General features: G+C 66.7%; 65 protein-coding genes (2 of these 65 cut by a window edge). 34 read left to right on the forward strand and 31 right to left on the reverse strand.

The genetic code is table 11. The features are described from left to right. Window positions 1-104, forward strand: partial view of a prepilin-type N-terminal cleavage/methylation domain-containing protein gene (locus tag llg_RS12825; RefSeq protein WP_338285065.1) — the 3' portion only. It extends 880 nt beyond the left edge of the window; only the last 104 of its 984 coding nucleotides appear in the window; its start codon lies beyond the left edge, outside the window; it ends in the stop codon at window positions 102-104. A gap of 718 nt (window positions 105-822) precedes the next feature. Here the strand turns inward: llg_RS12825 and llg_RS12830 are convergent. From llg_RS12830 to llg_RS12845, 4 genes are all read right to left on the reverse strand, one after another. Further along, window positions 823-1,506 carry a hypothetical protein gene (locus llg_RS12830; RefSeq protein WP_338285066.1) on the reverse strand — a complete coding sequence of 228 codons (684 nt, stop codon included), beginning with the start codon at window positions 1,504-1,506 and terminating at the stop codon, window positions 823-825. 38 nt (window positions 1,507-1,544) lie between these two features. Continuing rightward, a complete protein-coding gene (locus tag llg_RS12835; RefSeq protein WP_338285067.1) occupies window positions 1,545-5,054 on the reverse strand; it encodes a hypothetical protein in 3,510 nt (1,169 codons plus the stop codon). 1,383 nt (window positions 5,055-6,437) lie between these two features. Further along, the gene (locus tag llg_RS12840) at window positions 6,438-7,145 is read right to left on the reverse strand and encodes a hypothetical protein (RefSeq protein ID WP_338285068.1); all 708 of its coding nucleotides are present in this window, start codon (window positions 7,143-7,145) and stop codon (window positions 6,438-6,440) included. A gap of 24 nt (window positions 7,146-7,169) precedes the next feature. Beyond that, entirely contained in the window at window positions 7,170-10,682 is a 3,513-nt protein-coding gene (locus tag llg_RS12845; protein WP_338285069.1) for a hypothetical protein, read from the reverse strand. Between the two features lie 393 nt (window positions 10,683-11,075). Here llg_RS12845 and llg_RS12850 point away from each other — a divergent pair, with 393 nt between their 5' ends. The 4 genes from llg_RS12850 to llg_RS12865 all read left to right on the forward strand — a co-directional run bounded on the left by llg_RS12850 (window position 11,076) and on the right by llg_RS12865 (window position 18,977). Continuing rightward, entirely contained in the window at window positions 11,076-12,659 is a 1,584-nt protein-coding gene (locus llg_RS12850; protein WP_338285070.1) for a hypothetical protein, read from the forward strand. A 1,036-nt stretch (window positions 12,660-13,695) separates the two neighbouring features. Beyond that, a complete protein-coding gene (locus llg_RS12855; protein ID WP_338285071.1) occupies window positions 13,696-14,841 on the forward strand; it encodes a glycoside hydrolase family 88 protein in 1,146 nt (381 codons plus the stop codon). Between the two features lie 91 nt (window positions 14,842-14,932). After that, a complete protein-coding gene (locus llg_RS12860) occupies window positions 14,933-17,071 on the forward strand; it encodes an alpha-galactosidase (protein ID WP_338285072.1) in 2,139 nt (712 codons plus the stop codon). A gap of 154 nt (window positions 17,072-17,225) precedes the next feature. Next, window positions 17,226-18,977, forward strand: a complete 1,752-nt coding sequence (locus llg_RS12865; protein WP_338285073.1) for an ABC transporter ATP-binding protein — start codon at window positions 17,226-17,228, stop codon at window positions 18,975-18,977. Window positions 18,978-19,278: 301 nt separating this feature from the next. On the opposite strand, the gene llg_RS12870 is transcribed toward llg_RS12865, so the two are convergent. Then, window positions 19,279-20,367: a LacI family DNA-binding transcriptional regulator gene (locus llg_RS12870; RefSeq protein ID WP_338285074.1), complete on the reverse strand. Its 1,089-nt coding sequence runs from the start codon at window positions 20,365-20,367 to the stop codon at window positions 19,279-19,281. A 278-nt stretch (window positions 20,368-20,645) separates the two neighbouring features. On the opposite strand from llg_RS12870, the gene llg_RS12875 reads away from it, so the two are divergent. The 5 genes from llg_RS12875 (at window position 20,646) to llg_RS12895 (ending at window position 36,060) form a co-directional block, all read left to right on the forward strand. Beyond that, window positions 20,646-24,938: an autotransporter-associated beta strand repeat-containing protein gene (locus tag llg_RS12875; RefSeq protein ID WP_338285075.1), complete on the forward strand. Its 4,293-nt coding sequence runs from the start codon at window positions 20,646-20,648 to the stop codon at window positions 24,936-24,938. A 361-nt stretch (window positions 24,939-25,299) separates the two neighbouring features. After that, window positions 25,300-30,201 carry an autotransporter-associated beta strand repeat-containing protein gene (locus llg_RS12880; protein ID WP_338285076.1) on the forward strand — a complete coding sequence of 1,634 codons (4,902 nt, stop codon included), beginning with the start codon at window positions 25,300-25,302 and terminating at the stop codon, window positions 30,199-30,201. Window positions 30,202-30,782: 581 nt separating this feature from the next. Continuing rightward, window positions 30,783-33,155: an autotransporter-associated beta strand repeat-containing protein gene (locus llg_RS12885; protein WP_338285077.1), complete on the forward strand. Its 2,373-nt coding sequence runs from the start codon at window positions 30,783-30,785 to the stop codon at window positions 33,153-33,155. Between the two features lie 370 nt (window positions 33,156-33,525). Continuing rightward, entirely contained in the window at window positions 33,526-34,863 is a 1,338-nt protein-coding gene (gene glmM / locus llg_RS12890; RefSeq protein ID WP_338285078.1) for a phosphoglucosamine mutase, read from the forward strand. Between the two features lie 252 nt (window positions 34,864-35,115). Next, complete coding sequence (locus llg_RS12895; RefSeq protein ID WP_338285079.1) at window positions 35,116-36,060, forward strand: SGNH/GDSL hydrolase family protein; 945 nt, start codon at window positions 35,116-35,118, stop codon at window positions 36,058-36,060. Between the two features lie 73 nt (window positions 36,061-36,133). Here the strand turns inward: llg_RS12895 and llg_RS12900 are convergent, their stop codons facing one another. The 3 genes from llg_RS12900 to llg_RS12910 all read right to left on the reverse strand — a co-directional run bounded on the left by llg_RS12900 (window position 36,134) and on the right by llg_RS12910 (window position 37,795). Beyond that, window positions 36,134-36,616 (reverse strand): hypothetical protein, encoded by a 483-nt coding sequence (locus llg_RS12900; protein WP_338285080.1) that lies wholly within the window; start codon window positions 36,614-36,616, stop codon window positions 36,134-36,136. After that, entirely contained in the window at window positions 36,613-37,107 is a 495-nt protein-coding gene (locus tag llg_RS12905) for a hypothetical protein (RefSeq protein WP_338285081.1), read from the reverse strand. Before llg_RS12905 ends, llg_RS12900 begins: the two co-directional genes overlap by 4 nt. 163 nt (window positions 37,108-37,270) lie before the next feature. Beyond that, the gene (locus llg_RS12910; protein WP_338285082.1) at window positions 37,271-37,795 is read right to left on the reverse strand and encodes a hypothetical protein; all 525 of its coding nucleotides are present in this window, start codon (window positions 37,793-37,795) and stop codon (window positions 37,271-37,273) included. Window positions 37,796-37,868: 73 nt separating this feature from the next. On the opposite strand from llg_RS12910, the gene llg_RS12915 reads away from it, so the two are divergent. The 5 genes from llg_RS12915 to llg_RS12935 all read left to right on the forward strand — a co-directional run bounded on the left by llg_RS12915 (window position 37,869) and on the right by llg_RS12935 (window position 47,461). Continuing rightward, window positions 37,869-39,017 carry a hypothetical protein gene (locus llg_RS12915; protein WP_338285083.1) on the forward strand — a complete coding sequence of 383 codons (1,149 nt, stop codon included), beginning with the start codon at window positions 37,869-37,871 and terminating at the stop codon, window positions 39,015-39,017. Between the two features lie 139 nt (window positions 39,018-39,156). Further along, window positions 39,157-39,747 carry a hypothetical protein gene (locus llg_RS12920; protein ID WP_338285084.1) on the forward strand — a complete coding sequence of 197 codons (591 nt, stop codon included), beginning with the start codon at window positions 39,157-39,159 and terminating at the stop codon, window positions 39,745-39,747. A gap of 156 nt (window positions 39,748-39,903) precedes the next feature. Continuing rightward, window positions 39,904-42,042, forward strand: a complete 2,139-nt coding sequence (locus tag llg_RS12925; RefSeq protein WP_338285085.1) for a glycosyl hydrolase — start codon at window positions 39,904-39,906, stop codon at window positions 42,040-42,042. Between the two features lie 272 nt (window positions 42,043-42,314). Continuing rightward, complete coding sequence (locus tag llg_RS12930) at window positions 42,315-44,345, forward strand: GDSL-type esterase/lipase family protein (protein WP_338285086.1); 2,031 nt, start codon at window positions 42,315-42,317, stop codon at window positions 44,343-44,345. A gap of 725 nt (window positions 44,346-45,070) precedes the next feature. Continuing rightward, window positions 45,071-47,461 carry a glycoside hydrolase family 95 protein gene (locus tag llg_RS12935; RefSeq protein WP_338285087.1) on the forward strand — a complete coding sequence of 797 codons (2,391 nt, stop codon included), beginning with the start codon at window positions 45,071-45,073 and terminating at the stop codon, window positions 47,459-47,461. Between the two features lie 362 nt (window positions 47,462-47,823). On the opposite strand, the gene llg_RS12940 is transcribed toward llg_RS12935, so the two are convergent. Then, a complete protein-coding gene (locus llg_RS12940) occupies window positions 47,824-48,921 on the reverse strand; it encodes a substrate-binding domain-containing protein (protein ID WP_338285088.1) in 1,098 nt (365 codons plus the stop codon). A 161-nt stretch (window positions 48,922-49,082) separates the two neighbouring features. Between llg_RS12940 and llg_RS12945 the strand changes: the two genes are divergently transcribed. The 3 genes from llg_RS12945 to llg_RS12955 all read left to right on the forward strand — a co-directional run bounded on the left by llg_RS12945 (window position 49,083) and on the right by llg_RS12955 (window position 55,463). Then, on the forward strand, window positions 49,083-49,790 hold the full coding sequence (locus llg_RS12945; protein WP_338285089.1) for a hypothetical protein: 708 nt from the start codon (window positions 49,083-49,085) through the stop codon (window positions 49,788-49,790). Between the two features lie 27 nt (window positions 49,791-49,817). After that, on the forward strand, window positions 49,818-53,741 hold the full coding sequence (locus tag llg_RS12950; protein WP_338285090.1) for an autotransporter-associated beta strand repeat-containing protein: 3,924 nt from the start codon (window positions 49,818-49,820) through the stop codon (window positions 53,739-53,741). Between the two features lie 129 nt (window positions 53,742-53,870). After that, entirely contained in the window at window positions 53,871-55,463 is a 1,593-nt protein-coding gene (locus llg_RS12955; RefSeq protein ID WP_338285091.1) for a glycoside hydrolase family 43 protein, read from the forward strand. On the opposite strand, the gene llg_RS12960 is transcribed toward llg_RS12955, so the two are convergent. Then, window positions 55,460-56,428 carry a hypothetical protein gene (locus llg_RS12960; protein ID WP_338285092.1) on the reverse strand — a complete coding sequence of 323 codons (969 nt, stop codon included), beginning with the start codon at window positions 56,426-56,428 and terminating at the stop codon, window positions 55,460-55,462. The two genes, llg_RS12955 and llg_RS12960, sit on opposite strands and share 4 nt — an antisense overlap. Before the next feature lie 60 nt (window positions 56,429-56,488). Beyond that, on the reverse strand, window positions 56,489-56,680 hold the full coding sequence (locus tag llg_RS12965; protein ID WP_338285093.1) for a hypothetical protein: 192 nt from the start codon (window positions 56,678-56,680) through the stop codon (window positions 56,489-56,491). Window positions 56,681-56,921: 241 nt separating this feature from the next. Here llg_RS12965 and llg_RS12970 point away from each other — a divergent pair, with 241 nt between their 5' ends. Continuing rightward, window positions 56,922-58,775 (forward strand): alpha-amylase family glycosyl hydrolase, encoded by a 1,854-nt coding sequence (locus llg_RS12970; protein WP_338285094.1) that lies wholly within the window; start codon window positions 56,922-56,924, stop codon window positions 58,773-58,775. Here llg_RS12970 and llg_RS12975 read toward each other — a convergent pair. The 12 genes from llg_RS12975 to llg_RS13030 all read right to left on the reverse strand — a co-directional run bounded on the left by llg_RS12975 (window position 58,772) and on the right by llg_RS13030 (window position 69,409). Next, a complete protein-coding gene (locus tag llg_RS12975; RefSeq protein ID WP_338285095.1) occupies window positions 58,772-59,113 on the reverse strand; it encodes a hypothetical protein in 342 nt (113 codons plus the stop codon). The two genes, llg_RS12970 and llg_RS12975, sit on opposite strands and share 4 nt — an antisense overlap. Continuing rightward, window positions 59,110-59,766, reverse strand: coding sequence for a hypothetical protein (locus llg_RS12980; RefSeq protein ID WP_338285096.1), 657 nt, complete (start codon window positions 59,764-59,766; stop codon window positions 59,110-59,112). Before llg_RS12980 ends, llg_RS12975 begins: the two co-directional genes overlap by 4 nt. Then, on the reverse strand, window positions 59,763-60,110 hold the full coding sequence (locus tag llg_RS12985; protein WP_338285097.1) for a hypothetical protein: 348 nt from the start codon (window positions 60,108-60,110) through the stop codon (window positions 59,763-59,765). The genes llg_RS12980 and llg_RS12985 overlap by 4 nt, the downstream gene beginning before the upstream one ends. Window positions 60,111-60,113: 3 nt before the next feature. Continuing rightward, window positions 60,114-60,650 carry a hypothetical protein gene (locus llg_RS12990; RefSeq protein ID WP_338285098.1) on the reverse strand — a complete coding sequence of 179 codons (537 nt, stop codon included), beginning with the start codon at window positions 60,648-60,650 and terminating at the stop codon, window positions 60,114-60,116. Window positions 60,651-60,790: 140 nt separating this feature from the next. Continuing rightward, window positions 60,791-61,618 carry a hypothetical protein gene (locus llg_RS12995; protein WP_338285099.1) on the reverse strand — a complete coding sequence of 276 codons (828 nt, stop codon included), beginning with the start codon at window positions 61,616-61,618 and terminating at the stop codon, window positions 60,791-60,793. Window positions 61,619-61,662: 44 nt separating this feature from the next. Continuing rightward, window positions 61,663-61,965 (reverse strand): hypothetical protein, encoded by a 303-nt coding sequence (locus llg_RS13000; protein WP_338285100.1) that lies wholly within the window; start codon window positions 61,963-61,965, stop codon window positions 61,663-61,665. A gap of 126 nt (window positions 61,966-62,091) precedes the next feature. Next, on the reverse strand, window positions 62,092-63,582 hold the full coding sequence (dacB, locus tag llg_RS13005) for a D-alanyl-D-alanine carboxypeptidase/D-alanyl-D-alanine-endopeptidase (protein WP_338285101.1): 1,491 nt from the start codon (window positions 63,580-63,582) through the stop codon (window positions 62,092-62,094). A gap of 47 nt (window positions 63,583-63,629) precedes the next feature. Next, entirely contained in the window at window positions 63,630-64,367 is a 738-nt protein-coding gene (locus llg_RS13010) for a hypothetical protein (protein WP_338285102.1), read from the reverse strand. A 293-nt stretch (window positions 64,368-64,660) separates the two neighbouring features. Then, entirely contained in the window at window positions 64,661-65,239 is a 579-nt protein-coding gene (locus tag llg_RS13015; RefSeq protein ID WP_338285103.1) for a lipocalin family protein, read from the reverse strand. A gap of 113 nt (window positions 65,240-65,352) precedes the next feature. Next, complete coding sequence (locus tag llg_RS13020; RefSeq protein ID WP_338285104.1) at window positions 65,353-65,844, reverse strand: hypothetical protein; 492 nt, start codon at window positions 65,842-65,844, stop codon at window positions 65,353-65,355. 678 nt (window positions 65,845-66,522) lie between these two features. After that, window positions 66,523-67,296: a right-handed parallel beta-helix repeat-containing protein gene (locus llg_RS13025; RefSeq protein WP_338285105.1), complete on the reverse strand. Its 774-nt coding sequence runs from the start codon at window positions 67,294-67,296 to the stop codon at window positions 66,523-66,525. Between the two features lie 787 nt (window positions 67,297-68,083). Continuing rightward, window positions 68,084-69,409: a DUF3472 domain-containing protein gene (locus llg_RS13030; RefSeq protein ID WP_338285106.1), complete on the reverse strand. Its 1,326-nt coding sequence runs from the start codon at window positions 69,407-69,409 to the stop codon at window positions 68,084-68,086. 515 nt (window positions 69,410-69,924) lie between these two features. Between llg_RS13030 and llg_RS13035 the strand changes: the two genes are divergently transcribed. After that, a complete protein-coding gene (locus llg_RS13035; protein WP_338285107.1) occupies window positions 69,925-70,233 on the forward strand; it encodes a helix-turn-helix transcriptional regulator in 309 nt (102 codons plus the stop codon). Then, a complete protein-coding gene (locus llg_RS13040) occupies window positions 70,217-71,437 on the forward strand; it encodes a type II toxin-antitoxin system HipA family toxin (RefSeq protein ID WP_338285108.1) in 1,221 nt (406 codons plus the stop codon). The genes llg_RS13035 and llg_RS13040 overlap by 17 nt, the downstream gene beginning before the upstream one ends. A gap of 60 nt (window positions 71,438-71,497) precedes the next feature. Here the strand turns inward: llg_RS13040 and llg_RS13045 are convergent, their stop codons facing one another. Then, window positions 71,498-72,280 carry a DUF1080 domain-containing protein gene (locus tag llg_RS13045; RefSeq protein WP_338285109.1) on the reverse strand — a complete coding sequence of 261 codons (783 nt, stop codon included), beginning with the start codon at window positions 72,278-72,280 and terminating at the stop codon, window positions 71,498-71,500. Window positions 72,281-72,509: 229 nt separating this feature from the next. On the opposite strand from llg_RS13045, the gene llg_RS13050 reads away from it, so the two are divergent. Then, window positions 72,510-76,865 carry an autotransporter-associated beta strand repeat-containing protein gene (locus llg_RS13050; protein WP_338285110.1) on the forward strand — a complete coding sequence of 1,452 codons (4,356 nt, stop codon included), beginning with the start codon at window positions 72,510-72,512 and terminating at the stop codon, window positions 76,863-76,865. 290 nt (window positions 76,866-77,155) lie between these two features. On the opposite strand, the gene llg_RS13055 is transcribed toward llg_RS13050, so the two are convergent. Further along, entirely contained in the window at window positions 77,156-77,422 is a 267-nt protein-coding gene (locus llg_RS13055) for a DUF2917 domain-containing protein (protein ID WP_338285111.1), read from the reverse strand. A 152-nt stretch (window positions 77,423-77,574) separates the two neighbouring features. Here llg_RS13055 and llg_RS13060 point away from each other — a divergent pair, with 152 nt between their 5' ends. Next, window positions 77,575-79,008: a PLP-dependent aminotransferase family protein gene (locus llg_RS13060; RefSeq protein ID WP_338285112.1), complete on the forward strand. Its 1,434-nt coding sequence runs from the start codon at window positions 77,575-77,577 to the stop codon at window positions 79,006-79,008. Between the two features lie 215 nt (window positions 79,009-79,223). On the opposite strand, the gene llg_RS13065 is transcribed toward llg_RS13060, so the two are convergent. From llg_RS13065 to llg_RS13085, 5 genes are all read right to left on the reverse strand, one after another. Then, window positions 79,224-85,514: an autotransporter-associated beta strand repeat-containing protein gene (locus tag llg_RS13065; protein WP_338285113.1), complete on the reverse strand. Its 6,291-nt coding sequence runs from the start codon at window positions 85,512-85,514 to the stop codon at window positions 79,224-79,226. 1,068 nt (window positions 85,515-86,582) lie between these two features. After that, complete coding sequence (locus llg_RS13070) at window positions 86,583-87,092, reverse strand: type II secretion system protein GspG (RefSeq protein WP_338285114.1); 510 nt, start codon at window positions 87,090-87,092, stop codon at window positions 86,583-86,585. Between the two features lie 24 nt (window positions 87,093-87,116). Continuing rightward, the gene (locus llg_RS13075) at window positions 87,117-87,560 is read right to left on the reverse strand and encodes a type II secretion system protein GspG (protein ID WP_338285115.1); all 444 of its coding nucleotides are present in this window, start codon (window positions 87,558-87,560) and stop codon (window positions 87,117-87,119) included. A gap of 67 nt (window positions 87,561-87,627) precedes the next feature. After that, window positions 87,628-90,543 carry a tetratricopeptide repeat protein gene (locus llg_RS13080; protein ID WP_338285116.1) on the reverse strand — a complete coding sequence of 972 codons (2,916 nt, stop codon included), beginning with the start codon at window positions 90,541-90,543 and terminating at the stop codon, window positions 87,628-87,630. Between the two features lie 293 nt (window positions 90,544-90,836). Next, a complete protein-coding gene (locus llg_RS13085) occupies window positions 90,837-91,421 on the reverse strand; it encodes a TMEM175 family protein (protein WP_338285117.1) in 585 nt (194 codons plus the stop codon). A gap of 204 nt (window positions 91,422-91,625) precedes the next feature. On the opposite strand from llg_RS13085, the gene llg_RS13090 reads away from it, so the two are divergent. The 6 genes from llg_RS13090 (at window position 91,626) to llg_RS13115 (ending at window position 99,550) form a co-directional block, all read left to right on the forward strand. Next, a complete protein-coding gene (locus tag llg_RS13090) occupies window positions 91,626-92,870 on the forward strand; it encodes a hypothetical protein (protein ID WP_338285118.1) in 1,245 nt (414 codons plus the stop codon). A gap of 52 nt (window positions 92,871-92,922) precedes the next feature. Next, the gene (locus llg_RS13095; protein WP_338285119.1) at window positions 92,923-93,237 is read left to right on the forward strand and encodes a hypothetical protein; all 315 of its coding nucleotides are present in this window, start codon (window positions 92,923-92,925) and stop codon (window positions 93,235-93,237) included. Between the two features lie 87 nt (window positions 93,238-93,324). Then, window positions 93,325-93,639, forward strand: coding sequence for a DUF779 domain-containing protein (locus tag llg_RS13100; protein ID WP_338285120.1), 315 nt, complete (start codon window positions 93,325-93,327; stop codon window positions 93,637-93,639). Between the two features lie 224 nt (window positions 93,640-93,863). Continuing rightward, window positions 93,864-95,123: a hypothetical protein gene (locus llg_RS13105; protein ID WP_338285121.1), complete on the forward strand. Its 1,260-nt coding sequence runs from the start codon at window positions 93,864-93,866 to the stop codon at window positions 95,121-95,123. Between the two features lie 290 nt (window positions 95,124-95,413). Next, window positions 95,414-98,002 carry a hypothetical protein gene (locus llg_RS13110; protein WP_338285122.1) on the forward strand — a complete coding sequence of 863 codons (2,589 nt, stop codon included), beginning with the start codon at window positions 95,414-95,416 and terminating at the stop codon, window positions 98,000-98,002. A gap of 237 nt (window positions 98,003-98,239) precedes the next feature. Further along, window positions 98,240-99,550 (forward strand): hypothetical protein, encoded by a 1,311-nt coding sequence (locus llg_RS13115; protein WP_338285123.1) that lies wholly within the window; start codon window positions 98,240-98,242, stop codon window positions 99,548-99,550. Between the two features lie 136 nt (window positions 99,551-99,686). Here the strand turns inward: llg_RS13115 and tnpA are convergent, their stop codons facing one another. Further along, window positions 99,687-100,121, reverse strand: a complete 435-nt coding sequence (gene tnpA / locus llg_RS13120; RefSeq protein ID WP_338285124.1) for an IS200/IS605 family transposase — start codon at window positions 100,119-100,121, stop codon at window positions 99,687-99,689. Between the two features lie 182 nt (window positions 100,122-100,303). On the opposite strand from tnpA, the gene llg_RS13125 reads away from it, so the two are divergent. The 5 genes from llg_RS13125 to llg_RS13145 form a co-directional block, all read left to right on the forward strand. Continuing rightward, entirely contained in the window at window positions 100,304-100,576 is a 273-nt protein-coding gene (locus llg_RS13125) for a GNAT family N-acetyltransferase (protein WP_338285125.1), read from the forward strand. 344 nt (window positions 100,577-100,920) lie between these two features. Continuing rightward, entirely contained in the window at window positions 100,921-103,920 is a 3,000-nt protein-coding gene (locus tag llg_RS13130) for a BNR-4 repeat-containing protein (RefSeq protein ID WP_338285126.1), read from the forward strand. 1,813 nt (window positions 103,921-105,733) lie between these two features. Continuing rightward, window positions 105,734-111,793, forward strand: a complete 6,060-nt coding sequence (locus llg_RS13135) for an autotransporter-associated beta strand repeat-containing protein (RefSeq protein WP_338285127.1) — start codon at window positions 105,734-105,736, stop codon at window positions 111,791-111,793. Window positions 111,794-113,921: 2,128 nt separating this feature from the next. Next, window positions 113,922-114,593, forward strand: a complete 672-nt coding sequence (locus tag llg_RS13140) for a hypothetical protein (protein ID WP_338285128.1) — start codon at window positions 113,922-113,924, stop codon at window positions 114,591-114,593. Window positions 114,594-114,687: 94 nt separating this feature from the next. Next, on the forward strand, window positions 114,688-115,343 hold the 5' end (the start) of the coding sequence (locus tag llg_RS13145; protein ID WP_338285129.1) for a rhamnogalacturonan lyase B N-terminal domain-containing protein. It continues 976 nt past the right edge of the window; the window shows 656 of its 1,632 coding nt (coding positions 1-656); the start codon lies at window positions 114,688-114,690; the stop codon falls past the right edge of the window.

The following is a 115,343-nucleotide window of genomic DNA, read 5'->3' on the forward strand; positions in this document are numbered from 1 at the left end:
ACCAGATCCGCGTCCGCAGCTTCAAGAACGACACCGAGAAGGCCCAGTTCGTGGCGAAGAACTCCTACCAGTTCTCGAAGCTGGTGGAGATCACCTCGATGTGAGATCGGGAGACAACGTTTCGAAAGAAGCCCGGCACGTAGGTGCCGGGCTTTTTTGTGATTGGATGGGTAGGGTCGCACCGCCGGGGCGACCGGGGGGAACGGTTGCGTCCGTTGCCACGGGCGCTTCCGATCCTCGTGTCTGTGGGGGCGGAGTCTGGTTCGCGGACGGCGTCCACCGCCCGGTCATCTCGGCGAGATGACCCTACCTCCAGAGGCGCGCTGCAAAGGTAGGGTCGCACCGCCGGGGCGACCGGGTCGAACGGTAGCGTCCGCTGCCACCGGCGCTTCCGATCCTCGTGTCTGTGGGGGCGGAGTCGGGTTCGCGAACGGCGTCCACCGCCCGGTCATCTCGGCGAGATGACCCTACCTCCAGAGGCGATGCGCGGGGGTAGGGTCGCACCGCCGGGGCGACCGGGTCGTGAGGTCCCGTCCGCTACCACGAGCCCGTCCCATCCCTTCGTCTGTGGGGACGACATCCTCTCCGCGAACAACGTCCGCCGCCCGGTCATCTCGGCGAGATGACCCTACCTCCAGAGGCGGGCCGCAAAGGTAGGGTCGCACCGCCGGGGCGACCGGGTCGAACGGTTATGTCCGCTGCCACGGGCGCGTCCCATCGCTTTGTTTGGTGGGACGGTGTCCTGCTTGCGCACGGTGTCCACCGCCCGGTCATCTCGGCGAGATGACCCTACCTCCAGAGGCTCGCCGCGCGGGCGAAACCTCACGGCTTCTCCGTGGGCGCGGGCAGGAACTCGTCCACCGCGCGGAAGGTGGTGGTGCCGTCCGTGGAGGTGAAGAAGAACACGTAGCTGCGCTGGAGGTTGTCGACCGGCCAGCGGGTGGTGCTGATGACGCGGTTCTTGTCGCCTTCCTGCACGGCGAAGGCCACGTCGTAGTAGGCGTTGTTCACCGGATTGGTCGGGCGGATCTTGCGGGCCTCGCCGGGGCGGAGGCCGACCTTGGTATCGCCCACCTTGCCGAGCACCGGCTGGGCCGAGCGGTTGATGAAGAACACGTCGCCGGACTTGAAGTCGGGATCATCGGTTCGCACCACCACCGGGGCGTAGGCGGAAGGCGGGGCGAGGACGAGGATCACGGCGAAGGACTTGCCATCCTCCGGCAGGGTCACCGGGCACAGGGTCACGCCCTTGTCGGCGGTTTTCAGCGTGAAGCCGCGGGCGGCGGCGGCCTGCGGTTCGGATAGCTGGTTGACCGGCAGGGTGAAGGCGGTGGACTTGTTGTCCCCCACCTGCATGACCACGTCGCCGAGGTTCGGCGGCACGCGTTCGGCCAGGAAGCGGACCTGCGGGCCTTCCTCCTTCTTCGAGGGAGTGGCGGGCGCGGGGGCTTGGGCGGCGAGGGGCTGGACGAGCACCAGCAGGAGTCCGAGGAGGCGTTTGGTCATGGCGTGGATTGGAACAAAAAGCGGGCGGGCAGCAGGGCTCAGGACTCGCGGGAATCGACCCAGCGGAAGGAGACGATCTCGAAGCGGCGGCCGAAGCGCTGGTTGAGCGAGCTGATCTTGGTGTAGTCCTTGTCGACGGCGTCGACCGGATCGACGAAGTCGGGCGTGCGCTGGACGACGGCCTCGCACCAGGCGCGGGCGATCACTTTGCCATCGGCATCGGTGCGGTCGCCGTAGGCGCGGATCACGAAGGAGTCCGAGCGGGCGGAGAGCACCGGGGCGATCGGGGTGAGGATGTCGGCCTGGCTGACCACGCCGGGGGCACCGGTGGAGATCGGGCCATCCTCGGCCTTCGGGAAGGCGAAGCGGCCGGAGACGGCGGAGGACACGGCGCGGCTCTGGCGGTAGTCGCTGTTGATGGTGTTCGAGCCGAAGTCCAGTGCGCTCTGGATGGCACCGCTGCGGGCGATCTCTTCATTGGAGCCGACGCGGCGGTTCACGAAGTCGGCCAGCGAGATGAACGGGCCGCGTTTGCGGACCTCGCGGACGATGTCGCGGGCGAGCGACTCGATTTGTTCGTCGGTGAGCGTGCGACGGCCGGACCATTGGTCGGCGGCCTGGACGTCGGCGGAGGGCTTGATGAGCAGGTCCTGCGGCACGCGCAGGCCGGCCACCAGGGTGGTGCCGCCTTCGCTCTTGAGGGATTCCTTGCCGGTGGCGTCGGCGACGACCACCGGGCGGTCCCGCAGGGCACCGAGCAGGCTCTTCCATGCTTCCACGGAGGTCGAGTTCACGTTGAACATGCCATCCACGCGGATCAGGCTGGCGATGATGGCGGTGGCCGCGGTGGAGGGGGTGGTGCCGGAGAAGTAGGTGGAGACGAGGGTGTCCGCCTTCTGGCCGCGGAGCTCGGCCTTGTAGGCGGCTACGGGCAGCGGGGTGGCACCGGTGAAGAACTCCTGGGCGACCTGCTTCTGGGTACGGCTGCGGGAGTAGCCGTCGACGGTCTGCGGTGCGATGCCCGAGCAGAACCAGGTGTCCCACAGCGCCTGGTTGGCGAGGTAGGAGTGGTCGGCCAGCGGGCGACCGCCGGAGAGGGTGCCATCGGTCTTGCTGGCGGCCAGCACCGGGGACGCGGCGGAGTTGCCGATCGCGTGGGCGATCTGCGGCAGCATCGGCTCGCGGGCATTGAGGGAGGCGTAGCCGTAGCGGGGCTTGACGATGTCGAAGCCGTTGGCAAAGGAGTGCTGGAAGGCGGCGAGCGAGACGAGCGGCTCCCGCGGGATCGAGTGGGTGATCACGGTGCTGCAACCGCTGGCGGCATCCATGCCGCCGCCGAAGTAGGCGTTGCCGGAGGTGCTGACCTCGAGCTTGGTGTTCTTCCAGCTCAGCAGCGGGTCCACGGTGTATTCGTAGGGCAGCACGTCGCGCTCCTTGTCGGTGAGATCGTAGAAGTCGACGTGGAGGGCCTTCGGGTTGAAGCGGGCGAGGCTGCGGGTGCCGCGCTCTCCGCCTTTCTCGGTCTTGGCATTGAAGGAGAAGAGGACGAAGGGCTGCTTCTGGGCCGAAAGAGCGGTGGAGGTCAGGCTGCGGGTTTCCGAGGGACCGGTGATGGTGCGGAAGATGCCGCTGAGGCGGGAGACGTTCGCGTAGAGGCGCTCGGAGGACTGCTTGGTTCCGGCGCCGGTCTCGGTGCGGATCGGGTCGGAGACCTTGAGGCGGCGGTTGCCGAAGTCCCAGTCGATGCTCATGTTGCCATAGCCCAAGCTGGCGGAGGAGGCACCGCGGTCGTCACCGATGTAGGTCTCGTGGTGGGTCAGCGAGAAGTGGCGGGTGTGGCTCGCGCCGCCGGTGATGCTGTGGCCGCTCGAGCTGGTGGCTCCGGCGGTGAGGTCGTTCGGCTGGAGCGAATAGGTGATCGAGTCGGTGGCGGCGAGATCGACGTATTGGCTGGTACGGGTGCGCACCGGCATGTAGACGCCGCCGACGTAGTTGAAGCCCTTGTTGGCATCGAGCTTGTGGACCCCGCCCGAGATGGAGGCGCGGGAGACTTCACCGCCGGTGGATTGGGACATCTTCACCACCTCGCCTGGCTTCAGGACGATCTGTTGGGCGACGCCCATGCGCATGCTGATGAAGTTCGAGTCGCCATCGGAGGTGGTGGTGGCATCGGAGAGGCTCGCGGCCAGCGGGCAGGTCAGGGTGGTGGCGCCCTTGGTGATCACCATGTCATAGGGGATCTGCCAGTACTTCACCGTGAGGAAGGTGGAGGTGGGGAAGACCACCGGCACGTCCAGCGGGTTCCAGAGGGTGACGATGGGATCCGCGTAGAGGTGGAGGCGGTTCACCGTGGTGGTGCCGGAGGTCACGGGGCGGGTCTTGAAGGACAGCGCCATCTGGTAGCTGACGAAGACCGGCTGCTTCAGGTAGAAGTTCTCGTCGGCGGCACAGTCGGTGGGGTTCGCGGCGAGCTGGAGGTAGGGCGTGCCGGAGGGCATGGCGCCGCCGGTGGTGTAGGTGAAGGAGCCGCCGCGCTTGAGCTGCTTGTAGATGTTGTAGTAGCTCCACAGTTCCTGCTGGTTGATGCCGTTCTCGCCGCCGACCTGATAGAGGGCGGTGGAGGCGGGATCCGGCGCGGTGTCGCGCTGGAGTTCCATCGAGAGGTCCTTGCGGAAGCCGCCGGTGCGGACGTTGGTGAGCAGGCCGCGGTTCTGGGTGGTGAAGTCGTGGTAGAGCGCGCGGGTGTTTTCCGGCTTGTCGGCGATGAGCGCGCTGCTCTGCCAGGTGGGCAGGCGGCCGAGCTTCGGATCGGTGGTGGTCACCGCGGCGAAGGGCTTGGTGGTGCCGGTGCCGGCGTTCTTCAGCGCGTAGGCCGGGGCGGCCTGCTGGTCGGAGCGGACTTCGGCGAGCGCGGTCGGGGTCTTGGCGGCGGGAGCCACCTGGGCCTTGGTGCCGAGGTCGCTGACCCACCAGCCGAGGCGGTCGTTGGTCTTGGCGGCGGAGGTGTCCTTGCGGGTGATCAGCGGCACGCGCACGGGCTGGCCGGTGCTGCCCACGGTGTTGGCGGTGGCGATCTCCACGGAGTCACCGGTCACGGCGGAGATGGCGAAATCGGGGTTCTTGAGCTTGGTGGGATCACCCGACACCAGCCACTGCTGAAACTCGGGAGCCGGGCGGGCATCGCCGGGCTTGCCATCGGCCCAGGACTTGTAACCGCGCACCCAATTGCGCTGGGCGATGGGGGGCTTCGATTCGTCCACGGTATCGCCCTGGATCTGATCGGCAGTGGTGCTGACGCGGGTGTCCGGGCCGAGGGTCTTCTGGAGATCGCCGATGGCCATGATCAGGGCCATGCGGGCATTGGCGCGGGCCATTTGCATCGCCTCACCGCGGGTGGAGGTGCGCAGGGTGATGCCGGAGAGCCCCAGCAGGCCGAGGGCGATGGTCGAAAGCAGCACCATCATCAGCAGGGTGATGATGAGCGAGAAGCCCCGGCGGCGCAGGCCGGGTTTCTTGCCGAAGGCGGGAAACTGAGTTCGGGGTTTCATTGGGGTCTTTTGGAGTCGGTCTCCGGAGTGCGAATCCGCAGGTGGGTTTTTCAAAAGGGGCTTCCGACGGAAAGGTCGGATGGGAAATGGGAAGCAGGGCTGGGAGTAGGGTTTCGCGACTGCTTTTCAATTCACCATGTAGATACGATTAAAAGAATTGGATGAAATTAATAGGAAATCAAGGGAATTTTCAACCCCCTTTTCGGGTGGATTTTACAAGGAGGGGGAGGAGGGAAAGGTCGCCCGGGACGGGTCGAATCCAATCGGTGATCCTATCGGAATCAGGGAGTTCCGTCGATAGGAAAACAGGCCGTGGACGGCGGGCAGGTGGTGGTGTGGCTGCCGGTGAGTTGGGTTTTCATCGGGGTTTTTAGAGAAGAATCGGATTCGCCGGGATGATGGAGTGGTGCGGTCGGGTCGATTGGGTTTTCCGACTGCATTTCCGGTGACCCTGTAAATACGATCGATGGAATTGGATGAAATTAAATCAAATGAGCGACGGGTTCAATATCTCATTTGGGGGGGTGAACCCCCGAGAGAAATTCCGGAAAGCGAAGATTGGGTGCATCAATCATAATACCGAGAAACCGGCGGAGAACCCGACAGTGGAAATTGCATTTCATTTCGCCGCGGCGGCGGGGGACCGGATCGTTATCCCCATTTCGGGTGTGTCCTTGAGGGCTTCGAAGAAAATCGCAGCCGGGTTCTGAGGCTAGGTGGGTGCCTCTGATTTGGAGTGCGGCGAGGCATCCTGCCCTTTACCCACATCCGCGGGCGCACGCTGCGTAGCCGCGCTCGGGAGAGCGTGGGTTGGGTGGGTTCACGATCTCCCTCGCAAGTCCAGTCCTCATCCGATCGACGCCTGTTTCCAAGCCCGGTAGGGCGACGCTCCGCTAGCCGGGGTGCGCAAGCCCCCGGTGACGGGCGGTGGTGGAGTTCCAAGCCCCGGCAGGGGCGACGCAACGCAGGCCGAATGACCCTCCAGATGGAACCCTGCGCCCGATGTTCAAAGAGCGCCGCATCATCCAGTGAGATCTGAATGGTGATTCCGCTGAAAGAGCGCAGGCAGCGTCGTCCCTAGCGGGACTTGGACATTCTTCGCTGCCGATTCCCGGGGGCTTGGGCACCCCGGCTAGTGGAGCGTCGCCCTGCCGGGCTCAGAGAAAGGAGCCTTGAGAAACGCTGCGTCTGCAACGAAGCGGGCGAATCTTCCCCACCCACGCTCTCCCGAGCGCGGCTACGTTCCGCATCGTCGATGTGGGTAAAGGGCAGGATGCCTCGCCGCACTCCAAATCCAGAGGGCCCTCTTTCGATCTACGATGGGGGATAGGGACCCGGCCACCGCCCCGAGGCCTTTGCATGACGCTCTGTGGGAGCCCTGTTTCAAGGCTGGGCGGTGAGTTCGACGGGCCGGGAATCGGCGAAGCCCTTGATGCGCGGGGCGCGGCTGTTCGGGGACATGTAGACGAAAATCACGCCACGGGCGGCGGGGTCGTGGTGCCAGACGGTGGAGCAGATCATTTCGGCGGGTTTTCCCTCCGCCGGGACGTAGCCGATCTTCACGTTGTAGTCCTCGAAGCCGCTGGCGGGGGGCTCGGCGATGGCGCGGGAGTTTGCCTTGAGGTTCAGCGTCTGGCGGCCGATCTGCCCGCCGATGGGGAAGGGGCTGAGGTTGAACCAGAGCATCTGGCCCTTGCTGAACTTGTCCGGATTGGCATCGATGAGCTGGATGCGCACCGGTGCCACCGGGTTGGCGGGATCGCTGGCGAGGAGCAGGTAGCAATCGCGGACGCCTTCCGCCAGGGCGGCGGCGGGGGCATTGGCGGGCAGCGGCTGGTCCTTCGCCGGGAGCGAGGTGAGCAGCCGCAGGGTGAGGTTGCCGGGCGGGAGCGCGTAAACGTTGGAGAAGTTCATGCTCGGCAGCTCCACTTCCTGGGTGGCGGTGCCATCGCTGAGGAAGAGGGTCTTGGGCGCATTGTCCGGCGGCGAAAGGAAGAGGACGCGGCAGGTGCGGGCGGGTTTCGGTGTTTCCGCGGCACCGGCGGAAGCCGCGAGCGTGAGGGCACCGAGGAGGAGAAGGAAGGAACGCATGGGACGGATGGGGATGGGACCGGATTAGATTTCGTTGCGGCCGAGCCAACGGAACGAGACGACGTCGAAATGGCGGCCGAAGGTCTTGTTCACCGTGCTGCGGAGGACCTCGGCGGAGTCGGCCTGGTCGGCCGGATCGCAGTAGTCGCGGGTGCGGCGCACGACGGCCTCGCAGGTGGCGGTGGCGATGACCTTGCCCTCGCTGTCGCGGGCGTCGCCGTAGGCGCGGATGGTGAAGGTGTCGTCGCGGGCGGACAGGATCGGGGCCAGCGGGCGGAGCACATCGGCCTGACGGGTCCAGCCGGGGAGGCCGTAGGCACCGAGACCGGCGGCGGCCTCGGGGAACTGGTAATCGGCGCCGGGGACGTCGGTGGCGTACTTGTTCTGGGACTCGTAGTTGTCGACGAGGCCGCTGTAGAAGCTGGAGTCCTTCTCGAGCTGGTTGAGCGCGGCCTGGATGGCTCCGGCGATGGCGAGATCCTTGTCGGTGGAGAGCTGGCGGTTCACGAACTCGGAGAGGGAGAGGAACGGGCCGCGCTTGCGGACCTGCTCGACGATCTTCTGCGCGAGCTCGTCGAGGAGCTTGTCGTCCAGCTTGCGGTAGCCGGTGAATTCGCTGGCGGCCCCGCCGGTGCCAGCCTCCACGTTGCCGGCCACGCTGGCGCGGCTCACGGCGTGGTCGGTGTTGCCGGAGAGGGTGATGGCGCCGGTCTCGCTGTAATAGGGGACCTTCTGGTTGCGGGCGTGGCCGAGCAGGGCGCGCCAGGCGGCGACGGAGGTGGAGTTCACGTTGAACATGCCCTCGACCTCCAGGCGGGAGGCGATGGTGCGCCAGGAATTCGGGGTATCGACCTGTTCCTGGAACACGCCGTTGGCGCCGCTGCCGGACTGGGAGGCACGCACGGCATCGATCACGATCGGCTTGTAGGCGCGGTTGACGAGCGGGGTGGTGCCCTTGAGGAAGTTCACGAAATTGCTCTTCATGAGGGCGGTGCTGCCGCCGTAGCCGCCCGCGGTGCCGCCGGCGATGGAGGAGAAGAACCAGTCGTCGAAGAGCAGGTGATTGGCGCAGTAGGAGTCGTCGTGCTGGAGGTTGGTGGCGGCGGTGGAGCTGCCATTGACCACGGCGTTCGGCGGGAACAGCGGGGAGGCGTCGGAATTGCCGATGACGTTGTAAGCGAAGGGCGGCACGGGGTTGCCGAAGCGCATGTCCCAGTTCTGGAGCTCGGCGAGCGAGGCGAGCGGCTTCACGGGCAGGTCCGCGGCGATGCCGCGGGTCATGCCGCGGGCGGTCATGGCGGTGAGGATGTAGCCCTTGGTGTCCGCCACGTTCGGCACGGTGTCATCGAAGGCGGCGTGCTTCAGGAAGCTGTAGTCGATGGCCGCGTTCACCTGGGCGCCGGTGCCGGGGTAGTTCTTCTGGACGGCGGGATTGGCCACGTCCATGTCGCCCATGGTGGAGTAGTTGGCCAGCGGGTTGGCCTGGGTGAAGCCTTTCGATGGGGCGTAGCTCTGGTCCGGGCCGAAGAGGTTGTTCGCCACGCGCAGGCCGGTCACCAGCGAGAAGAATGGGTCGGCGGTGTTGCGGATGGCGGAGAGCGGCTTGGAGTCGGCGAGGTTCTGGAGGTTCGGATAGGTCTGGGCGGCGGCGGGGGAGATGAGCATCTGGTACTCCATCTCGTAGCCATCGGTGCCGGCCTTGCGGTAAGCCTTGTCCTCGGTGAGCTCGTCATCGCGGACGACGAGGCGGTAGCCGACGACGTCCTTGCCCTTGTAGGAGAAGGTGTTGTTGAACTTCGGCTCCAGTTTCATCTTCGCGGTGCCGTCCAGGGTGTAGATCCAGGACGTGGGATCGGAAGCCTTGGTCAGAATGAAGAGGTGGCCCATGTCCGTGCGGTAGCCGGGGGCCATGGGCAGGCGGTGGGATGGGAGGTTTTGGTTCGACGGGCTGACCACCAGCGTCGCGCCGGGTTGGAGATCGGGCACGGTGGTGAGCTCGTAGCGCAGCGTCTTGATCGAGGAGACAGCGAAGGGGGCCACGTCGGTGTAGTTCTTGCTGCCGGTCAGGAGGCTGCGGTAGCCGGAGATCTTGTGGTCCGGATTGCCGGTGGTGACCTCATACTTGAAGGCCACCGGGAAGGGGCTGGGGTTGGCCTCGTCCCCCACGGTGAAATAGAGCGGCCCGATGTTGGTGAGGCTGACGTTGTAGGGATTCCAGAGGGTGAACACCGGGGTCATCAGGATGCCCGGGGTGAACTGCTTGCCATCCGAGGCGATGCGGCCCCAGTAGGAGAAGACCCATTGGACGCGGGCGACGACCGGGCGCAGGCGGACCTTGTGGAGGTAGGTCGCGGGGAGGCCGACTTCCTTCAAGGCGGTGGCCTTCAGACTGAAGGGCCCGGAGCCGCCAAGCTGCTGGTAGGTCATGGCGTAGTTGCGGAGATTGGCCCAGCTCGCGACCGCGCCTTGCTGGTCCCACGCGCGATCCGAGGCGCTGCCGCGGTAGCCGGCCCACGGGTAGAGCAGGGAGCCGGCGGGGCGGACATCGGTGGCGGTGGCGCGGGAAACGGAGTCGTCCTTGTCCGGGGTGATGCGGAAGAGCTTCAGGTCGGAAGTCGGAAGGTTGTCGTAGTTCTCGGTGAAGAGGGACATGTCCTTCCGCCAGCCGCCGGTGGCGGTGTTGGTGAGCAGGCCGGTGGAAACGGTGCTGAGGTCGTGGAAGTGGGTGCGTGAGGCTTTGTCGGAGCTGGCCTGCGCGATGAAATCGGTCTGCTTCAGGCTGCTGGCCTTGGCGGCGGGCTGTGCGTCGGCGAGCAGCGAGGACATGCCGAACTCCTCGGGATCGGCGGTCGAGTGGCTCTGGAGGTTGCCGGCCCATTCGCCGTCCAGTTTCGGGGTGTAGGGCTGGGGCAGGCGCGCCTTTTCGTTCTCGCCGCCCACCCACCAGGCGTAGCTGCCCGGGATGGACTTGTTGTCGATCTTCACGGGAGCGAGGTGGATCTGCTGGCGGGCCTGGCCGTCGCCCACGGTGTTGGTGCCGATGAGCGGCACGGTGCCCTCGGCGGCGGTGGTGGTCGGCGGGGTGGAGCTGTCGGCCAGCGCATTGGGTGCGCCGGACACCAGCCAGCTCAGGAAACGGGAGGCCTTCTTGGTCTTGTAGTTGCCGGGGGAAACGGGGCGGCCGGCGGCGGCTCCGCCCTGCTCGTGGTCCTCGCCTTCCCAGCTCCGCCAGGCCCCGAGGACCGGCGGGCTGTTTTCCTGGAGGACATCGGCGCGGGCGGTGACGCGGGTGTCCGGGCCGGTTTGCTTCTGGAGCTCGCCGATGGCCAGCATCAGGGCCAGCCGGGCATTGGCGCGGGCCGTTTGCTGGGCCTCGCCGCGGCTGGACGCGCGCAGGCTGATGCTGGAAAGCCCGAGCAATCCGAGTGCGATGGTGGACAGCAGGATCATCATCATCAGGGTGACGATCAGCGAGAAACCACGGGCGGATCGGGCTCGGGATCCGGTGGAGATGGGCTGCTGGGCAAGGGCTTTCATCGGAGTTCGGTTCGGGCAGGTACGGGGTGACCCGTAGGTGCTGGCGGTGGATTCAAAGCGGCGGGGCTCAACCGGCTGCATCTGGCCGCGGGGGCCAGCCGAGGGTCCGGGAGCGGCGGCGAGGACGGTGCGTCCGACTGCTTTTCCAGTGACCTTGTAAATACGATCGATTGAGTTGGATGAAATTAATTCAAGCGGCGGAACGGCTCAATTACCCCTTTGAGGTAGTTAGGAAGGGTGGACCGGCAGGGCCTGACCGCCCTTTGGTTTACACGGTATCTCGATCCCGGATTGCTCCGGACCGGGCGGGGCAAAACGCTTTGAAGCCCCGGCCGATCACAGGAAATGGCGGGTCATGTCCCATTTTCTCCAACTTCCCAAACGACATCCCCGATGGCTTCCCCGAACCTCTCGATCCACGCCGCCGCCCCCGGCACGCCGCTGCACCCCCACTGGAACGTCTGCGTGGGCGCGGGCCGGGCGAACGAGGGGCTGCGGGCTGATTGGCAGGAGCAGATGGACCTGGCGATCGCGAGCTGCGGCTTCCGCTACGTGCGGTTCCACGGCCTGTTCCACGACGACATGTTCGTCTACAAGGAGGTGGACGGGAAGGCGGTCTACAATTTCCAGTACGTGGACACGCTGTTCGACCGGCTGCTGGACCTCGGCATCCGGCCGTTCGTGGAGCTGGGGTTCTGCCCCTCCGACCTGGCCTCGGAAAAGGGCACGGTGTTCTGGTGGAAGGGGAATGGCGCGCCGCCGAACGATTACGCGAAATGGGCGGAGCTGGTGCGCCGCACGGTGCAACACTGGGTGGACCGCTACGGCATCGACGAGGTGCGGACGTGGTACTTCGAGGTGTGGAACGAGCCGAACCTCGGGCCGTTCTTCCGTGGTACTAGGAGCCAGTACTTCGAGCTCTACCGGGTGAGCGTGGAGGCGATCAAGGGGATCGACGCGGGGCTGCGGGTGGGCGGTCCCTCGACGAGCAATTTCGTGCCGGACGCGCGCTTCGATGGCGAGCTGGAGGATTTCACCGAGCATCGCACGGTGCTGGAGGCGGCGGACCTGGACGCCCTGGACTGGCGGCCGGTGTGGGTGGAACGGTTCCTGGAATGGTGCGCGGCGGAGAAGCTGCCGGTGGACTTCATCTCGTGCCATCCGTATCCCACGGACTGGGCGCTGGACGAGCACGGCCAGGGCAGCAAGCTGACCCGCGGCGCGGGGGCGACGGCGCGCGACCTGAAACTGCTGCGCGCGATCGTGGACGGCAGCGCGTTTCCGCAGGCGGAGATCCACCTGACGGAGTGGAGCAGCAGTTCCTCGCCGCGGGATTTCACGCATGACTTCCTGCAGGCCGCGACGTTCATCGTGCGGGCGAACCTGGAATCGATCGGCACGGTGGACTCCCTGGCCTACTGGACCTTTACGGACGTCTTCGAGGAAGGCGGGGCGGGGGATACGATCTTCCACGGCGGCTTCGGGATGATCAACGTGCAGGGGATCGTGAAGCCGAGCTTCCACGCCTATCGTTTCCTGGGCGAGCTGGGCGACGAACTGCTCCAGCGCTGGGACGGCGGGGTGGTCACACGCTGCTCCTGCGAGGAGAAACTACGGGTGTTGGCGTACCATTATCCGGCGGAGATGGCGTTGTCCGTGCCGGCGTCGTTCGAGACGCGGGACAAGGCTTATGAAACGCTGTCGCTGGGATCGCCGGAGGAGTTCGCGCTGGAGCTCACCGGCCTGAAACCCGGCGCGGTCTTCACGATCGAGACGCTGGACGCGGATCACGGCAACGCGATGGGGGCGTGGGTGGCGATGGGCTCGCCGGAGACGCCGACGCGCGCGCAGACGGAAAAGCTCAGCGCGCTGGCCCAGGGCACGCTGCGGGAGCAGGCCACCGCGGACGTGGCGGGCGTGCTGCGGCTGCGGCGGACGCTGTCGCCGTGGAGCGTGGTGCTGGTGCGGGAGAATTGAGAGGGGGCCGTAGGGTCAACACGCCGAGATGACCGGGCGGTGGAGGTGGTTCGCGGGGAAGAAGGTCGCCCGATTGGATGAGGGGATGGGACGGGCCGTCGGCAGCGGACGGGACCGTTCGACCCGGTCGCCCCGGCGGTGCGACCCTACCTTTGCAGCGGGCCTCTGGAGGTAGGGTCATCTCGCCGAGATGACCGGGCGGTGGAGATGGTTTGCGGGGAAGAGGCCGTCCCAGTGGACGAAGGGGTGGGACCCACCCGTGGGAGCGGACGGGAACGCTAGACCCGGTCGCCCCGGCGGTGCGACCCTACCTTTGCGGCGGGCCTCTGGAGGTAGGGTCATCTCGCCGAGATGACCGGGCGGTGGAGGTGGTTCGCGGGGAAGAAGGTCGCCCGATTGGATGAGGGGATGGGACGGGCCGTCGGCAGCGGACGGGACCGTTCGACCCGGTCGCCCCGGCGGTGCGACCCTACCTTTGCAGCGGGCCTCTGGAGGTAGGGTCATCTCGCCGAGATGACCGGGCGGTGGAGATGGTTTGCGGGGAAGAGGCCGTCCCATCAGACGCAGGGATGGGATGCGCCGTCGGCAGCGGACGCTACCATTCGACCCGGTCGCCCCGGCGGTGCGACCCTACCTTTTGAAGCGGGCCTCTGGAGGTAGGGTCATCTCGCCGAGATGACCGGGCGGTGGAGGTGGTTCGCGGGGAAGAGGCCGTCCCAGTGGACGAAGGGGTGAGACGCACCCGTGGGAGCGGACGGGAACGCTAGACCCGGTCGCCCCGGCGGTGCGACCCTACCTTTGCGGAGAGCTCTCCGCCGTGTATGATTTCACGCGGGCTTGTATGTATTCGCCAATTTTGATACGCATCATTCGCCGGTTTCCAAGGAAACCGGAGGCGGGGTTTCCAATCCGGTGAAGCGGTGGATGATGCCGGTGTCACCTGCTTTGTCCCCCGCATTGCGAATCCCGCAGAGGAAAACGGGTGACGACGACCATTCACAAAGTTATGTGCGTTACCGCCCTCCCAACCGCCAGCTTGACCGAAGAAACGCTGAAGAGCGCCTTCGACCTGTGCGTTTCCAAGACCCGCCTGAACATCGAGGCGATGGTGGATCATCCGACGACCTGGGCCTTCGCGCAGAACGGCGACTACGCCGCCTGGCCGGAGGGCTTCTTCGAGATCGGAAACTGGACGAACTCGTTCTTTACCGGCATGGCGGTGCTGTCCTGGCTGGACACGAAGGAGCCGCACTTCCTGAAGCAGCTCGAGCGCATCGAGCCGTTCTACAACGCGAAGGTGAACGTGGCGATCCACGCGGTGGAAACCATGCACGACATCGGCTTCCTCTACTCGCTCTACTCGGTGGCGCTCTACAAGAACACGGGCGACAAGCGCCAGCGCGCGCTCGGCCTCCGCGCGGCGGAGGTGCTGGTCGGCCGCTTCGTGCCGGAGGGCAACTACATCCGCGCGTGGGGCCGGATGGACGAGCCGGACACGGATTACGCGGGCCTGGCGATCATCGATTGCATGATGAATCTTCCGCTGCTCTTCTGGGCGGCGGAGGAAACCGGTGACGCCAGGTTCCGCGAGATCGCGATCCGCCACGCTGACACCACGCTGGCGAATTTCGTCCGCGCCGATGACTCGGTGTACCATTCGTTCCGCTTCAATGCCGACGGCTCGCCGAAGGGCGGGGACAACTACTGCGGACGTGGTATCGAGTCCCACTGGGCGCGCGGCACGACGTGGGCGATGTATGGTTTCGCGATGGCCTACCGCTACACCGGCGACGAGCGTTATCTGGACGCCTCGCTGCGGGTGACGCGGAAGTTCCTCTCTCTGCTGGATGACGAGGTGGTGCCGGTGTGGGACTTCCGGCTGAATCCGGGTGAACCCTTGCTGCGGGATTCTTCCGCCGCGGCGGTGGCCGCCTGTGCCCTGCAGGAACTGGAGGCGCTCGGGAAATCGGAGGACGCGTTCGGCGTGGCGAAGGATAATCTGATCGCGCGGCTGTGCTCGGAGGACTACCTCAATGCCGATCCGGCGGTCCGCGGTCTGCTGCGCGATGCCGAGGTGGGTGATGGCGTGGGCAAGGCCCGCTCCGCCTACACGAGCTGGGGCGACTACTACTTCATGGAAGCGCTCGGCCGCGAGCTGGGTCTGGCGGTGAACTGGTGGTGAGCACCAAGGAGTAGGGACATTCCTGTCCCGTTCTTCATCTTTTCTTTTGATAGTCCAAGAACGGGACAGGAATGTCCCTGCTCCTTGATTCATGCGAGAGATCCTTTTCACCCACACCTTCGGCGACACGCTGGTCCGCTATCCCTGGGACCCGGCGACGGGCATCATCGGCCTCGAACTGGTGCCAGCCGCTAAGGCCGGTGCCATCGTCGAGCCCCGTGAAAGCCTGCGCGGCGAGGACTTCATCGACGTGCTGCCGGGCGACGACCCGTGGCCGGCGCGGCCGGTGGAGTCGCTGGTGCAGTTGAAGCTGGTGGGTGACCAATACCCCGGTGCCTTCGCGCAGGGCCACACGCTGCGGAATTCCGGCACGGTGGCGGCGTTCCGCTATGAGTCGTTCGCGATCGTGTCGAGCGGGGACGCGGAAACGATCGCGGTGAAGTTGCTCCGCGACGATGGTTGCGAGGCCGTGCATCGTCTGACTTGGAAGAAGGGCGATGCGGCGCTGACGGTTTCGACCGTGTTCATCAATCGCTCGGAGAAACCGGTGACGCTGGAGATGCTGTCGAGCTTCTCGCTTTCCGGAATCACGCCGTTCGAGGCGGCGGATGGCGAGGGTCGCCTGCAGGTGCACCGTTTCCGCTCCGGCTGGAGCGCGGAGGGGCGGCTGGAAACGCGCTCGGTGGAGGAGCTGCATTTGGAAAGATCGTGGAGCGGGGCGGGGGCGTTCAGCGAGCGCTTCGGCCAGCTCGGCACGATGCCGGTGCGGCGCTGGTTCCCGTTCGTGGCCGCGGAGGACACGGCGGCGGGCGTGCTGTGGGGTGCGCAGCTTTGCTGGGCGGGCTCGTGGCAGATGGAGGTGTTCCGCCAGCACGATGACCTGTGCCTGTCCGGTGGGCTCGCCGACCGCGAGTTCGGCCACTGGATGAAGACGCTCGCGCCGGGCGAATCGTTCGAAGCGCCGCCGGCGTGGATCGCGTGCGTGGCGGGGGGCTTCGATGACCTGTGCGACCGCCTGACGGCCATGCAGGACGCGGCGGTGAACGAGCAGCCGGAGGTGGAGCAGGACCTGCCGATCGTTTTCAACGAATGGTGCACGACGTGGGGCGATCCGAGCCACGCGAACGTCACCGGCATCGCCGACCGCCTCCAGGGCACGCCGGTGCGCTACCTGGTGATCGACGCCGGATGGTACAAGGAGGGCACGAACGATTGGAGCAGCGGCCACGGCGATTGGAAGCCGAGCGAGCTGTTGTTCCCGAATGGTCTCGCCGCCACGGCCGCGGCGATCCGCGAGCGCGGCCTGATCCCCGGCCTGTGGTTCGAGATGGAAACGGTGGGCTCGCAGAGCACGGCGTTCTCGATTGGAAAGCATTTCATCGAACGGGATGGCATCCCGGTGACGGTGCGCGAGCGCCGGTTCTGGGACATGAACGATCCGGTGGCGGTGGCCTACCTCACCGAGCGGGTGATCGACCTGCTGGAGAGCTGTGGCTTCGGCTACCTGAAGGTGGATTACAATGAAACGGCGGGTCTCGGCTGCGATCATCCGGATTCGCAGGGCGAGGGGCTGCGCCGCCAGGTGGAGGGATCGTACCGCTTCTTCGAGGAGCTGCGCCGCCGCCTGCCGGAGCTGGTGATCGAGAACTGCTCGTCCGGCGGCCACCGCCTGGAGCCCTCGATGCTCGGGCGCACGGCGATGTCGTCGTTCTCCGACGCGCACGAGCTGGTGGAAATCCCGCTGATCGCGGCGAACCTGCACCGGCTGCTGCTGCCGCGGCAGAACCAGATCTGGGCGGTGCTGCATCCACGGGATGGCGTGAAGCGCCTGCAATACAGCCTGGCGGCCACCTTCCTGGGTCGCATGTGCCTGTCCGGCGGCATCCAGGGGCTGGACGCCGCGCAGTGGGCGGTGGTGGAGGAGGCGATGGACTTCTATGGAAAGGCCGCGCCGGTGATCAAGTACGGCACCAGTCGTAGATACGGGTCGACGGGAGCGAGCTGGCGGCATCCGCGCGGCTGGCAAGCGGTGGTCCGCGTTGCGGAAACGCGGGCGCTGGTGGTCACGCACGCCTTCGCGGACGCCCCGGCGCGGGTGGAGGTGCCGGTGGGCGAGGGCTGGCGGGTGGCGGCGCGTTTCGGCGCGGGCAGCGCGGCGCTTTCCGGCGGCACCCTGCTGGTGCAGACCGGCGGCGATTTCTCGGCGTCGGGCGTGTTGTTGGAGAGGTAGCTTTTTCGGTGGCGCGGGCTTTTCGGGACAGAATTAACAGAATTTTCAGAATTTACTAAATTCATAGTAATAAATGCGCTCATGCCGGAATGACCGTTTTTCCAATTTTTGTTAATTCCGAAAATTCTGTTAATTCTGTCTGAAAAAGCCCCCGATGAAGGACTCCGAATTCAACTCCGCGAAACCGTGGCGCACGCTGTGGGCGTTGTTCCGTCCCGAGCGCCGCGCATTGCTGCTCGGTGAGTTCACCTATCTCCTGAAGGCCAGCCCGGTGTGGGTGCTGCCGGTGGTGACCGCGAACATCATCGACGCGGTGGCGCGGCACGCCGCGGACGGACCGCGCGTGATCCTGGTGAACGCGGTGATCGGAGCGTCCCTGATCCTGCTGAACATCCCCACCGGCCTGCTCTACGCGCGCTTCACCAGCCGCGCGATCCGCGGGCTGGAAACCGGGCTGCGCTCGGCGCTGGTGCGTCGGCTCCAGGTGCTGCCGATCTCGTTCCACGGCAGCCGGGGCACCGGCGCGCTGCAGACGAAGGTGCTGCGGGACGTGGAATCGATCGAGCAGATGAGCCGCCAGTTGATCGATGGCGGGACCTTCGCGGTGGTGAGCATCCTGGTGGCGATCGCGGTGACGGCGGCGCGCATGCCGGTGTTCGTGCCGGTGTTTTTCCTGCTGGTGCCGGCGGTGCTGGTGATCCGCCGCAGCCTCAGCGCGCGCCTGCGCGGGTTGAGCACCGAGTTCCGGGAAAGCATCGAGGGCATGAGCTCGCGGGTGCTCGGCATGATCGCGATGCTGCCGGTGACCCGCGCGCACGCGGCGGAGGACGAGGAGATCGCGCGGGTGGAGGACACGCTCGGGCGGGTGCGGCAGGTCGGCCAGCGGCTCGACCAGCACAACGGGCTTTTCAGCGCGGTGGGGTGGGTGACGTTCATGCTGGTCCAGCTCGCCATCCTGGTGGCGGGCGCGTGGTTCAGCTACCGCGGCACGCTGGCGCTGGGACCCGGCGATCTGGTCCTGCTGTCCGGCTACGTGGCGGCGGTGGTGTCCGCGGTGATGCAGCTCAATGCGATGCTGCCGGTGATCACACGGGGCTTCGATGCGATCCGCTCGGTGGGCGACATCCTGGAGGAAACGGAGCGCGAAACCATCTCCGGCGGCGAGGTGCTGGCGGAGGTGAGTGGGGATTTCACGTTTGAACACGCGGGCTTCCGCTACGCCGATCCGGACGGAAAGGGCGCGAGGTTGGAAGGAATCGATCTCACGGTGCGCGCGGGCGAGACGATCGGCATCATCGGGCCCAGCGGCTCGGGGAAATCCACGCTGATGAACCTGGTGATCGGCTTCCACCAGGCGGGCGAAGGCCGGGTGCTGCTGGATGGGCACGACATGACGGCGCTGGACCTCCGCAGCTACCGGCGGCACCTCTCGGTGGTGGGCCAGCAGACGCTTCTCTTCGATGGCACGCTCGGCGAAAACATCACCTACGGCGCGGGACCGGTGGGCGCGGAGCAACTGGCCGTGGCACTGGAGGCGGCGAACGCGGCGGAGTTCGTGGCGAAGCTGCCACACGGGCTGGAGACGCGGATTGGCGAAGGCGGCGCGCGTTTGAGCGGCGGCCAGCGCCAGCGGATCGCGATCGCGCGGGCGCTGCTGCGGAATCCCCGGGTGTTGATTCTCGATGAGGCCACCAGCGCGCTGGATGGCGAGAGCGAGCGGCTGGTGCAGCAGGCGCTGGACCGGCTGATGGAGGGACGTACGACGTTCATCGTAGCGCACCGTTTGTCGACCCTGCGGCGCGCCGACCGCATCGTGGTGCTGGAGGAGGGTCGCGTGGCCGCCATCGGCACGCCGCGCGAGCTGGCGGGAAAGGACCCGCAGCGCTTCCGCGAGCTGGCGGCGTAAAGGTAGGGTCGCACCGCCGGGGCGACCGGGTCGAATGGCTGGGTCCGCTGCCAACGGAGCGTCCCATCCCTTCGTCCAATCGGGCGGCGTTTTCCATGCGAACGAATCTCCACCGCCCGGTCATCTCGGCGAGATGACCCTACCTCCAGAGGCGGGCCGTAGAGGTAGGGTCGCACCGCCGGGGCGACCGGGGCAAATGGCCGCGTCCGCTGCCAACGGAGCGTCCCATCCGTTCGTCCAATCGGGCGGCGTGTTTCTTGCGAACGAATCTCCCCCGCCCGGTCATCTCGGCGAGATGACCCTACCCCGCCTTCGCCGCCTTCTTCCTCGCGGCCTTCTTCCCGCTGCGGTCGGGCAGGCTCGGGCCGTCCACCCACGTTCCCTCGACCAGGATCTGGCGGAAGATCTTCGGAATGCCGCGGGCACCGTCGTTGATGATCGAGTTCAGCATCAGCAGGCCCACCCGGCCGATCTCCTCGGGTTGCTGGTTGATGCCGGACTCGCACTTCGCGTCGAGAATGCTGGTGACCGCGAGGGCCACGTCGTCCGGCACCTTCAGCCCGGCCTTGGCGATGAGGTCCACGCAGCCCATGTCATCGGTGAAGATCGCGTCCGGCTGTTGCTCGTCGTACCACGACTTGAAGCGCGCGGTGACATCGCTGGATTGGGTGGGGGAGTCGGTGACGAAGACGCTGAGGCGGTCCTCCTGTGGAATGAAACGCTGGGCCGCGAGATAGCCGGCTTCGAACAGGTGGCCGCGCATCAGCGCGTCGGATTCATTGGTCACGAACGCGACGCGGCGGTAACCGCGTTCACGGATTTTCTCGAAGGCGAGCATCGTGTTCGCCACTTGGTCGGCGGTGACGAGGTGGCTGCGCGGGTTCGAGAGCGAGCGCCCGAAGCGCACCACGGAGTAGTGTTGCCACGGGAAGTCCTGCCAATCCGGCCGCGGCTTCTGCGGGGGAATCAGCAGGCCGTGGATGCCGCGGGCCTGGAGCACCTGGTGGAGGCGCTGCGGCGTCATGTCCCGGCCCATGCGGAATTCCTCGAGGCGGTAGCCGAATTTCGCCGCCGCGGTGCTGGCTCCCTGCCAATAGGCGTCGAACTCGCGGTAGCTGCGCAGCTTGTCCGGTTCCGGCCAGGCATTGATCCAGGCGAGGCAGGAGGTGATCGGGGAATCGGTTTTCGCGCGGCGGTAGTGCGCCAGCGCGGCGAGCATCGGGTCCGGCCGGTAGCCCATCTCCTCGGCGGTCTCCTTGATCTTGATGCGCAGCGCCTCGGAGATGCGCGGATGGTTCCGCAGCGCCAGCGAGACGGTGGCATGGCTCACGCCGATGTGCTTCGCGATGTCACGGATGCTGACGCGGCCTTGGGGTGGTTCCTGGGACATGGCGGTAATGGGGCGGGAAATCGAAACGAGGGGCACTCTACTCAGGTTCCGGCGGTTTGATAACGAGGAACCATGAATGGTTACCACTGTAACTGGGGAGTCGCTAGCGATTAAGGACATGGGATGGCTACAGGTGGATCACGTTCGATCAAAAATAGCCATTTGAGTGATTCTGGGTTGTTTTTGGTTTGTGTTAGAAATCGAAGAATAAACCCCGATTGGAACCGGATTCCCCCATTTGTTGACCCATGAAACCCTCGAAACTTACAAAATTTCTGATGAAATCCAATCTTGGATTCCTGTGCTGGTGTGCAGTTATCGGCATGGAGGCGGGTGGCGTGGCTTCTGCCGCCACGGTGACGTGGGACGGTGAAGGCGGGGTGTGGTTCTCGGTGGCGGCGAACTGGAGCGGCGACGTCGTCCCGGTGGCCGGGGACGCGCTGGTGTTCAGCGGAAACGGCAGCTACCTCGCCAGCAGCGGCGCGCTGTACACCGGAGCGGTGGTGGTGGGTGCGACCAACGACTTGGCCGCGGGCACGGTGTTCAACGGCATTTCGTTCGACTCCCGCTGGCAGGGCAACCGCGTGCAGGGCAACCAAATCACGCTCGGCGGGGACATCGCGAATGGCCACCGCCTGATTCCGCAGATCATCTCCGCGCCGCTGGCCCTCAATGCCACCCGCACGGTGGACGTGTCCTCGCAGTTCAGCACGCTGACGCTCTCCGGCATCGTGTCCGAAACGGTGGCCGGATCCGGCCTCACGAAGACCGGCAGCGGCCTGCTGGTGCTTTCCGCGGTGAACACCTACACCGGCGCGGTCGCGGTGAATGGCGGCACGCTTTCGATCGGAGCGGACACCGGTCTCGGCACGGTGCCGGGCGCGGCCACTCCCGCCAGCATCACGCTCAATGGCGGCGCGTTGCGTTCCACCGCCAGCATCACGCTCAACGCGAACCGCGGGATCGCGCTCGGAGCCTCCGGCGGCACGATCGATGCGAACAACGCGATCGTTTACAACGGCATCCTCGCGGGCAGCGGCGGCCTGGTGAAGACCGGGGCGAACACGCTCACGCTCGGGGCCGCCAGCAGCTACACCGGCACCACCACCGTCAACCAGGGCATCCTGAAACTCGACTTCAGCCAAGCGGGTGCTCCGGCTTCGAACATCCTCGGCGGCGCGCTGGTGCTCGATGGCCTCAGCTCCGCCCTCAACGGCAGCACGTCCTCCACCACCGCGAACCCGACGCTCAATGTCACCAGTGGCAGCGCGCTGGCGAACAGCCAGACCTTCAGCGGCACGACGATCAACGGCGGCCAGCAGAGCATCAGCACCACCCAGACCGCGGGCGGCACCGTGCTGCTCAACCTCGGCGCGATCACGCATAACGCGGGCGTGGTGAACTTCTCGCTCGCGGGAGCCTTCTCGTCCGGCGTCAACGCCATCACCACCACCACCGCCAATGCCGCCTCCGGCATCCTCGGCGGCTGGGCCTCGATCAATGGCGCGGATTACGCCGCCAACGATGGCGCGAACAATCTGGTGGCCTACACCGGCTACGTGGTGCTCGGGAACGCCGCCACCATCGGCAGCCTCGCCACCAGCAACGTCCAGACCCAGGCGACCGGCGCGATCGGGCTCTCCACGGCGAACGCGGCGACCACCGACATCAACACGCTGAGTTCCTCCACCGCCTCCACCGGCGCGAAGACGGTGACGGTCGGCACGGCGGGCACCGGCAGCACCGGCGTGCTGCGCCTCGGCGCGGATGGCGGCCTGCTGCTCGGCAGTGGCAGCGGTACCCTCACGATCGGCAACGTGGCGAACAACGGCACTCTCACCGCCGGTGGCGCGGACAACACCGCGGGCGTCCTCCACCTCATCAACCACAGCACCGCGGGCAACCTTACTATCAACTCGAAGATCGCGGACAACGGCACCGGCGCGGTGTCGCTGCGGGTCGGCACCTACGCCACTCCGGCGATCAACACGGTGCTCACGCTCAACGGCACCAACACCTTTACCGGCGGCATCGTGTTGAACGGCGGCCGCCTCGCGGGCACCCCGGCCGGTTTCAGCTCCGGAGCCATCACGGTGCGGAATGGCGCGCAGGCCTACCTTACGGGCACCGGCACCTACACCAACGACTTCAACCTCGCGGGCAACGGCACCAACACCGCTGACACCAACTCGGCCCTCCGCTTCCAGGGCAACTCCGTCTCCGGGAAGATCACGCTGATCGGCGACACCAACATCGCCCTGCGCAACTCCACAGGTAACGCCATCTCCGGCCAGATCACCGGCGGCTACAACCTGACCATCACCGGCGCGGGCGCGACCGGCGGCAACATCACCCTTTCCAACACCGCGAACAACTGGACCGGCAACTTCACCGTGGACACCGAGACGGTGAAGCTCGGCGCCTCCGAGGTGATCCCGAACGGATCAGGCGCGGGCAGTGTGATCGTGACCGGCAACGCGGCATCGATTCTGGACCTGAACGGGTTCAACGAAACGATCAACGGCCTCGCCGCAACCGGCGCGAACGGTTTCATCCAGAACAGCGCGGCCTCCACCACCTCCACGCTCACGATCGGCGATGCCGGCATCAGTTCCCAATACGAGGGCGTGATCCGGGACAACGCGGGCACCGGTGGTGTCCTCGCGCTGGTGAAGACCGGCGCGGGCAACATCCAGCTCGCCGGCAACAACACCTTCACCGGTGGCGTCACCGTGAAGGCGGGCATCCTTTATGGCGGCACCGGCGGCGCGGCCTCCACGCCCTTCGGAGCGGTCACCAGCACTCTCACGCTGGGGGATACCACCGGCACCGCTTCGGCCACCCTGCGCCAGAGCAACACCGGTAAGACGCTCGCGCACCCGATCACGGTGGTCGCGGGCAGCAGCGGCACGAAGACCCTCGACACGCTCGGCGGCGGCCAGACCTTCACCTACTCCGGTGCGGTCACCCTCAATGACTCCGTGACCGTGGCGACCTACGCGGGCAACTCGAACGTGATGGCCCTTAGCGGTGCGATCACCGGCACCGGCGCGGTGAATATTATCGGCTTGCCGAAGGGCGGGAACGTGAACATCAGCGGCGTGGTCGCGGGAGCGAACACCGGCATCGTCATGAGCGGCACCGGCACGATGGTCCTCTCCGGCCAGAGCACCTTCACCGGCGCGGTCACCGTGAACTCCGGCACCCTCCAGGGCGGGGCGTCGGCGGTGAACAACGGCACCACCGGTCCATTCGGCAATGTCTCCGCGGGCGGTCGCTCGATCGCGGTCAACACCGGTGGCACGCTGCTGTTCTCCAGCAGCAACGTCTTCGGCAACAACACCGTGGCCGATTCCGCCCTGCCGGCCATCGCGGTGAACGGCGGCACCCTCCGCACCACCCGCTACGCCACCGTCGGCGAGCTGGATCTGAGCAACGGCGCGACGGTGACCAATACCGCCACCGACACCGGCAACTACCAGTCGCTCGCCCTGCGCGGCGCGGTGGTCGTGTCCGGTTCCGCTGCTTCCAGCATCGTGGCGACGGCGACCTCTGCCACCCAGTATGGCTATCACCTCGGCGCGAGCACCTCGTTCAGCGTCGCGGATGTCACCGGTTCCAGCGCCACGGACCTCACCATATCCGCCGCGCTGCGCAACCAGTCCGGCGACTTCGCGAACGCCGCGGGTGGCCTCACGAAGTCCGGCGCGGGCACGATGGCGCTCACCGGCGCGAACACCTACACCGGTGCCACCACCGTGAGCGCGGGCACCTTGCTCGTGGATGGAAGCACCGCCGCGGGCAGCGCGGTGAGCGTGGCAGCCTCCGGTACGCTGGGCGGCACCGGTACTGTCGGCGGCGCTGTCACCGCCGCGGGCAAGATCGCCCCGGGCGACACCGGCACCGGCACGCTGACCACCGGCAACGCGGCTTTGACCGGCACGCTGGCCGTCCAGGTGGATGGCGCGGCCACCGACAAGCTCCAGGTGAACGGCAACCTCGATCTCACCGGAGCCACCCTCAATGTCAGCGTGCTCGGCGGCGGCTTCACGGCCGCGTCCTATGTCATCGCCGAATACACCGGCACGCTCACCGGCACCTTTGCCAGTGTGCCGTCCGGCTACGCGGTGGCCTACAACGCGGGGACGGGCGGCAAGCAGCTCATCCTCACGCAGGTGGCGAGCGCCTACAACGACTGGGCGACTTCGAACCTGTTGGACGGCACCAACAACGGTCCGTCCCAAGATCCGGACCACGACGGCATTTCGAACCTGCTCGAGTTCGTGCTGGGCGGCAATCCGCTCTCGGCTTCCTCAGACGTGCTGCCGGTGCAGATGTTGGACAACGATTACCTGTGGTTCATGTTCTCGCGGAACGGGATTTCGAAGACCGATTCGACGCTGGTGGTGCAATGGAGCACCGACATGGCGACGTGGACGGACATCGCGGTCGGCATCGAGTCGTCGGGGGATGGCACGGTGACGGTGAGTGATCCATACGTCACGGTGAAGATCCCGCGGACCCACGCGGTGAATGGCAGGCTGTTCGCCCGTCTGAAGGCGACGCGCTGAGACGGCACGGATTTCCAGGCGGGGTGCGTTCGTTGCGATGAGCGCGTCCCGCTCCGTGGTCTCTGGAGGCGGGGTGAGTGCTGCGGACGGAATTCCCCGCTGGTGATCTCGGCGAGAGTATTCTGCCGTTTCCTCATTTGGTTTCCGTGGTAAGCGCGTGGAAGGCTTGTAGTTATTGGCCTTTCCGGCGTCGCAAACGTCCCATGATGCCCGTTCATCGTCGAAACGGATTTCCATGTTTACCAGTGATACTAGGGGGTGGGTTGGAGGAAGCGGAGGGTAGGGGGATGGTGCGAGGCATAGAGCTGGAATCCGAGCCCGCCCCTCGTGCCAGCGCCCCCGATCCCACCACACGACCACCATGAAACCCAAGCGCATCGCGTTCTCCCTCCTCACCACCTTCTCCCTGGCTTGCAGCCTGGTGCCCGCGGCACGCGCGGCGAACATCACCTTCACGCTCACGCCGACCACCGGCACGTGGAGCACGGACACCTGGTCGACCGCGATCAACACGATCGCCGCCGGTGACATCGCGGAGAGCAACACGGTGGCCAGCACCAGCACGGCGCTCGATACTCCGGTCACGCTCGGCCAGCTCCAGACCGGCACCACCGCCGGGGCGATCTGGTCCCTCACCGGCACCGCGAACACCATCACCCTGAACGGCACCGGCCTGACCTCGAACGCCTTCGGAAACGCCGGCGTGGCCGCCATCGTTTCCCGCAATACCGGCGGAAACCTCACCGTCGCCCCGCCGCTGAGCTTCGGTGCCACGGTGCTCGACGCGGGCACGACCAGCACCGGCACGCTGACCCTTTCCGGCGGCCTCACCGCCACCGCGGCGCAGACGCTGAACATCCGCAACAACGGCACCGGCGGCACCACCATCTCCGGCCCGGTCGGTGCGACCGGCAGCGCGATTTCCATCGCGAACCGCGGCACCAGCACCGGTACCACGGTCATTTCCGGCGCGCTCGGTGCGAACGTCGCCAGCGTCACCCAGAACAGCACCACCTCCGCGCTCACCCTTTCCGGCGCGAACGCCTCGTTCGTGGGTTCGGTCAGCGTGGTGACCGGCACGCTCAACACCGGCTCCACCGGCTCGCTCGGCGGAACCACCTCGCTCTCCCTCAATGGCGGCACCGCGATCAATGCCACGGTGGCTGGCGTGACCAGCGCGGGCAATCCCACCATCGCGCTCAACGGCAACGTCACCTACAACGGCAACACGCTGAACCTCGGCACCGGCGCGGTGACGCTCTCCGGCCTGAACGTCGGCATCATCACCAACTCGACGAACAACCTCACGATCGGCGGCAACATCAGCGGCTCCTCGTCGCTCACGAAGAACGCGCAGAGCAACGGCTCCTTCACCAACATGGGCGCGCTGGTGCTCAATGGCACCAACTCCTACACCGGCGGCACCATCATCCAGCAGGGCCAGATCCAGTTCGGCTCCGCCGCCTCCATCCCCGCCACCGGCAGCGTGCTGCTCGCCCCGCTCGCCGTGAACTCGGTGAACTACGAGGGTGCCGCCGCGATCTTCAACTTCGGCTTCACCCAGACCGAGCTCAACAAGCTCTCCACCGCCTCCGTCGGCATCGCCGGTCTCGGCGCGAACAACGCCAGCGCGCTCGATTTCACGAACTACCCCACCGTCAGCCTCGGCACCCAGGGGAACTTCACCTACAGCGGCACGCTCACGCCGTGGTCGAACGGCACCACCGCCACCTACTATCTCGGTGGTAGCGGCAACCAGGCGGCGAACGCGAACAGCGTGCTCACCGTTTCCTCCGTGCTCGGAAACGCGGGCTCCATCGCCACCGGCCTCACCGTCGATCCCACCTTCGCGGGCTTCGGTCCGGGCAGCGTCACGCTCAACGCCGTGAACACCTACACCGGTGCCACCCGCGTGAACACCGGCACGCTGAAGCTGGACTTCGCGGGCAACGCGGGCAGCAACACCAGCAACCTCATCTCCAGCAGCTCGGCGCTCACGCTCGCGAACTTCGGCACGCTCAACGTGGCGGGCAAGTCGGCGAACACCAACAGCCAGACCTTCGCCGGTCTCACCCTGGCGGGCAGCAATTCCACCATCAGCGCCACCCAGAACAGCGCCACCAGCCTGACCGCCGCCTTCGGCGTGATCTCCCGCACCTCCAATGGCACGGTGACCTTCAGCTCGGTGCCCACCACCGGCGGCTTCACCACGACCAACGCGCTGGACTCGTCCGGCCTGCTCGGCGCGTGGGCCACCGTCGGCACCGGCACCGCCACCCGTTACGCCACCATCACCGGCGGCAACATCGCCGCCTACTCCGCGGGCACCGCCGCCGCCACCGCCGCGCTGCTCACCGATGTCACCGGCCTGGTGAACTACGATCTCGCCGCCGGTGGCTCGCTTCCGGGCACCACCACGCTCTCCACCATCCGCTACACCGGCGCGGCCGGCAGCACCGACATCGGCGCTTCCAACCTCACGCTCAATGGCGTGCTCAACGCCGGCACCGGCGCGGCCACCATCACCAGCAGCAGCACCGGCAGCGTGGTGATCGGATCCACCAGGGACTTGGTGCTGAACTCCGCGAACGCCGCGATCTTCATCAACGCCCCGATCGTCGACAACGGCCTCGGTGCTTCCTCGGTGACCGTCACCGGCAACAGCGGCACCCAATACGCCGTGTTCCAGAAGGCCAGCACCTACACCGGCGGCACCTTCATCAATGGCAACGTCGCCGTGCAAGCGGCCACCGGCGGCTTCGGCACCGGCACCGTCACCTTCAGCGGCGGCCAGCTCAATGCCGAGACCAACGCCATCACCATCGCCAACCCGCTGGTGTTCACCCAGGGCACCTCGACCACGCTCAATCCCAACAACCAGAGCCTCACCCTCACCGGCGCGGTCACCGGCACGGGCACCATGTTCGTCGGCGACGGCGGCTCGTTCAGCTCGCTCATCCTGAGCTCGGACATGAGCGGCTTCAACGGCACCATCATCTTCAACGCTGGTGGCAACAACGGTGACAACTTCCAGATGGGGAACACTTCGGCGGCGAACAACAACCTCTCCCGCACCACCGTCATCGGCCTGAACGCCGGCACCCGCCGCTGGAACCTCGGCTCGGCTCCCTGCCTCCAGGTCGGCGCGCTCTCCGGCTCGCTGACCCTGATCACCGGCGGCACCCTCCAGGTGGGCGCGCTGAACACCGACACCAGCTTCGGCGGCGGCACCGCCAGCAACATGGCCTACACCAAGGTCGGCACCGGCACCTGGACGCTCAATGGCTCCGGCGGCATGGGCAACACCGGCGTCGCCGTGAACAACGGCGTCCTCCGCGTGGACGAGAGCAGCATGGGCACGCCCACCAACTTCCTGACCTCCTCCGGCCTCACCTTCAACGGCGGCACCTTCCAGCTCTTCGGCAAGGGCTCCGCCGCGCAGAACAGCTCGCAGGCCTTCAGCGCCACCACCGTCAATCCCGGTGCCTCCACCCTCCGCGTGGAAGCCAACGGCGGCCTCGGCACCGTGGCCACGCTCGCCAACATCAACCGCACCACCACCGTCGGCGTGAACGGCGGCGGCACCCTGGACTTCATCCTGCCCTCCGGCACCCAGAGCGCCAGCAACGGCATCACCACCACCTCCACCGCCAGCGTGCTCGGCGGCATCATGGTCCAGGCCAATACCAACTCGGTGGCCTACGCCACGGTGAACGCCACCGATTGGGCCGCGCTGAGCGGCAACAACGTCGTGGCCTACACCGGCTACTCCGCGGGCTTCACCGGAAACGGCGAGATCGGAGCGGGCGCCTCCGCCACCGCCGCTACCGCGAACTCCGTCCGCTTCGCTACCGATGCCGCCACGCTCACCCTGAGCGGCGCGAACCAGATCATCACCGGCGGCGTGCTCGTGACCTCCACGGTTTCCACCGGCGCCCTCATCACCGGCGGCACCCTCACCACCGGCGGCGGCCGCGAGTTCGTCTTCATCGACCACGGCAAGCTCACCGTCGACTCCCAGCTCGTCAACAACGCCGGTGGCTCCACCATGCTGACGAAGAGCGGCGGCGGCACGCTGACCCTCACCAATGCCGCCAACGCCCACAGCGGCATCAACTACCTCACCGGCGGCGTGCTCAACATCGCCGCCGCGGGCGTCCTCGGCACCAGCACCGCTGCGAACGCGATCAGCTTCAATGGCGGCACGCTCCAGCTCGGCGCGTCCGGCATCGACCTCAGCGGAAAGGGCATCAACCTCGGCTACAAGGGCGGCACGATCGACACCAATGGCTTCGCCACCACCTACGGCGGCGTGATCGCCAGCTCCCAGGCGGTGACCGGCACCACCAGTGAAAACACCGGCGGCCAGTTCACCTTCACCAAGACCGGTGCGGGCACCCTCCTGCTCACCGGCACCCAGACCTACTCCGGTGCCACCTCGGTGACCGGCGGCGAACTGGACGTGGATGGCAGCCTCGCCGCGGCCAGCGCCGTCACCGTGGCCACCGGCGGCAAGCTGGGTGGCAACGGCACCGTCGCCGGCAAGGTGACCGCCGCGGGCACCATCGCCCCGGGTGGCACCAGCGCGGCCGGCACCCTCACCGCCGGTGCCACCACCCTGACCGGCACCCTCGCCATCGAGGTGAACGGCGGCAGCGCCGACGCCCTCCAGGTGAACGGCAACTTCGACATCACCGGCGCCACCTTGAGCGTGTCCCTGCTCGGCGGCGGCTTCACCGCCCCGTCCTACACCATCGCCCAATACACCGGCACCCTCACCGGCACCTTCGCCTCCGTGCCCGTCGGCTACGCCGTGGCCTACAACGCTGGTATCGGCGGCAACCAGATCGTGCTCACCCAGGTGGCGGGCTACGATACCTGGGCCTCCGGCGCGGGCCTCACGGTCTTGAACAACGGCTTGTCCGACGATCCGGACCACGACGGTATCCCGAACCTGCTGGAATACATCCTCGGCGGCAACCCGCTGGTTTCCTCCAGCGCCCCGCTTCCGGTCCGCAGCGAGAACGCCACCAACGTCCTGCTCACCTTCAAGCGCAGCGACGCCTCCGAAGGTGACACCACCCTGAAGGCCCAGTGGAGCACCAACCTCTCCACCTGGACGGACATCGCCATCGGTGCCTCCAGCTCCAGCGGCGTCACGGTCACCGAGAACGGCTCCGCCGACGATGACGTGGTCGTCTCCGTGCCGAAGTCCAATGCCGTGGGCGGCAAACTCTTCGTCCGCCTCAAGGCCACGAAGTAAGCCAGGGACCCGGGGCCTTTCCGTCCCGTTTCCTCGATGTGAAGGCGCGCGGGGTGCCCCTCTCCAAGGGGGGCACCCCGTGTCGTATGGTGGCTCTTCTCCACGTGGCCACGTTCGGGAGAACGTGGGCGGTGAAGATCCGCCAACACCCCCGCACCTCCGGTCCGCGTTATAGGCGCCGGGGTGAATCGGCAATCCACCCAGCCCCAACGGGGCGTCATGTGACAGCCCGGGGCATCGCCCCGGGGACTGGACGTGGATGGCGACGAGCCCTGTAAGGGCGGAATGACGGGGGCAAACGGCATCATCGCCAGCATTCCGCCCTTACAGGACTCGGTCCTTTCCTCCCTCGTGCCCCCAGGGCGATGCCCTGGGCTGTCACATGACGCCCCGTTGGGGCTGACCATGCCGCCGATGGTTGTGGAAGCCGATGTTGCGGAGGGTGTCTTCCGGGGCAGCCGGGTGACGGGGCCACGGTTACCAGTGGCACCGCGTGGAGGCTCGGTGGTGGCGGATGTTTTCCATAGTCCAATGAGGGTCACGGCGGTGATCGCCGTTGGCAGGATTTCTCCCTCGTTCCGATGAAGCTGAAACGTTTCCTTCCGGCCCTGCTGGGCTCCACCGTGGTGCTCTCCCCCCTGGCCGCGTCCGCCGCGAGCCAGTACTTCGACACCACCAATGCCAGCGGCCTCACCGCCGGAACGGCTACCTGGGACACGGGCGTCACCGCCGCGTGGGCGAACAGCGCCGCACCGGGTACGGCGTCTCCAGTAGTTTGGATCGCCGGGAGCGACGCGTTCTTCCAGACCGGCGGCACGAACACCGTGACCGTCAGCGGCACGGTGGATGCGAACTCGCTCACCCAGACGGTGAACGGCACCGCCACCACCATCGGCGGCGGTACCCTCCAGATCGGCGCGGGCGGCGTGGCGAACACCGGCAACCAAACGCTCGTCCTGAACTCCGCCATCACCCTGACCGCGGGCCAGGCCTGGAACGCCGCCAGCGCGATCACCGTGGGCGGCGCGATCGGCGGCACCGGCTTCGGCATCACGAAGAACGGCACCGGCGCGCTCACCTTCTCCGCCGGGAACGGCTACACCGGCGCGACCTCGGTGGCCAATGGCAACCTCACCCTCGCGGCCGCGGGCGGCACCATCGCCAACTCCGACCTGACCATCGGCACCGGCACCGGCACGGGAAACAACGTCTCGTTCACCATCGCCGCGCCGACTGCCGCCGGCTCGGTCCAGCGGACCAAGAGCCTGTCATGGAACGGCGGCGTGCTGGGCGGCAACAACGGCAGCGCCTTCGTGGTGAATGGATCGTCGGCTGGAAACACCATCGAGAACTTCGGCGTCCTCACGCTCTCCTCCGGCGTGCTGCGCGGCTCGGTGGCGGCGAACGCGGCGTCCAACACCCGGCTCGTGTTCGACAGCGCCAGCCGCTCGGCCGGCACCACGCTCTACCTCGGCCGCAGCACCACCGCCATCGGCGGCAGCACGATCGCCAGCCAGACCGCGAACACGGCGAACGTCGTCTTCACCACCGCGCCCGCGCTGTCCGGAAACGGCGGCACCGGCACCAGCGTCAGCATCGTTCCGTGGGCGGATGTCGGCACCGTGCTGGCCACCTACGATGCCACCAATGGCCTGCGCGCGCTGAACACCTCCACCGAAATGGCCACCCTGGCCAGCGGTATGAGCCTCGGCACCGGCACCGCCGGCCAGAACGCGAAGGTCTCCGCGAACACCTCGCTGGCCGCGGACACCACCGTCAACTCGCTCTACGGCACCGGAGGCACCGTCAGCTTCGGCTCGGACGCCACGCGGCTCAACGTGTCCAGCGGCGCGATCCTCGCCAGCGTCGGCTTCACGATCGGCTCCGGCACCGCGGGCGGAAACGGCATCGTCGATTTCAAGACCGCCGAGGGCCACATCTTCGTCGAGAACACCCGCACGCTCACCGTCAACAGCGCCATCGCCGGCTCCGGCGGACTCACCGTCTACCTGGACAATTTCAACGCCAGCTCCGCCAACCTCGTCCTGGCCGGGGCGAACACCTACACCGGGGTCACCACCTTCTCGGGGAACAATGCCGCGCTCACCGTGCGCCTCACCCACTCGCTGGCGCTGCAGAACACCACGCTCGATTACAACAACTACGGCGCCTCTCTCTCCTTCGGCAATGGCGGCACCACCGGCCAGACCGCCTACACCTTCGGCGGGCTGAAAGGCGCGCAGGGGATCACGCTGGCGAACAACAACACCACCGCCGCCGCCGTGGCCCTCACCGTGGGCGGCAATGGCGACACCACCACCTACAGCGGCAACCTGCAGAACGGCTCCGGCGGGGCCGCCGGTGGCAGCCTGGTGAAGACCGGCACCGGCACGCTCACCCTTTCCGGCACGAACACCTACTCCGGCGGCACCACCGTGTCCGCGGGCGGGCTCCGTGCCGCGAACGTCTCGGCCGTCGGCACCGGCCCGGTGTTGGTCAATGGCGGCTCGCTCACCACCGCGGTGGCGAATCTCGGCACCGGCGCGCTCACCTTGCAGTCCGGATCGATCTCCGCGAACGATGCCGCCACCGGCACCTTCACCCTGGGCGTGAACCAGGCCTTCACCATGAGCGGCGGCACGCTGGCGCTCTCGTTCGCCTCCGCCTCCAGCTACGACCAGATCCTCGGCAGCGGCACCGGCACCTTCTCGTTGACCGGTGGCAATCTCGACCTGACCAACTCGGTCACCGACTACACCGCCAGCTATCAGGTTCTCAGCGGCTTTGCCTCCGGCTCCTCCAGCGGGATCAGCATCATCAACTACAACACCGCGAACTACCTCGCGAACCTCAGCAATTCCGGCCTGCTCACCTTCACCGCTGTCCCGGAGCCCGGCACCTGCCTCCTTGGCGGGCTGGCCACGCTGCTCCTCCTCCGCCGCAGGCGTCAGTAGCACAAGCATTCCTGCTTGTGGGAGGGAAGACTCGCGAACGTCCTCGCACGTTCAGTCCGCCGCGAATCTTCCCCGCACGCAAGGCAGGAGCCTCGCGCCACCTGGAAAATTTTCTCGCGAACTTATCCCCGGGAAACGAAAAATTACCCGCTGGGAATGTCGCGGGCGTCCGTGGCGTTACGGAGCTTGATCTAGAACATTTGTTCTACCCCAATCGTTTTGTGGTCCCACCCGCGGGCCGGTAGTATTTCCGTCCCTGAGGTCTAGCCATCCGCGGATTGCTCCGCGCGGAAGGCCTCGCTCCCCGCCGAAGAATTGCATTGGAATTATGAGCAACCGACTGTTTGGAACCGACGGCATTCGCGGCCGCGTGAATGAATTTCCCATCACCGCCGAGGTCGCCCTCCGACTCGGAAAGGCCATCGCCCGCGTGCTGCGTTCCTCCGGTCCGAACCGGAACCGCGTGCTGCTCGGCAAGGACACCCGCATTTCCGGCTACATGCTCGAAACCGCGATGACCAGCGGCCTGGTCTCGATGGGCATGGACGTCTTCATGGTCGGCCCGATGCCCACCCCCGGCGTGGCCCACCTTACCAAGTCCATGGGTGCCGCCGCTGGCATCATGCTCACCGCCTCCCACAATCCCTACGAGGACAACGGCGTGAAAATCTTCGGCCCGGATGGCTACAAGATCTCCGATGAGATCGAGGACGTCATCGAGCGCCACATCCTCGGCGAGGAGCCCGAGGCCGCCCCCGTGCCGCCGCGCCAGATCGGCAAGGCCCACCGCATCGATGACGCCCGCGGCCGCTACATCGAGTTTGCCAAGCACACCGCCGACAACATCTCGCTCCACGGCCTGAAGGTGGTCGTCGATTGCGGCCACGGCGCGGCCTACTTCATCGCCCCGCTCATTTTCAAGGAACTCGGCGCCGAAGTCATCACCGCCGGCATCGGCCCGGACGGCACCAACATCAACGACGGCTGCGGCGCCTTGTTCCCGGAGAACGCCGGTGAACTCGTCCGCCGCTTCAATGCCGACCTCGGCATTTCCTTCGATGGCGACGCCGACCGCGTGATCTTCACCGATTCGAACGGCCAGGTCGTCAGCGGCGACCGCATCCTCGCCCTCTGTGCCATCGCCATGAAGGAGCAGGGTCGCCTCAAGAACGACACGCTGGTCTGCACCACCATGAGCAACCTCGGCCTCCACGAGTCCATGCGGAAGCACGGCATCAAGGTGGAAACCACCGGCGTGGGCGACCGCAACGTCATCGAGGCGATGCGGAAGGGCGGCTACACCTTCGGCGGCGAGAACTCGGGTCATTTGATCTTCTCCGAACATGCGACCACCGGCGACGGTATCCTCAGCGCCCTGCAGGTGCTGCGCATGATGCGTGACAAGAACGCCACCCTGGCGACGCTCGCCTCCATCATGCAGGAGTATCCGAGCCAGATGGCGAACATCCCGGTGCCCTCCAAGCCGCCGCTCGATTCGCTGCCGAAGCTCAAGAAGCTCATGAAGCAGGCGACCAAGGAATTCGGCACCGAGGGCCGCCACCTGATCCGCTACTCCGGCACCGAGAAGAAGCTCCGCGTCCTCGTCGAGCACCGCCAGATCGAGGAAGCCCGCCTCTGGCTCAGCAAGTTCGCCGCCGCCATCCGCGATGAGATCGGCACCGGCACCGGAAAGACCACCGGCGTCTGAGGAGTATAGGGAGCGTCTTTTTGCCTGAGACGCTGTCTGATCATCCGCACTCACCGCTGCGGTGGGCCTTGATTTGACAAAATTGACAGGATTTTCAGAATTCACAAAATGGGAAAAGAGGTCGGCACGTGATGCCATCGGAGCTTCTCCTCTTCTGTTAATTCTGAAAAATTCTGTTAATTCTGTCAAAAAGGGCCCGAGGAGGTGGGTGGAGATGACTTTTCGGACGGCTTTTGACGCTCCCTTGCTTCCATGAACCCATTCCGCCGTCTCGTCCGCGCCACCATGATTCTGGTGGCGCTCGCCAGCCCTCTCTCCGCCCAAACCGCGGCTCCGACCGCGAAGCTCCCCGAGGGCGTGAAGCGCGTCCTCTTCCTCGGCGATAGCATCACCTACGCCGGCCAATACACGGCCTACGTCGAGACCTACTTCCTCACCCGGGACAAGGCCGCGCGTTACGAATTCCTCGATCTCGGGCTCCCCAGCGAGACCGTCTCCGGCCTCTCCGAGCCCGGTCACGCCGGCGGCAAGTTTCCCCGCCCGGACCTCCACGAGCGCCTCGCCCGCGTGCTCCCGCAGGTGAAGCCCGACCTCGTCTTCGCCTGCTACGGCATGAACGACGGTATCTACCTGCCGTTCGATGAAACCCGCTTCAAGGCCTACCAGGACGGCTGCACCTGGCTCCGCGGCGAGGTGTTGAAAACCGGCGCGAAGTTCGCCTCCATCACCCCGCCGGTCCACGATGCGGTGAAGGGCGGCAAGCCCGGCTACAACGACGTCCTCACCCGTTACAGCGATTGGCTGCTCTCCCAGAAACCCACCGGCTGGCCGGTGGTCGATCTCCACGGCCCGATGACCGCCTACCTCGAGGCGAAGCGGAAGGACGACCCCGCCTTCTTCCTCGCGCCCGATGGCGTCCACCCCGCCGATGAAGGCCACTGGGTGATGGCCCGCGAGATCCTGAAATTCCTCGGCGCGAAGGACGTCGCGGACGTGAAAAGCGCCACCGACATGGCCGCTGTCCACCCTCACGGTGCGGAAATCCTGAAGCTCGTCCTCCAGAGCGAGAACCTCCTCAAGGACGCCTGGCTCACCGCCACCGGCCACCAGCGCCCCGGCATGGCCAAGGGCCTCCCCCTCGACCAGGCCGAAGCCAAGGCCAAGGAAATCGCGAAGCAGATCGAGGCCCTTCAGTAGCACAAGCATTCCTGCTTGTGAGTGGGAGCGCCCGCGCACTCCCTCCGAATGACTGTCCTTCCCGCGCACGCCCCTACCTCACCCACGGCGACACCACTTCGTAGAAACTGAGGGCGAGCGCCGTGTCCAGCACCGCTTGGGCGGAAGCCTTCTGGTCCGGGGTCCGGGCTTTCTCGACGGAGATGACCAGCGGACTGAGGAAGTCCTCGTCGAACTGCCGGATCTGTCGCTGCATTTGGCTTGGTTCCCGGAAGTCCTGGAGATCGTTTTCCTCCCTCAGCGCTTGAATGAAGGCCCGGTAGGCCGTTTGGACCTGGAGCTCCGCCAGTCGCTTTCCCTCTGGAGTGGTTGCTTGCTCCATGACCTCCTTCGCGTTGTGCAGGTTGAGCTTCTGGATCTCGCGGTTCCGGATGGCCTGAAAGATGGCGATGGCGTTCGTCCTCTCTTGGGTATGCCGCGCGGTCTGCAGGTCCCGCTGGCGGTAATGGTTCGTCACCAGCACGGAGAGCGTCACGGCCACCGCCACGGCTAAAACGGATTGGAATCGCGGGTTCATGGCGCGGTGGGGTGGACGGTTTGTTCGTAGGACTGGGCCAGCAGGGTCTTCATCCGGGTTCTGGCCGGGCTCGCGGGGTCGTTGCCTTCCTGCGCGATGGCATTCCACGCCGCCTCGGCCAATTGCCGCTGATAGGCCGCGAGGATCCCGGCCTCGCCCGGCGACGTGCTGTCGATATCGGCCTGCCTGCAGGCACTCAGGGCCTCCCGCTTGGCCAGCCACGCCATCAGCACCGGGCCGCGCAGGCTTGGCACCTCGATGAGAGCCTCTGCGGATTGGTTCGCCGGTATGGCGTCCCTCGCGGCGAGCAGTTCGAGTTGCCGCTGGTTGTCCAGTTGGATCGCGGCGAAGGCCTTGCGGCAGCCTTCCTGTTTGGCGGTGATCGCGCGCTGCCTCACGGACCACCCGGTCGCCGCCATGGCGACGAGGAGGAGAAGGGCAGGGATCACCACCCGCTTCGAGAGCCACGGACGCTGGGACGGCTGGGTCATGGAGTGGTGTTAGATTGGGGCCAGCCTCATCCCCTGGCAATCCTTTCGCGCCGTTGGCGATGTAGTCGAAAGCTCCGCTTTCGAATCGTCTCCGCCAGCTCCGTTGGCGGTGGCGGATGGTCCGAGCGACTTCCTTTCCGCGGAGAGAGCGAGGAGTTTTCCACTACCCCGGCAGCCCGTGCCAGAACGGATCCTCCCGCCAGCCCTCCGGCAGGAATTCGAAGATCGATCCCCTGGCCGCGATCTCCTTCCCGAAGGCCGTGCTCATGTAATACGGATCGGGAATCATCCCCACGCGCCCGAGGTCCAGCCGGTCGGCGTCCCAGCACGTGCCGATCGTCGGATCGGGATGATGCAGGCCGTCGGTGTGGCCGGTGCACGCGAGCCGCAGCAGCTCGAACCGCGCGTCATCCAGCGCGTACGCCGTTCCCCGTAGTTCCGCCGCATGTGCCGCCCCGCGCGCGCCATGCTCCGGATCGTGCCCGTCGTTCTCACGGCGGCTGTCGTGGAACAGCGCGAACAACCGCACCACGTCCACGTCCGCTCCGGTCCGCGTCGCCAGCAGCACCGCGTTCCGCTCCACCCGCCGCCAGTGGTCCGGCCCGTGGACGGTGTGCTCCCATTCCGGGCGATGCGAGCTGGCGGTGACCCTCCGCCACAGCGCGGGAAAATCGATCATGGACTTCATGGCCGGCGGCATCCTTCCGAAAACACCCGTCCCCTGCAATCTTTGCCCGGCTGGACGAGTAAAGATCGTTTCCATGTGGAAAGCCCTCGTTCTCGGCCTCGCGCTTGTCGGCTCCGTTTTCGCCGCACCGCCCGGGACCGTCATCGCGCACAGCCCCGCGTCCTCCGGGAAATACATCGGCTCGCCTTCGATCTGCGTGCTGCCGGACGGATCCTACCTTGCCAGCCATGATCTCTTCGGCCCGGGCTGCAAGGGCGAGCCGCTGGCATCCGGCGCGGTGTTCCGCTCCGGGGATCGGGGTGCCACTTGGCAGCGCGTCGCCGAGCTGAAGGGCTTCTTCTGGCAGGGCCTCTTCGTCCACCGCGGCGCGGCCTACGCCATGGGCACGGACCGCGAATACGGCCAGCTCGTCATCCGCCGCTCCACCGATGGCGGCCGTACCTGGACCGAGCCACTCGATGGTGCCCGCGGTCTGCTCGCCCCCGGCCAATGGCACACCGCTCCGGTGCCGGTCGTCGAGCACGGCGGGCGGGTGTGGCGCGCCGTGGAAACCGCCGATCGCAAGGCAAAGTGGGGCGAAAGCTTCAAGGCCCTCATGGCCTCCGCCCCCGTCGATGCCGATCTCTTGAAGGCGGAGAGCTGGACGTTTTCGAATGCCCTGCCGCGCGACACCGCCTGGCTCGGCGGGAAGTTCGAGGCCTGGCTGGAAGGCAATGCCGTGGTTACGCCGGAGGGCACCATGGCCGATCTCCTGCGCGTCGCCACCCCGGGCCTGCCGGAAAAGGCGGCATGGGTCACCGTCACCGCGGATGGGAAAACGGCGTCGTTCGATCCCGCCACCGGTTTTTCCAATCTCCCCGGCGGTGCGAAGAAATTCACCATCCGCCCCGATCCGAAGGGTGGGGGATACTGGACCATCGCCTCCATCACCGGGGAGAAGGAAGCCGCCGCGAATCCTCGCGATCCCGGCGCGATCCGGAATACCCTCGCCCTCCTCCACAGCCCCGACCTGCGGCAATGGATCGTGCGCTCCATTCTCCTGCATCACGACGATGTGGCTCGGCACGGGTTCCAATACGTCGATTGGCAATACGATGGAGACGACCTCATCGCCGCCTGCCGCACCGCTTGGGAAGATGAGGAAGGCGGCGCGCATTCGAACCACGATGCGAACCACCTCACCTTCCACCGCTGGAAGGATTTCCGGACCTTGCAGCGGTAAGCCCGCGCCGCCGCCTCCCGTCACCCCAGGGCGGAATCGCCTTGCGGCTGAAACCGGTCCGGACTGGAATGGCCGGGAAACATCCGCCACACGCACCACACGAAAGCGGTGCTCCGTTTTCCCGATGGATGACACGCTCATGAAAACCATCGTCCTCCTGCTGTGCGGCACCGCCATCGCGGCCGCAGCCCCCCGCAAGATCTGGACCTGGGATCCGGGTCCCCATGGAAACGGCGGACCCAGCCCGACCTACCGGGCGCTCCACGCCACGGGCTCCGATGAGAAGGGAGACACCGCGTTCATCATCGGGGAAATCAGTTCGGATCTCAGCAGCAATTTCCGTTATCGCATCGTGTGGTTGAACGCGAAGGGAACGGTCATCAAGGACGACCCGATCGACGCCAGCAGCGAGACCTACGCCGCGGTGCTGGGAGCGGAGGATAGTTCCCGCGATTGGCAGGTGCTCTCGGTCACGGCGACCACTCTCGTCGTGTCCACCTCCACCGAGCTGCGGACGTACAGCCTGAAGGGCAAGACCGTCACCCTCACCACCCGCACGGTGGACTCCGGTTCCGATCCCGGGTTCTCCGATTTCATCAAGCCCGCGGGAAAGTCCGAGTTCGCCGGATGGTATGAGCGGAAGATGCAGCGCGGCCCGATGTTCGTTTACACCGGAGGCACCTCCCAGGCATTCGACATTCTGGAGATCTCCGCGTGGAGCGAGAAATGAGCCTCGCTTCAGAGGCGCGCAGGTAGCGTCGCACGCCGGGGCGACCGGGCCACCACCCCCGTCCGCTCCCCGCGCTCCACCCCATCCCCCTGTCGCAACCCGTGCACTCCCGCTTGAAAACCATCCTCCTTCCCGCGGGTAACATCGGGTGCCCGCATGCTGCTGCCCACCACCACCCTCCGGCGATGCCTCCTCGCGCTCGCCGCGCTTCCGGCCACGGCCCTCTGCACTCCGCCGGAGATGCCAAAGCCCTGGGACCGCATCCATGATACCCCGCTCGCCGTGGCCGCGCGCGGGTTCGCCGAGCCGCCCGCCGATTACGCGAACCACGTGATCTGGGCCTGGGGCGCGCAGGTCAACGAGCAGACCATTCCCATCGACCTCGATGCCATGCAGGCGAAGGGCTTCCACGCCGTCATCATCGAGGCCGGTTACCGCATGCCCTTCGACTACCTCTCGGAGGGTTGGTTCAAGGCCATCGCCCTCGCGGTCAAGGAGGCAAAGAAGCGTGGCATGCGCGTGTGGATCATCGACGAGGGCAAGTACCCCAGCGGCTTCGCGGGCGGCAAGTTCACCCGCGAGCGCCCGGACCTCCGCATGCAGGGGCTCGTCCGCTGCGAGCCGATCGAGGTGAAAGCGGGCAAACCGCTCAAAGGCGCGAAGCTCGACCCCCGCGCGATCAGCGCCGTGGCCGTGAATGAAAGCGGCCAGCCGCCGCGCGCCGTCGCGATCCACGACCACCGTGTCGACTTCGATCCCGGCGCGCGCGCCTGGACCCTCGTCTCCGTGCGCCCCGGCTTCCAGACCTCGCCGACCCGCTCCGTCACCAACGCGAACGGCGAAAAGGACGCCACCAATTCCCTCTGCGATTTCCTCAATCCCGCCGCCGTGCGCCAGTTCATCGACTGGACCCACGAGCAGTACAAGCACGCCATCGGCGACGAGTTCGGGAAAACCGTGCTCGGTTTCCGCGGCGATGAACCGGACTTCTGGAACATCGTGCCGTGGACGCCGGGCATGGTCGCCACCTTCCAGCAGCGGAAGGGCTACGACCCCACCCCGTGGCTCGCCACCCTGCTCGCGCCGCCCACCGGCGAGCGGGAGAAACGCTTCCGCGCCGATTACTGGGATGTGTGGTCCGGCCTCTTCGCCGAGCACTTCTTCAAGCAACAGGCCGATTGGTGCGCCGCGAACGGACTGGCCTACGTGGTCCACATCAACTGCGAGGACCGCATGCCCGTCTGCGTCCGCAGCGAGGGCGATTTCTTCCGCGATCTCAGCCACGTCCAGATCCCCGGCGTCGATACCATCCGCAATCAGATCTGGCCCGGCACCGTCGCCGATTTCCCGAAGCTCGCGTCCTCCGTCGCCCACGTCTTCGGTCGCCCCCGCGTCTTCAGCGAGAGCTTCGCCGCCTACCAGGAGCCGATGACCCTGCCGCAGGCGAAATGGGTCGTGGACCACCAGCTCGCGCGCGGCATCAATTTCTTCGAGTTCATGCTCTGGCGCTCCGGAGGGAAGGGGCCCACCCGCTGGATGCAGGACCCGGGCATGAAGGACCTCAATGCCTACACCGCCCGTGCCACCTGGCTGCTCACGCTCGGCCGCCCCGGCGCGCGCGTCGCCGTCTATCATCCCACCTCCACGATGTGGCTCGGCGATGACTCCGTGGACGCCCCGCTCAATACCCTCGCGGACACCCTGCTGCGCCGCCAGTGCGATTTCGATTTCGTCAGCGAGGACGCCTTCGCCCGCGCCCTCACGGTGGGGCAGGGGAGTCTCGAAAACCAAAGCGGCCAGAGTTACACCACCCTCGTCATCCCGTCCATCGACGTCATTTCCGAAACCGCCTGGACGAAGATCCGTGCCTTCGCCGCCAGCGGCGGCCGCCTCCTGTTCTGGGGTCGGAAGCCGCGCCTGCTGTCCGGAAAAACCTTCGCCGATGCCACCCCGTTCCCCGATGACGTGACAGCCGCCTGGGAACCCACCGCACACTGGACCCCGGTGGTCGCCGCCGCCATGCCCGTGCCGGAGGTGAAGTTCGAAGGTTCCGGCCTCGATGCCATCCGCTACCAGCGCCGCATCCTGCCCGATGCCGAGATCGTCTTCCTCTTCAACCAAGGCGACAGCCCCGCGAAACTCATCGTCACCCCCACCGCCACCGGCTCCGTGCAATCCTGGGACGCCACCACCGGCACCATCACCGACCTCCCCGCCGAACCCGTGAAGGGCAAGCCCGTCCTCCACCTCGACCTCCCCGGTGGCGCCACCCGCTTCCTCACCATCGCGAAGTAGCGCAAGTTTCCAACTTGCGAATGGGCAGGCTCGCGAACTCCCTCGCACCTCCAGTCCGCCAAGTAGCGCGAGGCTCCAGCCTTGCGTGTTGGGCAGACTAGCGAACTCCCTTGTATGTCCAGTCCACCCTTGAAGGGTCAGGTGCCAGGAGCCAGGGGCCGGGCGCGCACAGGTCAACGAGTCAACGAGCCCCGCCGCATTTCGTGGACCACGCCACGAAAGAAATCCGTGCAAACTCCGTTTTGGGCCGTTGGAATTCATTTCCTCTCATCATGGCTCCTCATCGCAAACCCATCCTCGCGGCCCTGCTCTGGTCCGCCACTCCGCTCGCCGCCTTCGCGGTGACCGGCCCGCTCAATCCCGCCGACTACAAGGCCCCCGTTCGCATCGCCTGCGTCGGCGACAGCATCACCCAGGGCTCCGGGGCCGACCGCGGTCAGTCCTATCCCGATCAACTCCAGGACCTGCTCGGCGAACGCTGGGCCGTCAAAAACTTCGGCGTCAGCGGCCGCACCCTCCTGAAGAACGGCGACTTCCCCTACTGGAAAGAGGGCGCTTTCAAGAACGCCCAGGCCTACAACCCGGACGCCGTCGTCATCATGCTCGGCACGAACGACACCAAGCCGCAGAACTGGTCGCACAAGGCCGAGTACCGCTCCGACTACGCCGAGATGGTGAAGATCTTCCGCGACCTGCCCTCGAAGCCGAAGATCTTCATCTGCCGCCCCTGCCCGGTGCCGGAACCCGGCAACTACGGCATCAATGAAGCCGGCGTGAAAGAGGAGATCGTCATCCTCGATGACCTCGCGAAGGAGCTCGACCTCGGCGTCATCGACATCCACGCCTCGCTCGAGAAAACGCCCGAGCTGCTCCCGGACCGCGTCCACCCCAGCACCAAGGGCGCGGCCGTCATGGCCTCCACCGTTTACGCCTCCCTCACCGGCACCAAGGCCCCGGACCCCGCGCTGCAGGTGAAGCCGAACAGCTACTTCCGCACCGGCGCCGTCCTCCAGCGCGGCGCGCCGATCCCGGTGTGGGGCACCGCCCCGGATGGCAAGACCATCACCGTCGACTTCGCCGGCCAGAAGCTCGCCACCACCGCCCAGGGCGGCCATTGGAAGGTCACCCTGAAGCCCATGGACGCCAGCACCCAGCCGCGCACCATGACCATCACCGGCCCGGACAACACCGTCACCGCGGAAAACGTCCTCGTCGGTGACGTCTGGGTCGCCAGCGGCCAATCGAACATGGAGCGCCAGCTCGGACCGCGCGGCGGCCAGAAGGAGATCCTCGGTTGGAAGGAAGAGGTCGCGAAGGCCGATCACCCGCTCATCCGCCAGTTCTACGTCCCGCTCGCCAATGCCGCGAAGCCCGTCGAGGAACCGCGCGGCCGCTGGAGCGTCTGCTCGCCCGTCACCGCCGCGGACTTCACCGCCGTCGGCTACTTCTTCGCCCGCGATCTCCAGCCCTCCATCAAGGTGCCCGTCGCCCTGCTGTTCTCCGCGTGGGGCGGCACCGTCGCCGAGGCCTGGACCAGCCCGGAAACCCTCAAGGACATGCCGGACTTCAAGCCCGCCGTGGACGCCCTCGCCGCCCCCGGCGCGAAGTTCAACCAGAACACCCCCACCGCCCTCTACAATGCCATGATCGCCCCCGTCCTTCAGGTCCCCGTCAAGGGCGTGATCTGGTACCAGGGCGAGGCGAACAACCTCCGCGCCAAGCAATACCGCAGCGTGCTCCCCGCGCTCATCGCCGACTGGCGCGCGCGTTGGAACAACCCGAAGCTGCCGTTCCTCTTCGTCCAGATCGCGCCTTACAAGGACATGACTCCGGAGCTCCGCGAGGCCCAGCTCCTGTCATGGAAATCCACCCCCGGCACCGCCATGGTCGTCACCGCCGATGTCGGCGATGCCGCGGACATCCACCCCGCGAACAAGGGCCCCGTCGGTGCCCGCCTCGCCCTCGCCGCCCGCGCCCTCGCCTACGGCGAAAAGCTCGAATACTCCGGCCCCGTCTTCCGCGAGCTGAAGGTCCAGGGCAAGGACGCCTGGCTCGCCTTCGACCACGTCGGCAAGGGCCTCGAGGCCAAGGATGGCCCGCTCAAGGGCTTCACCCTCGCCGGGGCGGACGGAAATTTCGTCCCCGCCACCGCCGAGATCAAAGGCGACAAGGTCGTCGTCCGCGCCGAGGGCGTGGCAGCACCGGTGGCTGTCCGCTACGGCTGGGCGAACGTCCCGGACGTGAACCTCTTCAACCAGGCAGGCCTCCCCGCCACCCCCTTCCGCACCGACGTCGAACCCTGAAGGTAGGGCTGCAAAGGTAGGGTCGCACCGCCATGGCTGGGAGTAGGGACATTCTTGTCCCGTTCTTCCTTCTCGTCGAAAGGCCCCGTCCGCTCCCCCGGGCTCGTCCCATCCCATCCTCTGTGGGGGACGGCGCTCATCCCGCGAACGATGCTCCACCGCCCGGTCATCTCGGCGAGATGCCCCTACCTCCAGAGGCGCGCTGCAAAGGTAGGGTCGCACCGCCGGGGCGACCGGGTCGAGCGCTCCCGTCCGCTCCCCCGGGCGCGTCCCATCCCTTCGTCCAAGGGGACGGCGTTCATCCCGCGAACGCCCTCCACCGCCCGGTCATCACGGCGAGATGACCCTACCTCCAGAGGCGCGCTGCAAAGGTAGGGTCGCACCGCCGGGGCGACCGAGTCGAGCGCTCTCGTCCGCTCCCCCGGGCTCGTCCCATCCCATCCTCTGTGAGGATGACCTCATCCCGCGAACGCCCTCCACCGCCCGGTCCAAACACGGCGAGATGGCCCCACCTTCACCCGCCCCGCCCCGGTTCCCACCGGCGCGGGGCTTCTTCGTTCATAGGCCCTATACGTCCTATAGGCCTTATAGGACCTATTCTTCCAGTCCTCACCAAATATCGCCATCATTCCAGCGGATCGTCTCCATTATTCGTCACGCATTCCACTGGAAATAAGGTCAAAAATAGATAGGTTCTGCCTCCGCTCCCGTAAAACCTCATCCGCATGCATCCCTCCTCCACCTCCCGCCGCGCTGCCCTTCTGCTGCTAGCCAGCGTCGCCTCCTGCCTCGCCGCCGGCGGCCCCAATGAAGTCCTCTGGTACAACGCCCCCGCCGCCCGCTGGATCGAGGCCCTGCCCGTCGGAAACGGCCGCCTCGGCGCGATGATCCACGGCCAGCCCGGCAAGGAGCGCCTCCAGCTCAATGACGTCACCGTCTGGTCCGGCGACCCCCAGCCGGACGCCGACCGCAAGGACGCCTGGAAAGACCTCGCCGAGGTCCGCAAGACCATCCGCGACGGCAAGTACGACCTCGCCGAAAAACTCTGCAACGCCAAGCTCAGCGGCCCCGCCCCCTACGAGAATTCCTACCAGACCCTCGGCGACCTCAACTTCGACTTCACCCTCCCCGCCGACCCGAAGGCCGTCAGCGGCTACCGCCGCCAGCTCGATGTCGCCGATGCCGTCGCCGCCGTCTCGTTCCAGTCCGGAGACACCCGCTTCACCCGCGAAATCTTCTCCAGCGCCGCCGATGGCGTCCTCGTCCAGCGCCTCCAGGCCGATAAAAAAGGCGCCCTCACCTTCAAGCTGAACCTCTCCCGCGTCGAACGCGCCAAGACCCGCTTCGAGGCCCCGGACACCCTCGTCATGACCGGCGATACCGGAAACACCCTCGGCTACGAGGTCCGCGTCCGCGTCCTCGCGAAGGGCGGCAAGGTCGCCGCCGAGGGCGAGGCCCTCACCGTTTCCGGAGCCGATGACGCCACCGTCCTCCTCACCGCCGCCACCACCTTCGTCCTCGATTATGACAAGGGCTACAAGGGCGGCGACCTCGGCGTCGCCGCCGCCCGCCTCAAGGCCGCCTCCGCGAAATCCTACGACACGCTCAAGTCCGCCCACCTCGCCGAGTACCACAAGTACTACGACCGTGTGAAATTGGACACCGGCAGCGGCAATGCCACCGTTCCCACCGACGAGCGCCTCAAAGCCTACGGCGAGGGCAAGTCCGATCCCGGCTTCGCCGCCCTCTTCTACCAATACGGCCGCTACCTCCTCATCTCCTCCAGCCGCCCGGACAACCCGCTCCCCTCGAACTCCCAGGGCATCTGGGGCGATGGCCTGAAGCTGCCGTGGCGTTGCGATTACAAGAGCAACATCAACTACCAGATGAACTACTGGGCCGCCGAGGCCTCCAACCTCGGCGAGATGCACCTGCCCATGCTCCGCATGACCGCGAACCTGGTGAAGCCCGGCACGAAAACCGCCCAGGCCTACTTCGGTCCCACCACCCCCGGTTGGGTCGTCGGCTACACCACCAATGGCTGGAGCTGGACCTCCCCCGGCGCGCGCCTCTCCTGGGGCGTGTGGTGGGGCGGCAGCGCCTGGATGTGCCAACACCTCTGGGACCACTACGCCTACACCCGCGATGCCGCCTACCTGAAAGGCGCCTACCCGGTGCTGAAAGGAGCCGCCGAGTTCTGGATGGCGAATCTCGTGGAAGGCACCGATGGCAAGCTCATCACCTCGCCCTCCTCCTCCCCGGAGAACAACTTCATCACCGACACCGGCATCAAGTCCTCCGTCTGCGAAGGCGCCACCATGGAGAAATCCATCGTCTGGGACCTCCTCTCGAATACCGCCCAGGCCGCCGCCGTGATGGGGAATGACGAGGCCTTCCGCAAGAAGGTCGAGGCCGCCCGCGACCGCATCCGCCCGCCGCAGATCGGAAAGGGCGGCCAGCTCATGGAGTGGGGAGGGGACTGGGACCTCAATTCCCAGGACCCCCACCACCGCCACGTCTCCCACCTCTTCGCCCTCCACCCCGGCCACGAGATTGGCGTCCTCTCGACCCCCGCGCTCGCCGCCGCCGCCCGCAAGACGCTCGAGCTCCGCGGCGACGATGGCACCGGCTGGAGCAAGGCATGGAAGATCAACTTCTGGGCCCGCCTCCGCGAGGGCGACCACGCCCACAAGCTGCTCTCCGACCAGCTCACCTACACCACCGAGCTCCGCACCGTCATGAGCGGCGGCGGGGGCACCTACCCGAACCTCTTCGATGCCCACCCGCCGTTCCAGATCGATGGCAACTTCGGTGCCGTCTCCGGCATCAATGAGATGCTGCTCCAGACCCAGGAACGCTACACCGACTCCAAGGCCCCGTCCCAGGACCGCTACGTCATCGACCTCCTCCCCGCGCTTCCCTCCACCTGGCAGGAAGGCTCCGTCACCGGCCTCCGCGCCCGCGGCGGCTTCGAGGTCGCCCTGAAGTGGAAAGCCGGCAAGCTCGAAACCGCCACCATCCGCAGCACCGGCGGCACCGCCGCCAAGGTCCGCGCCAACGGCAAGCTCACCGACCTCACCCTCAAACCCGGCGAAACCAAAACCCTCAAGGAGTAGAATCGAAGCGAAGCGGAGATGGCCCGCCTCTTCCCCTCATCCAACCGCGGGCAAACATTCCTGTCCCGTTCTTCATTCTTCCCATCCCAACGGGATGGCCCATCCCAGCCCGGGGTCCACGACCCCGGGTGACGTGCGTGAGAGGCACGCACCCTGAAAGGGTGCCCGATGCAGAGAGAGTCCTCACGCTCCTCTCCGCCCCCATTCGTCCTATGGGTCCTATGGGTCCTATGGGTCCTATGGGTCCTATGGGTCCTATGGGTCCTATGGGTCCTATGGGTCCTATGGGTCCTATGGGTCCTATGGATGTCCTCTCCCTTTGAAATCTCAAATCTCAAATTTCAAATCCCTCTTCCCGCCTCCTACCTCCCACGCTTCACCTCCGCGGACACACTCCCGCCTCCCAGATACCTCGGCGTGATCATCGTCGATTGCACCCACCCCATGCCGTGCCGGATCTGCTTCAGGATCGCGTCCGCCATCTTGTGTCCTTGCACCGACGCGTTGGTCCCGTAGCGCGCGATCGTCGGATACGTCGAGTCCAGTACCTCGTCGTCCCACATCGCGATCACGTTGGCCTCCTCCGGCACCTTCACCCCCGCGCCCAGCAGATGGCACAGCACCGTGATGGACGCCTCCGGATCGCCGGTGACGAAACCCGTGATCCGCGGCCGCCCCGCGATCAGGTCCAGCATCGTCCGCTTCATCGTCGCGGAGCCCGGCTCGTATTCCACGATCCGGGCCTGCCCCCCGAGCCGCAGCGTCTCCTCCCGGAACGCCTGCGCCGCGAGCCGGTCATTCAGGCTCGTGATCCGCGCGATCAAATAGACCACCTCACGATGCCCGCGTGACACCAGCAGTCCGGCCGCGTGGCGTCCCACCGCCACCCCGTCCATGCTCACCTGGGATAGCTTCACCCCCGGCACCGTCCGCCCCGCCACCACCGTCGGCCGCGGCCGGGAGGCGAACCACTGCTGCACCTCCGGACTCGAGTAAAACAACAGCCACGCCGCCGTGTCCGGCAGCGCGTCGAGGTGCTTCAGCTTGGCGGCGCTGAAGCGTTCAAACACCCCCGGCCGATGTTCGATCTCCAGCCGGTAGCCGGCTGCTGCCAGCCGTTCCGTCATATGCCCCGTCAGCGTCTGCAGGTTCGAACCCCACCGTGCCAATCCGATCGGCGTGAGCAGCCGCACCGTGCGCGCCGTGTCTCCTCCCTCATGGCGAACCCGCCGCCGCACCTGGTGGAACCGTCCGCGTCCCCCGGCCTCGATCCACCTGTCCTGGATCAGCACCGCCAGCGCCTTCCGCATCGTGTCCCGGCCCACCTGCGCCTCGCGGCACAGCTCCGCCTCGCTCGGCATCTCCTTCTTCCACCGCCCGGAAGTGATCCCGTGGCGGAGAAATTTCACCACCTGGTCGGTCAGCGGGTTCCGACGGGGCAGGGGAGGATCGAGTGACATGTCGTGCACGATCTGCGACCACCGATCCTCCGTCAAGAAGCCGGGGCCAAGGTTCAGGTTGTTTGGAAAACGGACATCCCCTCCCGCGCTAACCACCGTTGCCGCGTTTCGCGGGAATGCGCGACGTTCATGGGAAACCCCGAACCCGACAAACCCATCGCATGAACCTCTCGCCCCAGGGAAAAGCCTCGCTGTGTCTCCTCCTCGCCGCCGCGGCCATTACCGCGCTCTACTGGCTCCCGTCGCGGCGTGCGACCCCCGCTTCTATCACGCCACCGCCGCCCACGGCACCGGTGACGATCGCCACGGCAAGCCCGCGGCCCGCCATGCTCGATCCGGATCACGTCGTCCTCCGGCCCCTCGCCGTCGCCCGCTCCAGCCGTTCGCATCAATGGACCGCCGCCAATGCGATGGACCCGGAGGTCATCAAGGACATCGCCCACAATCCCGATGAGTTCATCCGCATGATCGAGGAGAACGACCGCATCAAGCGCCGCCAGCTCGTCTACCGGAACGAGACCGTCCCCATGCTGCTCCAGCGTGTCGGCGGCGATGCCGCCTCCCTCCGCTCCCTCATGCTGCCCGCCCTCGATGGCCGGGAAGTCGAGATCGAGGTCACCGGCACCCAGCTCCTGGAGGGCCTGCGATCCGGCACCGTCACCGGCCGCGTGAAGGGCCGTTTCAACTCGATGGCCACCGTCGGTTTCTACAACGGCTGCGAGTCCTTCAACATCATCTCCCCCGACGATGGCCTCTACCTCATCGCCGATGCCCGCGAGCCCGGCGAGGTCTTCCTCAAGGAAATCGATCCCGACCGCTACGCCCCGCTGCCCTGCGGCTCGAACGCCGTCACCCAAGCCAGCCACTGAACTCCTCACCTTGGAAAACCCAGGATCATGCATCATGCCTGCAAGGCCCCGGCCTTTCTCCTCGTCGCTTTCGTCCTGCTCGCCACCTTCGCCACCGCCCGCGGTGCCGCCGAGTCGGACATCGCCGTGGGCTACAGCTACACCTACATGAGCGGTGCCGGTGGCAGCGATCAGATGAAGGCGAACGTCCTCAACCAGTTCGCCGGGGCCAACAATGTCTCTGCCGTCAGCGGCTCGCCCCACCGCCAGAAGGTCGTCGGCTTCTACCAATCCAGCCAGGACAATACCAACCGCACCTCCACCGGCGGCATGGTCGGCTGGCTCTCCGGGAATGACTCGCGCATCTCGGACGTGGTCGCCTACGGAAACTCCGTCGGAGCGGACCTCGTCACCTACATTTGTGCGAACAACGACAGCGGCTCGATCGGTGCCGTCGCCCAGCAGCCGGGGAAATACTCGGCCTACAATCCCGGCTCCGTCTACTACCTCGTCTTCGCCCACGAATCCGGCGGCCACAATTTCGGGCTGAACCACGGCGACGCCACCGTGAGCCCGAAGACCATCATGGCCCACAACTACTGCGGCGGCGGCGCGCAGGGCTACTACACCAATCCGAACATCTGGCTCAATGGCGTGAAGCTCCTCGGCACCGGCAATTGCACCGGCGGCACCATCTACGGCGGCGACGATGCCTACAGGGCCAGCACCTCCGCCCAGGGCCGCGCCGATGCCACCGAGCGACTGGTGTTCGGCTCCTCCCGCGGCTCCATCACCCACCGCTGGCAGTTCAATCGACCTGCCGCGGCCGCCCCGGCCGGAACCGTCATCACGGACGATGTCGCGGGCGCGCAGGCCATCGTCCGCGGCCAGGGCGCCACCTTCACCGGCACCGCCTTGCGCCTGCCCGGCGGCACCACCGGCAATGCCGCCGCCGACTCCATCGCCGCCTACCTCGATCTGCCGAATGGCATCTTCTCCGCCATGCCGAGCTTCACCATCGAGGTGTGGGCCACCCCGCGCTCCGCGCAGAACTGGATGCGCGTGATCGACATCGGCCGCACCACCGACGCTGGCGATGGGCTCGGGGCCGCGGGCGAATACACCGGCACTCCCGGCAGCGCCGCCCCGGGCACCACCACCGCCTACGATGACCTGATGCTCAGCGCCGCCATCGGCTCCAATCTCGGCAGCCAGCGCTTCGAGGCGAAACTCGCCGGGGCCTCCACCGTCACCGCGGATTCCTCCCTGGCCACCATCGCGGGCGATCTCCACCACTACGCCATCACCTTCGCCGATACCTCCAGCGGGGCCACCATCAAGTGGTTCCGGGATGGCGCGCTCATCAAGACGCTGAACGCCGCCTTCCACTCCGCGTCCCTACAGGACGTGAACAACTGGCTCGGCCGCTCGCTCTACAGCGCGGACGCGATGGCGGACATCGACTACCTCGACGTCCGTATCCAGAGCGTCGCCCTCGCCGATGGCGAAGTCACCGGCAACTACCGCATCGGTCCGAACGACGCGAAGGCCACCCTCTACGCCAGCGATCCGCTCGGCAGCTCGGGCTTCGTTTCCGGAAGCTGGGAGTTCGGGGCCGCCCCTGTTTCCACCCGCGACTACGACACCGCCGATTGCCGCCTCCGCACCCCGGCGAACGGGGCGAACAACACCTTCCCCGGCAAGTCCCTCACCGTCTCGAATGGTTCACTGCTCCTGAAAGGCACCGCCGCGAACACCACCACCATCGCCGACCTGCGCCTGTCCGGCGGCACCGTGATCCAGGCCGGCGGCAATTACACCCAGAGCCTCGCCGGCACGCTCTCGGTCATCAATTCCTCCACCAACCACATCCGCGGCGGCAATGGCCGGATCGACCTGAAGTCCACCATCACCGGCTTCGGCACCCTGCTTTACTCGGAGAACGCGGTCACCCTCGGCGGCACCAATACCGGCTACACCGGCCAGACCATCATCGGCGATGGACGCTTTAGCACGCTGGTCATCGGCAAGGAGGAGAACCTCGGGGCGAATCCACCGTGGTACGGTGGTGCCTGGCTGGAACTCAACCGCGGCATCCTTTCCACCACCGCCACCCTGACCCTCGATGATGCCAACCGCGGCATCCGCATTGGTCCCGGCGGCGGCTTCCTCTCTCCCGTGGCCGGCACCACCCTCACCATCGCCACCCCGGTCAACAGCCCCGCCGCCGGGGACACCCTGAAGACCGCGCCGATGGACAGCAATCCGATCGTCGGGATCCTGTTCAAGGACGACAGCGGCACCGTGGTGCTGACGAACCCGAACAACTCCCACAATGCCGAGATGCAGGTCCTCAAGGGCGAGCTGCGCCTCGCCGGAAACGGCCGCTTCAACAACGGCGACCACTGGATGCCCGTGACTGTCAATGGCACCCTCACCGATGACAGCGCGCTGGACCAGACCTTGCGCGGCGTTCTCTCCGGCAGCGGCGCGATCGTGAAGAGCAACGCCGCCACCCTCAACCTGAACGGCGCGAACACCTTCACCGGCAGCGTCACCGTCAACGGCGGCACCCTTTACACCAACCCGGGCAACGCCGCCACCAACCGCGCCCTGAGCTACGCGGGCACCATCACCGTGAACAACGGCGGCACCTTGCGCTCCGGGCCCAATGGTCTCTTCGGCTGGGATGGCACCAAGGAAAAGACCATCACCGTCAACAGCGGCGGCACCCTGGTCGCGAATGGCGGGCTCACCAGCGATGTCGGCGTCGGCACCGTGATTCTCAATGGCGGCACGCTCGCCACCCTCGCGACCGGAGCCACCGACTACGGCTCATGGCGCTTCGACAACGCCACCGACAAGCTCTCGGTCACCGCCGATTCCACCGTCAGCGCCGCCAATGTGAAATTCGGCCACACCTCCGCCGCGATCGATGTGGCCACCGGCAAGACGCTCAATTTCACCGGCACCATCACCGACACCACCAGCGGCGGCATCAGCTACCTCACGAAAAGCGGTGGCACCGGCAGGCTCGTCCTCGCCGGTGCGAACACCTACACTGGCTCGACCGCGATCCAGTCCGGCGAGCTCCGCGTGGATGGTTCCCTCGCCGCGGGCAGCAGCGTGACGGTGGACGGCGGTGCCACGCTTTCCGGCACCGGCACCCTTGGTGGTGCCGTCACCTTCGCCGCCAATGCCATCCACGCCCCGGGCGCGGCCACCGGCACCCAGACGATCGGCGGCGCGCTCAGCTACGCGTCCAGTTCCCGTGTGAAGTGGACCCTTGCGGCCAATGGCACGGCAGCCAACGACGCCAGCCGGATCGCCGCCGCCACCGTCGGCATCACGGCGGGGGCCGCCCTCGATCTGGTGTTGAACCCCGCCGGTGGCACCGTCGATTTCACCCAGGCCTTCTGGAACCAGCCCCGCACCTGGACTGTGATGACCGGCAGCGCGATCACCGGAGCCTTCACGCTCGGCACCGTCACCGCCGATTCCGTGGGCCATCCGGTTTCCAACTACGGCTCGTTCTCGCTCCAGCAGACCGCCACTGCCATCACCCTCGCCTACACCCCGCAATCCGCCGCCGTCACCTGGCAGCAGGCCTATTTCGGAGCGCAGTGGAACAACTCCGCCATCGCCGGCGATGCCGCCGATCCCGACTCCGACGGCATCCCGAATCTCTGCGAGCGCGCCTTCGGCGGGAACCCCAACACCGCCGACCCCGACATCCTGCCCCGCGTCGATCCCTCCGCCCCCTTGCTGAGCATCCTCTACCGGAAAGGCCCCGATGCCGCCGACCTCACCTTCTCCGTCATGGAGTCCACCGGCTTCTCCGGTGCGTGGACCCCCGCCGCCGGCCAAAGCACCATCCTCGGCACCGAAAACGGCATCACCCGCATCCGCTTCACCGCCCCCGCCAACGGCGCCACCCGCAAGTTCCTCAAGGTCGTCGTCTCCCAGCCGTAACCCCATCACCGCCCGATCCCTCTTCTTCCTTTGAAATTTCAAATCTCAAATCTCAAATTCTTCCCCCTCTCTCCCCCTCGTCCAATCATCCAATAGCCCCCGCCTCCCCGATCCGGCACCATGTCCCCCATGGCGACGCCCGTGATCACCAACCCCGTCCTCCCCGGTTTCCACCCCGATCCCTCCTTCGTGAGGGTGGGGGACGATTACTACCTCGCCACCAGCACCTTCGAGTGGTTCCCCGGTGTCCAGCTCCACCACTCCCGTGATCTTGTCCACTGGCGCACCCTCGGCCACGCTCTCACCCGCACCTCCCAGCTCGACCTCCGCGGCATCGCCGACTCCGCCGGCGTCTGGGCACCGTCCCTTTCTTATGCCGATGGCAAGTTCTGGCTGATCTACACCAACATCCGGAACACCGGCATGGGCCGGCCCTTCAAGGACATCGGCATCTACCTCACCACCGCCGAATCCATCGAGGGTCCCTGGTCCGATCCCGTCACCCTCGATTCCATCGGCTTCGATCCCTCGCTCTTCCACGATGACGACGGCCGCAAGTACCTGCTCAACATGCGCTGGGACTTCCGCAAGGGCCGCTACCGCTTCGCCGGCATCGTCCTCCAGGAATACGACCCCGTTTCCGAAACGCTCGTCGGCCCGCGCTCCGAGATCCTGGTGAAGGAGAACATCCTCACCGAAGGCCCGAACCTCTACAAACGCGACGGCTGGTACTACCTGATGCTCGCCGAGGGCGGCACCGGCTGGAACCACGGCATCTCGATGGCCCGCTCCCGGAACCTGCTCGGCCCCTACGAGCTCGATCCCCAGCCCTCCGTCCTCACCACCCGCGACGACGAATCCCAGCCGCTCCAGAAGGCCGGCCACGGCGAACTCGTCCAGACCCAATCCGGCGAGTGGTACCTCGCCCACCTCGCCAGCCGACCGCTGGGGCAGGGGGTCGACCGCCGCTGCATCCTCGGCCGCGAGACCTGCCTCCAGAAAGTGACCTGGTCCGAAGACGGCTGGCTGCGCCTCGCCCACGGCGGCCACCACCCGCTCGTCGAGGTCCCCGCGCCCCCGGAGCTCCCCGCCACCCCGTGGCCCGCCGTTCCCGCCCGCGAGGACTTCGCCGACCCCGCCCTCGGCCCGGAATGGAGTGCCCTGCGCCGCCCGATCACCGACGACTGGGCTTCCCTTTCCGCCCGCCCCGGTTGGTTGCGGTTGAAGGGCGGCGATTCGCTGCATTCCTGGTTCCACCAGTCCCTCGTCGCCCGCCGCCTCGAATCCACCCGTTGCCGCATCACCACCCGCCTCGATTTTTCCCCCGATCACCACACCCAGATGGCCGGGCTGGTGTGCTACTACGACACCCGTAGCCACTACTACCTCCGCGTCACCGCCGACGACCACGGCCGCAGGATCCTCGGCCTCGTCCTCACCGACGACGCCACCTACGACGAGCCCGGCGACGACCTCGATGTCAGCGATTGGCCACCTGTTTGGTTGCGCGCCGAAATCCACGACTCCGCCCTCCAATTCTCCGCCTCCCCCGACGGCGAAACATGGGTAAAAATCGGTAAAATCCTCGACGCCACCAAGCTCTCCGACGACTACGGAAACTACCTCCACTTCACCGGCGCCTTCGCCGGCCTCTGCGTCCAGGACCTCGGCGGCACCCACCGCACCGCCGACTTCGACTTCTTCGAAATGACCCCGCTCTAGCGCGCCTCCACGAAGCTCTCCCGCTTCAGCACCCGTTCCCCCCGCCACCGGTAGGCCGCCAGCGGCCCGCCCACCGACGCCCCGTAATCGAGGCACGCCACGTTGTCCCGCTCCGGCGCCGGCACCTGGTCCACCGGCTGGAAGTAGTGCCCGAAGAACACCGGCGGCGCGTCATCCGGATACCCCGGGATCACCCCCAGTGCCCCCGCTTCCACCGGCAGCTCCGGAATCCGCCCGTCCGCCGGAAACACCAGCGCCGCGCACGTCACCCCCGCCACCGGATGCTCCCACCACCGCGCCCGGAAGTGCTTCCGCGGGATGCCGCTGTTGTCCTCGTAGCTGTAGCCCGGCGGCAGCGGCACATCGATCCCCTTCAGCACCGCCTCGATCGCCTCGCCCTCGGGATTCGCCTTGTCGGACGCCGCCAGCAGGAACCCGTCGTCCGCCAGCGACTTCCCTTCCAAAAACGCCAGATGCTCTGGATGCCAGCACGCGTGCACCGCCCGCAGATAGCCGAAGTCCAGCGCCAGCGGCACCGTCTTCAACCACGGCATCCACAGCGCCCGCCACTCGCCCGCCGGATCCTCATGGTCCGGGAAATCATCCAGCGTCCCCTGGTGCGTCCGGATGTTCCGGCTGCCATGGATGCGCAGCGGCTTCCCGTTCGGCCCTCGGGTGTGGAAGCACAGCGCGTTGAGCTCGTGATTCCCGAGGATCACGTCGGCATGCCCGCGCTCCATCATCGCCTTCACGGCGTGCAGCGTGGCCTTCACCCCGCCGGGCTGGTGGTGGCCGGGCTTCGGATCGATCAGGTCGCCCAGAAACAGCGCCCGGTGTCCGGAGGGCGGGACGAAGGATTCCCCGTCGTGGGTATAATCCAGCAGCCGCATCAGTGATTCCAGCCGGTCGAAGCGTCCGTGGATGTCGCCGATGATGTCGTGGTTCAAAGCTGCGCCTTCGCTCATGCGGGGACACCATGAAGGCCACCTGAGGCGGCCTTCAACTCCGGATCGTTTCAATGTCCCTCATCCACCGGTGATCGGTGGCAGGTCGGGATCGGTCTTTTCGTCCTGGACGATCTCAAGGTGGTGGCCGGAGCGGTCCGGGTGGTCCTCGAGGTGGCAGGGAATGCCCTTGCGCCGTAGCGCGGTGATTTTCTGAGCCGCCTGTTCGTGGGCAGTCAGGTTTTCGACAGATGGGATGCTTTTCGTTTTCATGGGATAGCCGCCTGCACAGTCAGCGCGTTATGCCGATGGCGCAAGTGACCGAACGCGAATGGGCACGTTGCGCGGTGGGAATGGCGGAAAACGCGGACCGGGAGGGTGCAAATTGCCGCCGTCGTGCGCGCTGCACCGTGAGGGTTTTCCCTGAGAGGGTGGCCGGGGTTCTGGAAATGAATGCGTTGTGCCGGAATGATGCATGGGCACACGGATCGCTGGGAGAACGGGAAATATCCCCATGACAACGCCAGCCATCCAACCCAAACGCACCGGAGTCCGAAAGAAGGTCCAGCCTCCTGAACCCGCGCCCTGCCCCGGTCTGGGAGCCATCCCCTTGGAGGAGGGAACCCTCTTCCGCGTCTGGGCACCGAACGCCGACCAGGTGCATGTGACCGGCTCCTTCAACGACTGGGCCGATCCCGGTATCGAGATGGCCCGCGAGGAGGGCGGCACGTGGAGCGTCCTCTGCGCGAAAGCCAAGGCGGGCCATCACTACAAGTTCCGCATCACGCGGGGCGAGGAGTCGTTTCTCAAACTCGACCCGCGGGTGCGTCTCACCGATCCGGAAACGGGCAACGGAGTGATCTATCGCGACGCTTTCGATTGGCAGGGAGTGGAATTCGAGACGCCGCTGCTCAATGAGGTGGTGCTTTACGAACTGCATGTGGGCACCTTTGGCGTGCGCCGCGGTGAGAAGACACCGTGCGGCACATTCCGTCGGGTGATCGAGCGGCTGCCTTACCTGAAGGAACTCGGTGTGAACGCGATCGAACTGATGCCGCCCACCGAGTTCCCCGGTGAAACGTCGTGGGGTTACAATCCGTGCAATCCCTTCGCGATCGAGGCCAGCTACGGCGGACCCGACGGTCTGAAGGAGTTGATCCGCGAGGCGCACAAGCAGGGCATCGCGGTGATCCTTGACGTGGTCTACAACCACTTCGGACCCGATTCGCTCGACCTGTGGCAATTCGACGGCTGGTCCGAGGACGACAAGGGCGGGATCTATTTCTACAACGATTGGCGCTCCGAAACCCCGTGGGGCGACACCCGGCCGGATTATGGCCGCGAGGAAGTCCGGCAGTATCTCCGCGACAACGCGCTGATGTGGATCCAGGAGTTCCGCGCCGACGGCCTGCGCCTCGATGCGGTGAGTTATATCCGCCGCTCGAAGGGCGAGAACGCGGAGTCGGTGGACATCCCCGAAGGCTGGCAGGTGCTGCAGTGGATCAACAAGGACCTGAAGTTGCATTCGCCGCGTGTCATTTCCATCGCCGAGGACCTGGGAAACAACGCCGCCCTCACCGCATGGGTGGAGGAGGGGGGCGCGGGGTTCGACACCCAGTGGGAGGCGGGCTTCGTGCATCCGGTGCGCGCGGTGCTGGAGAATCCGGTCGATGATGCGCGTGATGTCGGCGCGATCGTCGCCGCGGTCCTGCCCGGTGACGCCTGCGATCCCTTCCGCCGCGTGATCTACACCGAGTCGCACGACGAAGTGGCGAACGGCCGACGCCGCATGGTGTCCGAGATCGACCCGAAACATCCCGACAGTCTGTGGGCGCGCCGGCGTGCCCTGCAAGGGGCCGGGGTGATGTTGACCGCGCCGGGCGTGCCGATGTTTTTCCAAGGCCAGGAGTTCCTGGAGGATGGTTGGTTCGATGACCGCGATCCACTCGATTGGGAGAAGGCGCGGAAGTTCCGCGGTATTCGTCTCGCCTTTCACGACCTCATTCGCCTGCGCCGGAATCTCGATGGACTGACCCGTGGACTGACTGGCGCGCATGTCGATGTCTTTCACCAGAATCATGATTCGAAGGTGATCGCTTGGAACCGTTGGTACGAGGGCGGCCCGCGCGACAGCACGGTGGTGGTGATGAACCTCACCGCCGAGGCCCACGATTTCTATGAGATCACCTTGCCCGCGGCTGGAGAGTGGAAAGTGCGTTTCAATGCCGATTGGTCCGGATACAGCGAGGACTTCGACGACACCGAGGTGATTGCCGTGGAAGGCCGCGCCGGGCAGATCGGCCATCCCGCACCGGTCGGCGGCCTGGCCTTGCCACCGTGTGCGTTCATCATCCTGAGCCAGGATTAACGCGCGCTTTCGAGTCGCTCCAAGCGGTGCCGGACCGCGTCGAGCTCCAAGTCGTGGCGTTTGATCGTCGCGGCCTGCTCGGCGGTGGTGCGATCGAAGTCCCGGCGCAGCTCGCGGTTGTCGCGGGCGACCTCGGCCAGCGTTTGCAGGGCCTGTGTTTGCACCGCCTGCACGCGCTGGACTTCGTTCATGTCATTGCGGACGCCGCGCATGTCGTCCGGCAAGGTCTTGAGCGGAGCCAGGAAATACAGGCCGCTGGCCGCGATGCCGGTGATGGTGAGCAAGGCGAGGGCGGAGTTCAGGTTGAACACGGGCGGTTTTTTCGGAGCAGGGCTCATGGCTGAAAGGGAAGGGGGAGACCGCGGTCGCGCATCCGCATCAGGATTGCGGCGCAGCCGGGTTGACGGTCGACCGCGGTGGCGGAGAATCTACCATCTGCGACGTACTTCCCGCGTTGATAGAGCGTGGTGCCACTCCATAGGTAGGGGCTCGGAACCTCCGGATGGAAGCGCAGGTAGCCGGTGCCGTTGTATGCCTCGATGGCGGTGAGAGCCGAATCCGTGGAACGCCAGTCGACGCGGTTCTCGTGCTTGAGGACATACAAGGCGTCCTCCGCGCTTTGTTCGAAGGTGAAGGGCGGCTCGCCGGTGACTGGACGTCCCTTTGGAATGAAGCGGGTACGGTGCGTGAGCGGGCTGCCTTCGTGGAGATGGCAGGTGAAGTCCCAGCCGGACTCCCGGCCGTGGAGCGCGAACACCACGGGTGCCGGCACGCCGTTCTTGCGCTGTCGCTCGATGGCCGAGTAGCGGACCCGGTCGCGCCGGTAGCGTGCCACCGCCTTGTCGAGCGGGATGATCCACTCGGGCCTCACGGTGGCCTCCTGCCAGCGGCGTTCGTTCAACGTGCCGCTGGTGGCGGGCTTTCGCACCCCCATGGCGGGAGGTGCGGCCATGGCTAGGATGGCGATCGAGGTTTTGATCAGGGCATTCATTTCGCGATCGCGGCCACGATGAGACAGGCACCGAGGAAATAGGCGATCCACTGCCAGAAGGTCAGCCGCACGCGCTCGATCGGCGAGAGCGCTTTCCAAGCATCGGTGTAGAGGCCGTTGTCCACGTCCGCGTCCGAGGTCTCGGCGTTGAAGACGTTGCGAAGCAGCAGCGCGCACAGCGCGGCGAGCGTCACTAGCGCGGGCGCGTAGGCGAAGGTGCCGACGAGGGCGAACACGCGGTCGTTGAGTGCCATGATCGCGAAGCCGGAGAAGACCGCGATCAGCAGCCAGTAACGGCGGAGGTAGTTGAACAGAGGCAGGTTGGTCATGTCGGTTGGTTTCATTGGTTAAGGAATCCAGAAGAGAGTGAGGCGTCCCCACGGGGTGAGCTTCGCCAGCCGGAGCGCGAGATACCCGCCGATCGCCAGCAACGAGCCCGCCAACCACAGCCGCAGTCGGCTGATCGCCGCGTCCTTTACGGCGGTCGTGGCCGCGAGCCGCTGGCGTTCGCTTTCGGCCTGCTGGTATTGGCCGGACACGGAACGCACTTGCTGTGACAACATGTGCTGTGCGGCATCGCCGGTCGCCGCCGCCGCCAGGGCGTCAGCTTGAGCGGCCCGGGCCTCGCCGAGAGCCTGGGCTTGCTCGTCGAGCAACTGCGTCGCCGATCTCGCCGCGTCCTCCAGTATCTCATTGCGTTCCTGCACCGAGCGCGCGTTTTCAGCCAATGAGGTAAGCTGCCCCTGATCCGCAGTGCCCACCTCCGCCAGACGGCGGGCCTCATCCGCCGTGACCTTGGCCAAGCGCCCCGAGGCCTCCACCTCTGCCACCATCGCCCGATTCTTCTCCTTCAACGCCGTATTCGCCTCCCCAGCCCTCTCCAACCCCACGCGAATCCCCGCCACGGAAGGGGTGACTTCGAGGGTTTTGGGAAGTGGGGGCGTGGGAACAGGGTTTGACGGGACAGAGCAGGAGCAAAGGCCCGCAACAAAAATAAGACGGATTTTCATACAATAGGTTGGCGTCATCTCTTCATCGAATGGCTGTATGCCACGTAGTCGAAACGCACGGACCGACTGGAGGATGTGGTGGATGTCACACCGATCATGGGACCTATGGGAAAGAAACGTCCCATGCTGTAATCGTGACCGTAAACGGTCGTGTAGATTGACGACCAGTTTCCGCTATTCCAAGCGGCACGCTCCAGTGTGATCGAGGTGTTGTAGGGGCCGAGCCTTTCGACGATTGCCCTCCAACGATCGCCGCTTTTGAAGTCTCCTGCTGTAGCGGCAATGCCGGTATTGAAATAGCCGCCGTCGGAATCGTAGATGTGCCAGTTGCCGCTGTATTTTGTGGAGTCGTATAGGAGCTGGAACGCTCCGCCACCGCCCGCGACTCCGAAACTCATGGCGGTGGAAGAAAGATCGGGAATTGCCAATACCGCTTCCATGCGCAAACCGGGTAGGTTGCTGGGGCTGGCCATATTATAGAAGCACCTCGTGTAGCTCGAGTTGGCGTATGCCACTAGTTCAGCGACTCCGAATGCCCGCGAAGAGAAACCAGCAATGTCGCCTTGCCGACCGAAACCGGAAGAACCACCGGCCGTTGACCAGGTCCAAAGTTCGGAGATGTCGCTCTGCGCGATGAAATCGTCAAAGAAGCGGTAGGGAGGCAAGCCTCCCAATTGTCTGGAAGGGAAGGGCATGGTTCGTGCATCAACCAAATCCCGAGTCATCGCGCTCTCCCCCGTATCCGCCGTCTGCCCCGCGAGGGTCACCTGGGCGTTGAACTGCTGGGGTTCGGTGAAGACATTGGCGGTCGAAGGGACAGATCGTTGGAGAATACCGGACATGGATGTATAGGGGTTTCGAATGAAATCGGGAAAGTGCCTCCGTCTCAGCGCAACGGCACATGCGTCACCGCCACCGACGTCGTCCCGTCGGTGTCCGCGTTCGTCACCACCAGCCGCGATTTGCTACTAGGTGCCACGTAGCGAACCTCCGTCGCGCCGTAGCCGTCCCACGCCCCGCCATCCACCGGCGTGTAGGTCCCCAGAACGTCGTTCACACACTGCAGTTCGACGGTGGCCCCTCCGAACGTCCCCTTGAACGTCAGCAAATACTCCTCGCCCGGCAACAGGCCGGCGATCTCATAGGTGTTGTCGGCTGTCAGCAGCGGTGGATTCGGCAGGATCGGCATCGTGGAAACGGATCGGGTTCTCGTTCAACCGCGGCCGGTCCGGCCATCCGGACCGCACCAGCGGCATGCGCGTAGAATCCCATCCGCTGTCCCGCCCCGCCATGGAACAGGTGGCCAACCCCGCCGTCACTCCACCGTCCGCACCGCTTCCAACAACGGCATCCTCACCGACCAGAAATCCACCTCCACATCGAGTCCGTTCGCCATCACCGCGAACACCCGCTGCCGCCCGTCCGGCATCTGCAGGAAACCCACCTCCGTCTTCACTCCCGACATCGCCCCGCGCTTCGACCGCATCGGGCCGTTGCCCGTCAGACTCTTCACGAACCGCTCGCCCGTCGCCGCGCGCGATGCCGCCCAGTTCACTCGCGCCAGATCCACCGGCCGGATCATCGTCGCCCGCGCCAGGCCGTTTCCATCCACCATCCGCAGCGCCTCGAACGCGACGCCCGCCTCCTCCCAATACCGGCGCACCACCTTCGCCGGATCCTCCCGCTTCAGGTTGCCCATCGTCAGAAACAGCGCCTGCGATTCCAGATTGTCGCTCACCCGGTGCAGGTGATCCACGATCTCCGGCAACGCCGCCGATGCATGCCGCGCCAATTCCATCCGTGTCTCCGCGCGACGCGATGCTCCGCCCGAAATCTTCACCCCCGCCTTCACCAGGCGAGCCCGCAGCACCTCTTCGGCATACCCCGGCGGATCCGGCATCGCCGCTCCCACCGCGAACCCGTTTTCCCCCAGCGGCACCGTTCCGCGCAGGGAAACCACCCGACCCCGCGGCTCGGAAAACACCGTCACCTGGTCACCGCTGCCCGCCGGACCCGTCGTCACCGTGTTGTCCCACCAGATGCCCTTCAACGCCGGATTCGATCCCGTCAGCTTCGCCGGACCTCCCTCTTTCCCCGCCGCGTCAAAGGCGATCACCAGCCGGTTGTGATCCACGTTCACCCCGAAAAGCCCCGCGCCATACGCATTCCCGATGTCGCCCCAGTTCCAGTGCTCGCTCACCGGCTCCGCCGAAAACACCCGCGTGTTCACCACGATCCCGCCGTTGATCTTCTTCACCCCCTTCGCCACCACCGCATCCGCCATCGCCTCCAGATCCTCGCGCGATAGCGTCGGATCGCCCGAACCCACCAGCTCCAGATCTCCGTCCAGCACGCCTGCCGCATCCGGCTTCGCGTTCGCCGTCAGCGTCGTCTCGAAACGAAACTCCGGCCCCAGCAGCGCGAACGCCGCCCCCGTCGTCACCGTCTTCATCGCCGAGGCCGGACACAGCGCCGTTTCCGCCAGCGGCGAGGCATAAACCGTCTGCCCTTTCTCATCCAGCACGCACAGCGCCACCAGCGCCCCCTTCAGCTCCGGCCGCACCGACCACTCACGGAACGCCTTCGCCAATCCGCTCTCCTCCATCTCCTTCTTCTCCACCGCCGGCGGAGCCGAAACCACACGCGTCACCTCCTTCACCTCCCGGACCACCACCGGCGCGGGCGTCGAAACCACCGGCTCCTTTCCGGACTCCCGCCACCACAGCACCGCGAACGCCCCGGCGGTGAGCCAACCGGTCACCGTCCACAGCCGCCGCCATCCCTTCGATCGTCGTTCGTTCGCCACCCTGCGACCCTAATGCCGCCTCGGCCCCGCCTGAAAGCCCGAACCTCTCACTCCATGTCCTTGCACATCGCCACCACCATCTTCACGTGGCGCAGGTAGTTCACCTCGCTTGCCTCGTTGTCGAAATTCATCCCATACGGCCAGAAATGCATCCGGTCCGCGTGCAGCACCGCGTCCGGCCCGTCGAACTCCTTCAACTGGGCCAGCCCGTGCTTCCCGGTCCACAGCCCGTCCTTGATGTTCTTCTGCCAGTTCCCGTTCGTCCCGATCCCCAGCGTGTGGCCCATCTCATGCAGCGTCACGCGGAAGCCGATCTGGCCGCCGAAATTGATCCAGCCACTGATGTTCCCATCCGCCGTCGGCGTGCCCGGGCTGTTGTTCGCCGTCAGCGCCTTCTTGAAGTCCGAGTGCGCGTTGTAAAACGCCACCGCCTTCTCCATCGATTCCACGATCCGCTTGCGGCGGTCCTCCGGCCAATTCTCGGAGCCTCCGGAGAGCTTGTAGGTGATATGCCCCTGCTGGGCCGCCTCCTTCGTGGGTGCCACCGCCGCCTCCGGCTGCTTCGCCAGCTCCTCCAAATAGCTCCGGTCCTTGTCGCTCAGCCGATCCAGCGGGATGTCCACCGATCGACCCTCCGGGCGGCGAACCGTCACCGTCGCCTTGTCCGATCGCAGAAACACGCCCTCCAGGGTCTTGCCGTCCTTGGACGTCCACACGCGCGATTCCGGTGCCGCCTGGAGCGCGGTGAAACAGATCGACAGGACTAGGAGGGCGCGAAATTTCATGCGGCGGGAGGGTTCAGCGAACATATCCCCGTTTTTTACCTCCGCTTGTATCCGAGCGCCCCAGTCCGGTAGGATTCCGACATCCGGCGCGCCTACGGAGTTACGTCAACGTGATCACGTACTATCCTTGTGGCCGAAAATGTGGCAGTCTTCACTTGTCAGCGCGAGGTTCCCCCCCACCGGACGCCGGCCTTCTCCCCCCGGAAGACAACCACTCCCCCCGACCAGTTTTGATCGGCGGATGCCGGAATCCCCCCGTTCCGGCATCCGCCGATTGCGTTTCCGGCCGCGGGTCAGTTTCCGATCCGGGTGTGCGCGTCGATCACCAGCCGCCCGGGGTCGAATCCCTGCTCACGCGCCACCTTCTTCATCCGCGCGAACTCGGCTTTCGAAAGGGAAGGCGAGCGCGAAAGGAACCACAGCGTGCGCCGGTCCGGTGTCCCCACGATCGCATGCCGGTAGTCCGGCGTCAGGTCGATCACCCAGTAGTTCCCCTCCTTCGGCACCGGAATCGCCGCCGCATACCAGGTCTTCGCGAACCGCACCTTCAGCCGGCTGTTCGTGCCATCCACCGGTACCGCGCTGCCTTCCACCGAGCGCTTCGAACCGTCCGCGCGGATGCACGTGTTCAGCACCGTGATCGATCCATCGGCATTCAGCGAATACTCCGCCGCCGCGCTCGCGCAGTCCTTCTGGAGCCACTGCGGATACCGCGCCACCTCGTACCACTTGCCCGCGTAGCGTTTCACATCCACCTGTGCCGCCGTCTTGAGTTGCGGCCTGTCCATCTTCGGCGCCGGATCGGCGGGCACCATGCAGGCGTTGAGAAGCAGCACGGAGGCCAGCGCGGAAAATGTTAGGATTGGTCTCATGGAAAACGATAACTCGGATCCACCGATCGCAACCGTGATTTCACCCAGCCCGTTCTTCGTGGCCGCGTTCGGGAGAACGTGGGCGGGGAGGATGCGCACCTCTCCCATCGGCTTCACTTCCCAGCCAGGCCCCGGATGAACTCCGCCGGAATAAACCCGGGCGAATCGGTGAACTCCGGTGCCAGTTGGGTCCCGACGACGATTCCCGGCGCGTCCTCGTCCAGATCGGCGGCGAGATTCCGTGCCGCGGCCTTCAGCGGACGGAGTGTCATCTCCGGCACGGCTGACAACAGTTCGCCGGGGCTCATCGAAAGTTCCCGCGCCTGGGACCACGCCGCCCAGAGGAACTCGGTGTCCGTGCCCTTCGCTCCCGGAAGGCACAAGCGTTTCAGATCATCGAAGGACGGGGCTTCCTTTTCCAATTCGACAAGCGTGTAGCCCTTCTTCGCGAGGATGCCATCGACCGTCTCCAAGGGACTATCGGTGTTCTCCACGATGAAGCCTCCGCCGCCGACCTCGATCCAGGCCGAGTCATCGGAGTAGAACCACACCACCGCCTCTTGGCCTGCCGCGTTCCGATAGGTGCCTTTGCGCTTCGTTGCCATTTGAAAAGTCTGGGCGGAGACCTCACCCCTTCACCTGTCGGAGCGCTTCGCTGGATTTGCCACCCGCCGGCGTCATGTCGATGAAGCCGACGCCATCGTTTACTGGCTCGCCGGCCCCGAGTCCAGCCACTCAAGGGCGATCTCCCACTAGCTCGCCGATCGTGTTGCTCCAGCATGCCCTGACCTTTACCCACATCCGCGGTCGCACGCTGCGTAGCCGCGCTCGGGAGAGCGTGGGTTGGGTAGGTTCACGATCTCCCTCGCAGGACCAGTCCTCATCCGATCTACGCCTGTTTCCAAGCCCGGTAGGGCGACGGGCCACCGGTGCTCGGGCAATCCTACGGCACGGACTACCAATCCACCACCACCGCCGGGGCGGCTGCTTGCTACAGGCCGGAGCTCGCCGCGGGCGCCTACCGGGTCCAGGCGATGTGGAATGGCGGGCGGACCGCGGCCCCGCCACGCGATGTAGCTGAAAGCTCCGCTTTCAGAATGTAGGGGGAAGCTCCGCTTTCCCTCTTCGCGGGGTGGGCGTCGCTTGGCCTGACCACTCCCGCCAACGGAGCTGGCGGAGACAATCCGAAAGCGGAGCTTCCGGCTACATTCTCCACCCCGGAAACGAAAACACCCGCGGACCTCTCGGCCGGCGGGTGTTCGGGAATGAGTGGGGCGAAACGCTTACTTCGCCAGCAGGTAGGAGGTCGGCGTGCCGTCCGGGCTGTTGCCGAAGACGCGGTTGCTGCGGTAGGAGTCGATCACGCCCTTGGTGCCGCCGGAACCAAGGCGCTGCAGGCCATCGGCGGTGTTCTGGGAGATGGTGCAATCGTTGATGGTGGAGGTGGAGCGGGAACCCACGGACAGGCCCACCGCGCAGCCCTGGATGCGGGTGCTCTCGATGGTGGACTCGGTGTTCACCGTGCCGGTCGGCGCGAAGCTGACGCCGGCGGTGGTGCACTCCTGGATGATGCACTTGTTGATGAAGACCTGGGTGCCGCCCGAGGCGGTGGAGACTTCCTGGATGCCGGTGGCGAAGCGCTCGATGCGGCAGTTCTCGACGTAAACCGCGCCGGCGCAGATGATCTTGATGCCCGCGAGGCCGGTGCCGGCGCCGGAGAGCTGGAGGTTGCGCAGGATCACCACGTCGTCCACGCCGGCGTTGATGATGATGCCGTTGACGCCGGCCGCGAGGATGTTGCCTTCGACGCCACCGCCATCGATGGTGATGGACTTGGTGATCGTCACCGCGCCGAAGCCGCCGGGATCGAGCACGTTGATGGTGCCCTTGGCGGCAGTCTTGCTGATGGCGCCGGCGAAGGTCTTGCCGGGAGCGGTGCGGCTGCACGGGTTCGCGTCGTCACCCACGCCGGAGACCCAGGTGCGGGTCGCCTGCGCCGAGGCGGTGTGGGCGAGGAGGAGGAAGGCGGAACCGAGGATGGGGATCAGTTTCTTCATGGGGATAGGGCCCCAATCGAGCAGAACCCCGGCCCGCTGAACAGCGACAATCCTGTTAGAAAGGTGGCCCTTTCCTCACCGATGAGGGGGAGCCAAGGTAGCACAAGTTTTCAACTTGTGAGTGGGTGGACGTCCCACCATTCGTGCACATCCAGTCCGCCTGAATGACCTCTCATAGGCACACCGGACCTGCACGGGTGTTCGCGGATCGTCCCACGCGCGAGTTTGGAAACTCACGCGACTTCGCCTGCGGCGGAACATGGGACACGAGGGAAAAAAGAAGCGGCCCGGCCGATTATCCTTAGGAAAAACCCAAAAACCTGAAGGATTGTCAGCCGGACCGCCTTGTCGTGTCGCGACGCCGGGTGAACTACGTGGAGCTAGCCGGTCTGTCCAGACTTTTGTGAGGTTTTTTTCGCGGAGGTAGGGTCATCTCGCCGAGATGACCGGGCGGTGGACGTCGTTCGCGGGGTGGACGCCGCCCCCATGAACGAAGGGATGGGACGCGCCGGTGGCAGCGGAGGGGGCCTCACGACCCGGTCCTACCCCAAAAAAAAGAAGCGGCCCGACCGATGATCCACAGGAAAAACCCAAAAACCTGGAGGACCTTCAGTCGGACCGCCTTGTGTGTCGCGACAGGGGAAGATACGCAGCAAACGGCGGCGTCTATCGAAAAGTTTTCGCGGTCGGTTTCGTCACACGGTTTCGGCTTTTTCAGAAACGAAAACGGGCGGAGGACCCTCGCCCTCCGCCCGTCGCTGGAAATGTCTGGGTGCCAATACCCGGCTCAGCTCCCGAGATCCGCGCCCTCGAGCTTCTTGAAGTCGATCACCGGCTTCTTGGCCGGGGTGGACTCGCGGGTGAACTTCTGGTCCGGCTTCACGTTCTCGGCGAAGAAGCCGCCATTCCGCATGAAGAACTGCTGGCCCTTCGCGCCGCCGGCGTAGTCCATGCGGAACAGGCTGCGGCCGATCGGATCGGTGGTGAAGCGGGCGACCGTCGATTCGTGCCACTCGCCCTTCACGTCGCAGGACCATTGGTTGCCGTAGAGCGCGCCGCGGGACAGATACCCCTGGCGGTCGGCGAAGTTCTCCAGGAACGAGTGCGCGCCGGTGAGGTGCTTGTCGGTCTTCGGGCGCTTGAAGCTGGCGATAAGCTGCCAGTTGTTCTTCTCCGGGACGAAGAACCACGCGGTGTAGACCGTGGAGCCCTTGCCATCCGGGTGCACGCGGTTGAGGAAGCGGTAGGTGTTGCCCGCCTTCCACGGATACAGCCAGTAGCTCTGGCCGCCGGATCCCTCGCCGCCGAACTCGCCGCCGTGGACGCCCTCGCCCTTTTTCAAGAGCGTGATCTTCTGGTCCTCCGGGATCTCGCCCGGACGGTCGGTCTTGAAGGGGCTCCACACCGAGAACAGCACGCGGCGCTCGTTCTCACCGTTCACCTGCATGCCGAAGTAGCCCTCGCCGAAGCCGTTCGACATGAAATAGGAGCCGACCGGATCGCTGCCCACCGGCACCGTGACCTCGTTGTAGAACCACTCCGTCGGCTCGCCCTTCGGGAGCTCGTAGCCGAGGTGGATCGAGGGACCGCGGCGGCCCCAGTAGAAATTGTTGTCCTTGTTGTCCTTCACGTAGTTCAGGACCACGGCGGCGGCGTCCTTGCCGGTGGGGGTGACCTCCAGCGCCTCGATGTCGGCGAAGACCTCGCCGGTTTTCTTCAGCCCCTGCAGGTCCACCTTCACGTAGCCGGGAGCCTTCATCACCACCTTGCCCAGCGGCACATCGGCGGTTTCCGCGCCCTTCAGGTCCTTCTCCACGGCCTTGCCCGCCAGGGTGGCGCGGATCCGGGACTCGCCCTGCGGCACCTTCGCCCGCAGCGCGATGTTGAGCTCGGCGGCGCGGTCGACCCGGAAATAGACCGAGGTGACGTTGTCCGGGCTGTTCCAGCGGTCATTGCGGCCGCCCCGTTTCGCGGCATCCGCGGAGGTGGCGGTGAGGTAGGAATTCCCGCCCATCGGGACATCCCAAGTCTTCGGCGCGTCCTGCGCCCGCGCGGGCACCAGGGACAAGGCGCTGAGCATCAGGGCGGCGGTCCAACCCAGACGGGTGGACACGGCGGAGCGGGGGACTCGGTGGAAAGACCCAGAGGCGGTCTCCACCGGCAAGCGGCTGGACAAAAACATCGCCACGAAACGTCGCAGACGCCGCGGTTTTTTCAAGAAAACCCCGGAGCGGTTGGCTGGAGCAACCGGTTGCCTGGCGTTCCGGAACTGTTCTGGGGCGGGCGAGGGCTATTTGGAGTGCGGCGAGCGATCGCCGCTTTGGGTGGAGGCGAGTCATCGCCGGAAAGAGAATCTGCGTTTGCGAACCAGCTCCCACGTTTCAAGGCAGCCTCGACCTTGGCTCAATTCTTCATTTCATCCTCCACGTCGATTCCCGTCGATTCTCTCCGGCACCGAAAGCGGCGATCGCTCGCCGCACTCCAAAAGGAAGAGGGCCGTCAAGAGCTTGTGTTCTCTTCTTTCGATGCGTCATGCTTTCGGAATAAGAGCTTTTATTTTAGCTTTTCCGGCGCTATTTGTGTCGTGTGGCTAAAATAGCATCCTTTCTATCCGCGAATCCCCCGGCGTTGCTGGCGGGTTTGGGCGGGCGTTTGCGGGACCACCGGCTGGCGCGGGGGTGGACGCAGGCGGAGCTGGCGGAGCGGGCTGGGGTGGCGCTTTCGACGCTGAAACTACTCGAGGCGAAGGGCCATGGTTCGCTGCAACGGCTGGCGCGGGTGGCGGTGGTGCTGGGGCTGGCGGAGGAGATCCGCGGTTGGTTCGCGCGGCCGGTGGCGATGGAATCGATCGAGGCGGTGAAACGCACGGAGCGCCTGCGCGCGCCGCGCCGGAAGGCGAAACCGGGGAAGGAGGCGGGCGATGGAGCTGACGGTTGAATACGCGGGCGCATCCGGGCCGCGGGCGGTCGGGCGGCTCTACCAGGACCCGCGCGGGACGGTGTATTTCGAATACGATGCGGCGTGGCGGACCGGCGGGCGCGAGCTTTCGCCGTTGCACCTGCCGAATGCCACGGCGGGCGCGGTGGTGACGCCGACGCCGGTGTTCAGCGAACTGCACGGTTTGTTCGAGGATGCGCTGCCGGACTGGTGGGGGCGGCGGATGATGCGGCAGCGCTTCGCGGAGGCGGGCATCCCGTGGCACAAGGTCACGGCGTTGCGGAAACTGGCCTGCCAGGGCGAGCGGAAGATGGGCGCGCTGGTGTTCCGGCCGGTGCTGGAAGAGGGGGATTTCAACGACCACCTGCTCGTCGAGCTGTCCGCGCTGGTGGAGTCGGCGCGGCAGGCGATGACGAGCGATACGGCGGAGCTGCTGCGCGAGCTGGTGCGCTCCGGGATGTCGCCCGGTGGGGCGCGGCCGAAGGCGCTGCTGGCGTTCTCCGCGGACTTCCGCCAGGTGCACATCGACGAGCCGCCGCCCGCGGGCTTCGAGCCGTGGATGGTGAAGTTCGACCTGGAGCCGGACTTGCACGAGGGCCGGGTGGAGCACGCCTACGCGCTCATGGCCGCCGCGGCGGGGATCGAGGTGGCGGAAACGCGCTTGATCGAGTCGGCGGGCGGCTGCCATTTCGCCACGCGGCGCTTCGATCGTACGAGGGATGGCGTACGTCGCCACCTGCATTCGTTCTCCGGCCTCACCCACACGCCGGTGCGGGACGGGTTGGAATACGGCGAGCTGATGGAGCTGGCGCGAATGCTCACCGGCGACCAGCGCGCGGTGGAGGAGGTGTTCCGCCGCGCGGTCTTCAACGTGGCTGCGGGCAACGAGGACGACCATGGCCGCAACCACGCCTTCCTGATGGAGGACGATGGCGCGTGGCGGCTCTCACCCGCGTATGACCTGACCTGCGTGGGCAACGCGCTGGCCTCCGGTTTCCGCGCGGCGCGGGTGAACGGCCGGGCCGCGGAAATCCGCCGCGCCGATCTCATGAAACTCGGCGCGATGCACGATGTCCGCCGCGTGGCGGAAACGATCGACCGCGTGCTGGCCGCCATCGCGGACTGGCCCGCATTCGCGCGCGAGGCGGGCATCCCGGCGGCGACGGTGGACTACGTCGCGGGAAACATGCCGGGGCTGGGGTAGGGCGCGGTAAGAATAGGTCCTATAGGTCCCATGGGACGTATAGGACCTATGCTCGGAACTTCACGGCTCCAGCGACTTCAGCTCGATGTTGCGGAACCACACCGGCTGGGCCTCGGCCTGGAGGGCGATGTGGCCGTAGGCGAGCTGGAGCGGCGCGCCGGCATCCAGCAGCGGGGTGGCGGGGATCACGCGGTTCTGCGGGTCGAGCTGCGGGCGCTGGTAGCGCAGGACCTCCTTGCCGTTGACGCGGTGGATGACCTCCTCGTTGCCGTGGACCTCCACCTCGATCTTCACCCACTCGTCCGCGGGGAAGGTGGGGGCGCTGGATTCGACGATGTGCTGGGTGACGAGCTTGCCGTCCAGCTCCAGGTTGGTGCCGGGCGTGCAGACGTTGCCGGTCGGGCGCGGGCCCTTGCCCTCGTCGGCCAGGAACTGGAACTCCATGCTGGCGGGGAAGCCCTGGCGCAGGCCCATGCTCTGCGGCGGCTGGGCGTGGATCATCACGCCGCTGTTCAGGTTGGTGTAGTTCGGGGCGTCCGTCATCATCTTGCCCTCGAAGCGGTATTCCATCCGCAGGATGTAGCGGGAGTAGGCGAGGTTGGTGAAGAGGTGGCCGTACTGCTCGTCGAACTTACTGTATCCATCGTAGGACACCTTGAGGATGCCGTCCTCCACGCGGAAGGTGTTGAAGGGGTTCTCGCCGCACTTGTGGCCGGATACCTTCGGCGTCCAGCCGTCGAGGTCCTTGCCGTTGAAGAGCTTCACCCACGGGTGGTCGGCGGCGGAGGCGGTGGCGAGCGCGGCGAGGACGGGCAGGAGGCGGACGGCGGAGCGGAAGATCATCCGCCATGTAAAGGCAGGCCGAGGGCGGCAGGTCAATCGCGGGCCGGTGGCGGGTACGCGGTTGCACGCACGCGCGCGTGAGGATGGGTCCGGAGCGGGGGAGGGGGAATGAATTTTTTTCACGCGAAGGGGGAACACCCGTTCCCGCCGTGAAATTCCCCTGTTGCAACGGCCGCGTTCGCTTCCCCCCGGGAGCGGCGCCGTTTCATCCCCTCCGCTATCGAACCCCATGAAACCCACGCGTCATTTCCTGCAGTTGCTGCTGTCCCGACAGTCCCTTGTGTCCGCCGCCATGATGGTGGTGGTGACCGGTCCTTCCGCCCGCGCCGCCGAGGCGGTCTGGGACGGGCAACTCGGTGGCAACGCGGCCACCGCGAACTTTTCCAACGCGGTGAACTGGGTGGGCGACGTGGCTCCCGTGTCCGGCGACAGCCTGCGCTTCACCAACATGGGCAATCCCCAGAACGCCGGTGCCAGCGGTCTGTACAACGCCAGCGTCCTCGTCTACGGCGCCAACAACGACCTCACCGCCGGTTCCTCCATTTCCGGCATCACCTTCGACAAGGGCTGGGGTGGAAACTACATCGACGGCAACAGCTTCGTGCTCACCGGTGACATCGTCGACAACCAGCCGACCTTCATCCAGCTCATCAACCAGGCCTTCGCGATCAGCGGCACCCGCAACGTGAACGTGGCCAACCGTGCCGCGACGGTGCGGGCGGTCGGCGCGGTTTCGGAAACGGTGGCCGGATCGGGCTTCACCAAGACCGGCCCGGGCGCGTTCCAGTTTTTCGCCACCAACACCTTCACCGGCGCGCTGACGGTGAATGGCGGCGCGCTCCTGTCCGGGGCCGACGCGCGCTTCGGCGCGACGCCCGCCACGCCGACTCCCGGAGCCATCGTGCTCAATGGCGGCACCCTGCGCCTCGTGGCGGCCTTCACCCTCAACGCGAACCGCGGCATCTCCGTGGGGAGCAACCATGGCACCATCGACACCCCGTCCGCCATCACCTACAACGGCGTGATCGCGGGCAGCGGCAACCTCACCAAGACCGGCGGGGCCGCGCTCACGCTGGGCGGGGCGAACACCTACGGTGGCAGCACCGTCATCAACCAGAGCACGCTCAACCTGGACTTCGGCCAGAGCGGCGCGCCCGCCTCGAACATCGTGCCGGCCACCAGCCCGCTGGTGCTCAACGGGCTGTCCACCTCCTTCACCACCACCTTCCTCGCCCAGCTCACCGGGGCCGGGTCCGCGCTGAACGTGGCCAGCGGCAGCGGGCTTTCGAACACGCAGACGTTCGCCAGCGTGGCCCTCAATGGCGGCCAGCAGACGATCAGCACCGCCAGCGTCTCCAGCGGCAAGGTGCTGCTCAACCTCGGCGCGATCACCCACACCAGCGGCACGGTGAATTTCTCTCCCGCCGGAACGCTTGCCGCGGACAACGCCATCACCACCACCACCGCGAACGATGCCTCCGGCATCCTCGGCGGCTGGGCCAGCTACAAGGGCACTGATTACGCGGCCAATGACGGCACCGGCAAGGTCATCGCCTACACCGGCTACACGGTGGTGAACAGCGGCGCGATCTCCAGCCTGGCGTCCACCAACGTGCGCTCGCAGACCAGCGGCGCGTTCGCGCTCTCCGTGGCGGATGCCGCCACCACCGACATCAACACCTACAGCATCGCCAACGCCACCACCGGTCTGAAGACGCTGACCGTCGGCGCGGCCGGCACCGGCAGCACCGGCGTGCTCCGCCTGGGTGCGGAGGGCGGCGTGATGCTCGGCACCGGCGCGGGCAGCCTGGTGATCGGGGACGTGGTCGGAAACGGCAAGCTCACCGCCGGTGGCGCGGCGGACACCGCGGGCGCGATCCATTTCATCAACCACTCCGCCACCGATTCCATCACGGTGAACTCGACCATCACGGACAACGGCACCGGCGCGGTGGCTGTGCGCCTGTCCAACTACGGTGGCCTGGTCACCGCCCCCACGCTGACGCTGAAGGGCACGAACACCTACAGCGGCGGCACCGTGGTCTACGGCGGCCGCGCCACGGCGGGCTCCACCACGGCCTTCGGCACCGGCGCGGTGACGGTGCGGGTCGGCGGCCAGGCGGCCCTCGCCGCCGCGGGCACCTACACCAACGATTTCAACCTCGCGGGCGTGGGCACCGGCACCGGTGACTTCGCCTCCTCGCTCTTCCTCCTGGCGGGCACCACGGTGTCCGGCAAGGTCACGCTCCAAGGCGATGCCCAGATTTCCCCGGGCACCAGCACCGGCAGCGTCATCTCCGGCCAGATCACCGGCGGCTACACGCTGACGATCAGCCCGCCCGCTTCCGGCAGCGGGGACGTGACCCTGAGCAACACGACGAACAACTGGAGCGGCAACCTGCTCATCGACGGCGAGACGCTGAAACTCGGGGCCTCCGAGGTGATCCCGAACGGCGCGAACGGCGGCAGTGTGTTCTTCACGTCGAAGGCCGCGTCGATCCTCGACCTGAACGGGTTCAATGAAACCATCAACGGCATCGCCTGCGCCGGTTCCGCCCCGTTCATCCAGAACAACGCGGTGGGCACCACCTCCACGCTCACCGTCGGCGACAACGATCTCAGCGGCCGCTTCGAAGGTATCGTCCGCGACAACTCCGGCACCGGCGGCACCGTGGCGCTGGTGAAAGTTGGCACCGGCACGATCGTGCTTTCCTCTTCGAACACCTTCACCGGCGGCGTCACCGTGAAGGCGGGCACGCTCTTCGGCAGCGTCGGCACCGGCACGCCCTTCGGCGCGACCGCGGGCACCATCACGCTGGGCGATACCACCGGCAGCGCCTCCGCCACGCTGCGCCAGAACAGCACCTCGAAAACGGCGGCGAACCCGATCGTGGTCGCCGCGGGCAGCAGTGGGGAGAAGACCATCGAGGCCCAGGGGCTCGGCCAGACCTACACCTACTCCGGGGCCGTCACCCTCAACGACTCGCTCTCGCTGAAGACCTACACCGGCGGCACCAACCAGATCACTCTGACCGGCGCGGTCACGGGCAACGGCACGGTGAACATCGTGGCGGTGCCGAACGGCGGCGCGATCAACCTCAACACCAACATCGCCGGTGCGAACACCGGCCTGGTGATGAACGGCAGCAGCACGCTCTACCTTGGCTACCAGAACTCCTTCGGCGGAAACGTGGTGGTGAACTCCGGCATCATGCAGGCCGCCACCCTCGCCCCGAACAACGGCACCACCGGATCGCTCGGAAACTCCACCCTCGCCGGCCGCACCATCACGGTGAACAGCGGCGCGACGTTGCAGTTCTCCATCAACAACATCTTCGGCAACGGCTCGGTGACCGCGACCTCGCTCCCCGCGATCATCCTCAATGGCGGCACCTTGCAGGCGAACCGCTACTCGACCATCGGCCGCCTGGATCTGAACAACGGCGCGACGCTGACGAACACCTCCGCGGACTCCAATACCTACCAGTCCGCGATGTTCCGCAACAACGTGACCGTGGGCGGCACCGGGGCCTCGACCATCACCGCCACCGCGATCAGCGCCACCCAGGGTGGCTACCACCTTTCGACGAACACCACTTTCACCGTGGCGGATGCGACCGGCAGCACCGCCACCGACCTGAACGTGATCGCCCCGCTGCGCAACCAGTCCGGCGACTTCGGCAGCGCCGCGGGTGGTCTCACGAAGCTCGGAGCGGGCACGATGACGCTCACAGGCGCGAACACCTACACCGGCGCGACGGCGGTGAACGCGGGCACCTTGCTCGTGGATGGCAGCACCGCCGCTGGCAGCGCGGTGAGCGTGGGAGCGTCCGGCACGCTCGGCGGCACCGGCACGCTCGGCGGTCCGGTCACCGCCGCGGGCAAGATCGCCCCGGGCGACACCGGCACCGGCACGCTGACCACCGGGAATGCGACCGTCACCGGCACGCTGGCCGTGCAGGTGGATGGCGCGGCCACCGACAAGCTCCAGGTGAGCGGCAACCTCGATCTCACCGGCGCGACGTTGAACGTCTCGGTGCTCGGCGGCGGCTTCTCCGGCAGCTACGTGATCGCCGAATACACCGGCACGCTCACCGGCACCTTCGCCAGCGTGCCTTCCGGCTACGCGGTGGCCTACAACGCGGGCACGGGTGGCAAGCAGCTCATCCTCTCGCAGTCGGTGAGCGCCTACAATGACTGGGCGACCGTGAACTTCCTCGATGGCACCAACAACGGCGTGGCGCAGGACCCGGACCACGATGGCATTTCGAACCTCCTCGAGTTCGTGCTGGGCGGCAATCCGCTGGCGTTCTCCTCTGGCATCGCGCCCGTGGAGCTCCTCGATGGTGAGTATTTGACGCTCCATTTCTCCCGCAGCGATCAGGCGGCCGCCGAGACCACGCTGGTGGTGCAGTGGAGCACCGACATGACGAACTGGACGGACATTGCGATCGGAAGCACCTCGTCGGTGGATGGCATGGTGACCGTGACCGATGGTTCGCCCGCCGACACGATCGAGGTGAAGATCCCGCGTTCGAACGCGGTCAATGGCAAGCTGTTCGCCCGTCTGAAGGCGACGCGCTGAGGAGGAACGGATTTCCAGGCGGGGCGCGTTCGTTGCGATGAGCGGACGCGTCCGGCCGGTGGCGGTGGCTTTCAACCGCCAGGGAGGCGTTCATGGCAATCGAACGGCTCTGGCGGTTGAGACCGCCGCCACCGGTGTTTTTTAAGGTAGGGTCGCACCGCCGGGGCGACCGGGTCTATTGGTTACGTTCGCTGCCACGGGAGCATCCCATCTCTTCGTCTGTGGGGACGGCGTTCCGCCTGCGGACGACGTCCACTGCCCGGTCATCTCGGCGAGATGACCCTACCTTTTCACCTCACCACCGAGTCCTCCAGCGCCTCCACCACCACACGGACCTGCCGCGGGGAAGTGTAGCATTCGCCCTCGCGCAGCACGATGTCCTGGTGCCCGGCGGTGAGCCAGATCCGGCCGCGGAGGCACTCGACCATGCCGCCGGCACGCAGGGTGCGGCGGGCGAGCGAGCGCTTGCCGAGGTGCTCCACCTTGGCAACCGTCCCGGCGCAGGGGCGGCCGGCGAGCGAGTTCCAGAAACTGGCGAAGGGGATGATGGCGTTCACGTCATGACCATGCCGCCATTCCCCGGATCGCGGAATCCACAGCCGGATCGATTTCCAACCTGTACAGGCGGGGTGAAAACAGATTCTGTACAGGTCGGGATTTCGGGAAGCTGTACATGGTGCCCCTCCCGCCGCCGGGTTACGCTCGGGTCATGAGCACGGACACGGAACAACCGCTCTACCTCCGCATCGCCGACCGGCTGGAAGGCATGATCCGCAGCGGCACGCTGCGCGCCGGGGACCGGATTCCCTCCGTCCGCCAGTATGGCCAGCAGCAGGGGGTGAGCGTGCCCACGGTGATGCAGGCCTACACGCTGCTGGAGAGCCGGCGGCTGATCGAGGCGCGGCCGAAGTCCGGCTTTTACGTCACGGCGCGGCTGGCGCGCTCGCTGGCGGAGCCGGTGCTGCCGCGGCACAAGCCGACCACCGCCACGCTGGACAATTTCGCCTCGGTGCTCTCGACGATCCGGGACATCAACGACCCGACGCTGGTGCCACTCGGCCGGGCGGTGCCGGGGGACGAGCTGATCCCGCTGGAAAAGCTCACCAAGGTCACCGCCAGCGTGGTGCGGCGCTCGCCGGGCACCTGCTTCCACTACGATCCCGCGCCGGGCAGCCAGGCGCTGCGCCGCGAGCTGAGCCGCCGCTCGATCGACTGGGGCTGCGCCTTCGAGCCGGACGAGTTCATCGTCACCATCGGCGCGAGCGAGGCGCTCCAGCTCGCGCTGATGGCGGTGACGCGCCCGGGCGACACGGTGCTGGTGGAGTCTCCGAGCTACTACGGCACGCTGAGTTTGCTGGCGAAGCTGAAGCTGCGGGTCATTCCGGTGCCGGCATGCTCGTGCGGGCTGGACCTCGCGGCGGTGCGCCAGGCGGTGGCGCGGAACAAGGTGGCCGCCATGCTGGTGATCCCGAATTTCTCGAACCCCGCGGGCGGTTTCATGAGCGAGGCGAACCGCCGCCAGCTCCTCGACATCGCGGACGAACACGCGATCCCGATCGTGGAGGACGACATCTACGGTGACCTCCCGCACCAGGGATCCCGCCCGCCGTGCCTGAAGGCGATGGACCGCACCGACCGCGTGCTACTGTGCGGATCGTACTCGAAGACCCTGGCGCCCGGCCTGCGGGTGGGCTACCTGGTGGGCGGAAAGCACCACCAGCGGCTGATGGAGCTGAAGAACGCGATGAATCTGGGCGGCCCGGCCTTGTCCGCGCTCACGGTGGCGGAGTTCCTGCGCTCCGGCGGCTACGACCGCCACCTGCGGAAGCTACGGGAGGCCTACCGCAACCAGACCTGCCGCATCCGCGAGAAGGTGGCGGAGGTGTTCCCGGAGGAAACCCGCGTGAGCAATCCCGCGGGCGGGCTGGTGCTGTGGCTGGAGCTGCCGGAGCACGTCGACGTGGTGGAGGTCCACCGCGAGGCGCGCGCCGCCGGAATCAACTTCGCTCCGGGCACCTTGTTTTCGCCGGTGGGCTTGTTCCGGAACTGCATGCGCCTGAGCTGCGGCCAGCCGTGGACGCCGCGGATCGAAAGTGCCATCGCCACCCTGGGCGCGATCGTGAAACGGCAGGCGGAGGCCTGAGAAAGGTAGGGTCGCACCGCCGGGGCGACCGGGTTGATGGGATACGTTCGCTGCCATGGGCTCGTCCCACCCCCTTGGTCTGTTGGGGCGGAGTTGGATTTGCGGACGATGTCTCCCGCCCGGTCATCTCGGCGAGATGACCCTACCTTTCGTTACACGAAAAAAGCCGCGGGGAATCGCTCCCCGCGGCTTGGCCCGATGCATGGGGCTCACTCTTACGGCACGCTCACACGGAGGCGGCCGAAGAGCTTGCCCGCGACCTCCCACGTCGCTTTCGGGACAAAGACTTCCACCTTGTCGACCCCGGCGCCGAAGCCGTCCGCGGTGACGATCTGCACCACGCCGCTGGCGCCCACCGCGGTGGTCCAGGTGCCGGTGAGGTCGGCGTCGAACTCACAGCCGGAGGTGACGCTGGCGGTCACCGAGGCGGCGGTGCGGCGGAAGGTGAACTTCATGTAGTCACCGGTCGGAGCCGGGCCCGCGCCATCCGGGTCGGTGTTGACCAGGCCGAGCGTCGGCATCTTGGAGAGATCGTTCACGGTGGCGGGATTGCCGCCGATGACGAACTCGACGCCGTTCGGGATGCCGTCGTGGTCCGGGTCCGCGCCGACCAGGGCGTCCAGTCCACTCAGGCCGAAACCGGAGACCCAGCCGGTGAAGCCCGCCTGCACCAAGTTGATCTGGCCGGCCACGCTGTAGTCCAGCGAGTAGCCGGAGGGCAGGCCGGTGACGGTGGTGAAGGCGGCGGGCACCGCGCCGGTGTAGGTGGCGATGGTGAGGCTGGAGACGGTGGGCGCGGCCAGCGTGGTGATGGCCAGCGTGGTGCCGGGCGAGACGGTCAGCGCGCCGGTGACGGCGAGCTTGTCCGCGGTGGCGCCGCTGATCTCGCAGGCGTAGGTGCCGGCGAGGGTGGCGCTGCCCGCGGTGAGCGTGCCGACGGCGTTGTTGCCCGGGGCGAGGGTGGCGGTGGCGGCCACGCTGACGCTGCCGGTGAACGAACCGCTGCCCTTCAGGGTGGCTCCGGCGGCCACCGTGGTGGCGCTGGAGGCGTTCGCAGCGTTCATGATCAGCGTGCCCGCGTTGACGGCGGTGGTGCCGGTGTAGGTGCTGGCTCCGCCGAGCGTGAGGACGGCGCTGCCGGACTTCACGAGCGAGAGCAGGTTGCCGTTGGCGGTGCCATCGCCAATGAGACCGGCGTAGGTGCCATCGACGGTGCTGTTCACGGTGAGGACGCGGGCGGTGGCGTCGGCGTTGATCACCTTGGCCCCGGCGTTGGTGCCCTTCAGGCCGGCGATGATGACGTTCGGCACGGCGTTGGTGGCGGCCACCTGGAAGGTGGAGGCATTGCCGCCGCTGTCGACGGTGGCGAACTGGAGGGTGGTGTTGTCCTTGGCCAGCACCGTCGAACCGGCATGGGCGAGGACCACGGTGCCGGAGAAGCTGTTGAACGGATTGGTGAAGGCGACCCACGCGCCGTTGCCGCCATCGGCCACGGTGATCTTGCTGGTGCCGGAGACCACGCCATCGAACCAGATCGACTTCGGATTCCAGCGGCCGGTCACGGTGCTGTCCGCGGCCACGGAGACCGTGCCGAGGAAGTGCTGGTGGCCGTCCTCCTGGTGGAGGTTGCCGCCGTTGAGGACGAGGTTGTTCGGGATGTTGTAAACGTTGCCGGTGCTGCCCGGGTAGAAGCCGACCTTGCCGCCGGTGCTGATGGTCACGGTGCCGGTGCCGAGCGCGGTGACGGCCTCGTTGCCCACGGTGCCGTTTCCGATGGCAATGGTGCCGCCGGTCACGGTGGTGCCGCCGCTGAAGGTGTGGCCGGTGGTCTGGGCGAAGGTCACGGTGCCGGTGCCGGACTTCGCCAGCGAGCCGGTGCCCGCGATCACGCCGGTGCCGGTGAGGGTGTAGGCGTTCGCGCCGGTGTTGCTGAACGTGACCTGCGCCGGGGTGAGCGTGCCGGTGACGGTGACGGCCTTGCTGGTGGCCGCGTCGGTGAAGCTCACGGCGTCGCCGTTGAAGAACTTCGTGTCGCCGCCGGTCCAGTCGGTGGAAACGCCGAGGTCCCAGGTGGTGTTGCCGGTGGCGCCGTTCCAGACCTTCGCCTCGGAGGTGTAGTTGAGGCTGAGGATCTTGTTCGTCGTGTCGTCCGTGACGGTGGCGGAGCGGTAGGCGGCGGTGTTGAAGTTGGTGGTGCCGCCACTATGGGTGCCGTATTTCAGGATCGGCACGATCTGCGCGCCCGCGGTGGTGGGGGCGTTCTGGAGCTGGAGGGTGACGCCGCTGGTGGTCTTGTTCACCGTGACCGCGCCGGTGGTGGTGAGCTGGGCGGCGGGGGTGGAGAAGTCCGCGAGCAGGGTGGAGCCCTCGTTGAGCGTGATCGCGTTGGTGGAGGAGCCCTCGCCGCCGAGCGTGCCGCCGGTGGCCACGGTGATGTCCGAGGTCAGGGTGGACTTCTGCAGCAGGGTGCCGCCGGCGTTCACGGTGGTGGCGCCGGTGTAGGTGTTGGCCGCGCCGAGCGCCAGGGTGCCGGCGTTGACGGTCACGGTGGCGGTGCCGCTGATCGCGCCGTTCATGGTCCAGGTGCCGAGGCCGGCCTTGGTGACGGGGACGGTGCGGTTGCCGCCGGCCGGGGTCCAGGTGAGGTTCGCGCCCTGGCGGGTGACGTCCACCGTGCCGCCGGCGCCGGTGTCGATCCACAGGTACTTCACCGTGGTGGCGTTGGCGGTGCCGGTGTATTGGAAGGTCGAGCCGTTGGCGATGCCCACGTAGTTCGCGCCGCCGGTGGCGGTGCCGATCGAGCTGTTGCCGGTGTCGGCGATGGCGGAGACGCTGACGGTGCCGCCGTTGATGGCGGTGCCGCTGGCGTAGGTGTTCACCGGGGCGAGCGTGAGGATGCCGTTGCCGGACTTGGCCAGGTTCGCGGTGGTGCTGTTGCCGATCGAGTAGGCGAAGGTGACGTTGTTGCCGTTGGTGTCGAACTTGGCGCTTTTGCCCGCGAGCAGGGTCAGGCGGCTCGAGAGGTCCTGGGTGTTGGTTCCGTTCCAGCGCAGCGTGCCGCCGTTCATCGAGATCGCGCCGGTGGTGGCGAGCGAGCCGCTGTTGAAGGCGAGGATGCCGCCCTGCAGGTTGGTGCCGCCGGTGTAGGTGTTCGCGCCGGTGAGGATCAGGGTGTCGCTGTTGGCGTTGAGCACGCCGTTGCCGGAGATCACGCCGCTGAGGGTGCCGTTGCCGTAGCCGCCGCCGAAGCTGACGGTGCCGGAGGTGTTCAGCGTGATGTTGCTGGCGAAGGTGGCGCTGTTCGGGCCGGGCCAGTCGCTGGTGATGGTGCCGCCGTTCAGCACGATCGGCATCGTCACGGTGAGGGCCGGTGCCCAGCGCTGGGTGGCGAGCTTGCCGCCGGAGTTGATGGTGAGCGTGCCGCTGCCGCCCAGGGTTACGGCCTGCTGGTTGGCCTCGGTGTAACCGCGGACGAGCATCAGGCGGCCGGCGTTGACGGTGATGTTGCCGCTGGTGAGGTTGATGCCGTTGAGAACGAGGTCGCCGGTGCCGTTCTTGGTGAGCGTGTTGCTGCCCAGGGCGAGCGTGCCGGTGGTGCCGGTGCCGTTCGCGCCGATGAGCAGGGCGTTGTTGTTGGTGATGGTGGCGTCGGCGGCGAGCGTGAGGCTGTTGATCGCGCCGCGGGTGGTGCTGGTGTTGACCAGAGCGCCGTTTCCGCCGGCGCCGGTGCCGCTGATGGTGATGGCCTCCGCGCTGGCGCCGAGGTCCTGGCCGTTGATGTCGAGCGTGCCGCCGGCGTTGATGGTGGTGCCCGCGGTGGTGGCGCCGAGGCTGGTGACGTTGGCGAGCTTGAGCGTGCCGGCGTTCACGGTGGTGGCGCCGGTGTAGGTGTTCGCGGTGCCGAGCGTGAGGGTGCCGGTGCCGGACTTGGTCAGGCCGCCGGTGCCGGCGATGAAGCCGGTGCCGGTGAAGGCGTAGGCATTGGTGTTGGCATTCACCGTGACCGAGGTCGGCTGGAGCTCGCCGGTGAGGGTGATGGCCGGGTTCACGCCGGTGTCGTCGAAGGTGACGTTGTCCCCCCAGAAGAAGGCGTCCGCCTCGGCGGCGTTCCAGCGCAGGCTGGTGCCGGCGTCCCACTGGCCGCCGGAGGTGCCGTTCCAGACGAGGCCCTTGGTGGTGAAGGAGAGGGTGACGTTGGTGCCATCGTCATTGATCAGCGGGCTGCGGAGGCCGGGCAGGATCAGGTCCGTGGCGACATTGCCCACGATGACCCCGGTGTGCTTGAAGAGCAGCACCGGCGACTGCGCCTGGGTCGGCACGGAGTCGAAGGCGATCCCGGGCTGGCCGGTGATGATGACGTTCCCCACGGTCAGCGCGCCGCCGGTGGTGGAATCGACGGAGAGCTTCGATCCGGCCTCGAAGGTGAGGTCGCCGGTGAACGAGCCCTCGCCGCCGAGAACGGCACCCGTCTTGACATTGGTCACGGAGGAAACGTTGCCGGTGACGGTGGTGCGGCCGCCTTCCAGCGCCATCGTGCCGCCGTGGGCGGTGGTGTTGCCGGAGAGGATGGTGTTGCCGGTGCCGGTCTTGCGGATCGGGGTCCAGCCGGAGAGCGGGGCGGCGATGGTCTGGCTGCCGGTGGTGTTGAGGAGGAGCGTGCCGGAACTGCCCAGGTCCACGGTGCCGGTGCCGAGCAGGTTGCCGGCCCAGGTGAGGTTGAAACCGGCGGGGTTGAGGATGGAGGTGGTGGCCGCGTTGGCGGTGGCGGTCACGCTCCAGGTGCCATCCGCCGAGGCCTGGACGGTGCCGCCGTTGAGCACGAGCGGGTCGTTCACCGAGCCCCCGGCGACGCCGAGCGCGCCGACCACCACCAGGCCGTTCGGCGAGACGGTGAGCGAGTCGTTGAAGGTGGAGTCCCCGTTCGCGTCGATCTGGATGCCCGCGGCCTGGAGGATGGCGAGGTTGCTGCCGCCGCCGACGGTCATGCTGGCCTGGCCGTCCCAACCGACGTTCACGAAGCGGTCGTTGCCGGTGTTCGCGGACAGGGCGGTGGCATCGAGGACGCCGCCGGTGAGGTTGTAGACGTTGCCGGGGTTGGTGCCATTCGTCCAGTGGCCGAGGCGGAAGCCGATGTTGCCGCTCAGGAGCGTGACGGTGCTGCCATCGGCCTGGTTGATGGTGCCGGAGTTGTTCGCCTGCTCGCCGATGTTGAAGTAGCGGCTGGTGATGGTGGAGCCGGAGAGAAGGTTGAGAACGCCTTGGTTGGTGGCGCTCTGCAGGCCGAGCGAAACGGTGTCCATCACCACGTCGGTGCCGCTGGCCAGGCTGAGGGCGCCGCCGGCGATGCGGAAGTAGCCCTTCGTCGCATCCGTGCCGAGATCCTGGTCGAAATTCAGCGTCGCGGTGGAGGCTGTGGGGGCGTACTCGAACCGCGAGGTGGCGCCCGCCAGGGTGATGGTGCCGGGCAGGATGCCGGTGGCGCTCACCGCGTCCGTGCGGCGCACGAACAGCGTGGTGCCGTTGGCGAGGCTGAGGGTGGAGGCGCTGTTGAGCGAGCCGGTGGTGCCGTTGTTGCCCACCGCGATCGAGCCACCGCTGACCACGTAGGTGGCCGCCGCGTTGGTGCCGGTGAAGACGGAGCTGGTGGTGTTGTTCGCGGTGAATGTGCCGGAGTAGGTGTTGTTTCCGGCGAAGATCACGGTACCGCCATCGGTGCGGGCGAAGGCACCGGAGCCGCTGAGCACGCCGTTGAGCGTGGTGGTGGTGCTGCCCCAGGTGCGGAACAGGCCGCCCGCCGCGCCGACGGTGACGTTGCGGTTGAGCGTCGGACCGGCGTTGACGCTTTCCAGCAGGCCGCCGCCGTTGAGGATGATCGCGTTGGCGGCGTTGCCGAGGCCGGCGTCCGAGGTGTAGCTCAGCAGGCCGGAGGTGACGGTGATGTCGCCGGTGAAGGTGTTGGTGCCGCCGAAACGCACGCCGAGGCCGCCGGAGCCGCCGCCGGTGGCGCTCATGTCGCCGTTCGAGGCGATCGTCAGGCCGCCGGTGAGCGTGCCGGCCACCGGCGCGCTGATCGTGGTGGTGCCGGAGGCCGCCAGCGAGGAGGTGGTGATGGTGGCGGTGGTGCCGCCCAGCGTGAGGATGTTCGGCGAGGTGCCGGTGATCGAGTAGCCGGCCGTGGAGAAGGTCAGGTTGCCGGCGGTGACGGGCGCGGTCAGTGCTACTGCGCCTGCCGTACCTGCGAAGAAGGCGTCATCGTTGGCGGCGTTGTTCCAGGCCACGTGGGCGAGGGTGTTGCCCTGGTCCCAGTTGGTCAGGGTGGTGTCCCAGTTGCCGGCGGTGCCACCGCTCGCCCCGTTGCCGGTGGCCGCGATGTTGGCGGTGCCACCATCCCACCAGCGGCTCGCTCCGTGCGCCGCGGCCCCCAGGAAAGTGACGATGACCGCTTGGGCGGTCAGCAGGTTTTGAAGGAATAGACGGAGGTAACCATTCGAACGATTCAGTTTCATACGGGATACAAGGCAAATGAACAAAAAACGCGGTTAACCGGTGGCGCAAAAGCGGCCATACGTAAAGGCGTTCTCTGCAGTTGTTGCGCCCAATTTTGTGGCTTGTGACTCTCTAACAGATCGCGAAAATGGAAACGGCATTGATGAAGAATGGATTACGTGGATGTTTGGTTTTATGGGTATTTGTTTGAATGTGCCTTTCTGATAGGTTTATGTGCGTTTTGAATTACTTAAGAAATCCTTAGTGGTGTGCAAATTGGCGAAGTCTGCATGCGTAATTTTACCCGTTCAAGGCGGTGGGAAAAGGGAGGAGGGGCCGCTTCCGGGGCTGATACTGGAAGTGTAGTAGAAGGGTCCGCGGGGGCGGGCGGGGCCGCAGGACGGGTGCTTCTGATGTGGAGTGCGGCGAGACATCCTGCCCTTTACCCACATCTCCGGAGCAAACCGTAGCCGCGTTGGTAACAACGTGGGCGGTGTAGATTCGCCCACTTCGTTGCAGCCGCAGTGTTTCTCAAGGCTCCTTTCTCTGAGCCCGGCAGGGCGACGCTCCACTAGCCGGGGTGCGCAAGCCCCCGGGAATCGGCAGCGAAGAATGTCCAAGTCCCGCCAGGGACGACGCTGCCTGCGCTCTCTCACCGGATCCACCATTCAGATCTCACTGGATGATGCGGCGCTCTTTGAACATTGGACGCTGGGTTCCATCTGGAGGGGCATTCGGCCTGCGTTGCGTCGCCCCTACCGGGCTTGGAAACAGGCGTCGCTCGGATGAGGACTGGACCTGCGAGGGAGATGGTGAACCCACCCAACCCACGCTCTCCCGAGCGCGGCTACGCAGCGTGTGCCCGCGGATGTGGGTAAAGGGCAGGAGACATCGCCGCTTTCAGCGGAGGCGAGCCATCGCCGGGGGGCACCTGCATTCGCCAACTCGCTCCCACGTTCCAGAATCACCTCTTCCCTGGTTCCCGCTCCTCTTCCATGGCTCCGCTGCCACTCCCGTCGATTCTCTCCGCCACCCAAAGCGGCGATGTCTCGCCGCACTCCAAATCCAGAGCCACCAAGCCGGACCGCTCACCGGGTCTCCACGATATCATCCGCCGGGTTCGCGGGATCGGGCCCGAGCGAGCGGAGTTCGAGGGTCTCCTTCCCGCGCGGCCCGTGGATGGCATACCGGTAGGGTTGCTTCCATGGATCGAGGGGCGCGTCGGCGAGGACCTGTTCCCATCTCGTCACCCCGGCAGGCCGGTGGACGAGGGCATCGAGCCCTTCGGCGTTGGCGGGGTAGCGGCCGCAGTGGATTCTGAACATCTCAAGAGACGACCAGAGGGACTTGATTTCCGCGTTGGTCTGCGAGCACCGCGGCATGGCGCAGATCCCGCGTTCCAGATACCACCAGCCCGCGTAGAGCATCGGATAAGGCAGCAGGAACAGCACGATCATCCGCCACGCCCGGAACGCCGCCCGCCGCCGTGGCGCGGTGTCGGCATCGGGAGCTGGAGGGGCAGAGGGTTCCGGATCCACACCTTGGAAACACCGCGCAGGGGAAACTTGGTCGGTGCCGCGGATCGACACGGCGTTCACCGTGGAATGAAGGCGGGTCGGAGTTCAGTGGCACTCCATGATGATGTCATCCGCGGGGTCCGCGGGATCGCGGCCGAGGGAGCGGAGGGTGGGACACAAGTCCGGCTCCGTGGTGTCATCGGCATAGCGGTAAGGGCGCTGCCACGGATCGAGCGGCAGCGCAGGCAGGCATTGGACCCAGCGCGTCATTCCGGGTGGGCGATGCACCAGCGCGTCGAGGCCTTCGGCGGTGGTGGGAAAGAGTCCGGTGCAGGTGTGGTATCGGCCGAGGGCCTCGCGGATCGTCTCGAGATCCCTCCAGGCCTGCTCATGCCTCGCGTTCCGGTCCATCATGCCATGGAGCCACCAGGCGCCCACGGCGAGCAGCAGCCAAGGTAGGCAAAAGAACGCGATCATCCACGCGCCGCGGATCGTGCTCTCCCGCCGCGCGCGTTCATCGGCATCGGGGGCTGGAGGATCGGGTTCCATGGCGTGTGGCTTCATCCACACAAAGGCGCGCGCCTGCGAGTTTGTCTGTCCGTGAGGGCAGCGGTCGTCAGTGGCTGGCCTCGTTCGCGAGGTCGCGGAAGAGCGGGTGTAGGGTGAGCATCCCACCGGGAGTGGCTACCCTTTCCCCGTAGGAGCCGGCTCCGCCGGAGAGGATGTCGAGCCGTCGGGCCATGCCCGGCAAGGAGGCGAGTCGGGCTTTGTCCGCCTTGAACTCGAACAAGGGGACCGGTGCCGGTGGCTGGGCCTTGACGGCGGCCACCAGCAGCGGCCAGGCGGCGCGGAAATCGGTGATCTCATTGAGATGGTATCTCGCGGAGGAGGGCGACAGGCGCATGAGATGGAGCGCCGCTTCCTGGCTCACCGCATGGGGCGCGCCGTTCTTGGACTTACCCGTGAGGATCTTTTCCCAGGCGTTGAAGTAGTCCGGATCGATCTGCACGGCGCGGCGGTATTGCTCCAGGGCCTCCTTCGGGCGTTCCTGGGCATCGCGCAGGTAGCCGAGGAGGTAGAAGACCTGGGCCTTCGCACCCGGTTGGGCGGCCAGGCGGGTGAAGATCCGCTCGGCGATGCCCTGGGCCCGCGGCTCGCTGAAGATACCCTCGCAGCCGAAACAGTGGCTCTCCACCTCGCCGAAGCTGTCCGGCATCAACTCGTAGGCGCGTTGGTAATGTTCCTCCGCCTTCGCGAGGTCGCCCGCGGCTTCGGCGACGAGGGCCAGGCGGGACTGGATGCAGTAGGCATCCGCGAACAGGCCGAGCGAGCGCTCGTACATCGCGATGGCGCGGCGGGTGAGTCCGGCGTAGCGGAAATCATCCGCGTCCTCCGAAAGGCGGATCGCGGACACGGCGGTGCGGAGCGTGGCGGCCTGGGCGGCATCGCCCTTTTTCTCCATCACGTCCGCGAACACGGCGTAGGCGCGCAGGCGGTCGCCCTTGCCCTGCTCGCCATCGCTGGGGTCCACGGCGATGGCGGCGCGGATGGTTTTCTCGGCGTCGTCCAGGCGACCATCGTCCAGCAGCCGCTTCGCCTTCCAGATCAGCGGGCGCTCCTCGAAGCGGTTGCGGGCGTAGAGGGAGTCGAGGAGCGGGATGACATCGTCCCCGCCGAGCGAGAGCAGCAGTTCATAGGCGGCATCATCCCCGGCGCGGACCGGGAGGTAGGCGAGCAGGATGCGGCGTGCCTCGTCCTTCCGTCCCAGCGCGGCCAGGGATTGGGCGGCGGTGAGCTTGAAGCGGGCCTCGTAGCCGAGGAAGCCGAGGTCCGTGGCACCCCAGCCGGTGCCTTCCTCCATGAGCTTCACCACGTCCGCGTGGCGTCCCAGGCGGTGGTAGTAGCTGGCCAGGGTGGCGATCGGGCTGATACTGCCAGCGTAGTAGGAGGTCTCGGTGCGGGATTCGCCGATCCAGTGGCTGACGAGGAGGTCCTCGGCCTCCGCGGGCTGGTTCAGGGTGAAAAGCAGGGCGGTGTAGGTGTCCAGGTTGCTACCGGTGGACAGGCCGTTCTGGAAGGCGGTGCAGCCATCGGCGATGCCCTGCCGGATCCACTCGTCGTTCTTGAGGAGGCGGCCGAGCTCGAGGAGCTGGCAGGCGAGTGCCGCCGGGTTCCGGGTGGTGCTGTTGAGTTTCGGGGGAGTGGCGAGCCGCTCGGCGAGGAGGACGCGCAGCACGCGCACGGCGTCCTCCGGTTGGTCGGCGGCGAGATGGGCGTTCAGCAATGCCTCGCCGATTTCATCGTGCGTGGCGGCGGCGAGATCGGTGCGGGCGAAGATCTTGCCCAGCAGCGTTACGGAGGGCTCGCGCGCTTGTCCCGGCTTCGCCTCCGGGCCAAAGCGCGCGGAATACTCCACCAGATTGGTCCAATACGGCAGCGCCGGGTGCTGCTCGAGGAGCGTGGAGAGGAAGGCGGTGATGGCTTTGCCCTCTCCATTTTTCGTGAGATCCTCGTCTTCGGAAAGGGGGAAGGCCACCTGTGGGTCCGAATACTCGTCCTTCGTGACGAGCTCCGCCAGGCGCACGGCCTCGGCGGTTTTCCCGGTGAGGATGAGATGGCGGAGGTGATAGCCATCGGCCACGGCGCGTTCGTAGCTGCCCTGGCGGTTGTTGCCCTTGCGCGGGAACTTTCGGTCGAGCGTGGCATAGAGAGCCATCGACTCCGGGGTGGTGTCCTGGATCAGCCCCCACTGCGGAGCCGCGAGCCGGTCCTTGAGGCCGAGCGCGATCTTCAGCGCGAGGCGGCGGGTTTCCACTCCGGCGATTTCGCCCAAGGCGACATCGCTCCTCGTCAGCACCCGTTTCAGGATGGCCTCCGCCTTGGCCGCGCCCAGCTCCGTCACCAGATCCGGCACCTCGGAAAGGCTATATTCGTCACCGCCTTGCTCCAAGGCGGTGAGCTGGGCCTCGTAGACGGCGGAGGCGCTCGGGGAGGTGCCGCTCAGGGTGGCGAAGAGTTTTTCGAGGTCTCCATCTGAGTCATGCGTTTCCGGTGCTTCCTTCCGCCACGCGGCATAGGAGGATTGGCTGGCCGTGACGTCGCCGCGGAGGGCGGCGATGAGCATGCGCAGGAAGGCGGGGGAAGCGGGGCCGCCGGTGGACTTCCGGTCGGCCACGGCGGCTGCCAGCGCGTCCCATGCCTCCGGACCGGGCAACGCGGCCAGCAGGTTGCGGAAAGCGAGCGTCTGGTCATGAGGCCAGGCCGCGATGAGCGGCCGCCATTCGTCCACCAACGTGAGCCAGCGGGTGGCCGCCTCCTGCGGCGGCAGGGTGGCCACGGTGGCGGTGAGTTGGGCGAGGTGTTCCTGGAACTGGCGCTTGATCGCCTCCGGGCCGTTCTCGGGTGCGGCGGGGCGTGCGGACTCCGCCTTGAAGCGGGCGAGGGCCTGGTCCGCGCCAGCGATCTCCCGGGCCACCGCCGGACACGCGCACGCGAGCAGGAAGGCACAACCGAGGAGGGAGGAGCGGGTCATATCAAAGGAGATAGTGGACGGTCTATCAGGATGTCCGGAGACCGCACAAGCATTCCCGTCTGTGAGGGATCAGTCATCCGTGGAGCGTGGGGTGAATTCGCGATGGCGTGTGCAGGACCGGTCCGCCAGTGAGGGGCTGGGGACTAGGATTCAGGGGCTAGGGGGAAGAGTGCTTCTCCGGTTCTTTCCCTCCCTCCTCTAGCCCCCAGCCCCTGGCACCTAGCCCCTCAAGGGCGGACTGGGCGTGCGAGGGAGTGCGCGGATCTCCCGACCCACAAGCAGGAATGCTTGTGCTACTTTTCGTGCTGCGAGAGGAAGCGCTCGATGCGGCGGTCTGGGACCAGCCAGATCAGGGCGACGGCGATGTAGCAGGCGATCGAGAGCCACGGCACGAACGAGGCGAGGACGATGCCGCCGATGTAGCACAGCGGCGAGACCTTGCCCTTCCAATCGCCGCCCACGGCCTGGGCCAGCGGCGAGTCCTTCCCCTGGTGGCGGATGATCGCGGCCTGGAGGATGACGTAGGCGATCGCGGCCATCAGCAACACCACGCCGTAGAGCGCCAGCGGCGCCGCGGCCATGTGGCTTTCCCCCACCCAGCCGGTGACGAAGGGAAACAGCGAGAGCCAGAACAGCAGGTGGAGATTCGCCCACAGGATGCCGCCGGTGACGCGGCGGGTGAGGTGGAGCATGTGGTGGTGGTTGTTCCAGTAAATGCCCACGTAGATGAAGCTCAGCACGTAGCTGAGGAACACCGGCAGCAGCGGCATCAGCTCGGGCAGGGTCTTCACGTGCGGCACCTTCATTTCCAGCACCATGATGGTGATGATGATCGCCAGGACGCCGTCGCTGAAGGCCTCGAGCCGGTTTTTCTCCATGGCCGGAGGCTAACAGCCGGGCGGCCGGGGGCAAGGACGAGGGGTGGCCAGCGGTTTCGCCCCCGAGATTCATATGTCATTGGTCCTGCGGCGGAAGCGTGATGATCTTGTAGAGGGGGGAGATTGGAAGGATGGTGAAAATAACTTCACAGTGCATCATTTGGATTTACAATGAGAATACAAAATAGCTATCCCGTAGGGCGAATGAACTCCCGAGCGCTGCTGCTGCCCCTCATCTCTCCGGCCCTTGCCTCCGCCGCTCCGGTGGACGTGTATTGGGACAACTCCGGCACGTCGTGGACGAACCTGTCCGCTTGGTCGCTGAGCGGCACCGCCGTGACTCCCGATCCCGCGGTGGTGCCGGGTGGGAACCATCAGGCACATTTCAAATACTCCGGCTACACCGGTCCGACGGTGAGCTTGAATGGCGATCAGGGCATCCACGGCCTGCGGTTCGATGCAGGAAACGGCATCACCACCTTCAAAGGTGGCGGCACCACCCGCTCGCTGAAGCTCGGGGCGGGTGGCATCGAGATCGCCGCTGAGTATGGCGCGGTCGATCTCGGCTCGGCCAGCGCGGGGCAGGGGGTGAAGGTGTTCGTGTCCGAGCCGCAGACGTGGTCGGTGCTTTCCGGAAAATGGATCCGCGTGGAGAACGATCTCTCGCTGGGGCCGAACCGGTTGACGATCGCCGGGCGTGGCGATGTCTTGTTCCGCGGCACGGTCTCCGGCGGTGGTTCGCTGGTGAAGACCGGCGGCGGGCAGGTCGCTCTGGAAACGGCGGGCAGCTACAGCGGGGACACGCGCATCCTCGGCGGCTCGCTGCGGATGTGGGTGGACTCGCTTTCCGATACCGCCACGCTGGAGCTTTCCACCGGGACCTATGCCGAGCTGCTGTACACCGGGACGGACACGGTGGGCATGCTGACCTTCGATGGGGTGCCGCAGGCTCCGGGGACCTGGGGGGCGCTGGATTCCGCGGCGGATCACAAGACGGACCGGATCCGGGGCACGGGGCTGGTGCGGGTGCCCGCGGCGGTTTCCTTCGCGGCATGGCAGACGTCCCACGGCGGAGCGGCGGTGGCGGGCGTGCAGCCCGGGAGGTTGTTGGAGTACGCGCTCGATGGCGCTGCCCCTGCGGGCAAGTCCCGGCAGGAAATCGCGGAGATCGGTGGCACGCGTCATCTCGTGCTCACGCTGGCGGTGGCGAATGGCGTGGTCTTCACCGGCACCGGTCCGCTGGTGGCGGAGGGGGAAACGGGCTATGTGATCGAGGGCTCGGAGTCCCCGGCGGGACCATTCCAGGCCGGGGTGGCGGAGCTTTTCCCGGCGCTGGCCGATGGTCTGCCGGCCCTGACTCCGGGCTGGAGCTACCGCACGTTCTATCTGGTGGATGCCGTCGGCACGGCGGGCGGCGGGGCATTCCTGCGGTGCCGGGTGACGCGGTAGCCGCGGCGGGCGTGCTTGCACCCGGCGGGGATTTGCGCTCCGTTCACGGGTGATGAACTTGGGATCCACCGTCGTCTTGTCCGCCCTGCTGCTGGCCCTCGCCCCGTGCTCGCGCGGCGAGGAGAAACCGAAGGCCGCGCCCGCGAAGGAGGAGAAAAAGGAGCAGCCCGCCACCAAGGAGGGCAAGGAGAAGGCGAAGCCCTACCCGCTGGACACCTGCATCGTCTCCGGCGAGAAGCTGAAGGAGGAGGGCAAGGACCCGGTGAGCTTCGTTTACAAGGGCCAGGAGATCAAACTGTGCTGCAACGATTGCCGCGAGGACTTCGACAAGGACCCGGCGAAGTACCTGAAGAAGCTGCCGAAGTGACTATCGGATAGAAACGGCACGGCAGGCACGTAGGGCGAGGTTTGGGACTTTTGTCTCCGGCTATCCCTGAAACCCGCCCCCCTTGCCATGAACCCTGCCCGAGTCGTCGTCACCGATGCCGCGGCCGCCGTGATCGAGCGGCTGCGCGACCAGTTCGGCCCGCTGTTGTTCCACCACGCGGGCGAGGGGGCGCAGCCGATGTGTTACGGCGCGGGCGAGTTCCGGCTGGGGCTGGCGGACGTGCGGGTGGGGGAGATCCACGGCTGCCCGTTCTACATGGCGGAGTCCCACGTGGCGGACTGGCAGGATCTGACGATCGACGTGAAGCCGGGTCGCGGCCCGGGTTTCTCGCTGGAGGTGCCGCTGGGCCTGCGCTTCCACCTGCTGGTGGCGGAGGGGTGAGGGGGCGTTGCGAAGGTAGGGTCATCTCGCCGAGATGACCGGGCGGAAGACGCTGTCCGCGAATCCAACTCCGCCCACCCAGCCAAAGGGAATGGGACGCTCCCGTGGCGGCGGACGAATCCCCACGACCCGGTCGCCCCGGCGGTGCGACCCTACCTCCGCCGCTTGGAAATCGCGCTCCGCTTTCGACTACTCGTGCCGCCCGCGGTTTGTCATGATCCGGCATGACCCTTCCCCGGCGATGCCTGGCCCTGGTGGCCGTGATGATGGCGATGGCGCTCGCCTGCACCACCGCGCGCGCGGAAACGATCGCCGAAAAACCGCCGCAGCCGCCGACGCTGGTGGACAAGATCGTGGGCCCGCAGACCGACCGCCTGCCGGGCGTGGATCTGGCGCAGGGCGTCACCGAGGTCACCGGTGTGGCGATCTCGCCGCTGCTCGGTGTTTCCAGCGTGGGGGCGTGGCGCTATTTCCACACCGATGCCGCCGCGCGCGGGGCGCTGCCGTGGTTCTGCCACCCGGTGGCGTGGGGCTGCGGCTACGCGATCCTGCTGCTGTGCTTTTGCAAGGACACCTTCGGCACGGCGGTGCCGGGCGTGCTGAAGAAGCCGCTCGACATGGTGGAGCTGTTCGAGAACAAGGCCAGCGCGGTGGTGGCGAGCGCCGCTTTCGTGCCGTTCATCGCGCGGGAAATGGCGCGGCACTTTCAGGCGGCCTCCCCGGACGGGCCGGTGGCACTACTGGTGCCCATTGCCTCGCTCACCGGCATGTCGGTGGCCTCGGTCTCGATGGTGGTGGTGTTCACGGTCGCCTCGGTGGTGGCGTTCCTGGCGGTGTGGCTCACCGGCCATGCGATCAATGTGCTGATCATCCTCTCGCCGTTCTCGCTGCTGGATGCGGCGTTGAAACTCGTCCGCGTGGCGGTGGTGGCGCTGATCGCGCTGCTCTATGCGTTCTCGCCGTGGATTGCGGCAGGGCTGTGCGTGTGCATCATCCTGGTGGCGCTGTGGCTGGCTCCGGCCACGATGCGGTTGTCGTCGTTCGGCACCCGCTACGCGCTCGACGTGCTGCTGCCGTGGTTCGGCCGACGCCACGCCACCGATGAGCGCCCGCATGCGTTCGCGCTCGGGAAATTGCCCGGGGTGCCGGTGCGCACGGCCGGGCGCGTCGCGGTGTCGGTGGAGGGCGCGGTTGAGTTCCGCCACCGGCCGTGGGGCTTCGGGCCGGAGCGGGTGGTGCCGCTGCCGGCGGGCAGACCCGCGCTGGCGAAGGGCGTGATTTCCCCGGCGCTGGTGGTGTGTTCGCCGGAGGACCCGGATGGCGCGAAGGTCCTGCTGCTCCTACCGCGCTACCGTGGTCGGGAAGAAGCGGTCGGGAAACACCTCGGCGTCACCGAGATCCGGGACCACGCGCTGGCGCGGGGCTTTTCCGCGGTGAGACGGTGGTGGAAAGAGCAGGTCCGGCGGAGGCGGCAGGTGGTTTAGGCGGCTTGGCCGAGAGTCCAGAATCCAGAGAAGAGGACGAGTGCTTCTCTGGTTCTTTCTGGCTCTACATGGCCACCCGGGCCGGAGAAATAGGACCTATACGTCCTATAAGACCTATAGGTCCTATAACCTGGGAAGGGCACTCCCCTGGTTCTTCTCCTCTTCCTCTTCTCTGGATTCTGAGTTCTGGATTCTTGAATCTGGCGTGAGGCCTCCGGCCTCCCGCCCCCCCATTTCCCCCCCTTCGACTCCATTGCCGCGGCGGGATGTTCTGCGGTAGGATTCGCCCGATGCTCTGCAAACCCACGCGTTTCTCCACCTGCGCCGCGCTCGTGCTGCTGGCCGCCCGCACCGCGCTCGCCGCCGAGCCGGTCCCGTCCAGCGTGCCGGCCGATCTGCCGGACTTCCGCTGGCATCTCACCGCCCGCCCATGGCAGCCGGTGAAGGCCGCGGACAAGGACCTGCTCGACCAGATGGAGAAGGCGATGCTGGCGATGGCGCCGATGCAGCATTGGAACGCGAACGATGCCGCGGACAAAATGAACGGCGCGATCCTCGACCCGATCGACAAGAAGGAGATCCAGTATGGCACGCCGCTGTTCGCCTTCAATGCCGCCACCCTTCTCAGCCGCGGCCGCGCGGCATCGCTCGCCGAGCCCGCCGCCCGCGCGCTCGACCGCGCCTCGTTGAACATCTCCACCGGCAAGGCGAACGACGGCCACGGCGAGTTCTTCATCGCGCCGATGGTGAAGGCGGTGCGCCTGCTGGAGAAACTTTCGCCGCGCCCGCCGGAGATCAGCGAGGCCCGCCTGGCGGCGTGGAAGAAGGCGCTCACCACGCCGCGCGCCAGCTTCATGAACCTCACCGTGAAGCAGAACTGGCGCACCTTCGCGATGAAGGGCGAGTGGCTCCGCCAGCAGGACGGCTACATCACCGACGCGGTGAAATGGAACGAGGCGAACTGGCTGGTGGCCGCGGAAGGCGGGCAACGCGAACGCTTCCGCCGTGATCTGGACAAGCACGGGCTGAAGCCGAATTTCTTCCTCTACCACGACGACACCGCGGACCCGGAAACCTTCGCCTACAACGGTGCCACCACCGCCAACTTGCTCGACGGGTTGGAAAGCGGCTACGACGGATCCTCGGCCGCCGAGATGCGCGCGATCATCGCGCACAACCTCAAGTCCTCGCTGCTGATGTTGAGCGGTTCCGGCGAGGCTCCCGGCGGCGGCCGCACCGGCGAGCACATCTGGGACGACACGATCTACGCGAACTCCTTCCAGCTCATGTCCGAGGCGGCGCTGCGCGAGGGTGACGCGCGGCTGGCCGGGCAGTATCGCCATGCCGTCGAGCTGCTGTTGAAAAGCCACGCGCGCTTCCAGCAGGAGAACGGCTGGTTCTCGATCACGAAGAACCGTTTCCCCGCCGCGCTGAAGAACCGCTACGCCACCTGGAGCGGCGTGGCGAACTACCTCGGCTTCACGCTCGCGTGCTGCTCGGAAACGCTTGGCGCGAAGAAGACGGAGATCACCGAGCAGCCGATCCCTTCGGAAATCGGCGGCTACGTGATGACGCTCGATCCCTCGTTCGCGAACGTGTTCCTCAATGCCGGTGGCATGCAGGCGCAGATCTGCACCCGCGGCGAGACGGACAAGTACGGCGGTGTGCAGTGGCACACGCTCGGCATCACCCGCATCAGCCGCACCGGCTGGGATGGCAGGCTCGGGCCGGGCGCGGGGCATGTGAATCCGGACTTCAGCGATGGCCTGAGCTTCTCGCCGGTGTTCGAGGAGGGCGGGAAGTGGACGCGCGTGTGCCTGGAGCCGAAGCGTTTCACCGGCCGCTTCCAGGCGGAGTTCGTCCACCCGCTGCTCACGCGCGGCACCTTCACCATCGCGCCGATGGCCGGTGCGCAGGGGCCGACGTTCACCATGAACGTGACCCTCACGCCGGATGGCGCGCTGGTGGACACTGCCTCCTGGGGGAAGGAGAAGTTCGGCGTGGTCTGCCCGCTGCTGGAGTTCGATGGCCGCACGGTGCTGGAGACCTCCGTGGCCAATGGCATCGCCACCACCCGTTACCCGCTCGCGAACGGCGAGCCGCTGCAAGTCAGCGCGCCCGCCACCAGGGCTCCGGAGGGTCCGATCGAGTGGGCCGGCGTGAAATCCGCGAAGGCCGGCCCTACCACGATCGGCTTCAGCTACGCGCTGCCCGTGAAGGGGGTGACGAAGAAGATGCGTCTCAAGGTGAACGGCAAGCCGCTGCCGGACCTCGCCTTCATCGCCACCGGGGAGGGTCCCTCGCACCAGTTGCTCGTTCCCGCGACTCTCGCCGCCGGGGCGAACACGATCCGCTTGGAGCCCATCGACGCGGACGGCCCGAAGATCGACCAGCTCCGCGTTTACCCGGTGTCGCCCGCGCCGGAGAACGACCAGCAGGCGTTCATCGCGCTGAAACCCGGCCATCGTTTCGACACCACCGCTCCCGCCGTGCGCGGCGGTTACGGGGACTTCCGTCCGGCCGTGCTCGCCGATGCCCAGGGTGGCACGGTGGAGACCTTCGTCTATCCGCGCTCTGCGGGCGATCCCACCGCGGCGGAGGTGCGCGCCAGCTTCAAGCGGAAGGGCGCGGACTTCACCTCGGTGCTCGGCCGCGTGACCGGCACGCTCTACACCGGCCGCACCTCGGCGGGCGGGGAGGGGAAGGCGATCGACCTCGACCGCGATGGCAAGGACGACGTGACCTTCAGCGAAACCTGCGCGTTCATCCTGCAATTGAAGGACGGCAAGGTCACCGCGCTGGAGGCGGACCGCCCGGTCACCGCCACCCTCGGCGGGAAGACCGTGAAGGTGGAGGCATGGCAGCCGGTGGGGATGTGAAAGGTAGGGTCGCACCGCCGGGGCGACCGGGTCGAACAGTCCCGTCCGCTCCCCACCGGTCCGCCCCATCCCCTTCATCCGATGGGACGGCGTCGTTCCTTGCTAACGACGTCCTCCGCCCGGTCATCTCGGCGAGATGACCCTACCTTCCGTTTGCTCCTAACACCCTAACACCTCCGTGATCGCGTGGGGTGCTCTTGACTTGCGGATTTTACGTATTCCTGATAGTCCGGGCCGATGAAATACCGGCCTTCACGCCTGTTCGTGGCCTCCATGTCCTTCCTGCTCGGGGCCGGTGCGGTCTGGGGCTGGGCGTGGAAGCGCGCGAGCGACGCCCCCGGATACGTTCAGGCACAGCACGGGTTCCTCGCCTCGCTGGGGAACTGGGACATCGGCTACCGGATGCCGATGCCGGAGGACCGGGTCCGCCTGCGGGAGCCGGTGGACCAGCAGATGCGCCAGTTGGAAACGGAGTTCCCCGCGCTGGGCGTGGAGATGCATCCGGTGCCGGATGAGCAGAACGGCTACCTGCAGATGCACCTGCTGGGCGGTGGCGGGCGGTTCCCCGGATTCCCGGGCGACGCGGATTTCCGTGACTATCTGGCGAACTCCGAGCCGTGGGATGCGAACGCGGCGCGGCAGCAGTTCTCGCGGAACGCGGAGCTGGTCGGGCGGGTCGAACGCATCGCCGCGCTGAAGCACCGCTCGTCCGCGGCCATGCCGCCGGATTTCAATGGTTTCATTTCCCAGACCGCGGCGCGCTACGCCTCCACCATCCTGCTGATGAAGGCTCGGCTGGCCGCGGAGGGCGGGGACGAGGCGATGTGTCTCCGCTACGTGGAGCTGACCGGCAACCTGGCGAACCATTTCCATGACGTGGAGACGCCGAACATCCTCGGCGAGGCCGTGCGCATCATGCTGGACCTGGAGGTGCAGCGGTATGCCTTCCAGTATCTCCTGCCCGCGCTCGGCAAGGAGGCGGACCTGGTGAAGTGGAAGGCGGCGCTGGCCCGCTACCGCTACACGCCCGCGGACTTCGCGGATGTGGTGCGCGGCGAGTATGTCACCTCGTCCCGCTTCTTCCTGCTGCCCTCGATCCTCGACGACCGCAACCCGGACCAGCCGAACGACGCCGCCACGCTGGCCCGCGTCTACGCCTCCACCTACGAGGCCGCGGTGAACCGTCTGCGAACGGTGACTTGCTGCGAGTGGGCGACGGAACCGGTGACTTCGAAGCCGGAGGGGTTCGCCTCGTTGTCCGGAAAGAGCCGCGAGTTCGGCGGTCTGGTGGTGTGGAATGCCGCCGGCGGCCCGTGCAAGGCGCAGTACCTGCGCGCGATCCGCGTGCTGAGCCTGCACCAGGCGGCCATCGACCTGCTGGCGCTGGAGAAGCAAGGCATCCCCGCGGCCACCGGCCCGGTCACCGGCGTCACCCGCGATCCGGTGGAGAACGAGCCTTTCATCTACGATGCCTATCGTAGGACCCTCGCCGCCCGCGAGTCCGGCATCGACGGCCTCCACGCCGACCCGGTGCGGCTGCCGTGGTGAAAAGGTAGGGTCGCACCGCCGTGGCGACTTCTTCAGCCCCGTGAGGGGCGGCGCTCTTCCAGCCGGGGTGCGCAAGCCCCCGGATGACGCCGCCTCTGAATCCCAAGCCCCGGAGGGGCGACGCAGCGATGAACTCTCACCGCGGAGAGTCCGCCATCACCTTCTTTAGGAAATCCTGGAACTCTTCCTCGGTGGTGCGGCCCCGATGATGCTCCTCCTGGTTTTCGATATACCGACAGACGGCCCGGACATTCGACGGGCTCACGCTGATGGCTCCGTAGCCCTCTTGCCAGGCGAAGGCCGCATCGAGGCGCTCTTCGCGGATCCATTTTGATGTCACCGATTTCAATTCCCGCACGATCTCCGCCGGGGAATGGATCGGCTTCAATCGCAGCAGCAGATGGACGTGATCCGTCACTCCGCCGATCGCGAGCGGTTCCACGTCCCGATGGATCAGAATGGAGGTCATGAATCCATGCAGCCGATCCTTCCACGCGGCAAGGATCAATGGCAGGCGCTCCTTCGTCGAGAAGATCACATGAACGTGGAGAGCAGAGAAGGTGGATGGCATGACCAGAGCCTACGTTGCGCCGCCCCTCCGGGGCTTGAGAAGATAAATCGGGCGCGTGTTCCGGGGGCTTGCGCACCCCGGCTAGAAGAGCGTCGCCCTCCGGGCTCAGAGAAATGCCGATCTCGGACCAGTCATCCCAATCCCCCCTTGACCCCGCCCGTGACCACGCCGATGGAAGGACCATGCATCCGGTGACGGACAATCCGGCGCTCAGCCGCTTCGAGCTGGTGGAGGAGGGAAAGCTCGCCTTCGCTGACTACCAGTTGCGGGACAACGTGCTGGTGCTGCCCCATGTGGAGGCGGACCCGGCCCTGCGCGGGAAGGGCACCGCGGGCCGCCTGATGGAGGGCGTGCTGGCGCTGGCCCGCGAGCGCGGGTGGAAGGTGCTGCCGGTCTGTGGTTACGCGGCGGTCTATCTCCAGCGGCATCCGCAGCACGCGGACCTGCGGGCGTAGGGCGGCTTTTCAGGAATAGGACCTATCGGTCGTATAAGTCCTATGGGACCTATGCTTCCTTCCCCCCCAAACGGGTGGAAATCGCCCGTGGCGGCCTTAGGTGTGGGAAAATGCCCGGAATTATGGGATGCCGCGGAGGAACCCGCGTGTAGATTGTGATGCATACTCATTGGCTTGGACCTTGGTTGTCCGAAGGGGCGCGTACACGGCCCCGCATGTCGTCGCCGCTTCCGCCGTTTCCCAAGACCCACCCGTGAACCCAGCGGGCGGAAGCGGTTCCTTCCCGCGCATCCCCCTCCCTGCGGTTCCGCGCGATCGTTTCCGTTCATTGCCAAAACCCACCGATGCCGTTTCCGAAATCGTTCCCGACACTGCCGTTGTTCGTCGCCGCCACGGTCGCCCTCGCGGGCATTGGCCGCGCGGCTCCGTACACCGCGGATGCGAACACGCTGCTGCTTTTCCATCTGGATGAATCCACCGGCTCGGTCACGCCGAACGCGGGCACGCTGGGCGGGAATGCCTACACGGTGAACATGACCACCGCCAGCAACACGCCGCCGGTGGTGACCGCTGTGCTCGGGGCCGCGGCGTTTTCCGGCTTCACCCGCTCCGCCGCGCTCAGCTCCGGCTATCTGATCGGCTGGGACAAGAACGGCTCCGGCGCGTATCAAGGCGATGGCTCGGCGGATGGTTTCGCGCTGACCACGCTGAACATCGGCAATGGCGGCCAGACGCCGTTCACGATCGAGGCACTGGTGTGCCCGTCCGTGATCAACGTGAACCAGGAGATTCTCTCGGTGGACACGAACGTCGCCGGCACGCGCGGGTTCCAGTTCCGGCTGAACACCGCGGGCCAGCTCGAGTTCAACGCCATCGCGGCCACCAGCGGCGGGCAGATCCTCGCGGCGGTCCCGGCCAACGGCCAGCACGCCTTCGCCGCGAACGGTTGGTACCACGCCGCCGTGACCTACGATGGCACCACGCTGAAACTCTACTGGACCAGCCTCGCCGCGCTGAAGGGCACCAATGGCCGCGCCAACCTGCTCGCCAGCCAGGCCGCCGTGATCGGCACCGCCCAGGGCGCGGCGGTCGGACCGCTCGCGATCGGGAACGAGAACCGCGGCCCGGCGGGCGAGTGGTTCCAGGGAAAGCTCGATGAAGTGCGCATCAGCAAGGTTGCGCGCGCCGCCGGGGACTTCCACTGGCAGTTCGTCGACACCGACAACGACGGCATGGACGACACGCTGGAGCAGCTTTATTTCGGCGGGCTGTCCCAGAACGCCAACGACGACTTCGACCACGACGGTTTCTTCAATCTCGACGAGCTCAGCGCCGGCTCCGATCCCACCGTGGCCTCGTCCACGCCGGATGGCGATGGCGACGGCATGCCGGATTCGTGGGAGCAGGCGTATTTCGGCACCACCACCCGCAATGGCACCGGCGATTACGACCGAGACGGCCTCACCGACAAGCAGGAGTACCAGGCCGGCACCGATCCCACCAACCCGAACTCGGTGCCGGGCGATGTCGATGGCGACGGTCTGCCGGACACCTGGGAGCTGGCGAATCTCGGCGGCTACGGCTACGGCGCGTATGACGATCCGGATGGCGACGGCTACACCAACCAGGCCGAGATGGTCGCGGGTACCAACCCGCTCTCCGCGGCCTCGCACCCCGCGTGGAAATCGCCGCGCGTCGCCTTCCTGCGGGACACCACCGTGACGTCCACCGCCTGCCTGATGCCCGCCGCGCCCACCACGCTCTACGGCCGCGCGATCAATGGCGTCTCGTTCCAGAAGCAGATCCTGCAGACCTTCCAGGGCTACCAGTACACCGCCTGGTACTCCATGTCCGGCACGGTGCAGAACGTCTGGCTGGCGCGCCGCAGCGTGAGTGCCACCAGCACCGGTGCGTGGGAAACGTGGGACACCGGCTCGGAGTTCCTCAATGGCGACGAGGGCAACTGGGACGCGCACAACGTGATCGCCTTCGGTATCTCGCCCGTGGATGGCTCGTTCCATTTCTCGTGGGACCACCACACGAACAACCTGCGCTACCGCCGCTCGATCGCCGGGCTGTGCACCACCAATACCGCGGCGTGGGGCCAGGCGTCCTCGCTGCTCGCGGAGCAGCAGTGGCTCACCACCTCCGCCACGCTCATCACAGGCGTGAGCTACCCGATGTTTGTCACCGCGCCGAACGGCGACCTCTATTTCGAATACCGCGTGGGCTCCACCTCCGCCGGGGACCACATCCTGCACCGCTACCAGCCCGCCACCTCGAACTGGACGCTGGCGTGGAAATTCTCCGCCAAGGAAGGCTCCTACACCGGCGTGGGCGGCGGGGGAGGGGTGATCACCTCCACCAGCCGGAACGCGTATGAGAACGGCTTCGATTTCGGGCCGGACGGCACACTCCACCACACCTGGACCTACCGCGAGACGGACGCCGCGAACCATGACATCCACTACGCCTATAGTACCGATGGCGGCGTGAACTGGCGGAACAACGCCGGGGCGGTGATCGCGAACACCGCCGCGGGCCAATCGATCAACGTCAACTCGCCCGGCATCATCATGAAGGTGCTGGACGGCCGCCAGCACCTCATCAACCAGCAGTCCCAGAGCGTGGACGCGGATGGCCGCCTGCACGTGCTGATGCTCCACCGCCGCGCCGAAGCGGACGCCGCGTGGGCCTCCGGGGACGCCGTCTTCACCACCGAGGAGACGGCCTATTACCACTACTTCCGCGATCCGCAGACCGGTGCGTGGTCGCAGCGCCGCCTGCCGTATCTCGCGTGGCCGGTGAACTCCCGCCCGAAGATCGGCTGGGACACGGAGGGGAACGTCTACGCCGTCTACACCACCGCCACCACCATCGACGTCCCCGGTTACAAGCCCGGCAAGCTCGTCGTCGCCAGCGCCTCGAAGGCCTCCGGCTACACCGATTGGGAGGTGGTGCAGGTGCATGACACCGCCTTCAACGGCGAGCCGCTGATCGACCAGGCGCGCCTCACGGCCGACCACATCCTCTCGGTTTACATCCAGGAGGATAGCGCCACCACCACCGCGACCGCCACGCCGCTGCACGTGCTGGACTTCGCCGTGGGCATCCCCGCGGCCTCTCCGGTGTCGCTGGCGTTCGTGGGGGCGGACAGCGTGGTGAGCGTGGCCGCCGCGGCGGGGACCACCTACCAGCTTCAGACCTCCGCCACCCTGGGAGCAGGTAGTTGGCAGAACGTCGGCAGCCCGGTGGCCGGGAAGAACACCGTGATGGCCTTCCCGCATGTGGGCGGTGCGGGGCAGGCGAAGCGCTTCTACCGGTTCTCCAGTACCACGCCGTGAGGGTCGCCAAGGTAGGGTCGCACCGCCGGGGCGACCGGGGAGAAGAGGGTTCGTCCGCTGCCATGGGCCCGTCCCATCCCTTCGTTTGTGGGGACGATCTCTTTCCCGCGGACGCCGTCCACTGCCCGGTCATCTCGGCGAGATGACCCTACCTCCAGAGGCGCGCTGCGAAGGTAGGGTCGCACCGCCGGGGCGACCGGGGAGAAGAGGGTTCGTCCGCTGCCATGGGCCTGTCCCATCCCTTCGTTTGTGGGGACGATCTCTTTCCCGCGAACGCCGTCCACCGCCCGGTCATCTCGGCGAGATGACCCTACCTCCAGAGGCACTCCGGAAAGGTAGGGTCGCACCGCCGGGGCGACCGGGGAGAAGAGGGTTCGTCCGCTGCCATGGGCCCGCCCCATCCCTTCGTTTGTGGGGACGATCTCTTTCCCGCGGACGCCGTCCACTGCCCGGTCATCTCGGCGAGATGACCCTACCTCCAGAGGCGCGCTGCGAAGGTAGGGTCGCACCGCCGGGGCGACCGGGGAGAAGAGGGTTCGTCCGCTGCCATGGGCCTGTCCCATCCCTTCGTTTGTGGGGACGATCTCTTTCCCGCGAACGCCGTCCACCGCCCGGTCATCTCGGCGAGATGACCCTACCTCCAGAGGCACTCCGGAAAGGTAGGGTCGCACCGCCGGGGCGACCGGGGAGAAGAGGGTTCGTCCGCTGCCATGGGCCCGTCCCATCCCTTCGTTTGTGGGGACGATATCTTTCCCGCGGACGCCGTCCACCGCCCGGTCATCTCGGCGAGATGACCCTACCTCCAGAGGCGCGCTGCGAAGGTAGGGTCGCACCGCCGGGGCGACCGGGGAGAAGAGGGTTCGTCCGCTGCCATGGGCCTGTCCCATCCCTTCGTTTGTGGGGACGATCTCTTTCCCGCGAACGCCGTCCACCGCCCGGTCATCTCGGCGAGATGACCCTACCTCCAGAGGCACTCCGGAAAGGTAGGGTCGCACCGCCGGGGCGACCGGGGAGAAGAGGGTTCGTCCGCTGCCATGGGCCCGTCCCATCCCTTCGTTTGTGGGGACGATATCTTTCCCGCGGACGCCGTCCACCGCCCGGTCATCTCGGCGAGATGACCCTACCTCCAGAGGCGCGCTGCGAAGGTAGGGTCGCACCGCCGGGGCGACCGGGGAGAAGAGGGTTCGTCCGCTGCCATGGGCCTGTCCCATCCCTTCGTTTGTGGGGACGATCTCTTTCCCGCGAACGCCGTCCACCGCCCGGTCATCTCGGCGAGATGACCCTACCTCCAGAGGCACTCCGGAAAGGTAGGGTCGCACCGCCGGGGCGACCGGGGAGAAGAGGGTTCGTCCGCTGCCATGGGCCCGTCCCATCCCTTCGTTTGTGGGGACGATATCTTTCCCGCGGACGCCGTCCACCGCCCGGTCATCTCGGCGTGATGACCCTACCTCCAGAGGCGCGCTGTGAGGGTGGGGGGCTTGTTCGCGGAAATTTGACCCCTTTTGAGGGTTTTTCTGCGAATGTGTATGTTTGCGTCAAAATGCATCTTTTTTTACGCAATCATGCATGTTTTCTTGCTGGCGTTGCTTTCGCGGAAAATTGGAAAATGGGTTTTGTTTTGTTGGGTTTGCGGGGGTTCAAGTGGCTCTTTTTGATGTTGTGAATCTACATGGTGGCTACAAGGAGGCTTCATTGGAGGCTCGGTATGTTTCCGTCTGGAGTATGTTGCGGGCAATTATTGCGTTGAAGATTGGGAATTTTTGGGGGAAACGGAAGGTGCTCCTTTTGCATCCAACTTCCCCAGAACTACCCAATGAAACCCCGTTTCTCCCGGTTGCTGCCGGGCTTGTTTGTCTTCGTCGCCGCTGTTACCACTTCTGAAACCGCCCGTGCCAATAGCTGGTACTGGGACGCGGACGGCGCTACTTCCGCTACCACCGGTGGCACCGGAACCTGGACCCAGGCCGGCGTGCTGTGGCGCGATGGCTCGGCCACCGGCACCCTCACGGCCTACAGCGCGGGCCCGCAGGCGGATACCACCGCCAACCTTGTGCTCGCCGGCGGCACCGACGGGCTGACGATGACGGCCAGCGCCGCGACACCCTACAACCTGAACAAGGTGACCGCATCCAACAGCTACACGCTGGCGACCTTGGACGCGGTGGGCACTTTCGTGGGCACCACGCCGACGGTGGACGTGGCCTCGGGCAAGACCCTGACGTGGAACATCGACCTTTCCGCTGCCTCCGCCACGGTGCTGAAGACCAGCGCCGGCACCTGGCAGGTCACCAATACCGGCGCGCAGGTCACCTCGAACAGCACCACGCTGGAGATCTCCGCCGGCACGCTGCGCTATGACACCGCTGCGGCCTCGGCGAACCTTTTCACCGGCACCGGCGGGATCGTGAAGGTCAACAGCGGTGCCACCGTGAGCCTCCAGCAGACGCAGAACAACGCCTACACCTCGGTGAAGGATTGGACGCTGGGCTCGAAGGTGACGCTCAATGGCGGCACCTTGACCGGTGGTTCCTCGGGCGGTGGCCAGTTCCAGCGCATTCCCTCCACCACGGTGATCCAGGTGGACGCGGCGAGCACGATCGCGCAGGGATTCGGTGGCTTCAGCCAGAATTTCACCCTCGATGGCACCGTCACCGGCACCGGTAACCTGGCGCTGAACCGTGCGGCTTCGAACGACCGCTATCTGGTACTGAAGGGCAGCATGTCCGGCTACTCCGGAAACGTCACGATCGGCACCTCCACGGCCACCGGCTACGTGGTGTTCGGCCACTCCAGCGGCTGGGGCACCGGCACGCTCACGCTCACCGGCTCCGGCTCCACGGCGGTGATCGGCGATGAAGCCGCCACCGTGGTGCAGTCGCCGTGGACCGGCGGCTCGGCGCTCGGTTTCACCAGTGGCACGCTGTCCACCACCGCGGCGGTGACGGTGGGATCCGGCGCGAGCCTGCGGGTGAACAACCGCTCCGGGAACGCCGTGCTCTTCGAGCCCCGCGCGGGCATGACGGTGAATGGCGGCACGCTCGCCGCGAACGCCAGCGGCGGCACCTCGGCCTTCGTGCCGTACACCTCCACCACCTGGACCTTCGGTGGCACCGCACTTTCCACGGTCTCGGCGAACGTGCAGCTCAACTACACCGGGGCCACCTTCGACGTGGCGGACGCGGTGGCGGGCGCGGGCTATGACGTGAATCTCAGCGGCGTGATCTCCGGCGCGAACGGCTTCACCAAGACCGGCGCGGGCACGCTCCAGATCAGCAATTCCCAGACCTTCACCGGTCCGCTCACGGTCAGCGCGGGCACGGTGGCCTTCAGCTCCACCGGTGCGAACGGTCTCGCGGGCGGCCTCGCCGGCAGCGGCGCGGTCAGTGTGGCGGGCACCGGCCTGGTGACGCTGAATGGTTCCTCGGCGGGCTACACCGGCACGATCACCGTGGCGGATGGCGCGACCTTCGGCGGCAACACCACCACCGCCGGTCCGCTGGCGGTCGGCGCCACCACCGGCGCGACGATCTACGGCAACGTGGCTTCGCCCACGACCTCGATCACCGCCACCAATGTCACGCTCCTGGGCGTGAACGAGATCGCCTTTGCCACGCCTCCGGCGACGGGCACTTACACGCTTCTCAAATACACCGGCACGCTTAGCGGTAGTACCACGAACCTGCACTCGAACTACCGTGGCGCGGTCTTCCACATGGGCAGCGGCACGAACGACGCGATCACGGTGGACATCGCGGCCCCGGTCGGCGTGACCTGGACGAATGCCGCGGCGGACAGCGTGTGGAACACGGCGGGCTCCGCGAACTGGTTCGATGGCGCGGCCAACGGGCCGTTCTACATCGGGGATCAGGTCAATTTCGACGACACCCCGACCAGCAGCCAGACGATCACCATCGCCGCGCCGGTGTTCCCCGGTTCGGTGACGTTCGCGAACAACACCTACGGCTACACCCTCTCCGGCAGCGCCATCAGCGGCACCACCGCGGTGGTGAAGAACGGCTTGGCCCCGGTGGCCCTGAACTCGGCGAACACCTACACCGGCGGCACCACGCTGGCCGGTGGCGCGCTCCGCGTGGGTGCGGCCGGCGCGCTCGGCACCGGCACGCTGACCTACACCGCCGGCACGCTTTCCGCCTCCAGCGCCTCGGCTGTCACGGTGGGCAACGCGGTGACCTACAACACCGCGACGCCGACCCTGGGCGATGTTTCGCTGACCGGCGCGCTCACGCTCTCCGGCACGCAGACGCTCACGGCGGCCACGAATTTCACCGTGGATTCACCGGTCACCATCGGCGGCACGGTCAGCGGCGGCTTCCAGCTCACGAAGAGCGGCGCGAGCACGCTCACCTTCTCCGGCAGCCCGGGCCATGGCTCCACCGTGGTGGATGCGGGCACGCTCCAGGTCGGCACCGGTGCGGCGGCGGGCGTGCTGCCCGGCGCGGCCACGGTGAACACCGGAGCGGTGCTGCGCCATTACCGCAATGACTCGACGACGGTTTCCAACGTCTTCGGCGGCGCGGGCACGCTCGCGTTCAAGGGCACCGGCTCCTCGGGCCAGTCCGCCTACACCCTTTCCGGTGCGAACACGGTGAGCGGCACGGTGGCGGCGGAGTCCGGCGCGCGCGTCCAGGCCTCGAACGCCAGCGGCACCCGCTTCGGCACCGCCGCGGTGGAGGTCCAGTCCGGCGGGCAGGCTTATCTCAATGGCGGTACCTTCGCGAACAACTTCACGATCACCGGCGATGGCTGGCTGGAAAGCGCGGGCCGCCTCGGCGCGATCCGTCTGGACGGTGCCACCATCACCGGCTCGGTCGCACTTTCCGGGGCCGCCCGCATCGTCGCCTACCTGGGCAACACCGGCACCATCAGCGGCGCGCTCACCGGTGGCTCCACGCTGGACATCAATGGCACCAGCAGCGCGAGCTTCAACGGGACCATCAACTATTCCGGCGATGGCTCCGGCTTCCTCGGCACGGCCAACGTCAACCAGGGCACGCTGAACCTCAGCGGCTCGCTCGGATCGAACCTGAACGTTTCCAGCTCGGCCTACGCCGCCACGCTCGGCGGCGAGGGCATCATCGGGGGCGCGCTCGTGCTGGGCAATGGCACGATGGGTTCCACCGTGTCGTTCAATCCGAACACCGCCGCGGTCTTCACCGCCACGGGCTCGCTCACGGTGAACAACACCGCCACGGTGACCTTCAGCACGGCTCCCACCGCCGCGGGGACTTTCCCGGTGATCAAGCACGGCGGCACCGTGGCCACGCCCGCGAGCTTCACGCTCACCGGCGCGGCGAACTACCGCACGCCCACCTTCGACACCACCACCGATCCCACCACCGTCACGCTCCAGATCTCCGCGCTGGGGCTGACCTGGACCGGCGTGACCTCGTCGGTGTGGGACATCGGCACCACCTCGAACTTCGCGAGCCCTGGTCCCGTGGCGGACAAGTTCTACACGCTGGACACGGTGACCTTCGATGACACGGCCACCAACTTCAACCCGACGCTGGCGGTGACCGTCTCGCCGGGCGCGGTGACCTTCAACAACAGCACCAACGCCTACACCCTCACCGGCGCGGGCGTGATCGCGGGTCCCACCTCGCTGGTGAAGAATGGCACCGGCGCGGTCACCATTTCCACGCCGAACACCTTCACCGGCGGCACCTCGCTCAACGCGGGACGCATCAAGGCGGGCGCCAACGCCGCGCTCGGCACCGGCACGCTGACCTTCAACGGCGGCACGCTCTCCAGCGACAGCACCACCGCCCGCACGATCGCCAACCCATGGACGGCCCCCGCCACGGTGAACCTCAGCGACGCGACCGACAACGGCATCCTGACACTCTCCGGCGCGGGCACGATGACGCAGAACACGACCGTCAACGTGCTGAGCACGAACACCAACAGCCACATCCTCAGCGGGGTGATCTCGGACGGCGCGAACAGCTACTCGCTGACGAAGACCGGTGCGACCGGCGCGCTCCAGTTGAACGCGGCGAACACCTACGATGGCGGCACGTTCATCAATGCCGGCCGCATCTCGGCGAACAACCTCGCGGCCTTCGGTACCGGCGCGGTGACGGTGGCCGCCACCGGCCAGGCCTTCCTCTCGGTCGGCGGCACCTTCACCACCACGCTGAACATCGCGGGCACGGGGTATGCGGAAGGCTCCGGCAACCTCGGCGCGATCCGTTTCGCGGGCAACACGCTCTCCGGCCCGGTGACCCTCACCGCGGATGCCCGCGTGACCGCCTACGGTTCCACCGGTACCATCAGCGGCGTGATCGGCGAGACCGGCGGCGCGCGGAAGCTGGAGATCGGCGGCTCGGACCTCGGCGCGTCCGGTGGCGGCACCATGACCCTCACCGCGGCGAACACCTACACCGGCGGCACCGACATCAGCAAAACCATCGTGGTGGCGAACAACAACGCCGCCTTCGGCACCGGCACGGTGGCGATGAACCTCGCGGGTTCATCCCAGCGCGTGCAGCTCGGGGCGGGCGTGAACATCGCCAACGCGGCCTCGCTCGGCGCGAATGCAGGCTCATCCGGCCGCGGGGTCATCGAAATCGCCGCCACCAGCGCGAACGCCACCTGGAGCGGTCCGATCTCGATCACTTCCAGCCCGACGGCGGGCGGCCACTTCTACGTCGCCTCCGGTTCCACGCTGACCCTGAGCGGCGCGATCAACTCCACCGCCTCCGTGATTCACCGCGATGGCATCGTGGTCTACTCCGGCGGCGGCAGCTACCCGACGCTCAACCTCACGGGCACGGCGAAGGTCGGCGCGGTCAACGGCGTGGCCACCAACGCCACCGTGTCGATGGGCCAGTCCGCGAGCGCGAACTTCGACCTCAACGGCTTCGACCAGACGATCGCCAACCTCGTCCGCGTGGGCAACACCACGCTGGCGCTGAACAACGGCGCGTCCGCGGCCACGCTGACCATCAACTACACCGGCGGCAGCCCGAGCGCCTTCGATGGCGCGATCACCAACGGCACCAGCGCCGTGGCGGTGACGAAGACCGGCTCCGGCACCTTCGTTCTCAGTGGCGGCACCGCGAACAGCTACACCGGCACCACCACCATCAGCGGCGGCACGTTGCAGATCGGAAACGCGGGGACCACCGGTGCCATCACCGCCTCCGCGGTGGTGAACAACGCGACCTTCGCCTTCAACCGCACCAACGCCTACTCCTTCACCGGCGCGATCAGCGGCAGCGGCCAGGTCGTGCAGGCCGGCACCGGCACCACCACGCTCACCGGCGCGCTCAGCTACACCGGTGACACCACTGTCAGCGCGGGCACGCTGTCCATCAGCGCGGCCTCGCTCGCGGATGGCGCGGACGTCCGCGTGGCCACCGGCGCGGTGCTGAACCTGAACCACTCGCTGACGGACACCGTGCGCGGCCTCTACCTGAACGGCGTGCTCCAGTCCCCCGGCACCTACGGTTCCCTCGCCTCCACCGCCACCAACAAGAGCGCGTTCTTCACCGGCAACGGCGTGCTGAACGTGACCGGCCTGGCGGGCTACACCTCGTGGGCCTCCACCAACGCCGGCGGCCAGGCCGCGAACCTGGACTTCGACAACGACGGCGTGAAGAACGGCGTGGAGTATCTGATGGGCCAGACCGGTTCCTCGTTCACCGCGAATCCGCAGATCGTGTCCGGCAAGGTCACCTGGCCGAAGGACCCGACGGCGACCGCCACCTGGGTGGTGGAGACCTCCGCCGACCTGGCGATCTGGACCACCGCGGTGACCGGCGTTTCCGATCTCGGCACCTCGATCGAATACGTGGTGCCCACCGGCGATCCGAAGCGCTTCACCCGCCTGCGCGTGACGGTGCCGTGAGGTCCGTTTGAAGTTTGATTCCGGCAGGAGCCGCGGGGGATTCCCCGCGGCTCCTTCTTGTTCCAGGATGTAGGGTCATCATGCCGAGATGACCGGGCGGGGGAGTGTCGTTCGCGGGATGGAGGTCGTCCCAGCAGACGAAGGGACGGGACGCGCCGATGGCAGCGGACGAGGCCGTTAGACCCGGTCGCCCCGGCGGTGCGACCCTACCTTTTCGGATCGCTGCGAAGGTAGGGTCATCTCGCCGAGATGACCGGGCGGGGGAGATCGTTCGGGGGAAGGAGGTCGTCCCAGCAGACGAAGGGATGGGATGCGCCGTTGGCAGCGGACGTGGCTGTTAGACCCGGTCGCTCCGGCGGTGCGACCCTACCTTTGCGGATCGCTGCGAAGGTAGGGTCATCTCGCCGAGATGACCGGGCGGGGGAGATCGTTCGGGGGAAGGAGGTCGTCCCAGCAGACGAAGGGATGGGATGCGCCGTTGGCAGCGGACGTGGCTGTTAGACCCGGTCGCTCCGGCGGTGCGACCCTACCTTTGCGGATCGCTGCGAAGGTAGGGTCATCTCGCCGAGATGACCGGGCGGGGGAGTGTCGTTCGCGGGAGGGAGGTCGTCCCGACAGACGAAGGGCTAGGGCGCGCCGTTGGCAGCGGACGGGGGTGTTAGACCCGGTCGCCCCGGCGGAGCGCCCCTACCTTTGCGGACCGCCGCGAAGGTAGGGTCATCTCGCCGAGATGACCGGGCGGGGGAGATTGTTCGGGGGAAGGGCGTCGTCCCCCATGAACGAAGGGATGGGATGCGCCGTTGGCAGCGGACGGATCTGTTAGGCCCGGTCGCCCCGGCGGTGCGACCCTACCTTTTCGGATCGCTGCGAAGGTAGGGTCATCTCGCCGAGATGACCGGGCGGTGGAGGTCGTTCGCGGGAAGGAGGCCGCCCCATTGGACGATGAGATGGGGCGCGCCGATGGCAGCGGACGAGGCCGTTAGACCCGGTCGCCCCGGCGGTGCGACCCTACCTTTTCGGATCGCTGCGAAGGTAGGGTCATCTCGCCGAGATGACCGGGCGGGGGAGTGTCGTTCGCGGGATGGAGGTCGTCCCGACAGACGAAGGGCTAGGGCGCGCCGATGGCAGCGGACGAGGCCGTTAGACCCGGTCGCCCCGGCGGTGCGACCCTACCTTTGCGGACCGCCGCGAAGGTAGGGTCATCTCGCCGAGATGACCGGGCGGGGGAGATTGTTCGGGGGAAGGGCGTCGTCCCCCATGAACGAAGGGATGGGATGCGCCGTTGGCAGCGGACGGATCTGTTAGGCCCGGTCGCCCCGGCGGTGCGACCCTACCTTTTCGGATCGCTGCGAAGGTAGGGTCATCTCGCCGAGATGACCGGGCGAGGGAGATTGTTCGGGGGAAGGGCGTCGTCCCCCATGAACGAAGGGATGGGATGCGCCGTTGGCAGCGGACGGATCTGTTAGACCCGGTCGCCCCGGCGGTGCGACCCTACCTTTTCGGATCGCTGCGAAGGTAGGGTCATCTCGCCGAGATGACCGGGCGGGGGAGATTGTTCGGGGGAAGGGCGTCGTCCCCCATGAACGAAGGGATGGGATGCGCCGTTGGCAGCGGACGTGGCTGTTAGACCCGGTCGCTCCGGCGGTGCGACCCTACCTTTGCGGATCGCTGCAAACACGTCTTCTTCGGAAAAGACATGGAAATGATATACCCTGTTAGAGGTATTGCCGGAAATGCCGCGGTTGGTTCAAAAGGGATATGCCGAGGGGGAGTTCTCCTCCGCGGCGGTTGATTCGCCGTTCCTGCCATCCGGGCCATTCCAACCACACCACCGCGCGCGTTCCTCTGAACCGGCCGAACCCTTGGGCCGCGGAACGCTCGCCACGCCGGACGATGGGGCGGCTGCATTGCTGCTAACAAACCCATGAAACCCGCAATCCCTTCCGTTTTTCCGGGCGTGGCCGTCCTGCCGCGCCGCGCCGGATGATCCGCCGCCACGCGTGAGACGGCACCCGTGTGCCGCGCCGTGATCCCGCATGCCGGGCCGTTCCTCCGTGGACGTCTCCATCGCTCCCCCGTGCTCGCGGGGGACTCGACGCCCTGTGTCCTGTTAGATGTTAGATCGCCCGTGAAAGCCCTTTTCCGATTCCTGCTGCCGTCGCTCGCCGGGGCGCTCGTCTTCGCGTTTGTCCACGCGCGGAGGGAGCCGTCGGACAATGTCTCGGCCACCACTATCCGTCCCGCGCGACCGGCGGTGGAGACCGGCACGCGCGCGCTCGCATTGGAGGCGGCCACCGATCCCCGCGGCGCGTGGCGGCGGGCGTGCGCGGTGGCCGATGAACGCCAGCGTTTCGAACACCAGCTCGTGGTGCTGGAGGCGGGCTCGGACGCCTGCCTGCCCGAGCTCGCGGAGTTCGCCGTTTCGCTGCCGCCTTCCTCCGAACGCGATGCCGCGCTGCGCCGCCTGGTTGGCCGTTGGGCGATCCAGGATCCGGCGGCGCTTTCGGAGTGGCCCGCGTTGCCGGAGCTGCCCGCCGTCGTGCGCGATGAAGCCGCGACCCGCATCGTGCTGAATGGCGACGCGATGAACCGCACCACCGCCATCGCCGCGCAGTGGGCGGACACGATCGGCGATCCCACCGCGCGCGAGACGGCCATCGCCGCGGTGGCGCGGGAATGGCAGCGCGCCGATCCCGCCGCCGCGCGGGAGTATCTCCAGCGCGTGCCTGGTCTCGCGGAGGCCCGGCGTTCCGTGCTTCTCGCCGGCCTCACCGCCGCGCGCCCCGATCCCGGGGACTGACACCACCTTCCCGCCGCGGTCCGTTTCCAAACCCATGCGGTCCACGGCGGAAGAACCGAAAAAACAACCCAGAACCCGAACACACAAACAACCCATGTCCAGTCATACCACACGCCTCGCCGCCGGCTGTCTCGCGCTCGCCGGTGTCCTCGCGCCGGACACCGCCAGCGCCGCCTTCGGCCTGACGACCACCACCAGCACCTACGTCGTCGACACCGGCGGCGGCCTGGTCTTCACCGTGAACCGCTCGAATGGCGGCATCACCTCGATCGTCTGGAACGGCACCGAGCTCAATGACACCGCGAAGGCCTCCAGCATCAACTCCGGCGTCGGCAGCACCGGCACCACCGTGGCCGCCACCGTTTCCGGGACGAACATCATCGTCTCCGTCGCCACCGACAGCACCAATGGCGTGGTCGCCGGGATGACGCACTACTACGTGGTGAAGAGCGGCGTGAACAACATCTACATGGCCACCTACTCGGACAACGAGCCCTCGAACGGCGAGTTCCGCTGGATCACCCGCCTGCAGGGCAGCCTGTTCCCCACCGCCCCGGCCGAGTCCGACCTGCGCGGCAACACCGGCGCCATCGAGTCGTCCGACGTTTTCGGCATGTCCGATGGTACCAGCCGCAGCAAGTACTATGGAAACCAGCGGGCGAAAGATCTCTCGATCCGCGGCGTCACCGGCACCAGCCGCGGCGTGTTCATGGCCTATGGCAACCGCGAGAGCGCCAGCGGCGGCCCGTT

The sequence above is a fragment of the Luteolibacter sp. LG18 genome (assembly GCF_036322585.1).
GTDB lineage: Bacteria > Verrucomicrobiota > Verrucomicrobiia > Verrucomicrobiales > Akkermansiaceae > Luteolibacter.

Coding starts and splice junctions, on each gene's coding strand:
- llg_RS12830 (WP_338285066.1), bottom strand. CDS start 1,506: ATGACCAAACGCCTCCTCGGACTCCTGCTGGTGCTCGTCCAGCCCCTC.
- llg_RS12835 (WP_338285067.1), bottom strand. CDS start 5,054: ATGAAACCCCGAACTCAGTTTCCCGCCTTCGGCAAGAAACCCGGCCTG.
- llg_RS12840 (WP_338285068.1), bottom strand. CDS start 7,145: ATGCGTTCCTTCCTTCTCCTCCTCGGTGCCCTCACGCTCGCGGCTTCC.
- llg_RS12845 (WP_338285069.1), bottom strand. CDS start 10,682: ATGAAAGCCCTTGCCCAGCAGCCCATCTCCACCGGATCCCGAGCCCGA.
- llg_RS12850 (WP_338285070.1), top strand. CDS start 11,076: ATGGCTTCCCCGAACCTCTCGATCCACGCCGCCGCCCCCGGCACGCCG.
- llg_RS12860 (WP_338285072.1), top strand. CDS start 14,933: ATGCGAGAGATCCTTTTCACCCACACCTTCGGCGACACGCTGGTCCGC.
- llg_RS12865 (WP_338285073.1), top strand. CDS start 17,226: ATGAAGGACTCCGAATTCAACTCCGCGAAACCGTGGCGCACGCTGTGG.
- llg_RS12870 (WP_338285074.1), bottom strand. CDS start 20,367: ATGTCCCAGGAACCACCCCAAGGCCGCGTCAGCATCCGTGACATCGCG.
- llg_RS12875 (WP_338285075.1), top strand. CDS start 20,646: ATGAAATCCAATCTTGGATTCCTGTGCTGGTGTGCAGTTATCGGCATG.
- llg_RS12880 (WP_338285076.1), top strand. CDS start 25,300: ATGAAACCCAAGCGCATCGCGTTCTCCCTCCTCACCACCTTCTCCCTG.
- llg_RS12885 (WP_338285077.1), top strand. CDS start 30,783: ATGAAGCTGAAACGTTTCCTTCCGGCCCTGCTGGGCTCCACCGTGGTG.
- llg_RS12895 (WP_338285079.1), top strand. CDS start 35,116: ATGAACCCATTCCGCCGTCTCGTCCGCGCCACCATGATTCTGGTGGCG.
- llg_RS12900 (WP_338285080.1), bottom strand. CDS start 36,616: ATGAACCCGCGATTCCAATCCGTTTTAGCCGTGGCGGTGGCCGTGACG.
- llg_RS12905 (WP_338285081.1), bottom strand. CDS start 37,107: ATGACCCAGCCGTCCCAGCGTCCGTGGCTCTCGAAGCGGGTGGTGATC.
- llg_RS12910 (WP_338285082.1), bottom strand. CDS start 37,795: ATGAAGTCCATGATCGATTTTCCCGCGCTGTGGCGGAGGGTCACCGCC.
- llg_RS12915 (WP_338285083.1), top strand. CDS start 37,869: ATGTGGAAAGCCCTCGTTCTCGGCCTCGCGCTTGTCGGCTCCGTTTTC.
- llg_RS12920 (WP_338285084.1), top strand. CDS start 39,157: ATGAAAACCATCGTCCTCCTGCTGTGCGGCACCGCCATCGCGGCCGCA.
- llg_RS12925 (WP_338285085.1), top strand. CDS start 39,904: ATGCTGCTGCCCACCACCACCCTCCGGCGATGCCTCCTCGCGCTCGCC.
- llg_RS12930 (WP_338285086.1), top strand. CDS start 42,315: ATGGCTCCTCATCGCAAACCCATCCTCGCGGCCCTGCTCTGGTCCGCC.
- llg_RS12935 (WP_338285087.1), top strand. CDS start 45,071: ATGCATCCCTCCTCCACCTCCCGCCGCGCTGCCCTTCTGCTGCTAGCC.
- llg_RS12940 (WP_338285088.1), bottom strand. CDS start 48,921: ATGTCACTCGATCCTCCCCTGCCCCGTCGGAACCCGCTGACCGACCAG.
- llg_RS12945 (WP_338285089.1), top strand. CDS start 49,083: ATGAACCTCTCGCCCCAGGGAAAAGCCTCGCTGTGTCTCCTCCTCGCC.
- llg_RS12950 (WP_338285090.1), top strand. CDS start 49,818: ATGCATCATGCCTGCAAGGCCCCGGCCTTTCTCCTCGTCGCTTTCGTC.
- llg_RS12955 (WP_338285091.1), top strand. CDS start 53,871: ATGGCGACGCCCGTGATCACCAACCCCGTCCTCCCCGGTTTCCACCCC.
- llg_RS12960 (WP_338285092.1), bottom strand. CDS start 56,428: ATGAGCGAAGGCGCAGCTTTGAACCACGACATCATCGGCGACATCCAC.
- llg_RS12965 (WP_338285093.1), bottom strand. CDS start 56,680: ATGAAAACGAAAAGCATCCCATCTGTCGAAAACCTGACTGCCCACGAA.
- llg_RS12970 (WP_338285094.1), top strand. CDS start 56,922: ATGACAACGCCAGCCATCCAACCCAAACGCACCGGAGTCCGAAAGAAG.
- llg_RS12975 (WP_338285095.1), bottom strand. CDS start 59,113: ATGAGCCCTGCTCCGAAAAAACCGCCCGTGTTCAACCTGAACTCCGCC.
- llg_RS12980 (WP_338285096.1), bottom strand. CDS start 59,766: ATGAATGCCCTGATCAAAACCTCGATCGCCATCCTAGCCATGGCCGCA.
- llg_RS12985 (WP_338285097.1), bottom strand. CDS start 60,110: ATGAAACCAACCGACATGACCAACCTGCCTCTGTTCAACTACCTCCGC.
- llg_RS12995 (WP_338285099.1), bottom strand. CDS start 61,618: ATGTCCGGTATTCTCCAACGATCTGTCCCTTCGACCGCCAATGTCTTC.
- llg_RS13000 (WP_338285100.1), bottom strand. CDS start 61,965: ATGCCGATCCTGCCGAATCCACCGCTGCTGACAGCCGACAACACCTAT.
- llg_RS13010 (WP_338285102.1), bottom strand. CDS start 64,367: ATGAAATTTCGCGCCCTCCTAGTCCTGTCGATCTGTTTCACCGCGCTC.
- llg_RS13015 (WP_338285103.1), bottom strand. CDS start 65,239: ATGAGACCAATCCTAACATTTTCCGCGCTGGCCTCCGTGCTGCTTCTC.
- llg_RS13020 (WP_338285104.1), bottom strand. CDS start 65,844: ATGGCAACGAAGCGCAAAGGCACCTATCGGAACGCGGCAGGCCAAGAG.
- llg_RS13025 (WP_338285105.1), bottom strand. CDS start 67,296: ATGAAGAAACTGATCCCCATCCTCGGTTCCGCCTTCCTCCTCCTCGCC.
- llg_RS13040 (WP_338285108.1), top strand. CDS start 70,217: ATGGAGCTGACGGTTGAATACGCGGGCGCATCCGGGCCGCGGGCGGTC.
- llg_RS13045 (WP_338285109.1), bottom strand. CDS start 72,280: ATGATCTTCCGCTCCGCCGTCCGCCTCCTGCCCGTCCTCGCCGCGCTC.
- llg_RS13050 (WP_338285110.1), top strand. CDS start 72,510: ATGAAACCCACGCGTCATTTCCTGCAGTTGCTGCTGTCCCGACAGTCC.
- llg_RS13060 (WP_338285112.1), top strand. CDS start 77,575: ATGAGCACGGACACGGAACAACCGCTCTACCTCCGCATCGCCGACCGG.
- llg_RS13065 (WP_338285113.1), bottom strand. CDS start 85,514: ATGAAACTGAATCGTTCGAATGGTTACCTCCGTCTATTCCTTCAAAAC.
- llg_RS13075 (WP_338285115.1), bottom strand. CDS start 87,560: ATGGAACCCGATCCTCCAGCCCCCGATGCCGATGAACGCGCGCGGCGG.
- llg_RS13080 (WP_338285116.1), bottom strand. CDS start 90,543: ATGACCCGCTCCTCCCTCCTCGGTTGTGCCTTCCTGCTCGCGTGCGCG.
- llg_RS13085 (WP_338285117.1), bottom strand. CDS start 91,421: ATGGAGAAAAACCGGCTCGAGGCCTTCAGCGACGGCGTCCTGGCGATC.
- llg_RS13090 (WP_338285118.1), top strand. CDS start 91,626: ATGAACTCCCGAGCGCTGCTGCTGCCCCTCATCTCTCCGGCCCTTGCC.
- llg_RS13095 (WP_338285119.1), top strand. CDS start 92,923: ATGAACTTGGGATCCACCGTCGTCTTGTCCGCCCTGCTGCTGGCCCTC.
- llg_RS13100 (WP_338285120.1), top strand. CDS start 93,325: ATGAACCCTGCCCGAGTCGTCGTCACCGATGCCGCGGCCGCCGTGATC.
- llg_RS13105 (WP_338285121.1), top strand. CDS start 93,864: ATGACCCTTCCCCGGCGATGCCTGGCCCTGGTGGCCGTGATGATGGCG.
- llg_RS13110 (WP_338285122.1), top strand. CDS start 95,414: ATGCTCTGCAAACCCACGCGTTTCTCCACCTGCGCCGCGCTCGTGCTG.
- llg_RS13115 (WP_338285123.1), top strand. CDS start 98,240: ATGAAATACCGGCCTTCACGCCTGTTCGTGGCCTCCATGTCCTTCCTG.
- tnpA (WP_338285124.1), bottom strand. CDS start 100,121: ATGCCATCCACCTTCTCTGCTCTCCACGTTCATGTGATCTTCTCGACG.
- llg_RS13125 (WP_338285125.1), top strand. CDS start 100,304: ATGCATCCGGTGACGGACAATCCGGCGCTCAGCCGCTTCGAGCTGGTG.
- llg_RS13130 (WP_338285126.1), top strand. CDS start 100,921: ATGCCGTTTCCGAAATCGTTCCCGACACTGCCGTTGTTCGTCGCCGCC.
- llg_RS13135 (WP_338285127.1), top strand. CDS start 105,734: ATGAAACCCCGTTTCTCCCGGTTGCTGCCGGGCTTGTTTGTCTTCGTC.